Genomic DNA, 115,343 nt, shown 5'->3' on the forward strand with positions numbered 1-115,343 from the left:
GACTCTTGAGGGAACAGGACAAGCTGAAGACTACAGGCTGAAGCTGTCCCCTAAGAAAGCGAGCCAACAATACGAAGCATTGTAAATAAAAAAGCCAGTAAATGAATTTATGAAAACTCATTTACTGGCTATTTTGCTAGGAATTATGTTCCAACCTCTTTTTATTTATCATATATTTTTTAACAATATTTAACTATAAATTTAATTGGTTAGAGTAACGTTAATTTTTTAGCGAATGATTTTATTGATATTACAATCTTTTTCTGGTACGAGCAAAACCTGAAATAACGATTTTAGAAATTTGATCAGCAAATAATAAACCTAAAGCAATAGCACCTGCTATTAATGTCACTTCAAGCATTGTGTTAATCGCCTTTCCAAAGTGTAATAACACTAAATTTTTAGTGGCATCATAAGCAAGTCCTCCTGGAACCAGAGGTATAATACCTGTAACCATAAAAATAATTACAGGCTCTTTTTTTCGACGGGCCATATAATGACTAAGTAAACCTAACGCTAAACTACCGAAAAAGCTTGAGTAAATCGTATGGAGTTCAAAGCCGTTAAATAATACAGTATAAACCATCCATCCACAAGCGCCGACAAAGCCACAAGCAAAATACAACTTCCTAGGGGCATCAAATATGACACAGAAAAAGAGTGAAGCAAGAAAGCTAAATATAAAATTAAATATCCAAAACATATGAGTGCACTCCTAGACTAAAATTAATATTGAACTTACACCAGCGCCTATACCAAAGGCGGTGACTAAAGCTTCTAAAGATTTTGTAGTAAACATTAACATATGTCCTCCGAATAGATCTTGGATAGCATTTGTAATCAGTACTCCAGGTACAATCGGCATGACCGCTGCAATGATAATTGTAGCTAAATCTCCGCTAGGAACAAATGCATGTCCAATTACAGAAATAATACCTATTACCAAAGAACCTATGAATTCTGGAATAAATTGTGCGTGTAGCTTTCGATCTAATATTTCTACTACTAAGTATCCAATCGTTCCAGCTAATACAGCTGTGATGATATCAACCAGACGACCTCCCTGTAGATAGAGGAAGCTCGTAGCGATAATTGCTGCGGCAATTCCTTTAAAAGGTAGACTGCTATCTCTTTTAGCAACATATATTTCCTCTAATTGATACTTAGCTTCTTCAAGCGTCATTGTGCCATTTGTAATTTGACGTGAGATTTCATTAGCTTGAGAAATTTTTATTAAGTTCGTATCTCGAGTTTTAATTCTATACAACCGAGGATATGCTTCATTATGTAAAACAAATTCAATTACAGTATTAGTCACGAAACTATTACTTTCAGGATAGCCCAATTTTGTAGCAATACGTGCCATGGTATCCTCTACCCGTGTACCTTCAGCTCCAGATTCAAGTAATATACGAGCAGCAATCATAACAACATCTTTTATCAATGCTTCACGAGATGTTTCAATTGTATCCTTATTCATTTCATCACCAAATTTTTTTAAAATTAAGAATAAATCATTATTATAATTATAGTAAAGGTTTTAGGAAAACGCCACAACCCTTGAGGTTTACATGACGTGCAACTTGTTATTTAAAGTCATTTTCATAGAGTTAAGCAGATAAAATAATGATTTATAGGTGAATTTTATAATAAATATTAAAAAAAACTTTATAGTTGTACATTTACCTTTCTATAATGTTTCAAATGTTTCAAAAAGGTTAAAATAATATTAGTTAACGATGACAGTGAATATATTGAGTAGCGACGGTATATTCTATGAGGTTAACTATATACGTAGTAGTGATTTAAAGTTCTCCCAAGGATACTACAACATAAGAGCCTAGTACATCTTAATTGTACAGGCTCTTAAATTTTTTATAGTCATTAAATTTAAGATAAGGTGTTATCTTTTTACATATTAAAAACCCTACACACTAGTAGATTATAATCCTAGTGTGTAGGGTTAATTTTTCACTTTAACTTATATACTAAAAAATTGTTTGAAGTCTTCGATGTTTAGAATGTGACCAATATAGAAACTACCAAATTCGCCATAACGAGCAGTCGTTTCATCAAAACGCATTTCATAGACAATTTTTTTGAATTGAAGTACATCATTTGAAAATAATGTAACACCCCACTCATAGTCATCAAAACCTACTGAACCTGTAATAAACTGTTTGATTTTACCAGCATATTTACGACCTATCATCCCATGGTTATACATTAAAGTTTTACGGTCTTCGATAGGTAACATATACCAGTTATAAGTTTCATTGCGTCGTTTATCCATTGGATAGAAACATATATATTCAGAATGTGGTAATTCAGGGTATAATCGTGCCTTAACGTGGGGATTTTCATAAGGATCCTCATCAGATTTGCCTGCTAAATAATTACTTAATTCTATCACTGACACATAGGAATAAGTTGGAATGAGATAGTCTGCGATACGTAATTTATTAAACTCATTTTCAATTTGATTTAACTCTTTCATTTCTGGACGTAAAAACCATAGTAAAAGGTCCGCTTTTTGACCTGTAATGTTATAAATTGCATGATCACCTTGATGTGATTCTCTAGCAACTGTTTTATCTTTAATAAATGTTTCCAATTCAGTAATCATTGCTTCACGATCATCTTCAGCAATTAAACGAAAAGTTGTCCAGTCTACTGCATAAAATAAATGTAAGCTATACCAACCATCTAAAGTTTCTGCTGCTTCACTCATTATTATTCGCTCCTTTTTCAAAATTTTTATTGGATTCATATCAAATTCTATCACAAACAGTCATTTAACTACTAAAAAAATGTTTACAAAAGCGAAATGGAATTCTGATGAAAAATAACGTATAATTTACTATGTAAACGTTATTATAAGAGAGAATTAAGGAGGATATTATGGCTGATTTATTATCTGTATTACAAGACAAATTATCCGGGAAAAATGTAAAAATAGTATTACCTGAAGGTGAAGATGAACGAGTGCTCATTGCTGCGACTCAGCTACAAAAAACTGACTATGTTTCACCTATCGTTCTAGGAAACGAAGATAATATTAAATCTCTTGCTTCTAAACACGCTTTAGATTTAACTCAAATTGAAATCATAGATCCAGCAACGAGTGAACTTAAAGATGAGCTTGTAGATGCTTTTGTTGAAAGACGTAAAGGTAAGGCAACTAAAGAACAAGCAGTTGAATTATTAGATAATGTAAATTATTTCGGAACAATGCTTGTGTATACTGGAAAGGCTGAAGGTTTAGTGAGTGGTGCTGCACATTCTACTGGAGATACAGTCAGACCAGCATTACAAATTATCAAAACTAAACCTGGTGTATCTAGAACATCTGGTATTTTCTTTATGATTAAAGGCGACGAACAATATATTTTTGGAGATTGTGCGATTAATCCAGAATTAGATGCTCAAGGACTTGCTGAAATTGCAGTAGAGAGTGCTAAATCAGCACAAAGCTTTGGAATGGACCCTAAAGTAGCTATGTTAAGCTTTTCTACAAAAGGTTCTGCTAAATCGGATGATGTTACTAAAGTGCAAGAAGCATTGAAGTTAGCTCAAGAAAAAGCTGAAGCAGATCAATTAGATCATGTAGTTATTGATGGAGAATTCCAATTTGACGCTGCTATTGTTCCTAGCGTAGCAGAGAAGAAAGCACCTGGTGCAAAAATTCAAGGTGATGCAAATGTATTTGTTTTCCCTAGTCTAGAAGCAGGTAATATTGGTTATAAGATTGCTCAACGTTTAGGTGGATACGATGCAGTAGGACCAGTCCTACAAGGATTAAACTCTCCAGTCAATGATTTATCTCGTGGTTGCTCAACTGAAGACGTTTATAACTTATCTATTATTACAGCTGCTCAAGCTTTACAATAATGGACTTAGCAACTAAATATTTTAATCAAATCAACTGGCGTTATGTCGATCATTCAAGTGGTTTAGAGCCCATGCAATCTTTTGCGTTTGATGACACTTTTTCCGAAAGCGTTGGTAAAGATTTATCTTGTAATGTAGTACGAACGTGGATACATCAACACACCGTGATTTTGGGCATTCATGATTCGCGTTTACCATTTTTAAGTGATGGTATTCGTTTTCTTACAGATGAACAAGGATATAATGCAATTGTTAGGAATTCTGGTGGCTTGGGTGTCGTATTAGATCAAGGAATTTTAAACATATCTTTGATTTTTAAAGGACAAACCGAAACGACTATTGATGAAGCCTTTACAGTGATGTATTTATTGATTAGTAAAATGTTTGAGGATGAAGATGTTAGTATCGATACTAAAGAAATTGAGCAATCGTATTGCCCAGGAAAATTTGATTTAAGTATTAATGATAAGAAATTTGCCGGGATTTCGCAGCGACGAGTACGTGGTGGTATCGCAGTGCAAATATACTTATGTATTGAAGGTTCTGGCTCAGAACGGGCATTAATGATGCAACAGTTTTATCAACGTGCGCTTAAAGGGGAGACTACTAAATTTCACTATCCAGACATAGATCCCTCATGTATGGCATCTTTAGAAACCCTTTTAAATAGAGAAATTAAAGTGCAAGATGTTATGTTTTTATTATTATATGCACTAAAAGATTTAGGGGCAAACTTAAATATGGATCCTATTACAGAAGACGAGTGGACACGTTACGAAGGGTATTATGATAAGATGTTAGAACGCAATGCGAAAATGAATGAAAAATTAGATTTTTAGCAAGTGTGACACTATAGATAAGTCATAAAATGATAAGCCTGGGACAAAATGATTGTCCCAGGTTTTTTTACGTATTAGCAGTGATAGTTGATGTGAATAGAAAATAATTTTTTATTAATTTTCAATCAAGACGGGGTTCTAACCAAGAAAATTTCACATAGAAATTCAACAAAATAGGCAAGTGTTATTCGAGGTTAAAAGAGGACAACAAATTCAATTTGAATTCAATCTTACTACTATTTTGTTTAATAAAAATACCTTTCAAACAAAAGTTAAGATGACTTTGTTAGAAAATGATATATATTCTATCACAAATTTGTAGTATTATAGTTGAGGTGGAAAATTTTAAAAACTTTAGTAAAAAATTTAACGATGTTTACAAAATTGTCATTTAAGGTAAATATATTTCATGATTTTGATAACTCTTTAAAAGAGTTTTATAATATTAAAGTGTTGTGAAAACTTAAACAAAAAGTTATTATGCCCTTTTGTTGTTATTTTACTTTTAAATAGTTATAATGAACGCTTGATTATTGGCGATATGATAAATGTATTCGATAAAATTGACATTTAAGTGACATCTATCAAGATGAATATGTAAAGAAATTAAATTAATATCACGTAAAATAGCAAGTCAATCATTCTAACATCGTCAGTACATCTTATGAAGTGATATTTTAAAGAAGGTATATAAAGGTGAGAAAACATGACTAGACAAGGATACGGAGAATCTACTGGAAAGATTATTCTAATGGGTGAACACGCAGTTACATTTGGTCAACCGGCAATCGCAATTCCATTTAATGCTGGAAAAATTAAAGTCCTCATTGAAAGTTTAGATGAAGGTAATTATTCTTCTATCACAAGTGACGTATATGACGGAATGTTATACGATGCCCCCGAACATCTAAAGTCTATCATTAATCGCTTTGTTGAAAAAAGTGGAGTGAAAGAACCACTATCAGTAAAAATTCAAACTAATTTGCCTCCATCAAGAGGTTTAGGTTCAAGTGCTGCAGTAGCAGTAGCGTTTGTACGCGCCAGTTATGATTTTATGGATCAACCTTTAGATGACAAAACATTGATTAAAGAAGCAAATTGGGCGGAGCAAATCGCACATGGTAAGCCAAGCGGTATTGATACGCAGACGATTGTGTCAAATAAACCCGTCTGGTTTAAACAAGGGCAGGCCGAAAAATTAAAATCACTAAAATTAAATGGTTATATGGTTGTCATTGATACTGGAGTAAAGGGTTCTACCAAACAAGCAGTAGAAGATGTTCATGTATTATGTGAATCTGATGAATATATGAAATATATAGAGCACATTGGTACACTTGTTCACAGTGCTAGCGAATCGATTGAACAGCATGATTTCCATCATTTGGCTGACATATTTAACGCATGTCAAGAAGACTTGAGACATTTAACAGTAAGTCACGATAAAATAGAAAAATTACTTCAAATTGGGAAAGAACATGGTGCCATTGCTGGTAAACTAACTGGTGGAGGAAGAGGTGGCAGCATGCTTCTTCTTGCGGAAAATTTAAAAACTGCAAAGACTATTGTTGCTGCTGTTGAAAAAGCTGGCGCAGCACATACATGGATTGAACATTTAGGAGGTTAAATCATTGGTGAAAAGTGGCAAAGCACGAGCACATACAAATATTGCGTTGATTAAGTATTGGGGGAAAGCTGATGAAACTTACATTATTCCTATGAATAATAGTTTATCAGTTACCTTAGATAGATTTTATACTGAAACAAAAGTGACATTTGACCCTGATTTTACTGAAGATTGCCTTATTTTAAATGGTAATGAAGTGAATGCCAAAGAGAAAGAAAAGATTCAAAACTATATGAATATAGTGAGAGATTTGGCTGGAAATCGTTTGCATGCGCGAATTGAAAGTGAAAATTATGTGCCAACAGCAGCAGGACTTGCTTCTTCAGCGAGTGCTTACGCTGCTTTAGCTGCCGCTTGTAATGAAGCTTTGTCATTGAACTTATCAGATACAGACTTATCACGATTAGCTCGACGTGGTTCAGGTTCTGCTTCTAGAAGTATTTTTGGTGGATTTGCCGAATGGGAAAAAGGGCATGATGATTTAACTTCATATGCACATGGTATTAATTCCAATGGTTGGGAAAAAGATTTATCAATGATATTTGTAGTGATTAACAATCAGTCAAAAAAAGTATCTAGTAGGTCAGGAATGTCACTAACAAGAGATACTTCTAGATTTTATCAATATTGGTTGGATCACGTTGATGAAGATTTAAATGAAGCAAAAGAGGCAGTCAAAAATCAAGATTTTCAACGCTTAGGAGAAGTCATTGAAGCAAATGGTTTACGTATGCATGCCACTAACTTAGGCGCTCAACCTCCTTTCACGTATTTAGTGCAAGAAAGCTACGATGCTATGGCGATTGTGGAACAGTGTCGAAAAGCCAATTTACCTTGTTACTTTACAATGGACGCGGGTCCCAATGTAAAAGTTTTAGTAGAAAAGAAAAATAAACAAGCTGTGATGGAACAATTTTTAAAAGTATTTGACGAATCGAAGATTATAGCAAGTGATATCATTAGCTCTGGTGTTGAAATTATTAAGTAAGGAAGAGATAGAATGATTCAGGTAAAAGCCCCCGGAAAACTTTATATTGCAGGCGAGTATGCAGTAACCGAACCAGGATATAAATCTATTCTTATTGCAGTAAATCGCTTTGTAACGGCGACAATTGAGGCGTCAAATAAAGTTGAAGGTAGTATTCATTCCAAAACATTACATTATGAACCAGTTAAATTTGACCGTAATGAAGATAGAATTGAAATCTCAGATGTTCAAGCTGCTAAGCAACTGAAATATGTTGTGACAGCTATAGAAGTGTTTGAACAGTATGTGCGCAGTTGCAATATGAATTTAAAGCACTTTCATTTAACCATTGATAGTAACTTAGCAGATAACTCTGGTCAGAAGTACGGATTAGGTTCAAGCGCCGCTGTTTTAGTATCTGTTGTTAAAGCTTTGAATGAATTCTATGGTTTGGAATTATCAAACCTTTATATTTATAAATTAGCTGTAATTGCAAATATGAAATTACAAAGTTTAAGTTCATGTGGCGATATTGCGGTTAGTGTCTACAGTGGTTGGCTTGCATATAGTACGTTTGACCATGACTGGGTGAAACAGCAAATGGAAGAAACATCGGTGAATGATGTTTTGGAAAAAAATTGGCCAGGCTTACATATCGAACCTTTACAAGCTCCCGAAAATATGGAAGTCCTTATTGGATGGACTGGGTCTCCAGCTTCTTCTCCACACTTAGTGAGTGAGGTCAAACGTTTAAAATCAGATCCAAGTTTTTATGGTGATTTTTTAGATCAATCTCATGCTTGTGTAGAAAGTTTAATCCAAGCTTTTAAAACTAATAATATCAAAGGTGTTCAAAAGATGATACGTATAAACAGACGTATTATTCAATCTATGGATAACGAAGCATCAGTTGAAATTGAAACAGATAAGCTAAAAAAATTATGTGATGTCGGTGAAAAGCACGGTGGCGCTTCTAAAACTTCAGGTGCTGGTGGTGGCGATTGTGGCATTACTATTATCAACAAGGTAATTGATAAAAATATTATTTATAACGAATGGCAAATGAATGATATCAAACCATTGAAATTTAAAATTTATCACGGGCAATAAGTAAAGTAACTCGTGATATAAGTCATTTAGGGTTCGAGGCTCAACCGGGGGTGGGACTGTGTATTCAGTTCCACTTTCTTATTTAATTAGTATATGGTATGTATGAATTTTAAAGTGAAAAGTATCTTGAATTTTATAGTAAAAAGAGTAAAATAAATAGAGTTATATTAACGATGATGGTGGAAGAGTTTATATAGAAAGGTGGGTAGCAAGATGAAAAATAAATTTTTAATCTGTGATGAGTGTCAGGCTGTAAATTTAAAGTCTTTGAAGCGAAAATTAGAAAAATTAGATCCGGAAGCTGAAATTGAAATAGGCTGTCAATCTTATTGTGGACCAGGTCGACGTAAAACATTTGCATTTGTCAATAATCGACCACTTGCTGCGTTAACCGAAGAAGAACTTATGGAAAAGGTTACAAAACAATTAAAAAAACCACGTGATCCAGAAGAAGAAGAGCGACTAAGAAAACGTAACGAAGAACGAAAACGTCGTAAAGAAGAACAAGATCGCAAACTTAAGGAAAAGTTAAAGAAGCGCAAAGCAGAGAAATAAATGAATCAAAACCACCTGTGACATGAATTAATGTCGCAGGTGGTTTTAATGTTAGTAGTACATAATTAAGTTGCAAATACTAATATATTAAACCATTTAATTTTCATTACTTTGTAATATGGTAGGTTGTCGCATTAGATATGAATACTATCATATTCTTATTAAAGACTGATGAGTTCTAAAAAGGAATTCATCGGTCTTTAATTTTAAATATTCGTAATAGATAATTCCTATATTTTTGTAGTATCTAATCATCAAAGATCAAAGTATGGAGAGGAACGCAGGAGGTAAAATCACCTGCATAAGAACCACTAATGATCAAAGATCAAAGTGGTTCTAAAAACAAGTCATTAAAGGATTCGGTCATTGTCGGATGTGTGTATATATTATCTCTTAATACTGTGTAAGGAATATGTTGATCTATAGCAAGTTTGATTAAGTTAATCAGTTCTTCTGATTCTTTGCCATATAATGACGCTCCTAAAATTTCTTTTGTATCTTTATTAATCACTGCTTTAAATAAACCTCTGGAATCATTATTGATTTTATGACGGGGTATGTTACTGACAAAGACTTTATTGTCTAGAATATCGTATCCTTGTAACTTAGCCTCACTTGCAATTAGTCCTACTCTAGATAGGGGAGGGTCAATAAAGACAGTATAAGGTATTGCGCCACGATTTTCAGTTGTTCTAGAACCATCACCAAATAGATGCGATTTAATGATTCTATAATCATCGAGTGAAATATACGTAAATTGCAATCCACCTTTAACGTCACCTGCAGCGTATATGTGTTTCACTGTACTTTGCAAATGTTTATTTACAATCACTTCACCTTGTTTTCCAATTTTTACATCTGTATTTTCAAGACCTAAGTGATTTGTATTTGGCTTACGACCTGTGGCTAAGAGCACAGTATCAGCTGATATTTCTCCATGATTTGTGTGTATGATAGTTTGATCTTTATTGTTTGAAAATGCAATAGTGCTAGTATTAGTGTTTATAGTCACACCTTTATCTTGTAAATCTTTGACAATAAGATTTGCAATGTCTTGATCTTCATTTGTCATGATAGCATCACCACGCTCAAGAATTGTTACATGTGTTCCAAAATTTGCAAACATTGAAGCGAATTCGAGAGCGATATAACCGCCACCAATAATAACAAGTTCTTGAGGTTGATAGTCAATATTTAGTAATCCTGTAGAATCATATATATTTTGAGCTGTATCTATCCCTTTGATATCTGGGATATTCGCACGTGAACCAGTGTTGATTAATATCTTATCTGCGGTAATTGTTTCTTGAATTGTTCCATTACTATCCTGTAGTTCTATTATCTCGTTAGAAATAAATTTGGCGTTATAATTTAGAACATCTATATTGTTCTTTGAATTTAAGCCTTGATAGTTCTTGTTATTCAATGCTTGTACGACTTCTTTTTTTCTAGTAATAGACTCTTTGAATGAATTACCTTCAATACCATCATGAATTAATGTTTTAGTAGGTATACATCCGATATTAATGCATGTACCACCATACATCTTTGTTGATTGTTCTACCACTGCAACCTTTTGTCCATGACCAGCAGCATGTGCCGCTAATGTTTTACCTGCTTTTCCAAAACCAATAATAATCAAATCATAATTTTTCATGGTTTTATCCCTCCTGTAAAATATCTGCCAAAACATCTGTAATATTTTTATTTTTGTAAAAATCTAAAATTATTTGATGTTCTTGAGAATAATAATGTGACATTGTATGAGCAATTTTCTTAGAAATTTGACAATGACTGTCAGAATCGCCAGTAAATCGTCTTTGGCTATTATTTTTATCTAAAACAAAGTGTTGATATAACTTGGCTAAATCTACTTGAGCAGTATGTTGATTGGCTTGATAGCCTCCTGCTTTACCACGTTGAACTTTGATATAGTTGTGTTCAGTTAAATATGCTAGAACGCGCCTAAGTTGTACAGGGTTCAGACATGTTAATTTAGCTAATTCTTTACTATTGAATTGTTCTTGATCGTGTTGAGCAAGAAAACATAATACATGTACTGCAATATTGAATTCTAAATTCATTTTTACCCACCTTAATGTAACTTCATTAGTTACATTAAAGCGTATAATGATTTTAAGGTCAAGATAATTGTTCCTAATAGGTATTTAACATGAATGAATAAGTTACAATTGGGGTAGAATATATTTAAGTATATTAAATAAAGGAGATGACTTTAATGGTAAATCAAGTACAATTAGGTAAATCTAGTGTCAACGTTTTTCCTATCGCATTAGGTACAAATGCAGTAGGTGGCCATAATTTATATCCTAATTTGGATGAAGAGCAAGGCAAAGAAGTTGTTCGTCAAGCTATTGATAATGGTATAACATTATTAGATACAGCATATATTTACGGGCCCGAACGTTCCGAAGAATTAGTTGGACAAGTTGTAAAAGAATATCCACGCGAGAAAGTGCAAATTGCAACAAAAGGTTCACATGTTATTAAAGAAAATGGAGAAGTTGTTCAAAATAACGATCCAGAATTTTTAAAACAGCAAGTTGAAAATAGTTTGGAACGTCTTCAAGTGGATTATATTGATTTGTATTATATTCATTTTCCTGATGACGATACACCAAAAGATAAAGCGGTAGCCGCTCTCAAAGAGCTTAAAGATGAAGGTAAAATTAAAGCAATAGGTGTATCTAATTTCTCTTTAGAACAATTAAAAGAAGCGAATAAAGATGGATATGTTGATGTTGTTCAATTAGAATACAATTTATTACATCGTGAAAATGAAGAAGTAATGGCATATGCTGCTGAAAATAATATTACATTTGTTCCTTACTTCCCACTTGCTTCAGGTATACTAGCTGGCAAGTACGATGAAAATCAAACATTTGAGGATCATCGTGCAGAACGTCCTGATTTTCAGCCAGACGTATTCAAAGATAATGTTCGTCGTGTAAAAGCATTAACTGATATTGCAGAAGCACATGATACAACGATTGCCAATGTCGTATTAGCATTTTATCTTACACGTCCATCACTAGATGTTGTCATTCCTGGTGCAAAACGTGCAGAGCAAGTTGTTGAAAATATTGATGCTGCAAATATTGAATTATCACAAGGTGAAATAGACAAAATTGATAGTTTATTCTCAATTAAAAATTAACTTAAGAGATAGATTAAGAACCTGAGACATCATTTGTTGTCTCAGGTATTTTTTACGCAATAATAAATAGGGTTCTGTTGCAAAGTTAAAAATCATGTAATATTTATACTGAAAAACGAAAAATAATTAATACTAATAAAGCTCTTTACTGTTAAAACAATATTTGCTTTTATAGTTTTGTATAGATGTGCATATAATTTTAACTTTGCAACAGAACCTGTTTTCTTATATATCTCCTTAATACACGCTATTTTCACCAACAATTTTTCCAAAGTGTTGCATTTTCCAACGACGTAAAACTTTTAATGGTACCGAACGTGGGTATAACTTGTTACATTATCAAATGTAACATTTTAAATATGCTTAATTTGAGGTATCGATTTAATGTAATTGCTCACAAAACATCAGCACACTACCCATACTTTAAGCGATATAAATTAATGAAATAGGGGGAAATGTCTTGGCAAAGCTATTATACAAACTAGGAAAATTTATAGCTAAGAACAAATGGCTAAGTGTTATAGGATGGCTTGTTATACTAGGTGTTATTATCACGCCATTAATGATAAACTCACCGAAGTTTGACAGTGACATCACTATGAACGGCCTTAAGTCATTAGACACAAACGATAAAATCAGTAAAGAATTTCATCAGGACAGTGAGAAAGCCTCGATGAAAATAGTCTTCCATTCTAATAAGAATGATGGACTCAATAATAAAGATACGAAGAAAGATATTGAAGATGCTTTAGACAATATCAGACAAAATGATGATTATATCCAAAATATCTCTAATCCATATGACAGTGGACAAGTTAATGATGAAGGCGATACTGCTATCGCTAACGTAAGTTATGTAGTTCCACAAACTGGATTAAAAGATTCTTCTAAACATATCATCGACAAAGAATTAAAAGATGTAACTGACAACCATAATGTGCAAATTGAAAAAACTCAAGGTGGCGCTATGAATTCCGAACCTGGTGGTACATCAGAAATTGTCGGTATCATCGTAGCATTCGTAATCTTACTTATTACCTTTGGTTCACTTATCGCAGCTGGTATGCCAATTATTAGTGCAATCATCGGTTTAGGTTCAAGTGTTGGTATCATCGCATTATTAACATATATCTTTGATATTCCAAACTTCACTCTTACACTAGCTGTAATGATAGGTTTAGCTGTTGGTATTGACTACTCACTCTTTATTCTATTTAGATTTAAAGAACTTAAGAAAAAAGGTGTCGATACTGTAGAAGCTATTGCAACAGCAGTGGGTACAGCAGGCAGTGCTGTAATATTCGCTGGTCTTACAGTTATGATTGCTGTTTGTGGTTTATCACTTGTAGGAATCGACTTCTTAGCGGTTATGGGATTCGCTTCAGCGATTAGTGTGTTATTTGCAGTATTAGCAGCATTAACACTATTACCTGCCCTAATCAGTATCTTCCATAAAAGTATTAAAATTAAAGATAAACCAACTAAAAGTAAAGACCCTAAAGATCATTCTTGGGCAAAATTTATTGTTGGTAAGCCAGTTATCGCTGTTATTGTAAGTTTAATTATTTTAATTTTAGCTGCTATACCAGTCAGTGGCATGCGTTTAGGTATTCCAGATGATAGTTTAAAACCAACTGACTCATCAGAATACAAAGCCTATAAATTAATCTCAGATAATTTTGGCGAAGGTTATAACGGACAAATTGTCATGTTAGTAAATACAAAAGATGGTGGAAGTAAAAGCACTATCGAACGTGATTTAAATAATATGCGTAGTGATTTAGAAGACATTGATAATGTTGATACAGTTTCAAAAGCACAACTAACTGACAACAACAATTACGCATTATTCACAATCATTCCTGAAAAAGGACCGAACTCACAGTCAACAGAAAATCTAGTATATGATTTACGTGATTATCATAGCCAAGCGCAAGAAAAATATGACTATGGCACTGAAATTTCAGGACAAAGTGTTATTAACATCGATATGTCAGAAAAACTAAACAACGCTATTCCAGTATTTGCAGGCGTTATTGTTGTATTAGCATTCTTCTTATTAATGATTGTGTTCCGTTCGATCTTAGTTCCATTAAAAGCAGTACTAGGCTTTATCCTTTCATTAATGGCTACATTAGGTTTCACAACATTAGTCATTCAACATGGCTTTATGGGTAGCTTATTTGGTATTGAAAACACAGGACCATTACTTGCATTCCTTCCAGTAATCACAATTGGATTGTTATTCGGACTTGCCATCGACTACGAGCTCTTCTTAATGACACGTGTACATGAAGAATACAGTAAGACTGGCGATAATGATCATTCAATCCGTGTAGGTATCAAAGAAAGTGGACCTGTTATCGTAGCTGCTGCACTTATTATGTTCAGTGTATTCATCGCATTCGTCTTCCAAGATGACAGTGCAATTAAGTCAATGGGTATCGCATTAGGTTTCGGTGTGTTATTCGACGCATTCGTCGTACGTATGACATTAATTCCAGCATTGACGAAACTCTTTGGTAAAGCTTCATGGTACCTTCCTAAATGGTTAGGTGCAGTATTGCCAAACGTTGACGTTGAAGGTAAAGCTTTAGAAGAAGATAATCATCACGACACATCTTCTGAAAAAGGTCATGTCAACGATAAAAATAGTGAATACTCTAGACAAGACAAAGATAACTATGTTTATCAAAATGACAAACGTAACTACAATCGCAATTATAATGACGAAGATTATAACCGTTCTGTGCATTTAAATAATCATCATGACCAGCATCATCGCCAACATCAATATGATAATCAACGTGATGATATCGACTATGAATCACTTTATACTCAAGATGGCGACCATACTCATCATGATGAACGTAATTATAATGATCGACACTATCAAGACAATTACGATAGAAATGATGATTATCGTCACAACAATCATGATCATCAAAATGATAACCATGATTATCATGATTCAAATTTTGATAAAACAACAAACTTATACAAAGAATTAACTGATAGCAATATTGATCAAGATGTATTATTCAAAGCATTAATGTTATACGCTCGTGAAAACAACAAAGGTGTTTACGATAGATATAACCGATCATCTCAACATCGTCATGATGACGAACTTAGAGACTAATATTAAAAAGGGGGAAACACGTTATGTTAAAACGACGTAGTTCGAAATTCTTAGGACTACTAGCCACACTAGCCTTAGCCATAGTGCTAAGTGCTTGTGGTAATAGTGGTAACGGTAGTGGTTCATCAGACGATAGTCAAACATCACTTGGTAATAAAGAAATCGAAATATCTTATATCGCGAGTGATAATTCAACACCACGTTCACTAGTTATAGCAGAAGTATTGAAAAAAGCAGGTTATGATGTAACAACTACACCAGTAACAGCAAGTGGCCCGTTATATGCTGCTGTATCAGAGAACTCTGATTCATTCCATGCATCAGGTATATTCCCTACTACTGATAAAAGTTACTACGATAAGTTCAAAAGTAAATTAACAATTTATGATGATAAACATTTAATTGATAACGCAAAAGTAGGTTTAGCCGTACCTAAGTACGTGCAAGATGTCGACTCAATTAGTGACTTAAAAAACAGTGACTTCGGAAAATCTGTAGATTGGGCAATTCAAGGCACAGACGCACGTAATGGCGTTATGCAAGAAACTAAAGATGAACTTGATAGTGACAACTTGGATAAATATAGCTTGAAAGAAAGTTCTGACCAAGACCAATTCAAGAAAATTCAATCTGCTTTTAAACAACAAGAACCTATCGTCTTCACAGCAATGGAACCTAGCTGGTTCTCTAAAGAATTAGACGTTAAAATGTTGAAAGATCCAGACAACATTTATGGTAATAATAATCAACATATTGACTTAGTATTTAACAAAGACTTTAAAGAAGCACATCCAGCTGCATACACAGTTGCAACACGTATGGCAGATGATTGGAGTAAATCTGACGAAGACAAATTAGCTAAAAAAATCTTTGTTGATAACAAAAATCCAGAACAAGTAGCTAAAGACTATGTGGATGATAATGATAATAAAGTAGATGAATGGTTAGAAGGTATTGAGACTATCTAATTACAAAGTAAAGAAAGACAAATAAAGAATATGCTCGTTTGGTGTAGCATATTTAAAACTCATAATGCAAATTTACAGTAGCAAACCGAGTTGAGAAGGCGCTTAAGACAAACTCTTCTCAATCGTAGCTATTATTGCGAGGGAGTGAAACTAAACTCAGTTTCGCTCCTACTTTTTTATATCGCTCTTATAGTATTAAACGTTTCAAATAACTTATTTACTCTTTTTTTATAAACAAATTTAAACGTAGTATCAGTTGTTATGTTTGGAAAAATCAACTTTATTGTGATAAATTACTCTTATTACGTCAGGCTATCTGACTAGATTAAATAAATAGGAGAATCAGATAATGCCGTCAGCAAATCAAAAGCGTATGATTAAACATATTCATGAAACAGTGTTTATACTTTTACATGATTATCATTTTGATGAAATCACGGTTCAAAAAATATGTGATATTGCAGAAATCAACCGCAGTACGTTCTATAGATACTTCCAAGATAAATATGAATTACTCTACACTTTACCTGACTTTATTACACAACAAATTATAGCTAAAAGTGACACATCAGCAGACATTACAACCCCTGAATCATTTGAAGACTTTATCTATTACATTGGTAATAATAAAAAGATTTTTAAGCATCTATTAGTTTCGTCTCGACAGGCAGATGTATTTAGAAGTTTAACGAATGTGAGTCGCGAAATGATGTTAAATAACCCAACTCGTAAGCGTGCCCCCTTAGCGCAAAAGATTAGAGAAAGTAAACATCCTGAAATTGTAGCTGATTTTTACAGTAGTGGCGTAATAGAAGTACTAAGACGTTGGGTAGAAAATGACTATAACTATACAGTTGAAGAAGTGTTTGTAACATTAAATAATGTGCTTGAAACGTCATTATATTGTTATGATAAATAAAAGCAATCTCACATAAATTAAGAGTGAGATTGCTTTTTTGTCATTTGCGTTTTTTAACGTCTACTGTCTTGTAAACCATAAAAATACTATTAGCTATGATTAATAATGCTAGAATGACCATTGGCCAAATACCTATATTAATCATATTAAATATGGTTCTGTTGCAAAGTTGAATTTATATTATAATTTTAATAAAAAGGAGTCTTTTGTATGAACTATTTCAGATATAAACAATTTAACAAGGATGTTATCACTGTAGCCGTTGGCTACTATCTAAGATATGCATTGAGTTATCGTGATATATCTGAAATATTAAGGGAACGTGGTGTAAACGTTCATCATTCAACGGTCTATCGTTGGGTTCAAGAATATGCCCCGATTTTATATCAGATTTGGAAGAAAAAGCATAAAAAAGCTTATGACAAATGGCGTATTGATGAGACGTACATCAATATAAAAGGAAAATGGAACTATTTATATCGTGCCATTGATGCAGAGGGACATACATTAGATATTTGGTTGCGTAAGCAACGAGATAATCATTCAGCATATGTATTTATCAAACGTCTCATTAAACAATTTGGTAAATCTCAAAAGGTAATTACAGATCAGGCACCTTCAACGAAGGTCGCAATGGCTAAAGTCATTAAAGCTTTTAAACTTAAACCTGACTGTCATTGTACATCGAAATATCTGAATAATCTCATTGAGCAAGATCACCGTCATATTAAAGTAAGAAAGACAAGATATCAAAGTATCAATACGGCAAAGAATACTTTAAAAGGTATTGAATGTATTTACGCTCTATATAAAAAGAACCGCAGGTCTCTTCAGATCTACGGATTTTCCCCATGCCACGAAATTAGCATCATGCTAGCAAGTTAAGCGAACATTGACATGATATATTAGTGGTTAGCTATATTTTTTACTTTGCAACAGAACCAAATTATTTATAAGTAGGAAGATAGACGACATTGATAACATTATTTTTGGTAGAAATCGTCCAAAAGCTAACGTAGTGCAATTCATAAAGTAAGCATTTAATCATGTAAAAGAATGGAATGGGGAAATAACCAAATCATGATTTTAAGAAGGTTAGTATGAAATTATAGTATTGAGTGATTATTTAATGATTGCTTTAAAATTTTAAATAATTAGAAATATGTGTATAAAAAATATTGTGTCAAATAATCATATTTAAAAAGTTGTAGTTATTAATAGTTTTAAAATAAATTTTTGTGAAGCTTTTTGAATGTCTAGATTGAATTAAGGTATCATACATGTGGTATAATGCCTATATTAATAGTGAAGTAAATAGTTAGGGGAGAAGTCACATGTATAGTGTCAGACAAGCAACTGAAAAAGATGTTGTAGCGATAAGAGATGTTGCGACAAAAGCTTGGTATAACACATATTTAAATATTTATGCTGCTTCAACAGTTAATGAACTGTTGGCCGCTTCATATAATGAAACGCATTTAAAAAAGAGACTAAATGAGCAATTATTTTTAGTGGCAGAAGAAGATAGTGAGATTGTTGGTTTTGCAAATTTCATTTATGGTGAAGAGCTTTATTTATCTGCACACTATGTTAGACCTGAATCTCAACATAGAGGTTATGGAACTCGTTTGCTAGAAGCGGGGTTGAAAAGGTTTAAAGACCAGTATGAAACAGTTTATTTAGAAGTTGATAACAATAATAGTAATGGCATCGAATATTATCAAAATCATGGATTCGAGATTATTCGCTCATATCAACCTGAAATGTATGGTGAAATCATGGATTTAGCTTTAATGAAGAAATCATTTTAACAAACATATGAATAATTAACATTGTTTCGTCTAGTAATATGAGGAACAAAAAATAAATGTTTTTTGGAATATATAGGATAGGAGGGAAAGTATGACGCTATCATCATATGCAACGAGTAAATTAACAGAAGAAAAGGTATTTAAAGATCCAATTCATCGATTTATCCACGTACAGGATCAATTGATTTGGGACTTAATTAAAACAAAAGAATTCCAACGCTTGAGACGTATTAAACAACTAGGTACTTTGTATTTATCATTTCATACAGCCGAACATAGTCGTTTTGGACACTCTTTGGGTGTTTATGAAATTGTGCGCCGAATGATTGATGAGACATTTATAGGACAAGACGCGTGGGATAATACTGATCGGCCACTTGCGTTGTGTGCTGCGTTGTTACATGATTTAGGTCATGGTCCTTTCTCTCATAGTTTTGAAAAAATATTTAATACAGACCATGAAGCATTTACACAAGCTATTATCACAGGAGACACTGAGGTTAATGGTGTACTAAGTCGAGTCTCTGATAACTTTCCTAAACAAGTAGCTGATGTAATTAATAAAACGCACGATAATAAGCTTGTTATTTCTATGATTTCCTCACAAATTGATGCTGATCGAATGGACTATTTACAAAGAGATGCATATTTTACAGGCGTAACGTATGGCTCATTTGATATGGAGCGTATTTTAAGGTTGATGAGACCATCTAAAGAAGAAGTGTTAATTAAAGATAGTGGTATGCATGCTGTCGAAAATTTTATTATGAGTCGTTATCAAATGTATTGGCAAATATATTTTCATCCAGTAAGCCGTGGTGGGGAAGTTTTATTAAACAATTGTTTAAAACGAGCTAAGCAGCTTTATAATGAAGGATATGAATTTAAAATGTATCCAAAAGACTTTATACCATTCTTTGAAGGAACAATGACGATTGAACAATATGTAGAACTTGATGAAGCAGTTGTATTGTATTACTTGAAGAAATGGATTCATGAAAATGATACAATATTAAGTGATTTATCAAGACGGTTTATCAATCGAGATTTATTTAAATATATTCCTTTCGACGGTTCAATTATTACCATTTCGGAATTGCAAGAATTATTTGAAGCGGGTGGTATTAATCCTGATTATTACTTTGTAAGTGAAGCATTTTCAGATTTACCTTATGATTATGATCGCCCAGGCTCAAATCGCAAACCGATTCATTTATTAAAAAGTAATGGTGGAATTACAGAAATAAGTAATCAATCATTGGTGATTAATAGTATTACAGGGATTAATAGAGAAGACCATAAATTATATTATCCTAAAGAGATGATTTTAAAAATTAAAGATTATCAAATTAAAGGTTCTATTATTAACTTACTTAATGAATTAAATTAACAGTTAAGAATAAGATATATAGTCTTTATTTGATGACTTATTAGGAGGTATCTCGTTTGTCTGAGAAAAAAGGTTTCAATTTCAATATTATAAAAAATGATCCACTAGATGGTCATAAAGGAACCAATATTGGTTCGATTAGTTTAGATAATATTGCCCCGGTTTTTATAGATGTTGAAAATCAGAAGGCATTTGTTGATATTGGTGGTATGCACGCACGTGCTGAAGTTGAAAAGGGTGTCAAGTGGATTACTGACAAATCACAAGTTGAAGGTGAGGAGGCTAAAGCATACTGGCTATGTTGGGTGACGACCGAACGTAGTGAAGAAGGGCCATATTATGCGGGTGTGACTGCATGCTATTTATTAGTTAACAAAAGTATTAGACGTGGTTATAAGAGCATGCCAGAACATGTTAATATGATGGATAAGTCTATGAAACATCAATTTATCATCGACCAAATCGGTGATGATAACAAACAAATTTTAAAAGAATTTCTACAAAATCATAACGTTGAAATGTGGAATAATTCTAGTGAAGAACTATATCGAGCATTTGAATAGAATAAAAGGATAGGTGACTGTTTTATGTAGAATGACTGTCCCTATCCTTTTTTGATGTGCAAAATTTAAATGAATAAAACTAATTTATTGAAGTATATTTCCTATATGATATGTTTGATAGAGTTGTTGTAATACCTCGTTATGAATTACTTGAAACGGTTGTTTTGTAGTTTTAGCTATTTTCTTCAAATCTTCATACTCGGGTTTCATTTTCATAATTTTTCCATTTTGTAGGCCAAATTTAATGGAAACAGTGCCGTGTTGTGTAGAAAGAATTTTGAATGCGCGGTTCAAGGTCTTTCTATTAACAGAAGTACTTCTGACGCCTAAAGAACTTGTTTCTTGTAAGATAAGTTGTTCGAAATATGTCTTATCATGTAATTTACATATTAACGTTAACTGCGTGCTTGGGCGACTTTTTTTCATAAATATAGGCGTATAGTAAGCATCTAAAGCACCTTGCTCTAACGCATTATTCATAAAATAACCTAATGCTTCAGGTGTCATATCATCTATTTGACACTCTATTACTTGGACGCTATCTTGTTGCTCGAATTCAGATTCAAATTGAATAACCCTTAATATATTAGGGAAATCAAAATCCTTACTGCCGGCGCCATAGCCTATATGTTGTATTGTTGCTGAAGGAAATGGCCCAAACGATGAAACAAGTCCCTTAGCAAATGCAGCACCAGTAGGGGTTGTGAGTTCACTTTGAACATCAAAATGTGCGATTGGTATACCTTTAAGAATTTCAGCAGTAGCTGGTGCAGGGATTGGATAAATGCCATGAGCAATATTGATTTTACCATGACCTGTTGGAATAGCTGAACAGTATAATGTGTTAATCCCTAGTTGTTCTAGTGCAATACACCCACCAATAATATCTATAATAGAGTCCATTGCCCCCACTTCATGAAAGTGAACTTCTTCAAACGACATGCCATGAATTTTAGCTTCTGCTTGACCAATGATTTCAAAAATTTTCTTACTGCGATATTTAACCCTTTCCGGAAGTGTACTGTCATCTATCATTTTAAATATATCATTAACGTGACGATGATGATTTGCTTCTTTAACATCAATGTTTAATGTCATTGCATGAATACCTTGTTTTACTCTTTTTTGAAAATGTAGCTTAAATTGATCTAAAGGTAATTTTTTTAGTTCTGATTCAATGTCTTCAGGGTTTGCTCCTAAATCAACTAAAGCAGAAAGTAGCATATCTCCGGCAATACCTGCGTGGCAATCTAAATATAATGCTTTTGTCATAAAGATACCTCACTCTCTTTATTTTCTAGCATATGAATAATCTGTGCAGCGTTGTAACCGCCACCAAATCCATTATTGATATTTAATACGCTGGTTCCGGGTGCGCAACTATTTATCATTGATAATAGGGTGGTAACCCCATTCAAGTTTGCTCCATAACCTACACTCGTTGGTACTGCATATACAGGGTGGTTGACTAATCCTCCAACAACACTTGCTAAAGCGCCTTCCATTCCAGCTATAACGATAGAAACTTTCCCTCTGCGTATATCATGAATGTTGGATAATAAGCGATGAATACCTGAAACCCCGACATCATAAAATCGTTTTACACTTACTCCCATGATTTCAGCGGTTAATGCAGCTTCTTCTGCAATAGGTAAATCAGAAGTTCCAGCACAAAGTACAGAAACATAGTATTTAGATTGTGGTATATCTTTTAGTGGAGTGCTAATTAACTGTGCAGTTTGATGATATTCCAAGTTTGGATAATGTTGTAAAATGTATTTTGCTTTCATTTCATCAACACGTGTCACTAGAATAACTTCATTATGAAATATCAAACTAGAGATGATTTTAGTGATTTGTTCTTTTGTTTTTCCTTGCCCAAAGATAACTTCGGGAAATCCTTGACGCTGTGCTCTATGTAAGTCAATTTTAGCAAAGCCCAATTCGTCATAATGACTGAGTTGGGCTTTAGCATCATTAATAGATAGTTGATTTGATTTTACAGCTTTGAGCACCTCTTCTATAGAATTATAACTATGGCTCATAGGTACTCACATCCTTATTTAAAACTTGTAGATTTGGTATCAATGATTTCATTCATACTACCTGTACGATAGCCTTCTAAATCCATTGTTACATAGTCAAATCCTAATTCTTTCAAATGTAATATGATACTGTCTTTCAATTTAAGAAGATTATTTAATTGATCTTCTGTTACTTCAATGCGTGCTATGTTGTGATGATAGCGTACTCGTACGTGGTTAATACCTAGGCTTAAAATGAATTTTTCTGCTTCGTTGACCTTGTTAACTTTTGTAAAACTTAATTCCTCACCATAAGGTATTCTTGATGCTAGACTACATAAGGCTGGTTTATTCCATACAGGCAAGTCATGTTGATGACTTAATTTTCTAACTTCAGATTTATATAGTTTTGCTTCTTGTAAAACGCTACGAACACCAAAGTCGTCTCTTGCTTTTAATCCGGGACGAAAATCATCTAAGTCATCCATAATCATACCATCTAGCACATAATTAAATCCTAGTTTATTCTTAATATTCTCAAGTTGACTATACATCAAGCGCTTGCTATAGTACCAACTTTCAGGCGTATTTTTAACGATATTCGCATCTTGAAGTTCAGACATTTCAGTTTCTAATACTTCAACACCTAGACTTTGTCCAAGTTTAAGCGCTAGTTCAAACTCTTCATTTCTAAATAATTCTGATTTTACTACAACAGGTTTAACATAGTTAACACCTAAAATATCAATCGCTTTTTTCAGTAACAAGCTACTATCTACTCCACCTGAGAAGGCAATTACTACACTCTGCATGTCTTTCAATAGTGCGTCTAATTTCATTTCTTTAGTATTTAATTCAGTCATAGTTTCCATCCTCCATTTATTATTCTTTATCTTCTACGTACGGTATTGTTAAAGGACCTTGTGGCATAACACCAATGGTTAATTTACGGCCATATCGATGTTCTAATTCTTGTATTGTATGTTCAATGTTAGAGGTTGGGATTAACATCGAGTCTTTAAGTTGTTGGTCAGTAAGTTCTGAATAAACATGCACATTGGCAAAAGTTTGAATACTTGCTTGTTTTTGTACTTGCCATTGGTCAACTTCCTTAAAGTTTGGATTGTGAATAAGTTCTAAAATACCTTGAGGTGTGTCTGCCATTTTGAAAATTTCGGCAAACTTACCATGATCAGGAAAGCCATCTGCACACTCAGATACCATAATAATATGACCGTCTTTTTTAACAACTTTACTCGCTGCACTCATCCCTTTAACTGTTTGATATAAATTTTGATCTAAAGGATAGCCAGAATTTGATGCGATAACAATATCAAAGCGTTGCTCACATTTAAACATTGCATGATCTTTTACATATGCGCATCCTTCTTTGTGTGTATCTAAGATTTCACCAGCAAATGCTGCAGTAATTTCTTTACTTTTATTCAATGCAACATTAAGTAAAAAGTCAGGTTTACACATACGGTTAACTTCCCGTGCCATATCTTGAACTGGATTGTCTTCTAAATTTCCCCACGTTGATCTCGGATCGCCAATCATTTTTGCATTATGAAATGTTTGAATTGTTTCTAAACCTGCAATTCCAGGCATTATCCCTTTAGGTCCACCTGAAAATCCGGCGAAAAAGTGTGGTTCAATAAAACCTGTTACAATTTTAAAATCGGATTCTACATATGCTTTGTTTAAATAAACATCACATCCATATTGACTGTGTCCCACTTTAGCTAGACTTTCTTTTTCTGAGCAATGATTGTGAACGATTTTTACTGAATTTACAATATCTTCACCTAACATTTGAATCAATTCATCTCGCGTTTGATCTCGATGAGTCCCTGTACCATTAATAATTACGAAATTCTCACGAGGAACATGATTTAATTCCTCAATTAGTAAAGGTACAAGAATATGGTTGGGCGTTGGACGTGTAATATCACTAATAACAATAGAAACAATATCATTACTGTTTACCATTTCTTTTAAAGGTTTAGAATTTGTGGGGTTTCTTAATACATTTTTAATTGTTGATTCATAATCTTGAATAGCGTCGATGTTTTGAGGCTCTATGATTGTGCTATCATCAGGCACATTGATTTCAATTTCAGATTTTCCGTACAAAACTTGCGTCTTCACTTTTATCCCCTCCAATTAAGATTTTTAAAATAAACACCTTCATCCCCAAAATTATAAGGTGTGATTAAGAGCGATGACTTTTCACTGACATGATATATATATATAGTTAAAAAATAAAATATATGAATAAATCATAAAATATGCTATAAAAGTGACGATATTATGTCGCTCTATATACAATTTACAAAAAATTCAGTATAAATGAAAGGACTTTTGGAAAACGATTTCAAAAGAGTGTAAAATAAGGGTGGAAGTAATAGAATTACACTTTAATACTAGGGAGGGCTTTTTATGAAAGCAGCTGTAGTAACCAAAGATCATAGAGTAAGTATTGAAGAAAAACGTTTAAGAGAATTAAGACCTGGAGAAGCATTAGTAAAGACTGAATATTGTGGTGTATGTCATACTGATTTACATGTTAAAAATGCAGATTTCGGTGACGTAACAGGTGTAACATTAGGACATGAAGGAATTGGACGTGTCATTAAAATTGCTGATAACGTAGATTCATTAAAGGTAGGGGATCGTGTATCTATAGCATGGATGTATGCAGCATGTGGTAATTGTGAGTATTGCACAACTGGTAGAGAAACATTATGCAGGGATGTCCTTAATGCCGGATATACTGTTGATGGGGCAATGGCTGAAGAAGTCATTGTTGATGCGAATTATGCAGTTAAAGTTCCCGAAAATCTTGATCCAGCGGCTGCTTCATCTATTACCTGTGCAGGTGTGACAACATATAAAGCAGTAAAAGTGAGTGGTATCGAACCAGGACAATGGTTAGGCGTATTTGGTGTGGGAGGATTAGGTAATTTAGCATTGCAATACGCCAAAAACGTAATGGGCGCGAAAGTCGTTGCATTTGACATTAATGATGATAAATTAAATTTTGCTAAAGAGCTTGGTGCTGATGCAATCATAAATTCAACTAATGTTGATCCTATTGAGGAAGTTAATCGTCTAACGAATAATAAAGGATTAGATGCAACGGTGATTACTGCTGTAGCTAAAACACCTTTTAATCAAGCAGTTGATGTTGTTAAGGCGGGTGCACGTGTGGTAGCAGTAGGACTTCCAGTAGATAAAATGGATTTAGATATTCCACGTTTAGTGCTTGATGGAATTGAAGTCGTTGGTTCATTAGTTGGTACCAGACAAGATTTAAGAGAAGCATTTCAATTTGCTGCCGAAAATAAAGTTATTCCTAAAATCCAATTAAGACAATTATCTGAAATTAACGATATTTTTGATGAAATGGAAAAAGGAACAATTACGGGTCGAATGGTAATTGATATGAAAAGCACGCACTGAAAGTGAACATAAAAGATAATATAATATTTAGAAATTAAACTATCTTTTGATTTGTGAATGTAAAAAAGGAAGGGCTAATTATGCGATTTAAATTAAAAGAAGATGAAATTTTAGAATTTTTAGATTTAAATTTTCCACAACAAACATTTGAAAAAGGTCGTCTCCTTATTGGGCAAAATAAGAGACAACCATTACACGTTTATTATTTTGGAAAAAAATTCTTGGCTCTTTTAAATGTAAATTTTAACACTTTTGAATATATTAAAGTAGATGAAGTCGATTATAATGATATAAAAAAATCACTTTAAAAGACGGACTGCTTTTTAAAAAAATGTTTATTGAGACAGAGGATTTTATGTTTAACTATAGTACATCTAAAGCTCTTTTAAGTGATTTTCAAAATAATAATTTTAATTACTTTATTCAAAATAAAAAAGAGCGTGTTATATTTGAAGATGGGCATTTCCTCTAAAATATATGATTGAAAACTAACTCTAACCTTGAATATTTTATAGAAATACAATTTGATAATGCTATAATATATTATAGATTTAAAAATATTTTGAGGAATATGAGGTTAAAAGATGAAAAAGACAATGTTCATCATTGCAGCAATGATATTCGGCATCGTATATTTCGATAAATATAGATTTTTATTAAAAAAATATGAAATTGACATTATTGATGTTGAATAATTGTAAATCTGATTGAAGTGATAGGTGACATTTATATTAAATGTGTGAGTTCTCTATGGCAACAATATCTAGAATAGGAAAGCACCACTTTCACCTCAGTTATGAATTGTGAATATGTGAAAAGAATCTGAGACAAGATTAATGTTTCAGGTTCTTTTCATATTGTGTAAATTTTTGACATGAACACATGTCTTGAGTACTACAAGCAATAGCAGTTTTATGCTATAATGACATTTATTATTGTAAGGGTTAAGGTGAGTAGTAAATTGAATAAAAATATTAACATTCAAACCCGTCAAGTTTTGAAACAGAATGGTGAAAAGCAGAGATTTGAGTTTACTACAAAAGGTTCTTGGCAACAAAAATTTGCAGATTTTATACGTTACGAAGAACAAATTGAAGATGCTAAAGTTAATGTTACGATTAAAATTGAAGATAGCGGTGTAAAGTTAATTCGTAAAGGCGACATTAATATGAACTTACATTTCGTCGAAGGACATGAGACGACAACACTCTATGATGTACCTACCGGAAAAATACCTTTAACTGTTAAAACACTAAGCCTTATGCATTTCGTTACTCATAATGGCGGTAAACTTAAAATACATTATGAGTTATATCAAGATGAACAAAAGATGGGTTCTTATCAATATGAAATAAATTATAAGGAGATAAGCGAATGAATATAATCGATCAGGTTAAACAGACGCTAATAGAAGAAATAGAAGCTAGTATTAGAAAAGCTAACCTCGCAGAAGATATTCCAGAAATTAAAATTGAAATACCTAAAGATACTAAAAATGGAGATTATTCTTCTAATATTGCTATGGTTTTAACAAAAATTGCTAAGCGTAATCCACGTGAAATTGCGCAAGCTATTGTCGATCATTTAGATACAAGCAAAGCACACGTTAAACAGGTTGATATTGCTGGGCCAGGTTTCATCAACTTTTATCTGGATAATCAATATTTAACAGACATTATTCCAGAAGCTATCACAAAAGGTGATCGATTTGGATATGCAACACAATCTAAGAATACTAACATTTTATTAGAATATGTATCAGCTAATCCAACAGGAGACTTACATATTGGTCATGCTAGGAATGCAGCTGTAGGCGATTCTTTAGCTAATATTCTCATTGCGGCTGGTTACAATGTTACACGTGAATATTATATTAATGACGCAGGTAATCAAATCACTAATTTAGCACGATCAATTGAAGCACGATACTTCGAAGCTTTAGGTGATACGAGTTATGAGATGCCGGCAGACGGTTATAATGGTAAAGACATTATTGAAATCGGTAAAGATCTCGCTGTTAAACATCCAGAAATAAAAGACTACTCTGATGAAGAACGCTTAAAAACGTTTAGACAACTTGGTGTCGATTATGAAATGGAAAAATTAAAAAAGGATTTATCTGATTTTAACGTGCACTTTGATAATTGGTTTAGCGAAACATCTTTATATGAAAATGGCGCGATTAAAAATACATTATCTAAAATGAAAGAGCTAGGCTATACGTATGAAGCAGATGGCGCGACTTGGTTACGTACAAGTGACTTTAAAGACGATAAAGATCGTGTATTAATAAAAAAAGACGGTAATTACACTTATTTCACACCAGATACGGCCTATCACTACAATAAGATTAATAGAGGAAATGATATTTTAATTGATTTAATGGGTGCTGATCACCACGGTTATATTAACCGTCTCAAAGCTAGCTTAGAAACATTTGGTGTAGACAGCGATCGTCTTGAAATTCAAATTATGCAAATGGTTCGCCTTATGCAAAACGGAGAAGAAGTGAAGATGAGTAAGCGTACAGGCAATGCGATTACTTTACGTGAAATTATGGATGAAGTCGGTATCGATGCTGCACGTTATTTCTTAACAATGCGTAGTCCTGATTCTCATTTTGACTTTGATTTAGAGTTAGCTAAAGAGCAATCTCAAGACAATCCAATTTATTACGCACAATATGCACATGCACGAATTTGTTCTATTCTAAAGCAAGCTAAAGAACAAGGTATTGAAGTGTCTACTGATGCAGACTTTTCTAAAATAAATAATGATAAAGCAATAGACTTATTAAAAAAAGTAGCAGAATTCGAATCGACGATAGAGAGTGCAGCCGAACATCGTGCACCTCATCGTCTAACTAATTATATTCAGGATCTAGCTGCAGCATTCCATAAATTTTATAATGCTGAAAAAGTGCTTACAGATGATACGGAAAAAACTAAAGCACATGTAGCTATGATTGAAGCGGTGCGTATTACCTTGCACAATGCATTAGCATTAGTAGGTGTTACAGCACCAGAATCTATGTAAAACTTCATAAAATAGATACACGAGAGCCTGTGACATATTTATATGTACAGGCTCTTACATTATTTAGTCCTTATTATTGATGCATTCCAAAAAGAAAAAACAAGCAAAGCAAACCGATATTGGGACACAGCATAAAGTTTGTTATAAAAGGAATATTAACAATTAGGTAGGACAACACCTCAGACTTCTTGGGAAAATTGGACAATGTAGCATGCGAGATATAACAATCATGCGAAGATTTGTAGGGGGAGAAATCATGTTATCAATAGAAAAATTATATCAAATTCTATATCAAAATATGGGCCCTCAATATTGGTGGCCAGCAGAAACGCCAATAGAAATGATGCTTGGGGCAATTCTAGTCCAAAATACTAATTGGAACAATGCAGATATAGCGTTATCAAGATTAAAAGAAGAAACTTCTTTTAATGCACAGACGATATTGAAAATGCCTTTAGAATCGTTGCAGCAAGTGATACGTTCGAGTGGTTTCTATAAAAATAAAGCTAAGGCTATACAGGCATTGTTACTATGGTTAAATCAACATCATTTTGATTATAGTAGTATAGCTAAGTTATACGGTGATAGCTTAAGAAAAGAATTACTCACCATCCGTGGTATAGGTGAAGAGACCGCCGATGTCTTAATAGTATATATTTTTAAAGGTAAAGAATTCATACCTGATAGTTATACTAGACGTATTTTTAGAAAATTGGGATATCAACATACAGAAAGTTATCATAAATTGAAACAGGAATTAACACTTCCTGAATCATTTTCAAATCAAGATGCAAATGAGTTTCACGCTTTATTAGATAATTTTGGGAAAAATTATTTTAATGGTAAGGGGAAACAACGCTATACCTTTTTAGATACCTATTTTAAAAAATAAGTATTGACCTTAACGTAACGTCATACCTCATACTTTAATTCAGGAGGTGAAATGATGAAAGAACGCTTCAGTCCCAAAACGCTTTCTGACATTACCGGAGTTAGTATACGCACGCTTCATTATTATCATGAAAAGGGGTTACTCGTGCCACAACAAATGAGTGCTAATGGATACCGATATTATAATGTTCAAGATATTTCAAAGTTACAATATATTCTCTTTTTAAAGGAATTAGATTTAACATTAAAGCAAATACAGACGTATTTTGAAGGTGATAGTGATTTTAGAACTAAAATATTACATGATAATTTTTATCACATTGTTAAAAAAAGAGATCGCTTAAACGATATTATCCGTACGTTAGAACATCATTTTCACAAAGATAACGATGAGATTGAGGTAACTACAATGCAAAATTTCAATTTAAATGAACAGTATGAAAAAGAAGCAGCAAGTAAGTATGGAGATACTCATTATTATCAAGCATATAAAGATAAACAAAAATGTAAGGATGAATCAGAACAGCAAAATCATTTTGAGGAAATTAATAAGCAATTAAATATGTTTTTTGACGAAATGAATCAACTATACTTAAACAAAGTTTCTATACTTGAAGCAAGTGGAAAAACTAAGAAATTACAATGTATTTTGAAAGAACAAGTTCCTAATTGTGACAATCAATTTTTAGAATATATAGCTCAGATTTATATTGAGGACGAGCGATTTGTAAAGTTTATTAACAAGCAACGTGAACGTGGTTTGAATTTATACATTTCTGACGCGATAAAAACATTTATTAAATTATAAAACATTATGTGTCTGGGACATTGTTGATTGTCTCAGACATTTTAGCATTTTACCGATTGATACTAACATTATAAAACTGATCAACACAGAAAATTTCAACGAGAAATTCCACAGACAAGGCAAGTTGGGGTCGGGGCCCCAACACAGAAAATTTCAACGAGAAATTCTACGGACAAAGCAAGTTGGGGTTGTGGCCCCAACACAGAGAATTTCAATGAGAAATTCTACGGACAAAGCAAGTTGGGGTTGTGGCCCCAACACAGAGAATTTCAACGAGAAATTCTACAGACAAAGCAAGTTGGGGTTAAATATATTAATAGATTTAATTCAAAGTTGTCTTTTTTCATATTTTGTGAAAATCAAATAAAATTGTATCTACAAATATTGGTATATTTTGATATGATGAATAGGAACATTAAAAATAATTTGTGAAAGGGTGATGCTCCAAATGAAAAGTAAACTATGGATAGTTATATGTGCATTGATTGTAGTACTGGCTGCATGTGGTCAAGATGCCAATCATTCATCTAATAATAAAGACACTGAAAAAAGCGATAAAAAATATCATAGAATTATTTCGCTCATTCCTAGTAACACAGAAATTTTATATCGCTTAGGAATCGGAGAAGATATAGTTGGTGTATCCACTGTGGATGATTATCCTAAAGATGTAAAAAAAGGTAAAAAACAATTCGATGCGATGAATTTAAATAAAGAAGAATTAATAAAAGCTAAACCGGATTTGATTTTAGCGCATGAGTCACAGAAAAATTCTGCAGGTAAAGTGCTAAAGTCACTTAAAGATAAGGGAGTAAAAGTCGTTTATGTGAAAGATGCACAATCGATTGATGAAACTTATGATACTTTTAAATCAATTGGACAATTAACGGATCGTGAAAAACAAGCTAAAGAACTTGTTGATGAAACAAAACACAATGTAGAAAAAATCATTAACTCCGTTCCTAAACATCATAAGAAACAAGAAGTGTTTATGGAAGTATCGTCTAAACCAGACATTTACACTGCCGGAAAAGATACCTTCTTTAACGATATGTTAGAGAAACTAGATGCTAAAAATAGTTTTGATGATGTTAAAGGTTGGAAATCAGTAAGTAAAGAAAGCATTATTAAACGTAATCCTGATATTCTGATTTCCACAGAAGGTAAATCAAAATCAGACTACATAGAAATGATAAAAAAACGTGGCGGTTTTGATAAAATTAATGCTGTTAAAAATACACGTATTGAAACAGTAGATGGGGATGAAGTTTCTCGACCAGGTCCTCGTATTGATGAAGGTCTAAAGGATTTAAGAGACGATATATATAAAAAATAGTCATTTGAATACTATGTATTGTATTTTACTTAGATGATTAATTTTATTAATAAGCTGACAGAGATGTATTTCAAACGCCTGGGACAGTAGTTATTGTCTCAGGTATTTTTAATATTTATGATAGACGGATATTGAATTAAACTGATGCAAATATGCCATTTGATTCAACTTCATTACTCGATGACTAAATCGTGCAACGAATGGAAGCCAGTCGTTTTACACTTTTTAAGTATTGTTTTGTTAATATAGTGATTAAGAAAGTATTGAAAGAGAGAGTTATGAATAAATATAGAAGTGTCATTATATGGTTATTTATTTTAATATTAAGCATGAGCTTAAGTTTAAGCTGGGATGTAGGAAAACTTGATGATGTTTTTAATCAAACCATACTATTCCAGGTTCGTTTACCTAGATTACTTGAAGCCATGCTCACTGGTGCAGTACTTACATTAGCTGGCCAAGTGTATCAAATTGTGTTAAATAATCCACTTGCAGATAGTTTTACATTGGGATTAGCTAGTGGTGCATCATTAGGATCTGGAATTGCTTTATTTTTGGGACTTAGTTTTTTATGGTTCCCTATATTTTCCATTATTTTCAGTTTAATCACACTGTTACTTGTTTTAAGTGTTTCAGCGATGTTAGCCAAAGGATATCCTGTTCAAATGCTTATATTAACGGGATTACTATTTGGTGCACTATTAAATGCATTATTGTATTTGCTTGTTTTGATTAATCCTAAGAAGATGAATCCAATTGCTAGTTATCTGTTCGGTGGTTTTGCATCAGCTGAATATCAGGATGTTATGATTATTAGTTTGATAGCATCTGTCGCAATCATAGTATTATTTTTAATGCAAAAAGGAATTAAATTACTGCAAGTTGGTGAATTGAAAAGTCAGTCTCTAGGATTAAATGTACAACAAGTAACGTATATTGTTCTTATAGTAGCCTCCATCATGACAGCAGTTGTGGTCGCATACGTTGGAGTTATTGGTTTTATAGGCATGATTATTCCACAACTGATTAGAAAATTTTATTGGCGTTATCAAATAGGTTTACAAATGTTATTGAATATAATCATAGGTGCTGTAGTCATGATAATTGCAGATTTTATAGGAAGTACAATGATACAACCTATACAAATTCCTGTAGGCATCGTGATGGCATTGCTCGGTGTACCAGTCCTATTTTATATTTTAATTAAACAGACTAACATATGACGTTCACACTACTCTTTTGCTACAATAGTATTATTAAAATATTAAGAGGTCATTGAAAATGAATTTAAACTGCATTAAGGCTATCGTCTTTGATTTAGAAGGTACTCTATTAGATAGAGTAAAATCGCGTGAAAAGTTTATAGAAGAGCAATATGAACGGTTTCATGATTATTTTATTCATGTGCAATTAGCAGATTATAAGAATAAATTTATTGAATTAGACGATGATGAAGACAACGATAAACCTGATCTATATAAGGAAATCATTAAACAATTTCATATCGACCGTCTTAAATGGAAAGATTTATTTAATGACTTTGAAATGCATTTCTATCGTTACGTTTTCCCTTACTATGATACTTTGTATACATTAGAAAAGTTATCGAAACATCATTACATGATTGGTGTGATTGCAAATGGGAAATCCAAAATTAAACAATTTAGATTGCATTCATTGGGTATTATGCACGTTATTAATTATTTAACTACTTCTGAAACTGTAGGCTATCGTAAGCCACATCCTAAAATCTTTGAAGATATGATTGATCAATTGGGGGTTAAACCATCTGAAATAATGTATGTCGGAGATGATGCATTAAACGATGTTGCTCCTGCACGTGCAATGGGGATGGTAAGTGTGTGGTATAAACAAGAAGATGCAGAATTGGAGCCATTAACAGAAGAAGTAGATTATACGATTACTACCATAGAGGAATTGCTTAAAATTTTACCAGATAATTTTGAAACAGAAGGAGAAGAACAACATGGCAATGGATTTAATTACTAAACAAGACGGTACAACATTACACTATAGTACTATGGGACAAGGATATCCTGTCGTACTCGTGCATACCGCTTTTGATAATTATGCTGTTTTTAATGATTTAGCTAAGGTATTAGCAAAGTCTTTTCAGGTTGTGCTTATCGATTTGAGAGGACATGGTTACTCTGATAAGCCTAGAAATATAGAGTTTTATGACTTTGCTGACGATATAAAATTTTTATTAGATGCTATATATATAGATGAAGCAGCATTTATTGGGCACGAGATGGGGGCACTTATTGCTGCTGATATGTCTGTTAGAAATCCTGGCTATATATCCTCAATCACATTAGTTAATCCTACTTCAATAGAAGGTGAATTGCCTGAAGAACGCTTGTTCAGAAAATATGCGCATAAAATACGTAACTGGGAAGATGATAAGCAAGAAAAATTTTTAGATAAACGTAGATATTATAAAGCGCGTAAGATGAATAAATTTTTAAAGCATGTCGTTGATACAAATAGTATTTCTACTAAAGAAGAAATTCAAGCTGTTAAAGATGTCTTCAAATCTGAAGGTATTGCAGATGTTTTCAAGCATGTTCAAGTTCCTACGCTTATTGTTGCTGGAGAACACGGAGAACGTACAACTACACTAGAAGCTAAAGAAGTCGCAGATTTGATTCAACACTGTGAATTTAACGTCTATCAACATTCAAGTGCATATCCTTTTGTTGAAGAACAGGCTCAATTTACTCAAGAGACAACAAACTTCATTCAACAACATGCACCTAAATAAAAGAGTTCACACTGAGATTTTGTAAGGTAATAATCAATGAATTAAGAAAGATAGGTTTCTCTATAAGCGCTAAAACAGTTGTTAAAAAAGTCATCTACTAAATCCACGTAATCATTTTGTAATATTATTGTTATTTTAGTAATATTTATAGTACAATTAACATGAGCACAGAAGACATAAAGAATTAAAGGAGTGAGTGCTTATGAAGAAACTAATAACATCATTACTTGTTTTAGGATTAGTTTTAACTGGAGTAAGCGTTGGAAACAACGTTGAAGCGGCAACTGGTAATTCAATGAAAACAGTACAACAATTAAACAAAGGTGATAAATCATTAGAAAACGTTAAGATAGGCGAATCAATGAAGAGTGTATTAAAAAAGTATAGTCATCCTATCTATTCTTATAACCCAAATAGTAATGAAAAGTATTACGAATTTAGAACTGATAAAGGTGTTTTGCTAGTAACAGCTAATGGTAAAAAAGAAAGAGGAAATGTTACACGCGTATCAATGACATATAATGATGCAAACGGCCCTTCATACAAAGCCGTAAAACAACAACTTGGTCATAAAGCTATAAGTCGTGTACATTATAATAATGTTACAGGTAACTTTGGCTATATTCAAAAAGATCAAGCAAGTTATCAATTCAGTTCAAATTCACCAAAGGATAAAAATGTGAAGTTATATCGTATAGATTTAAATAAATAAGAAGAATTGGATATACGTTTTATAAGATAAAATAGTTTGAAATTTGAAGAGTTTAAAGTTGAAATCATAATTTGTAAAATGGATTTCACTTTAGCTCTTCTTTTCATTTTAGTTGCTAATGATGATATGATTAATCATTATGTTCAAGTAAAATTGTAAGATGTATGATAAAATTTTAATTTGAAAATGATTAACTTATGAAATCTACAAATTACATCAAGATTTAAATGAAAAGGAGTAAATCATGCGTACGAATGATAAAGTATTACTCGAAAATATTAATGATTATTTTAGTCACAAAGGAATGTCACCACACTTAATTGATGATATAAAAGAAAAATATCGACAAGATATTAAAAAGTCTGAAGAAAAAGATCAAGATTACATTGAATATAGAGGTAAATCACCTGCGCAATTAATATTAACAATTCAGCGTAATTTGTTTGCATTACAACTCAATCCAATGATTTTCTTTATCATTAACTTTATTCTTATTTCATATTTGTACGATAAACAATATGTACCTTTTCAAGCAATTACCGGTATAAGCTTGTTTTATTGCTTAGTTATATTTCCAATAACACTCATTTTATATGTGCGTATTGCCAAAAAAAATTATCTATACAGTAATAAGTATGAAATGAGAACTGGAATAATCATTGGTATTATTGCTTTAATTCTAGTAATTATGCAAGGGTTTCACTTTAACTGGGCTATTATTCCTATTTCTATCTATGGTCATCAGTTTGTATTTTTCGCTGGAATTATTTTAAGTCTTGTTGGTATATTCTTTAAACGTATAGAATTTGTAGGAGTTGGCTTACTATTTTGTCAAAAAACAATAGATGCAATGGTAACTGACCCGGAAATTGCACAGTTTTTCTCTTTAGCAATTTGGATTATACTTGTTGTGCTAATCATTTTTTATACGATACGTTTATCTGAACGCACTAAATCATCATAATACAAAGATTTAAACTCAGAAAATATGCTAGACATATCTTTCTGAGTTTTTTAATTTATTAAAATATATCATTTGTTTACCATATAAGTTTGTTTTAGAAAATGAATCACTATTTTAATATACAAATAATTTAATTACACTGAAAATAACCTAAAAGCGTAACACTATTTTAATATGGGTATATAAATGACTAAAGGGAGGTGCCAAGATGAATAAAATTCAAATTTGTAATCAGATTGAACTTAACTATATTGATGAAGGCGAAGGCATCCCCATCATTTTAATTCATGGATTAGATGGAAACTTGGCAGGATTTAAAGATTTAAAAAATGAACTCAAGAAGCAGTATAGAGTAATTACTTATGATGTCAGAGGTCATGGAAAATCTTCACGAACAGAATCATATGAATTAAAAGATCATGTTGAAGATTTAAATGATTTAATGGGAGCATTAAATATCGATTCTGCACATATTTTAGGACATGATATGGGGGGCATCATTGCGAGTGAATTTACTGAAAAATATCAATATAAAGTGATTACATTGACAATTGTTTCGGCCAAAAGTGAAGACATTGCAAATGGTTTCAACAAATTAATGGTTGATTACCAAGAAGAATTAGCAGGCTTTAATAAATCTGAGGCAATGATTATTTTATTCTCTAAATTATTTAAAGAGAAAGATAAAGCAATGAAATGGTATCAAAGCCAAAAATTATACAATAGACCAACTCCGGAAGAAAGTGCAATTGCAGTACGTGCATTGCTTAATATTAAAGATTTAACTCGTGTTCATCATAATGTGTCCATACCTACTTTAATTGTGAATGGTAAGTATGACCCACTCATACAAAATAAAAGTCATTATGATATGGATCAATATTATGATCAAGTTACAAAAATTGTATTTGATAATTCAGGACATGCACCACATATCGAGGAACCAGAAAAATTCCTGAAACTCTACTTAGATTTTGTTAGTTAAAAAATAAGAACATAAATAAAAACCCTTAAATGATTATTGTCGGAAAATCATTTGAGGGTTTTGTAGTAGCAGTAAAGTTTGGACTCAGATCACTATCGTATTAACTTAATAAAAGAGTAAAACAGTCTTATCTTTCATAAGTGAAAGAAATATCTGTTTTACTCCCTAGCCATTATACTTCATTTTCATTATTTGCTTCTGTGATACGGTTGTTTACTCGTTTAAGTAAATCATCGATTTTTTTACGCTGCTTAGAATCTACTAAGATTAAAACAGTTCTTTCATCGTGTTCATTACGTTTTTTATTAAAGTAATTTTCTTGAGATAAATTTTTAACAGCTTTAACAACTTGAGGTTGTTTATAATTTAAGTGATTGATAATATCTTTAAGATAATATTCCTCTTCTTTATTCTCACTAATATAAGTTAATACTGCAAATTCTTCAAAGCTGATTGAGAATTCTTTTTTAATTATTCCTTTTAATCTGTCAGCATAAGTGACCATAGCTAATAATTCAAAGCAGTCATTGATTTTTGAAATAGCCATTAATGAAACCTCCCTATTTATATCATATCCATAAATCTTAAAACCCATCTTTTTAAATTTAAAGATAGTTAATTATATTATTGAATTAAGATTACTTGGATACTATACCCTAATTTATTAATTTATATCTATTTTTCTTATGAAAATACGAAAGTGTCCGTCATAATATAGTATTAATTTAAATTTAAAGAATATATTTAATGCTATATTATTTAGTTAATTATAACTAAATAAAATTAAGAAGTAAACAAATAAGTGTTTATAAAACAAATTATCTTTTAAAGTTTATACTTGAATTAGCAATGTAGCATTTGCTATATTCAAAAAAAATAAGATTGTTTCTAATTTTCCTTAATTTAATAAAAATTATACTAAAAAGAATACTTTTTGGAAAGAATTTTACTAACATTTTTTATATATAAATGTTTATTAATTTAGAAGTAGGATTTTTAACAACTTTTTCATCTATCAATAAGCCTTTAGTTATATTAATATACCCACTTTTTAAACTCTTTTTGTATGTTACTTCTCTTTTTGTAATTTTCCCGTTTTTTAGAATTAAAACATAGCGTTTTTGAACAATAGCTGACGTAGGTAACTCTATGTCATTTGAGGCTAATTTGATTTTAAAGTGTGTTCCAATTTGATGATTGGGTTGTGTAGAAAGTAAAATGTCGTAATATGAGACGCCATTTTTTATTTTTGATGGTATATTCGAAATTTCTTTAATTTTACTAGTAAATTGAGTGTTGTCACTAGATGTTACAGAAATATTTTGATTTATTTTTAATAAATTCAACTCAGATTCTGATATATTAGCACGAATAATACGTTCGTTGCTATTAATTTGCACTATCTTTTCGTTTGGTTTTGAAGGGATAGAATTAATATATGAAATACTTCCATTAATTGGTGAAAATAAAGTGGATTTAATTGAGGATTTAGTTTGAATCATTTGTAATTTTAGCTGATTAAGGAATGAATAATAATGTAAATCATTTTTAGAATTTAAAGTTTTGTTGTTACGTTCATTACTAAGTGTATTTTGGAGTTCCTCATATAAATGATCTTTTTCATAATTGTAATATTCTAACACTGGAGTGTTTTTAGATACTTTGCTATGATTTTTTACTAAAAGTTTTTGGAGTTGTCCTAAAGTGGGAGTGTAGTAGAAAATATAGCTGTTAAGAGGGGCTTGTATACCAGTTGTTGAAAGGAGTAATTTGGGCTTTGCTTTTATAGTTTTTATATTTTTAATATCTTCTGTTTTAGAAGTTAATTTAGAGAAAGTAATGTAACTAAAACTACAAGTTGTGAGAATGAAAATGAATAGTAATGAAGAAATAACGATGCGTTGCTTGGTCATGGATGTTCACCTCATAATATTATTGTGAGGTTATTATAAACTATTATTTTAAATGAAAATATATTAATTTTAAAATAAGCATTACTTTTGGTTTGTATATTGTTTTATTTCAAAAAATAAAGTAAATCAATTTAATAAATTGAAAAATAGAAGGCTATCTTTAATTTTAAAATATATGATTCTACATAAATGTTACTATAAGAAGAATCACTCATAAAAACTGCCAACAAAGACAAAATCTTTGTTGGCAGTTCGAAATAGACATTTATTTGTATGAGGAATCTACATTAATATAAGCGGATAATTTTTATTCAGAATAAGGAATTTAAAATAATCGTAATAAAATAATACCTATAGCTATACATAATAATCCACCTAACTTACGTGATGTTATTTTGTTTTTAGGTGAACCCAACAAACCGAAATGATCGATAATAATACCCATAATCATTTGGCCCATCATAGCAATTATAGTAGTTAAAGCTGCTCCTAAGAAAGGCATTAAAATAATATTAGATGTTACGAATGCCATTCCTAGTATCCCTCCAATAAAATAAATAGATTTAATCTTACCTAGTGTTTTATGAGTAGATGATATTTTCAGACTACGATTAAATACTAATGTTAATATAAATAACGCTATTGTACCAACGCTAAATGATATGAGTGAAGCAAATATGGATGAGTGTGTGTGTTGAGCCAGTGTGCTGTTGATTGTTGTTTGGATTGGCGGAGCGAAACCAAATACGAATCCAATAAGCAACCAGAATACTATTGGTGTATTCTTATGTCTATTAACAGGATGTCTACGAACATAATTCATAAATATAATTCCAGTAATTAAAAATATAATTCCAACACCTTTAAATAATGTAAAAGATTGTTGATGGGCGCCCAATAATCCAAATGTATCAATGATTACACCCATAATAATTTGCCCTGTAACCGTAATAACAACAGTAAGTGCTGCGCCTAATCTTGGTAATAATAATAAGTTTCCAGTTAAATAGATAACACCTAATAGTCCTCCTAGGACCCAAGTATAGTTAAGTGTTTGCTTAGAAAAGAATTCTGGTGTTAATACTTGTGGATGAATAATGATATTAAGCACAAGTAAGCATATTGTTCCGACAGCAAAAGATATGGTTGAAGCATAAAAAGATGAACGGGTAAATTGGCTTAGCCTTGAGTTGATTGAAGTTTGAATAGGAAGTAACATGCCAACAAAAATTCCTAAAAGATATAGAAAAAACAATGATAAAAACCAACTTTCTCAATTTAATATGATTATCATACCATTCATAATCATGTTTCTAAAATGATTGAGCCATAAGCAAAGTATAGAAATAAGTTGTGAATGTTCCGAGGTGTCATACAGCCGATACTATTTTGATGAATCATTATAATAAAATGCACATTAAACAAGTTTTAGAATTAAAAAAAGCGAGACATCATTTTGAATTTGATATCTCACTTCATATTAATAAAAGAACAATGTAAATTAAGTTCTTTTTTAGACTTGAACAATTTTAAAAAATTTGTTCTTCGATAAGTCTTTTTTATGATTTTAGTACTTTAAATAAAGCGTCAAAAATAATGTTTTATGAATTAATTTTTATCTTCAAATATAACAGTTGTACTTTTATCAATAAGTTGTGCAGCATAAATTTTGACAGGCTTTCCCAAACTAAATCTTAAAATGTCTAATTCTAAAAGTTGGTTCATACTTTCTTTAATTAATTGTTCTGTAGTAATAGCGTTAAAATCGGGTAATAGTAATTTGACGGGTTTATTAAGATTTGATTTAAATACGAGTTCCAAAGTTTTTGACATACTGATGTATCCTCCTTAAATTAAAGATTCTGTTTTAACGATCTCGACTTTGTCATACTCTTCGCCACTGATACGTTCAATGATGGAACGAAAAGATTTGATTTGATCATTAGAAACAAGCGGATTAATGTTAGAAAAACGACGCTTATGTTCGACTACTTTACCTTCAGAATTATGTTTGATTTGAGTAAAGATAATCGTCACTTGATTGACTTCATTCATAATAAAACCTCCTTTCACTATATATATCGAAATAGATTGAAAAAAAAGGACACATTTTTTGAAAAATATAGGCAAATGCCTTTGATGTGATACAAACGTCATTTATCATTAATTATGAAACCTGTTTTAGAAGGTATATGAGGTAAGTAGAATTGTTAAGTTGTAAAAGAAAAAATTGGAACCTGATATTTAAAATAACCAACTTAAAAGATTGATCAGTGTCTAAAATTACTATTTATATATGAATTAAAATATTAAGATCTCCCAATATGAGAATGAATTAGTTTAAGTTTATCGATGATTGAAAAATTATAGCCTCATGGATTCTATCTTATATAAAATAAAGTTCTATTCCCTTTTGGATATAAATAAGAATAGTTACCTTTTTGTGATATGCCAATTCAGAAAAAAAGCGACAGTGCTTGAATCTATGTATGCTCAATAAACTCATTCAAATCAACTAGCAATATCAAATCATAAATCGTGTTGCACCATAATAAGGATTAAAACCTGTTAGTTTAACTAATTTAAGAAAAACATTTGATTATCTTCTCTTTCAATCGGGAATATTAATTTCTATCATTCAACAATATTTTGGATATCAGATAACTTAAGAAATATTGAGATTTATTGAAATACGATATGTTTCAAATCGCCATACAATGATTACACTTAATATAAATGTAAAAAGAAAAGGAGGGGTTAAATGAGTTTAGTATATCTTATGGCGACTAATTTATTAGTCATGCTCATAGTTTTATTCACTCTGAGTCATCGTCAACTAAGAAAGGTTGCGGGCTATGTTGCATTAATAGCTCCTATTGTGACATCTACATATTTTATTATGAAAATACCAGATGTGATTCGAAATAAGTTTATTGCTGTTCGATTACCATGGATGCCTTCAATTGATATTAATTTAGATTTAAGATTAGATGGTTTAAGTTTAATGTTCGGCTTAATTATTTCGCTAATAGGTGTGGGTGTATTTTTTTATGCTACGCAATATTTATCCCACAGTACGGACAATCTTCCTAGATTTTTCATCTATTTACTATTATTTATGTTCAGTATGATTGGCATTGTAATAGCTAATAATACCATCTTAATGTATGTATTTTGGGAACTCACAAGTATTTCCTCATTCTTGCTTATATCCTATTGGTACAATAATGGTGAAAGTCAATTAGGCGCCATTCAATCTTTCATGATTACAGTGTTTGGTGGGCTAGCGTTATTAACAGGATTTATCATTTTATATATCATTACAGGAACAAACACAATTACTGATATCCTTAATCAACGCAATGCAATTTCACGACATCCTTTATTTATACCAATGATTTTGATGCTATTATTAGGTGCTTTTACCAAATCTGCACAATTTCCGTTTCATATTTGGTTACCAAAGGCCATGGCAGCACCTACACCAGTAAGTGCTTATCTTCATTCGGCAACAATGGTAAAGGCTGGAATCTTTTTACTATTTAGATTTACACCTTTATTGGGACTTAGTAATGTTTATATTTATACAGTGACATTTGTTGGTCTAATAACTATGTTATTTGGATCTTTAACTGCTTTACGACAATACGACTTAAAAGGTATACTCGCTTATTCTACAATAAGTCAATTAGGTATGATTATGACAATGGTAGGTCTAGGTGGCGGTTATGCTCAGCACACATCAGATGAATTGTCTAAGTTTTATATTTTAGTTTTATTTGCTGGCTTATTCCATTTAATGAATCATGCGGTTTTTAAATGTGCATTATTTATGGGCGTTGGTATCATTGATCACGAGTCCGGAACACGTGATATTCGTTTGCTAAATGGTATGCGTAAAGTCTTCCCTAAAATGCATATTGTCATGTTGCTCGCTGCATTATCTATGGCAGGTGTTCCTTTTTTAAATGGCTTTTTAAGTAAGGAAATGTTTTTAGATTCGTTAACTAAAGCAAACGAACTTGATCAATATGGCTTCGTATTAACGTTTGTGATTATTTCAATAGGTGTCATCGCGAGTATATTGACTTTTACTTATGCACTTTACATGATAAAAGAAACATTCTGGGGAAATTACAATATAGAAAAATTTAAACGTAAACAAATACATGAACCATGGCTATTTAGTTTACCAGCTGTGATTTTAATGTTACTCATTCCAGTTATCTTCTTTGTTCCAAACGTTTTTGGCAACTTTGTTATTTTGCCCGCAACCAGATCTGTATCTGGGATAGGTGCGGAGGTTGATGCATTTGTGCCACATATTTCTCAGTGGCATGGTGTGAATCTTCCATTAATTTTAAGTATAGTTGTTATTATTATTGGACTTATTTTAGCTCTAGTTGTGAATTGGAAAGAGGTTACGCATCAAATAATCAAAAGTGCTTCGATTACAGATGGCTATCGGAAAATTTATAGAGAATTTGAATTATACTCAGCCCGTGGTATACGTGCATTGATGAATAATAAATTGAATTATTACATCATGATTACATTATTTATTTTTGTAGCTATTGTAGTTTATGGATATTTGACTGTGGGTTTTCCTCATGTACATCAGCTTCATATTAGTTCTTTCGGACCGTTGGAAGTTATCTTATCAGTTGTAACATTGATTATCGGCATTTCATTAATCTTTATTCGTCAACGACTAACGATGGTGGTATTGAATGGAATGATTGGATTCGCAGTTACATTATATTTTATTGCAATGAAAGCTCCAGATTTAGCTTTAACACAGTTAGTTGTTGAAACTATTACGACAATCTTATTTATTGTTAGTTTTTCGAGACTACCTAACATCCCTCGAGTTAAGGCAAATTTAAAAAAAGAGACCTTCAAAATCATTGTGTCACTTGTTATGGCATTGACGGTGGTATCACTTATTTTTGTTGCTCAACAAGCAGATGGTATGCCTTCAATTGCTAAATTTTATGAAGATGCATATGAACTTACAGGTGGAAAAAATATTGTCAATGCTATACTAGGTGACTTCAGAGCTTTAGATACTATGTTTGAAGGACTAGTGTTAATCATAGCTGGATTAGGTATTTATACGTTACTTAATTACAAAGATAGGAGGGGGCAAGATGAAAGAGAATGATGTAGTACTTAAATCAGTTACAAAAATTGTAGTGTTTATTTTGTTAACATTTGGATTTTATGTATTTTTTGCTGGCCATAATAATCCAGGTGGTGGCTTTATTGGTGGCTTGATTTTTAGCTCGGCATTTATCTTAATGTTTCTTGCCTTTGATGTAAATGAAGTGTTGAAAAGCTTGCCTATTGATTTTAAAAAATTAATGATTATAGGTTCACTCATATCTGTTGCAACTGCATCAGTGCCTATGTTTTTTGGGAAGCCATTTTTATATCAAACTGAAGCAAATGTAACATTTCCATTACTAGGACATGTTCATGTTACTACTGTGACTTTATTTGAGCTTGGCATCTTATTAACAGTAGTAGGTGTGATTGTTACAGTTATGCTATCTATAAGTGGGGGTAGATCATGAATTTAATATTACTCCTTGTGATAGGATTTTTAGTGTTTATTGGAACTTATATGATTTTATCTATTAATTTAATTCGTATTGTTATTGGTATTTCTATTTATACACACGCCGGTAATTTAATTATTATGAGTATGGGGAAATATGGACCTCATATGTCTGAACCGCTAATTCAAGGTCATGCTCAAAACTTTGTTGATCCTTTATTACAAGCTATCGTTTTAACAGCTATTGTGATTGGATTTGGTATGACTGCGTTTTTATTGGTGTTAATATATAGAACTTACAGAGTAACTAAAGAGGATGAAATAAGTGCATTGAAAGGTGATGAAGATGATGAGTAATTTAATAATATTGCCTATGTTGTTGCCTTTTGTATGTGCTTTAATTTTAGTCTTCACTAAAAATAAAAATCGTATTTCGAAAATCCTATCCATTACAACTATGATTGTTAATACAATGATTTCAATTGCTTTACTTATTTATGTCGTTAATCATAAACCGATAACACTTGATTTTGGGGGATGGAAAGCACCTTTCGGCATTCAATTTCTAGGTGATTCACTGAGTCTGCTTATGGTGTCAGTATCATCTTTTGTTGTTACGCTAATAATGGCATACGGCTTTGGTAGAGGGGAGAAGCGAGTCAATCGATTTCACCTTCCTACATTTATTCTTTTATTAACAGTAGGTGTTATTGGTTCGTTTTTAACTTCTGATTTATTTAACCTATACGTGATGTTTGAAATTATGCTTCTTGCTTCGTTTGTACTTGTTACATTAGGACAATCTGTTGAACAATTACGTGCAGCGATAGTATATGTTGTTCTGAATATTTTAGGTTCGTGGTTGCTTTTATTAGGAATTGGCATGTTATATAAGACAGTCGGAACACTTAATTTCTCACATTTAGCGATGCGATTGAATCATATGGAAAATAACCAAACAATAACGATGATATCTTTAGTATTTCTAGTTGCTTTTAGTTCAAAGGCAGCACTAGTGATTTTCATGTGGTTACCTAAAGCATATGCAGTGCTTAATACGGAACTTGCCGCGTTATTTGCAGCATTGATGACAAAAGTTGGAGCTTATGCGCTTATTCGTTTTTTTACTTTACTATTCGACCATCATCCAAGCGTCACGCATACATTGCTCGTGTTTATGGCTTGTATCACAATGATTATCGGTGCATTTGGTGTCATCGCTTACAAAGATATTAAGAAAATTGCGGCTTATCAAGTTATTTTGTCTATTGGATTCATTATTTTAGGTTTAGGTTCTCATACTATATCAGGTGTAAATGGTGCTATCTTCTATTTAGCGAATGATATTATCGTTAAGACATTATTGTTTTTTGTAATTGGTAGTCTTGTTTATATGTCAGGCTATCGAAATTATCAGTATTTAAGTGGACTGGCAAAAAGAGAACCATTCTTTGGTGTTGCATTTGTCGTGGTAATTTTTGCTATAGGTGGCGTACCTCCTTTTAGTGGCTTTCCGGGTAAAGTCTTAATATTCCAAGGGGCTATTACAAATGGTAATTATATTGGTTTAGCACTTATGATTGTGACAAGTTTAATTGCTATGTATAGTCTTTTTAGAGTGATGTTTATAATGTATTTTGGTGATGCTGACGGAGAACAAGTACAATTTAGACCACTACCTATTTATCGTAAAGGTTTACTTAGTGTTTTAGTTGTAGTGGTATTAGCGATGGGTATTGCAGCCCCTGTTGTTCTGAAAGTAACAGAGGATGCAACAAATCTTAATATGAAAGAAGATGTCTTTCAAAAGAATGTAAATACACATTTGAAGGAGGTTAATCATAAGTGAAGCAAGTTGTATTAAATATTGTTATCGCGTTCCTTTGGGTACTCTTTCAAGATGAAGATGAATTTAAATTTACAACCTTCTTTGCTGGATTTTTAATTGGTTTAATTGTGATTTATATTCTGCATCGCTTTTTTGGTGAAGAATTTTATTTGAAAAAGATATGGGTGGCTATTAAATTTTTAGCTGTATACCTATACCAGCTTATTACTTCTAGTATAAGTACCATAAATTACATCTTATTTAAGACGAATGAAGTTAATCCAGGTTTACTCACATATGAAACTTCATTAAAAAGTAATTGGGCTATTACTTTTTTAACGATTTTAATTATTATTACTCCAGGATCGACAGTTATTCGAATTTCTAAAAATACTAATAAATTTTTTATTCACAGTATTGATGTGTCAGAAAAAGATAAAGAAAATCTTCTAAAAAGTATTAAGCAGTATGAGGATTTAATTTTGGAGGTGACACGATGATTGAAATGTTCACTCAAATATTTATTATAAGTGCATTAGTGATTTTTGGTATGGCACTACTTGTTTGTCTAGTCAGATTAATTAAAGGTCCCACTACTGCTGATAGAGTTGTATCATTTGATGCCTCGAGTGCTGTTGTTATGTCTATTGTTGGTGTGATGAGCGTTATTTTTAACTCAGTGTCTTATTTAGATTCAATCATGTTAATTGCAATTATTTCGTTTGTCAGTTCGGTCTCAATTTCAAGATTCATCGGGGAAGGACGTGTCTTCAATGGAAATCATAAAAGACATCGTTAGTCTTATTGCTTCGATACTTATTTTCTTAGGAAGTATTATTGCATTAATTAGTGCAATAGGGATTGTAAAATTTCAAGATGTCTTTCTAAGAAGTCACGCCTCAACGAAAAGTTCTACATTGTCAGTATTACTAACTGTAGTTGGTGTACTGATCTATTTTATTGTGAATTCAGGTTTTTTCAGTGTCAGATTATTATTATCACTAGTTTTTATCAATCTTACATCTCCGGTTGGAATGCATTTGATAAGTAGAGCGGCCTACCGTAATGGTGCATATATGTACAGGAAAGACGATGCATCTAGACAATCTACTATCTTATTAAGCCAAAAAGAGTTTAATACGCCAGAAGAATTAAAAAAACGTGCAAAACTACGAGAAGAAAGACGAGAAAAATTATACTATAAAGAAAAAGAATATATTAATAAAATGGACGATTGATTGTTTAAGCTTTTAAACTACTAGCATATAAAAGATATATCTTTTATATGCTAGTAGTTTTTTGTATATCTGAGGTGAAGATATTAATGATATAAAAGCTATTTATTTAAGAATCTGGTTAATAAATGATAAAATTGTAAACAAGAATAATTGTGAATGACAGTTGTCACTAATTTTTTCAATGAAATTACACATAAGCATTTTCTCGTTCGAAGAAGCGAGCTTCATAAGTTAATTTAAATGTTCATGTTTGATTTCACTGATAAAGAAAATAATTGAGTTTTGAATAGTATATTTGTGGCATGATTGAGTGTTAATAGTTATGTCCTTACAGGAATGACTCTATTGTTATTATTTCACTTCTTCAGTGTTGCAGTAGATAACCTTGCAACTTTTTATTGTTTTGATGACTAAATTTGCAATTAAAAATTAATAAAGAGGTGAAAGTGTGGAGATATTTGAAACTCTACTCATATTTGTCGCACTAGTTATTGTGAGCTCCTTTGTACATACTTTCATACCTAAAGTACCTCTTGCATTTATCCAAATTTTCCTTGGGATGATTTTATACCTCACTCCCATTCCAGTTGAATTCAATTTTGATTCTGAATTATTTATGGTTACATTGATTGCACCACTACTATTCGTTGAGGGTGTTAATGTTTCAAGAGTACATTTAAGGAAGTATATCAAACCTGTTATGATGATGGCTCTAGGTCTTGTCATAACTACCGTTATAGGCGTAGGATTGTTTATTCATTGGATTTGGCCTGAATTACCTATAGGTGCTGCTTTCGCAATTGCGGCTATACTTTGTCCTACAGACGCTGTTGCGGTACAAGCAATCACGAAAGGTAAGGTTTTACCAAAAGGTTCAATGACCATTCTTGAAGGTGAATCTTTACTTAATGATGCTGCAGGTATCATTTCATTTAAAATTGCCGTAGGTGTATTGATTACTGGAACTTTTTCCATTTTTGATGCGATTCAACAATTTTTGATTGCCTCTATTGGAGGTGCTATTGTTGGTCTAATTATAGGCATGGCTTTAGTGAGATTTCGTTTAACATTAATGAGACGTGGCATTGAGAACATTAACATGTTTACATTTATACAATTGCTGACGCCGTTTGTCACTTATTTGATTGCTGAATTATTCCATGCATCAGGGATTATTGCAGCAGTAGTTGCGGGACTCGTGCATGGATTTGAACGTGACCGTATAGCTCAAACGAGAACACAATTACAGATGAGCTATAATCACACATGGAGTATTTTAGGCTACGTTTTAAATGGTTTTGTGTTTTCAATCTTAGGTTTTTTAGTACCTGAGGTAATAGTGAAAATTATTAAAACTGAACCGCATAATTTATTATTCTTAATCGTCATCACATTGCTAGTCGCTCTTGCGGTGTATCTCTTTAGATTTGTGTGGGTATATGTACTTTATCCTTATTTCTATTTATCTGTCAGTCCATTCCAAAAAATGATTTCTAAAAATGATGAAGATAAAGTTACTGAGAGTAAACCTAAGCGTAGCTTATATGCACTAATCATGACTCTATGTGGTGTACATGGAACCATTTCACTCGCAATCGCCTTAACCTTGCCATATTTATTAGCAAATCATGAAACATTTGCTTATCGAAATGATTTATTATTTATTGCTTCCGGAATGGTAATATTAAGTTTAATTATTGCACAAGTCATTCTGCCTTTAGTAACGCCTGATAGCCCTGAAGTGAAGATAGGTAATATGTCATTTAAAGAGGCGAGAATCTACATTTTAGAACATGTTATCGATTACCTAAATCAAAAATCGACGTTTGAAACGAGTTACCGTTATGGAAACGTCATTAAAGATTACCACGATAAACTCACATTTTTAAAAACGGTTGAAAAGGAAGATGAAAACTCCAAAGAACTAGAACGACTTCAAAAGATTGCATTTAACGTAGAAACAAAAACGCTAGAGAAATTGGTTGATGATGGCGAAATTACTGAGAGTGTTCTTGAAAACTATATGCGTTACGCTGAACGAACAGAAGTGTATAAACAAGCTTCGTTATTAAGACGAATTATTGTTGGTTTAAGAGGAATGCTATTGAAACGTCGTGTAAAAACAAAAATTAATTCGGCATCATCTCTTAGTGTTACTGATAACTTATTAGAATTGGGTAAAATCAATAAGCTTGTTCATTATAACGTCGTAAGTCGTTTAGCCAAAGAAGCTACTACTGATAATAAACTAGAAGTAGGTATGATTTGCGATGGATATCTGATGAGAATAGATAACTTAACACCAAACAATTTCTTTAATTCCAGACATGAAGATACACTTACCAAAATTAAATTAAATGCTTTAAGAGAACAACGTCGTATTCTAAGAGAACTAATTGAAAATGATGAGATAACAGAAGGTACTGCATTAAAATTAAGAGAATCCATTAATTATGATGAAATGGTAATTGTAGATAGTATGACATAATGAATAAAAAATAATATATAAGCAAAGCTTCCAAATGACTTCTTAAACTAAAGTTGATTTGGAAGCTTTTCTCATTTTAAAGGAAATGGTTGTTTAGAATATATTGCTCGGTTAAACATATTTGTATAGATCGTATTCATGTAGTTTAAAATTTTATTTAAAATGAAAAAGTTGCACTAATATCAACTGATTAGTGCAACTAACCTCTCCATGGGGAGGATAATGGATACCACGGAGATAACTGAGTGATTATTTGTGGCTTTAGTAACTATTCAAAAATTGAATAGAACTTATAAATACTAATTACTATATAATGACACAAGTAATTAGATATTCATTGTATATACATTATTCACATTTATCGCTCAAAAATATGAAGTAATGTATTGGTACATCATCATTATTTAAAGCACCATTTACGGAGAGGGTGGGGCTTCAGTTTATTATGATAATGCACAGCTAACTAATACCACCATATCGTGTGTAAAAGATGTTGTTTATATTATAGGAGGGTAATATAAAACCACACGATATGGGACTACTAGTTATATAGTATGATGAGTATAAAGGAGTAATCCTCTGCTCAAAATTTTTCAATATAATGGCAGACGATGACTGAGTTGAAAGTTGGCTTATAATAAGTTGCTTCAACTAAAGTCTTCGTTGCCATTAGCGACCGAATTCAAAACGAATCCGGTCTTATTAACATATCATTTAGGGCTATTTTTACCATGTTATTTCATACTACCATGTATTGTATCAATATTAGATTTCATCATTTTATAGTATGAGTCACCTTTAGTACCTTCCTTACCTATAGAGTCGGTAAATACTTCACCATAAATATCTTTCTTAGTTTCTTCTGATAAACTTTGCATAGCTTTTTTATCTACGCTTGTTTCGACTAATAAATGTTTTAAATGATTATCTTTAACAAATTTAATGGCTTGTTTCATTTGACCAGGTGTACCTTGTTTTTCTGTGTTTATCTCCCAAATATAACCTGGTTTAACATCGAATTGTTGAGCAAAATATTTAAATGCACCTTCACTTGTCATCATGGCACGTTGATTTTTGGGTATGTCATCAAATTTATTTTTACTATCTTTATTAAGTTCTTCTAATTTTGATATATATGCATTCCCTTGTTTTTCATATGTAGACTTATCTTTTTTATCATGATGTTCTAGTGATTTTTGTATTGTTTTTACGTATTTAATTCCATTCTCTAAACTTAACCATGCATGTGGATCTTGTTTGTTTTTGTTACCTTCCTCACCATTTAAGTATATTGGTTTAACATTATTTGATGCTGCTATCACATTTTTATCTTTTGTTGATTTTCCTGCTTGGTCAAGTGCTTTTTCAAACCAACCATTTCCAGTTTCTAGGTTTAAACCATTATAAAATACAACGTCAGCATCTGTTAATGCTTTAATATCTTTAGGTTTAACCTCATATTCATGTGGATCTTGTCCTACTGGAACGATGCTATGAACATCGACCTTATTTCCACCGACACGTTTAACCATGTCATAGAGAATAGAGTTTGTAGTTACAACTTTTAATTTTCCTTCATGTGAGTGATGTTCATGGTTACTGTGATTCCCACATGCGGCAAGGATAATTAAAAATGCTATTGCTAAAGCGAGAATTTTTTTCACGTTAAAGCGCTCCTTTTTTGTTTATTTTTAATTCTAGTAATTGATAGCGTTACAATATAAATCATAAAGGTACAGATTACAATAGTTGCTCCACTTGGAATATTATATATATAACTAAAATATAGACCGATAATCGAACTTATCACGCTGATTATGCTTGCAATTACCATCATGGCATAAAGTTGTTTACTGATTAAAAAAGCTGTAGAAGCTGGAGTGATTAGTAAAGCAACTACAAGGATAATTCCAACTGTTTGTATGCTCGCAACAGTTACAAGTGCGAGTAATAACATGACAAAGTAGTGAATTAATGTTGTGTTCAGCCCGCTCATACGACTAAAAGTTGCATCAAATGTTGAAATCATTAAAGGTCTATAAAAGATAATAATAAGTAAAATAACCAGTACAGTAATGACAATTGTTGTCCAAAATGATTGATGTGTAATTGCTAATAAATTGCCAAATAAAATGTGATATAAATCTGTTGTACTATTGATTAAACTAATAATTATGACGCCAGATGCTAGGAATGCAGTGAAACTTATTCCTATTGCAGCATCTGGTTTTGTTTTACTGTTTGAAGTAATAAAACCAATAAACAAACTTGCAAGCATTCCCGTTACAAGTGCCCCGATAAACATTGGAATATTAAATAAGAAAGATAAAGCAACACCTGGTAAAACAGCATGACTCATGGCATCACCCATTAAAGAAAGACCACGTAAAACAATAATGCTACCCATCGTTCCACATACAATCCCAACTAAAATAGATGTGATTAATGCACGATTTAAAAATTGATAACTAAGCAAATGGTTAATGAAATCTAACATCTAATTCGTACTCCCTTGTGAGGATAGTGTTAAAAGCGAATCATCTTTGTAATTAATGAAAGTTGCATTTAATCGTTCAGATGATAATGCTTCTTTTGTTGGCCCTAAAAACTGCAACGATTGATTTAATAATAAAATGCGGTCAAAATATTGATCTGCTTTTGATAAGTCATGATGAACAATTAAAATCAATTTACCCATATGTCTTAAATGTTTAATTTTCTTCATAATAAGTTGTTCGCTATAAATGTCGATGCCAACAAAAGGTTCGTCTAAACAATAAATATCACTATTACTCATAAGTGCTCTTGCAACAAGAACACGTTGCAATTGTCCACCACTTAATTCTGCAATTTGTCGATGGCGTATATGGTCGAGTTCTAAATCATTAAGTAATTGGTTAAGTTTCGTTTTTTCAACTACACTTGCTTTTTTAAACCATCCAATGTCTTCATAACATCCTGATAGTATCACTTGATCCACTTTTATAGGAAAATCTAAATCAATATGAGCTTTTTGTGGGATATATGTAATATATCTAAGTTGTGTATGTATAGGGTGATCATATAATGTATGTTTACCGGTCGCTTTAAATTCTCCGATAAATGCTTTGAGAAGAGATGATTTACCGGCACCATTAGGTCCTACAATACCAATGATTTCACCATTTATAGGTAATGAGAATGTAATATCTTTAAGAATGTGCTTTTTTCCCAAAAATAAATTCAAATGATTCACTTCGAGCAATAATTAAAACCTCCTAATAAAAAGTTTAGGTTAACCTAATTTATTTTATAATATACTCTAAAGTTTTAACATGTCAAGTTAATTCATGGTACAATAAAGTGAATGTGTGAGGTGAAACGATGTTAACTGAAGAAAAAGAGGATTATTTGAAAGCAATTTTGACTAATGATGGCGACGTGTCCTTTGTATCAAATAAAAAACTATCGCAATTTTTAAATATCAAACCACCATCAGTAAGTGAAATGGTAGGGCGTTTAGAAAAGGAAGGCTATGTTGAAACAAAACATTATAAAGGTGCCCGTTTAACTGAAGAAGGGTTAAAGCAAACGTTAGACATCATAAAACGACATCGATTACTAGAATTATTTTTAATAGAAATTTTACAATATAATTGGGAAGAGGTTCATCAAGAAGCTGAAATACTTGAACATCGGATATCAGATTTATTTGTAGAGCGTTTAGATAAGATTTTAAATTTTCCGAAAACATGCCCTCATGGAGGCGTCATTCCTAGAGGTGATCAATATAAAGAAATTTTTACTACGTCAATTCTTAATTTTGAACCTGGAGAACGTGTTACTGTACGACGAGTTCGTGATAAGACAGAGTTGTTAGTTTACTTATCAAGTAAGGATATTTATATTGGAAATACAGTTGAAATTGTATCCAAAGATGATACCAATAAGGTTATTATTCTTAAGAGGAATGATATTGTAACAATTTTAAGCTATGAAAATGCGATGAATATTTTTGCAGAAAAATAAACGATAAAAAGAGCCTAGGATTAATTTCCTAGGCATTTTTAAGATATTGGCATTTAGTGAAAGGATTTAAAGTGTGTTTGTAATAAGCGTTTTAAGTCACTGTCTCTTTGTTAGAATGTGCTTACTAATTCAATGTACATGATGATAAAATCTATTTATCGTATTTATAGTATTGTGTATTTGATTAATAAATACACAGTATAGAGATTGAATAATATCCACACTAAACTAAAGATAAAGGTGGGTACTCGAGTAACTTTCGTTAAAGCACTGCCATCCCAAGAAGGTTTAGGTCGTTGAAAGGTAAGACGAAAAATCGTCCATGAGGATTGTAATATTTCACCTAAAAGTACGCCTAAAATAAAATGGTAACTTAATGTGACAATGTCGTAAATGAACCATTGATGGTCTTGTTTAAATACTAAATAGAGTAAACTTGAGATGAGTATAATGACAATCAAAGGTGATAGTTTACGGGAAGTAATAAACAAATAATATATAAAAATAAATAAATATATAGTAATAAATATACTTGGATATTGATAGTGAATAGATACCAATCCAGTTAAAAACATCAATGGTGGCATAAGATACCCACCTATAGTTGTAATAAACTGACCTAAGTATCCTTTAGATTGTGTAATCGCATAGCCTTGTTGTGAAGTGACTTTTCTTTCTCTAGGGCTTGTCACAATGACAAGATCTTTGGCCTTTCCACCAGCGAGTTTGTTAAATAAGACGTGGCCAAATTCGTGTGTAAGTACCGGTATATAATTTAAATAAATATCTAAGAAAGCGTTAACACCTTTATTTCTATAATAGTGGATGATTACGTAAAGCAGTCCAATAACTAAAATAAGATAGATATTTAATTGGATAGTTGTAGTAATAAAATTTTGTAAATAAATCATGAGTGAACCTCGTATTTCTTTAAGTTAAAATCATCTTTATTTAATTATATATGAAAAGACTGTGGATATCCTTTAGACTTTAGATGTAAATGATTAGAAAATATTTTTTGTTTAAATTTTCATGTGTTAAAATAATTTATGCATTTTAAACGTGTTGTAAAGTGGGGATTGAATATGTATCAAAACCAAAGAATAAAAGATAAAATTAACATATTAGGTGTAAATTTTGATAATACTACAATGCTGGAAATGTTAGAAAATATTAAACAATTCATATCTAGCAATACAGATGATAATTTATTTATAGTGACTGCTAATCCTGAAATCGTGGATTATGCAACTGAACATGAGCTATATAGAAATTTAATTAATCAAGCTGATTATGTAGTTCCAGATGGTACAGGAATAGTAAAAGCTTCAAAGCGATTAAAACAGCCCTTAAAACGGCGTGTGCCAGGAATAGAACTTCTTGAAGAATGTCTGAAAATAGCACATGTCAGCCATCAGCGCGTATATCTGCTTGGATCTAAAAATGAAATTGTTGAGACAGCAGAGAAAAAGCTTCAATCTCAATACCCTAATATCCACTTTGCACATCATCATGGCTATATTCATCTAGAAGATGAAACAGTCATAAAACGTATAACAAGTTTTAATCCCGATTACATTTTTGTAGGAATGGGATTTCCAAAGCAAGAACAATGGATTCAAAAGCATAAGGACAAGTTTAAGCACACTGTAATGATGGGCGTAGGTGGGTCGTTTGAAGTATTCAGTGGCTCAAAGAAAAGAGCACCTCAAATATTTAGAAAGTTAAATATTGAGTGGGTATATCGTGTACTTATTGATTGGAAACGTATTGGGAGAATGATAAGTATTCCTAAATTTATGTTAAAGGTAGCAATACAAAAATATAAAATGAAATCAAAATAAGAGAAAAAAAGGGAGGCAATCAATTCGGATGAATTTTATTGCACTCCCTTAATGTTTAAGTTTTACTTTCTTCAAATTTATTTTACGACAAAACGTGACTCATCTAATTTATTTCTAAATTCCTTTTGTTCTGCTTTAGATTTTTTCTTAAAAGTTTTAAGAAACGCCTCATAATCAGGTAATACTTCTTCAAGTTCGCCGAATTCTTTTAGTTTACCGCCCTCAATCCAAGCGATTTTTGTACAAAATTCACGCACTTGTCTAATATTATGACTAACAAAAAATATTGTTTTTTTAGCCGCTTTAAATTCATAAATTTTATCTAAACATTTTTGAGTAAATGTTTGATCGCCTACTGATAATGCTTCGTCAATAACTAATATGTCAGGATTAACAGTAATATTAATTGAAAATCCAAGTTTTGCACGCATACCACTTGAATATTTTTTAACAGGTTGATAAATAAATTCGCCGAGTTCACTAAATTCTATAATTTCCGGCATTAATTTTTTAATTTCTTTTCTTTTAAAGCCCATGCAGAGCATTTTAAATTCAATATTTTCTACACCTGTCAATTGTCCATTTAGTCCTGCATTAATAGCGATGACACTCACATCACCATGTCTCGTTATTTCACCGGAACTTGGTGAAATAGAGCCACCAATCATATTACTTAAAGTAGACTTACCTGAACCGTTGATGCCGACTAAGCCTATCACATCTCCCTCATGCGCTGTTAAACTTACGTTATCCAGAGCGTAAAATGTTTTATTTTTGTTTTTAGGTATTAATGCATCTTTAATTCTATCTTTATTATTTCTATAGATACGGTATTCTTTTGTTAAATTTTCAATATTTACCGAAACGCTCATTTTTGTACCTTCCTTATAAACATTTATATAGATTATAATATACAACACATCAGTTGTTAAATTTATTAACCTAGTGTAAAGTGAATAGAAGATTTTGTTGAAAATAAATTTAACACAGTGAGTGAAGAAAGTGATTCATTTTCTAAAATTAAATCTTACACGAAATTTCTAACAATTTTTAACTGAATTGATTGTATAATATAATGAGCTTATGATAAACAGTTAAATGTTATTATTTAAGAATGGACTCAATGAATCAAATTAAAGAGAAACTATTAATGATTTACAATAGATAGATAATCTATTATAGGAGAAAGCGTGGTTAAGTTTAATGTTCGCAGTTGGAACGGTTTTAAAAGAACATATTAAAAACTTCTATTTAATTCAAAGACTAGCACAATTCCAAATTAAAATTACCAATCATAATAACTATCTAGGTATTGCATGGGAAGTGTTGAATCCTGCTTTACAAATCATGGTGTATTGGCTTGTTTTTGGTTTAGGAATTAGAAGCAATGCACCTATACACGGCATTCCGTTTGTATTTTGGTTGTTAGTTGGTATAAGTATGTGGTTCTTTATTAATCAAGGTGTCTTAGAAGGAACTAAATCAATCTCACAGAAATTCAATCAAGTGGCAAAGATGAATTTCCCACTCTCAATCATTCCTACTTATATTGTAACAAGTAGGTTCTATGGTCATTTAGGATTATTAGCAATTATTATAATAGCTTGTATGTTCAATGGAATTATCCCTTCAATTCACATTGTACAATTACTTATATATGTACCTTTTGCATATTTGCTAACATCGTCGGTGGCACTTTTAACATCCACTTTGGGGATTTTAATTAGAGATACGCAGATGATTATGCAAGCATTAATGAGAATATTGTTTTATATGTCTCCAATTTTATGGGTGCCAAAAAATCACGGCGTAAGTGGTTTGATTCATCAAATTATGTTATTTAATCCAGTATATTTTATCGCAGAATCATACCGAGCAGCGATATTGTTCCATCAATGGTATTTCATAGATCATTGGAAGTTAATGCTATATAACGTTATTATCATTCTCTTATTCTTTATAGTAGGTTCTATTTTACATAGACGCTATAGAGATCACTTTGCGGACTTCTTGTAAAAGTGTCAATCAAGAGGGTTCTATTAACGATTTACCATAAAACGAATTAATATTTAACTTATTATCAAAGATTTAGTTTATTTATTAAAAGAAATTATAATAATTGTTTGTTAGAAATATTTCAAATTTAATATACGCTATATTGACGTTATGAGTTAGGACAATGGATTCAAGATGAATTCGTAGTCCTACTTTTTTTATAATATCGAGACTCCTAGTAGAATTTTTGAGTGAATTAAAAATTATTTGCTTTTATTTTCTTTGAAAGTAAGTATCGTTTATAATTTGATATAATGATTGGAAATTTAAAGATGGTGAAAAAATGAGATTGATAATTAAAAAGATTTATATCATAGCTATTGTGCTTTTAAATATGGTTTTTAAACCGTTTAATGTAAATTCGAAGCACATTGTGATAATGATGACCTTTAAGCAAGATATACTGCCTATTATAGAGGCCTTATGTAGTGAAGGATACCATGTGACGGTTATAGGTAAAAAAATATATCAGAAAGATATTAATAACATTAATCATGCATATTTTATACCTGCCGGAAATAAATATATTATGAGACATATGAAAGTATTAAGTAAAGCAAAGATTATTATTTTAGATACGTATTATTTAATGATGGGTGGCTATCAGAAGAAAAAAGGGCAAACTGTTATTCAAACATGGCATGCTGCTGGTGCGCTTAAAAATTTTGGCTTAACTGATCATCAAGTTGATTTAAAAAATAAGGCTATGGTAAGACAATACAAAAAAGTTTATGATGCTACCGATTATTATTTGGTAGGTGGGGAGAAAATGGCTCAATGTTTTATACAATCGTTTGATGCATCTCCATCGCAAATGTTAAAGTTTGGACTTCCAAGACTGACCCAATACTTTAGAAGCAATCTTAAGTTAGAACAACAACGATTAAAAAAGAAATATCATATTACAAATAAACTCGCAGTATATGTTCCGACTTATAGAGAAGGTCAAGTAGCACAACGTACTATTGATAAAGAAAACTTTGAACGGCACTTGCCGAATTATACGTTATTGAGTCATTTGCATCCTTCGACTGTTGATTGTCAAACTTCTCATTCAATCGACGTTACTTCATTGTTAATTATGGCGGATATTATTATAAGTGATTATAGCTCATTACCTATTGAAGCAAGCGCACTTAATAAACCGACACTTATTTATAATTATGATGAACAGCAATATGAAAAAGTAAGAGGATTGAATGAATTTTATTATGCTATTCCAGAACGATACAAAATGAGTAATGAAGAGTCAATTATACAAGCGATACAGGATAACGATGAGCAATTTCAATCTTTATTTAATGATTGGCATCAATATAACTCAAAAGATAGTCTTAACCAGTTAGTTCATTTTATTAATAAGTTGGTGAAATAATGAAATTAGCAATAATTATTCCAGTGTATAACGCTGAAGAAACGATTAAACGTGCTATACTCTCAGTTGATACTAGTGTGCCTTATGAGATTATTTGTATCAATGATGGTTCAACTGATCAAACACAACATGTACTTACAGAATTACAACAAAAACATCCACACATTAAAGTCATTCATCAGAGTAATCAAGGAGCAGCTCGAAGTAGAAATGTTGGCTTAGAAGCTATGTCTGAAGATGTTGATGCATTTTTATTTTTAGACGCAGATGATGAGTTTTTACCTAGTAGGATTGATTTAATGGTGAATGCTTTTAATAAAAACAAAGAAACCGATGTTGTTATCGGTCAAATGGCAAGAGATGTTAACGGCGAATGGCAAGTCATTTCGACCCATCAATCTATGGTAAAAGATGCGATTGTCACACTTGATCGTAAACCGGATATTTTACAATCGATAGGACCTGGAGCAAAATTATTTAGCTCGAAGTATGCTGGATTACGTTTTGATGAAGATGTCGTTTTCTGTGAAGAGCATACCTTTATTGTCAAAGCGTTCTCTAAAGCGCGAGATATTCAACTTATACCTAACATTGTATATGGCTATAATGAGAGAGAAGGATCAGTAACAGCGCAACGTGCTGATACATTCTTACCTTATATGAGTGATGCGTTAAAAGTTCGTCAACGCGTGATGGAATTACTATTATTATTAGACGAAAAAATCTACTATAGTTATCGAATGGATAACCTCATAGTAAGTTACTTAATACAGGCACATTTAAAGAAAAATAACAAAATAACGCAATCTTTGCTTGAAAGTGTTATAGAGTATATGAAAGCTATGCAGCATACACATTACTCGGGAGAGGCTATGTTTCGAATTGTTAGAGCTGTTGAACAGAGTGCAACACATTGGACAAAGCCTTTATACTTACAATGGAAAAAGGCACTTAGTGAGGTTGGAATTGGCAGACCAGGCTTAATTCGTTTTAAACTTCAAGTTATACCTAAAAAGATATCCTTTTCTGGTAAAGAATCACTAAAAAGAATTTTTAAAAAATAACTTTTCTTTGAAGTAAGTTTTAAATTTATTTATGTTTAGTATCTAATATAGTATTAATGGCATGGTCAAAATATTTATGATACATTAAGATTATAAATTTTTATTAAATTTTTAGTTAAGGAGAATTTCGTATCATGAAAAGAGTCATTACTTATGGTACATATGACTTGCTTCATTATGGTCATATTGAATTACTTAGAAGAGCTCGTGAGATGGGGGATTATCTTATCGTTGCGCTTTCTACTGATGAATTCAACCAAATCAAAAACAAAAAATCATATTATGATTATGAACAACGTAAGATGATGTTAGAGTCTATTAGATACGTAGACTTAGTTATCCCTGAAGAAGGATGGGGACAGAAAGAAAAAGATGTTGATCGTTTTGATGTTGATGTATTTGTGATGGGTCATGATTGGGAAGGGGAGTTTGACTTCCTTAAAGATAAGTGTGAAGTCATTTATCTTAACCGCACAGAAGGTATCTCAACTACCAAAATCAAGCAAGAATTATACGGAAAAGATACAAAATAACTAAGAGTATTTATGACACTATTGAACATTTAATCTTGAAAATAGAGATAAGAAAGAATTGTTCTTTAAATCAATGTGACTAGAGTTGGAAAAGGTTGATATAAACTTATTTTTATCTAGTCATCGATTGTCAATATGTAAATGAAACCTGAGATAATGGTAGATGTCTCAGGTTTTATATTTAAAATCAAACATTCTGTAATTCGAGATGCCTATATATTATTTAATAAAGGTGAAGACATAAATCTATAAGAACAGCAGTAAGATATTATTTAATGAGAAAATATCTTGCTGCTTTTTTCTATTTTGATAATTTATTAACCTCGTCTTTCACGAATGTGTGGGTGTAAATGCATTGTATTTGGTGGATGCTACTATTCAAAAGTTTTATGGCAAAGATTATGTTTTAAGGTGTGGTTTGACAGCTATTATATTACGAATAGAAATTCTTTTAGAATACATCAATCGACAGTTTATTTTGTATCAATAAAGTCATAAAACATTTACATGATAGTGAGTTTGATAAATTGAATCACCATATTGATGTCACGTATTATCATTTTTAAATATTGTTAAATTTCATCACATACATTTTAATATTTTTAGATTTTGTGTGCAGCTGATTCGGATAAAATCGATTATTCGTAGAAATGTTGTATCATAGTAAATATTTCGTTAGTGTTTTTTTAACACAGAAAGGTGACAGAAAATAAAAATAGATGACGTGCAATTTTTTGTACTAATAAATAATCTTTTGCGTGTGTTCTGATAAAAAATGTTATAATATCAACTACGAAGAACATAGTTACGTACATGAGAAGTTGAATGTTAAAATTACATAGTTTGCAACATTTTGGGTGTCATATAAATTTGCTTAAAAGACTGATAAATAAGCAATCATTATATATCTTGTGATTTGGGATGAAATGAACTTTTACAAGATTAAGCAAGATCAAATATGAATATAAAGACGAGGTATAACTATGAAAGAACAAAACCCTTTGTTTTTCTTATTTAAAAGACTCTCATGGCCATATGGGTTAATCATTGCAGCGGTTATCATTACTTCGTTGGGAAGTTTAAGTGGTTTATTAGTACCATTATTCACCGGGCGTTTAGTTGATAAATTTTCCGTCAGTAGTATTAATTGGGGAATGATAGCTATATTTGGCTCGATTTTCTTAGTTAATGCATTGCTTAGCGGTATAGGCCTATATTTGTTAAGTAAAATTGGTGAAAAGATTATTTATGCGATTCGTTCATTATTGTGGGAACATATTATTCAATTAAAAATGCCGTTCTTTGATAAAAATGAAAGTGGCCAATTAATGAGTCGTCTAACAGATGATACAAAAGTGATTAATGAATTTATTTCACAAAAGCTACCTAATTTATTGCCTTCTGTTTTAACTTTAATAGGTTCATTAGTCATGCTATTTATCATGGATTGGAAATTAACTTTATTAACATTTATTACTATTCCTGTATTTATTTTAATCATCGTTCCTTTGGGACGTGTGATGCAAAAAATATCTACCAATACGCAATCTGAAATTGCGAACTTCAGTGGATTATTAGGTAGAGTGCTTACCGAAATGCGTTTAGTTAAAGTATCTAATACTGAGCGTTTAGAGTTAGATAATGCGCATACAAATCTTAAAAAAATATATAGATTAGGATTAAAACAGGCTAAAATATCAGCAGTCGTACAGCCCATTTCTGGTGTTGTTATGCTATTAACTATTGCGATTATTTTAGGTTTTGGTGCATTAGAAATAGGTACTGGAGCAATTACTCCTGGAACACTTATAGCTATGATATTTTATGTAATCCAGTTATCTATGCCACTGATTAACTTATCGACACTAGTTACGGATTATAAAAAAGCTGTGGGTGCGAGCAGTCGTATATATGAAATTATGCAAGAGCCTATTGAACCTACTGAAGCTTTATCAGAATCTAAAGACGTTACGATCATCGACGGCGAATTAGTATTTGAGCACGTGGATTTTAAATATGACGTTAAAAAGATTTTGGAAGATGTGTCATTTAGTATTCCACAAGGTGAAGTGAGCGCGTTTGTAGGACCTTCTGGTTCAGGTAAAAGTACGATTTTTAATTTAATTGAGCGCATGTATGATATTGAACGTGGAGATATTAAATACGGTAATCAAAGTATTTTTGATATTCCACTTTCAAAGTGGCGCACAAAAATTGGTTATGTTATGCAATCTAATTCGATGATGAGTGGAACGATAAGAGATAATATTTTATATGGTATTAATAGAAAAGTTGATGATGAAGAGTTAATAGAGTATGCTAAACTAGCTAATTGTCATGATTTTATTATGCAGTTTGACGAAGGTTACGACACGATGGTTGGTGAGCGTGGACTCAAATTATCAGGTGGTCAACGACAAAGGATAGATATCGCTAGAAGTTTTGTTAAAAATCCTGATATTTTGTTATTAGACGAGGCGACAGCGAACCTAGATAGCGAAAGTGAATTGAAAATTCAAGAAGCACTTGAAACACTTATGGAAGGCAGAACTACTGTAGTCATTGCTCATCGACTTTCAACTATAAAAAAAGCTGGTCAAATTGTATTTATTGATAAAGGTGAAGTTACCGGTAAGGGAACGCATCATGAATTGATGGCAAGTCATGATAAATACAGACATTTTGTTACATCTCAAAAATTATCAGATTAATATTAACCACGCCCTAATTAATGAGTGGAAGGGCGTGGTTTTTTATATAAGTTTTGTAAAAATGTCATTTTAACCCTATTTTTCACGTGGTATAATAACTTTTGTAAGATTAAAAGAACTTTTGGGGTTTGCACAGAAATATAGTACGTAAAACAAACGCTTTCATTTTTTTGTTGTTCATCATTGTTCATAATTAACAAAATACATAGAATGACATATTGATAGTCTTACAGGATTGCATAATCAATGCATGAAAGTATAAAAATACATATAGGTAGGTGCCAAATGTTTTTATTAGTTAATATCATTGGATTATTTATTTTCCTAGGTATAGGAGTTATTTTCTCTAGAAATAGGAAGAATATACAATGGAAATCTATTTTTATTTTGGTTATTTTGAATTTGTTTTTAGCTTGGTTCTTTATATATTTTCCATGGGGAAGAGCAGGGGTTAAAGGAGCAGCTAACGGTATAGCATGGGTTATAGAATCCGCACATGAGGGTACCGGATTTGCATTTAAAAGCTTCACGTCTAATAAAATGATGGACATGGCGGTAAGCGCGCTCTTCCCTATTTTATTAGTTGTACCATTATTTGACATTCTTATGTACTTTAATATACTTCCAAAAATCATTGGCGGTATTGGTTGGGTACTTGCTAAAGTTACACGCCAACCTAAGTTTGAATCATTTTTTGGTGTTGAAATGATGTTCTTAGGTAATACTGAAGCTCTTGCAGTTTCTAGTGAACAACTTAAACGAATGAATGAAATGCGGGTACTAACTATTGCGATGATGTCTATGAGTTCAGTTTCAGGAGCAATTGTGGGCGCTTATGTGCAAATGATACCTGGAGAACTTGTATTGACGGCAATTCCACTTAATATTATTAACGCAATTATAGTTTCTTGTATTTTGAATCCTGTATCAGTTGAAGAACAAGAAGATGTCGTGTATAGCATTAAAGATCACCAAACTGAAAGACAACCATTTTTCTCATTTCTTGGAGATTCAGTTTTAGCAGCTGGAAAGCTTGTATTAATTATCATTGCATTTGTCATTAGCTTTGTAGCTTTGGCTGACTTAATTGATAGATTGATTCATTTAATCACACATCTTATTGCAAATGGTATTGGTGTCAAAGGTAGCTTTGGTCTTGATCAAATCTTAGGCGTTTTCATGTATCCATTTGCTTTACTATTAGGTTTACCGTTTAATGAAGCGTGGGAAGTAGCACAACAAATGGCGAAGAAAATTGTAACAAACGAATTTGTTGTGATGGGGGAAATTTCTAATCAAGTCAATGCGATGACGCCTCATCATAGAGCAGTTATATCAACATTTTTAGTTTCTTTTGCAAACTTTTCAACTATTGGAATGATTATAGGTACATTGAAAGGTATTGTTGATAAGAAAACGTCGGATTTCGTTTCCAAATATGTACCGATGATGTTGTTAGCAGGAATTTTAGTATCCTTACTTACTGCTGCATTTGTTGGATTATTTGCTTGGTAATTTACTTTTAAGATTTTTAATTAATATAGGCACGCTACTCATCCTATTTTGTAATTAGATGAGTCGTGTGCTTTTTAATTTTGTAGAAAGCTGACGAATTGATTTGCGAATCTCTAAAATGATAAAAACCAAGCATAAAAGTGAGGAGACACTTTTTATACTTGGCTTTTATGGGAAATGAATATTAATGTACTTGTAACGGTAAGGACTAGGTACTGTCACAGTACTTCGAGCAAAATTTGTTTTGTTACTATAAACAACACAAAGGAGATAACTTCTCTTTCAAGAAGTTAAAATTATTATAGCAGACCTAGGAGTATAAGTAAATTAAAAATTCAGAATATTTAAATTTATTCAAAATCAGATGTATTGAATTCCCACTTTAGTACGCTTAAGATGACATATATTTATAATTACGAATATATGATATGTGAATTTGTTTTTTTAAATCATATAGTTATTTGAAATTTTATTGTAGTAAGTAGTTATCTTATGCTAACATTTTAATAATTAAACAAAGTTTTAGGGGTGATTGAGTGAATAAAACTATCAGAGATATCATTTTAGTTATGATAGGTTCATTTATTTTCTCTGCAGGTATCAATGCATTTGTTATTTCAGGGAATTTGGGTGAGGGTGGTGTCACTGGTATAGCCATCGTATTATATTATGCTTTTCATATTTCACCGGGAATAACCAATTTCGTTTTAAATGCTATTTTAATTATTGTGGGTTATAAATATTTGAGTAAACGTAGTACATATTTAACAATTTTTGCTACAGTACTCATTTCAATCTTTCTAGGTTTAACTGAAACATGGCATGTAGAAACTGGGAATGTTGTGATTAATGCTGTGTTCGGTGGGACTTGTGTTGGTTTAGGAATTGGTATTATCGTTTTAGCAGGGGGAACAACCGCTGGAACGGTTATTCTTGCGAGAATTGTTAATAAATATTTAGATATTAGTACGCCTTACGCTTTGTTATTCTTTGACCTTATCGTTGTGCTTATTTCATTGACAGAAATTCCTTTAGTGAAGTGCTTAGTTACAGTTATGTCTTTATATATAGGTACAAAAGTGATGGAATTTGTTATAGAAGGATTAAATACTAAAAAGGCAATGACTATTATATCTAGTCGCCCTAATGAGGTAGCAAAAGCTATTGATCAGCAAGTTGGAAGAGGATTAACAATATTAAATGGACACGGTTATTACACTAGAGAAGAAAAAGATGTACTTTACGTAGTCATCTCTAAAACACAAGTATCTCGTGCTAAACGAATCATCAAAAATATTGACGAAAATGCCTTTTTAGTTATTCATGACGTTCGTGATGTATATGGTAATGGTTTTTTGTTAGATGAGTAAAATATCAATATATTATAAAGTTAAAAAGTTGTTAAAATGTAAGGCACTTTTTTAAATGAAGTCTAAAATGATTGCTTAGTTAAAGTCATTTTGGGCTTTTTATTATCATACTGTTCTCTACTTATTTATTAAGGACAGTACTACTCGCTTAATTTACTACTACTCATTTACGAATATAATATATAACCTAGTGAAAATAATTGTTAGTCATAATATAGAAGAGATGTTATAATAAAAACTGTGATAATGATTATCAATTACAAGTTTGTGACTGATAATGAGTGAATAACTTAATTAATAACAATGTTTTTACTATATATAAAGCAAGATTTTAGAGAATGAAAGTAGGGGAATTATTATGAGTCGTTTAAGTGGTGAACAAGTGAAAATTGGCTACGGTGATTCTACGATTATTAATAATTTGGATGTCGCAATTCCTGATGGAAAGGTTACTTCTATTATTGGACCTAACGGGTGTGGGAAATCAACTTTATTGAAAGCGTTATCTAGACTATTGTCAATTAAAGAAGGTAAAATTAATTTGGATGGTAAGAGTATTCATGCCACATCCACGAAAGAAATAGCTAAAAAAATAGCAATTTTACCACAATCACCAGAGGTCCCAGATGGACTTACTGTAGGAGAACTTGTTTCTTATGGGCGTTTTCCACATCAAAAAGGATTTGGTCGTTTAACTGCAGAAGATAAAAAAGAAATTGATTGGGCATTGTCAGTTACAGGTACAAGTGAATTTCGTCATCGTACTATAAATGATTTAAGTGGTGGACAAAGACAACGCGTGTGGATTGCAATGGCACTAGCCCAACGTACTGATATTATTTTCTTAGATGAACCTACAACTTATTTAGATATTTGTCATCAATTAGAAATATTAAATTTAGTCAAAAAGCTCAACGAAGAAGAAGGTTGCACTATTGTGATGGTTTTACATGACATTAATCAAGCAATTCGCTTCTCAGATCATCTCATTACGATGAAAGCTGGAGATATTGTTGCTACTGGTCAAACTGATGAAGTGTTAACTAAGGACATTTTAGAAAAGGTATTTAATATTGATGGTGTTTTAGATATAGATCCGAGAACAGGGAAACCAATTTTAGTTACTTACGATTTATTCTGTCAGACGTATTCGTGATTCAATGAATACAGTCTTATTGATAAGATATGATAATAAAAAATGCTCAAAATGATAATTGTTTTGAGCATTTTTTTATATCATAACCATAGTTTGAATAATTTTATCACGTGAACCACAATAATTTTTAAAGTTCACCATTTATACATTTATTATTGTTATAATAAGACGTATACATATAAAGAAAAGATGTTTGAAAATATATTGTAATTTTACGATACAAAACGTTGAGTATCATTTTTTAAATGAAATTTAAAGGTAATTATGGTATTATAATAATAATTGCTATATAAAATCTGGACAATAGGAGGACATTGCCATGCAACATCTTATAAAAAAACATGTATTGAATGGCGAGTTTGAACTAGTTAGACAGTTAATGTCCGAAACAGATTTTATGGAATTTGAAGAAGCATACATCTCTAGTGCTCATGAAGTAGAGAGTATGATGTTTTATACATGTATTCTAGATATGATTAAGGTAGAAGAATCATCAGAATTACATGATTTAGCATTCCTTTTACTTGTTTATCCTTTAAGTGAATATGAGGGCGCACTAGATTCAGCTTATTATCATGCAGATTCTTCCATAAAACTTACTGACGGAAATGAAGTGAAGAGTTTATTACAAATGTTATTGCTTCATGCTATTCCTGAGCCAGTTATTTCGGATAAAAAAGCGTTTGATGTCGCTAAACGAATTCTAAAACTCGATCCAAGTAATAATGTTGCACGAAATGTACTTAAAGATACAGCAAAACGTATGGATAATGTAGTTGTAGACATTAATGAATTGAACAATCAAAGAGATGCACGCTAAAAAATGAGTTATAGTCGCTCAAGTTTATTGAAACTTTTGCGACTATTTTTTTATACATGATTACGTTTGATTATACATTTTTATTTATATTGATTCCTGAAAAATCGTTTTCTAAAATGATTAAAAATACAGAATAGCTAAATTTATACATTTTTTTAGGGTTGCAATAAAAAGTCAGTACGTTATAATTCTCACTGTGCAACTCTAAGGAGGTAAATATTCACATGGGGCTGAATAAAGAAGCTATAAAAATTGGTTTTGCCTATGTCGGCATTGTTGTCGGCGCAGGATTTTCAACAGGACAAGAAGTGATGCAATTTTTCACACCATTTGGTTTATGGTCATATATTGGAGTGATTATCTCAGGATTTATACTTGGATTCATAGGAAGACAAGTAGCTAAGATAGGTACTGCATTTGAAGCGAAAAATCACGAGTCCACATTGCAATATGTGTTTGGAAAAAAATTTAGTAAAGTTTTTGATTATATTCTTGTCTTTTTCTTATTTGGTATAGCTGTCACTATGATAGCCGGATCAGGTTCTACTTTTGAGCAAAGTTTTGGAATTCCTACTTGGTTAGGCGCATTAATCATGACAGTTTTGATTTACTTAACATTATTATTAGATTTTAATAAAATTGTAAGAGCTTTAGGACTAGTTACACCATTTTTAATCATAATGGTTATTCTTATTGCTGTGTTTTACCTATTTACAGGTAGTATTTCATTAGGGGAAGTAAACAGTGCTATGCCTGAAACGAGTGCTTGGAAAGGTATCTTTTGGGGATTAGTATACGGCGGATTAGCCTTTGCTGTAGGATTTAGTACGATAGTAGCTATCGGCGGTGATGCGTCTAAGCGAAGAGTTTCAGGTGCAGGAGCAATGTTTGGTGGTGTGCTATACGCTATCCTACTTGCGTTAATTAACTTCTCGCTTCAAACAGAATATTCAAAAATTAAAGATGTGGCAATACCTACGCTTAACCTAGCGAAAGGTATACATCCATGGTTAGGTCTTGTACTCACAGTCATTATGTTAGCTGTGATGTACAACACGATTTTAGGTCTTTGTTATTCTTTTGCAGCGCGTTTCACAGAACCTTATAGTAAAAAATACCATATATTCATTATTATCATGATGGTGATGGCATTTATTTTAAGTTTCGTAGGATTCGCTGATTTAATCAATGTCTTATACAAATTTATGGGTATTGTCGGATTATTTATTGTAGTAGCAGTATTGATTAAATATTATAAACGTAAAAAAGATGATGAAGAGCATATCGCGTAATCATTGCTTCACACTTTTATGATTAAAAATGTTTATTTTAATCGTGAGAAGTTTAAGGTTAAAAAATACATGAACAAGTATATATGTTCATCCGAGTTGACTAAGTTAAAGATGCACGCTTATATTAAATAATTTTAAATTGAGTCAGCTTTGAGGGGTGGGACTTCGAATTCATCAAAATGGATTCTGTCCTACCCCTTTGTTTAATTATATCGATATTTGTTTTATTATATTAATAGCAAGACAAGTAGAGTAATTATTTGAAAGGGTTAGCCATGATGAAAGAAAAGCTAAAATGGATATGGATAACAACACTAATCATACTTGTTGTCTCACTTATATTGGCTTTTAATTTGAAGAGTCATTATAACCATGTTCATGATAAACAGAAGAGCAAGACAAATGTTCAAATTAATAACAAAAATGTAAAATTATATAGAGATATCTCATATGGTAAAGGTATACCCAACAGCAAATTAGACATTATTACCCCAGCTGATATGAGCAATGATACGAAATTACCGGTAATTTTTTGGATGCATGGTGGAGGATTTATCGCTGGAGACAAACAATATAAAAATCAATTATTGTCAAAAGTTGCAGAACAAGGATACATCATTGTCAATGTAAATTATGCGTTAGCTCCGCAATATAAATATCCAACGCCGCTAGTACAACTCAATCAAGCTGTAAAGTTTATAAAAGAGAATAAGCATGAGTTACCTATTGATTTTGATCAAGTTGTTATTGGGGGAGACTCTGCTGGCGCTCAGTTAACTAGTCAATATGTAGCTATGCAAACCAATGAAGACTTGAGAGATGAAATGCATTTTGAACAGCAGTTCAAGCCTTCACAAATAAAGGCTGCTGTATTTTTTGGTGGTTTTTATAATATGAAAACCGTTAAAGCAACTGAGTTTCCGAGAATACAATTATTTATGAAAAGTTATACTGGAACAAGTCATTGGGAAACAGATTTTAAAAACTTATCTCAAATGTCAACGCTCAATCAAGTGACTCACGAATACCCACCGACATTTCTTTCGGTTGGTGACGCTGATCCTTTTTATAGTCAAAATAAAGAATTTGCGCAAGGTTTGAAAACAGAAAATATTCCAGTAGATACATTATTCTATGATGGTTCGCATCACTTACATCATCAATATCAATTTCATCTAGATAAACCGGAATCAAAAGAGAATATCAAAAAAGTACTGCTATTTTTAAGTCGAAACACATCATCTTCTGGAGTGGAGAGTAACGAGTCATCACAAAATCAGCCAACTCAAAATACTAATGAAGTATCCTTATACCCTTTTGATTCTTAAGTTTATTAAACATGTATTTCAATGGATTCGTGCATTGAAGTACGTCATTGCGAGGAGTACTGTATATGTTCTGAGAATACGATTGTATAATTAAATACCATAACTACATTAAAGAGATTTCATTCAAATTCAATGTGCAATGACTATCAGCATCAAACAATCCCAAAGTCAGTTATCTTTGTAATTTCTGTAAGAAATTCTACTCTGAATTATTGATATAGTAAGCTTGACATAAATACATTTTTAATCCAGTCATCGACTGAAAGCATATTAAAATGCTCAAGACAATATTGTGCACCCCAAAAGCTAGACTAAATTTTAGCTTTTGGGGTGCGTTTTTATAATTAAACAGTATAAATTTGATTTTAAAATTAAAGTAATTTAAGAATAATTCAAAGATATACGAAGTGATGATGCAGTAGATTCATAATAAGTAAAGAATAAATAATCTTAAACTTATAAGTAGTAAAGATAATTTAAATACGCCTCAATATGAGAGACGTATGATGATATTATTTAATATTTTAAATATGTGGTAAAATTTATAGTGACATACTTAGTTAATTTAATATTTTAGCCATTACATATTCGTTATAATATTTTTGGTTTATAAAAAGCTTATCTTTAAGTTCACCTTCGATTTGAAAGCCCATGCCTTTAAACAATTCTATTGCGTTAATGTTTTCAGTAACAACCGTAGCTTCAATACGTCGAATATGATGATTTAAAGCCCATGCTTCAATTCTATTGATAAGTGCTTGTCCAATACCTTGATGTTGGTAATATTCTCTAACACCAAGGTACACCACAGCTTCGTGCTGTGTACGTTCATAAGTTTCAGTATTAACAAATACGTATCCAACAAGTTGCTCATCACTTTCAGCGACATATATTGCTTTGGTAGGTGAGGTGATGTATTTTTCTAAGTGTTGACTTGCGGAAGATATCGTTGGTAAATATTCACCTGGATTGTAGAATGTAAATTCTGATTCATCATATATTTGGCTTAATAGGCTGATAAAGTTTTCAACGTCTTTAATACTAATTTCACGAATGAGATGTGTCATATCAACACTCCTGTTTTGTTAAATCAATTGTCTTCCTTATTATAGTACACTTTACATAATTACGCTTGATATGAAATTATCTAAAAGAAAGTTTAGGAGTTGATATTTATGAAGCCTAAAGTATTGTTAGCAGGTGGCACCGGCTATATTGGTAGATATTTAAGTCGAGTCATTGAACATGATGCTCAATTATTTGCTTTATCTAAATATCCCAAACCTGACAAAGGATCTACGAACAAAATCACATGGTTAAAACGCGATATATATAATCATAAAGATGTAGTTGAAGCTATGAAAGGTATAGACATTGCGGTATATTATTTAGATCCAACTAAACATTCTGCTAAATTAACACATGCAACAGCACGAGATTTAAACTTTATAGCGGCAGATAACTTTGGTAGAGCTGCATCAATAAATAAGCTGAAAAAGATTGTGTATATTCCGGGGAGCCGTCATGATAATGAAGCTATTGAACGTTTAGGCGCTTATGGCGTACCAGTTGATTGTACGGATGTTGAAGTGAAACGTCCTCATATTAACGTAGAATTACAAACAGCTAAATATGATGATGTTCGAACAGCGATGAAGATGATTTTACCAAAGAAATGGACGCTCAATCAACTTGTAGACTATTTTAGTAGGTGGTTAGATGAGACAAAAGGAACTTTTGTACATACTCAAAAACAAGATCATCACTACATCATTTACAATAGGAACATTAAAAGACCTTTAGCTATTTTCAAAATGGTTAATACAACAGAAGATATAATTACATTACATCTTGTTGATGGTAAATTGATGAAACCTAAATCAAAGAAGCAAGCAAAATTAGAATTTAGACTTCTTAAAGGAACACGTTTAATTATGGTTCATTTATACGATTATATCCCTAGATTATTTTGGCCAATTTACTATTTCATACAAGCACCGATTCAAGGACTTCTTATGAGAGGTTTTGAAATTGATTGTAGAATTAAGCATTATCAAGGTCGCATTCAATCAGGTGAGAAGATTAAATATACTAAATAATATATTAGGTGATTCGTTATGCAAATATTATTAGTCGAAGACGATAATACGCTTTTTCAAGAATTAAAAAAGGAATTAGAACAATGGGATTTTAATGTCGTTGGTGTCGAAGATTTTAGTCATGTGATGGAGACATTTGAAACATTTAATCCAGAAATAGTTATTTTGGATGTTCAATTACCGAAATACGATGGGTTTTATTGGTGTCGAAAAATGAGACAACAGTCGAACGTTCCTATTTTATTTTTATCATCAAGAGATAATCCAATGGATCAAGTGATGAGTATGGAACTTGGTGCAGATGATTATATGCAAAAACCATTTTATACAAACGTCTTAATTGCTAAGCTACAAGCTATTTATAGACGCGTTTATGAATTTGGAGTTGAAGAAAAGAGAACGTTAAGTTGGCAAGACGCTACTGTGGATTTATCAAAAGATAGTATTCAAAAAGATGATAAAACTATCTTTTTGTCTAAAACAGAGATGATTATTTTAGAGATGTTAATCAATAAACGTAATCAAATCGTGACACGAGACACTCTCATTACTGCTTTGTGGGATGATGAAGCTTTTGTTAGTGATAATACTTTAACAGTTAATGTTAATAGATTAAGAAAAAAATTATCAGAAATTGACATGGATAGTGCAATTGAAACCAAAGTTGGTAAAGGATACTTAGCTCATGAATAATTTTCGATGGTTTTGGTTTTTTATAAAATCTCGTATTAATTGGATATTGTGGATATTATTTCTCAACATTATTTTATTAGGTGTTGCCTACATAGATTATGAGATTTCAGTTGAAAGTGTATTTTATATAGTGATATTAAACGTAGGATTGAGTATACTTTTCTTATTATTTACGTTTGTTAAAGAAGTCCGTCTATCTAAACATTTTTATGAAGATAAAGAAATTGAAGAAATTAAGCATAAAGATTTGGCAGAAACCCCATTTCAACAACAAGTCATAGATTATCTGTATCGTCATATAGCCGCTCAAAAAGAGAAAGTAGTCGAACAACAATTACAAATTAAAAATCATGAACAAACAATTACAGAGTTTGTTCATGATATAAAAACACCTGTTACGGCTATGAAATTATTGATAGATCAAGAGAATGATGATCAGCGTAAGCGAGCGTTATTATTTGAATGGTCTCGTATTAATGAGATGTTAGATAAGCAATTATATTTAACAAGGCTTGAAACACATCATCGTGATATGTATTTTGATTATATTTCATTAAAGAGAATGGTTATAGATGAAATACAAGTTACTCGACATATCAGTCAGGCAAAAGGGATAGGTTTTGAATTAGATTTTAAAGACGAACAAAAGGTTTATACAGATGTTAAATGGTGCCGTATGATGATTAGGCAAGTTCTATCTAACTCTTTGAAATATAGTGATAATTCTACAATAAATTTAAGTGGTTATAACATAGAAGGACACGTTGTTTTAAAAATTAAAGACTACGGTCGTGGAATTAGTAAAAGAGATTTACCACGTATATTTGATAGAGGATTTACTTCTACAACAGACCGCAACGATACTGCGTCTTCTGGTATGGGATTATACCTTGTACAAAGCGTGAAAGAACAACTTGGGATTGAAGTTAAAGTTGATTCAATAGTGGGGAAAGGAACAACGTTTTATTTCATTTTCCCACAACAAAATGAAATCATTGAGCGCATGTCTAAAGTGACAAGATTGTCATTTTAAACGTGCGTTTTGTTACTTACTATTATCACAATTGTAATAAATAATCGATATAATAAAAGATGTAAATTAAAGAAGATATGATAGTCTACATTAAGTTTGTCTTCGTAAAAAGATAATTTGGTTGAAGTATGACAGGAGTGATTATTTGTCGATATTAGAGGTAAGACAGTTGTCAAAAGTCTATGGTGATAAGCAAGCTTTCCAAGAAGTTTTGAAAGAAATTAATTTAGATGTTGATGAAGGTGAGTTTATATCAATTATGGGACCTTCTGGTTCAGGAAAGACAACTTTATTAAATGTACTTAGTTCGATTGATTATATGACTAAAGGATCTATTACAATCAACGGGAAACAACTTGAGAAGTTATCTAATAAGCAATTATCTGATATTAGAAAAAAAGATATTGGATTTATTTTTCAAGATTATAATATTTTAAATACCTTAACCGTTAAAGAAAATATCATGCTTCCACTATCAGTTCAAAAGTTAGATAAACAAATAATGCATGAACGTTATCAACGTATAGTAGAAGCTTTGAACATTAGTGATATTAGTGATAAATATCCATCAGAGTTGTCAGGTGGACAGCGTCAACGTACCTCAGCAGCAAGGGCATTTATTAATTTACCTTCAATTATATTTGCTGATGAGCCTACAGGTGCTTTAGATTCTAAAAGTACACTAGATTTACTTAAGCGTCTTAAATATATGAATGAGGAATTTAACACAACCATACTTATGGTGACACATGATCCAGTAGCGGCTAGTTTTTCAAACCGTGTTGTGATGTTAAAGGATGGACAAATCTTTACTGAGTTGTATCAAGGTGATGATGATAAACAAACGTTTTATAAAGAAATTATAAGAACGCAAAGTGTACTTGGTGGCATCAATTATGAGCTTTAATGAAATTATCTTCAAAAACTTTAAACAAAATGTGACGCACTATGCTATTTATTTATTATCTCTTGTTATCAGCGTTGTATTATATTTTAGTTTTGTAACTTTAAAATATGCGCACCATTTACACGGTAATCAATCGTTTCCTGCCATCAAAGAAGGTTCACAAGTAGGAAGTTATTTTTTATTTATCATTATTGTGGTCTTTTTGCTTTATGCTAATTTTTTATTTTTGAAAAGACGAGGTCGTGAACTATCGTTATTACAAATTATTGGTCTAACAAAGAAAGATATCATGAAAATGATTATGTTGGAGCAATTGATGACATTTATGATGACAACTATTGTAGGTATCATATTGGGAATCTTTGGTTCGAAAATTTTACTCATGATTGTATTGCGATTATTAGGAATCAACGTGAGTGTTTCTATTATATTTAATTATCATGCCATTTTAGAAACGTTATTATTAATAGCTGTGTCATATGTACTTATAGTCTTTCAAAGCTATGTATATTTACTTAAACGTTCTATTAAAGAGTTAGCGTCTGATGTAAATAAAAAAGAGTTCAGTCATACACGCACAACACTTGGTGAAGTTGTATTAGGTTTGCTAGGGATTATTATGATAGTTAGTGGTTATATAATGTCGACTAAATTAGTAGATAACGTAGAAACAATTATTCAACCTTTTGCTATTTTATTTTTAACTGTTATAGGATCATATTTTTTCTTTAGAAGTACAGTTTCATTGATATTTAAAGCGATACAGCGGTTGAGAAATGGAACGGTAAGTGTCACAGATGTTATGTTCACATCACCTATTATATATCGTGTTAAGAAGAATGCATTTTCTCTAACTGTAATGACTGTTGTGTCAGCAATAACAGTTTCTGTATTATGTTTTGCGGCGTTAAGTCGTAGTACGTTAACAAATGAAGTGTTACTGAGTTCACCACATGATGTTACGTTAAAGAATCAGAAACAAGCAAATGAACTTGCTTTTAAATTAAATAACCGTAATATTGAACATTACTATAATTATAAAGAGGTCGTGTATGCAAAAGTTTATAAAGATCATCTTTTTAGCGAAGGTGTATATAGACCGAAAGAAATCACAGTAACGAGTGATAAATATATTCCAAATGTAAGTACGAAAAAAGGGCAGACAGATATTATTATACCTAGAGGATCTCTCAAAGATGTTGTTAAAACAGACAAAAAAAGGACGGCTTATGTAGGAAGTAAGAAGTTTCGTTTAAAAGTAAGTTTGAGAAAAGGGATAAATAAAGTCTATTTTATGTCTGATGTTGATCGTGGTAGACCGACACTTATTTTAAATGATGAAGATTATCAAAAAATTAGAGAACATATAAAAGAAAAGAATATTGTTTCCCAATATGGTTTTGATCTTAAAAATAAAAATGATTTACCAGAATTAGAAAAATTAGTTAGTAGTATCAATGAAGATATAGAAACAAGAAGTGAAGCGGCAAGTGAAATTTCTAGTTTAACTGGTATTTTATTATTTGTGACATCGTTTTTAGGAATTACATTTTTAATCGCAGCAGGATGTATAATTTACATTAAACAGATTGATGAAACGGAAGACGAACTTGAGAACTACACGATTCTTCGTAAGCTAGGATTTACGCATCAAGATATGTCTAAAGGTTTGAAACTTAAGGTAATATTTAATTTTGGTTTACCTTTAATTATTGCATTACTGCATGCATATTTTGCTTCACTTGCTTATATGCATTTAATGAATGTGACAAATCAAATACCTATTTTTATAGTTATGGCAGTTTATACAGCAACTTATGCAGTATTTGCTATTATAGCTTATAATCATTCTAAAAGAACAATTAAACATTCGATATAAATTTATACTTATTGAATTTGTGTTATTTAATTTATAGATTTTAATATATTTTCAAAACTCAATTGATAATACTAAGCGACATTTTAATCATTGAAAATAACAAATGATTAAAGTGTCGCTTTATTAAATTGAATGAAAATTACAATTAATATTTGAAATTGATTTAATAAATCGTTATTTTAAAGTTGGAGTGGATAAAAGTGTTTCCATGATTTTATCGCTCATCATTTTTAATAAGATTATGAGACACTTATGTAAAAATTTAATATCTAGTTTGTTAAGAATTTGTAAATAGAATTGTGGTTATGTAAATTTTGTGATATTTTCAAGTAGGGACAAAACTGGATGTTGGCGAACATCAATAAATGATTACTATATATTAAATTTACACAATTTTTACAATATAAGAATTGCTAGTTACTTTTTATAATAATTGTAAATCAGTTCCTCAACCACTTGTCTTACGCAAATAAAATTTAATAATGTGATTGATGACAATCGCTCAAAATGGAGGATTTTTAATGTTTAGTAAGAAAAAGGATAAGTTCATGGTTCAATTAGAAGAAATGGTATTCAATCTAGACCGTGCAGCTATTGAATTCGGCAAAATGGACTTCAATACACACTTAGATTTGAAAGCTTATTCTGATAATATTAAAACGTATGAGTCACATGGTGACGAACTTATGCATCAAGTTATTTCTGATCTCAACCAAACATTCATTACACCAATTGAACGTGAAGATATCTTATCTTTATGCAATGCAATAGATGATGTTCTAGATGCTATGGAAGAGACATCAGCAATGTTTGAAATGTATTCAATTGAATATACAGATGAGTACATGGCTGAATTTGTAGAAAACATACAAAAAGCAGTTGCCGAAATGAAGCTAGCTGTAGGATTACTTGTAGACAAAAAGTTATCTCACATGCGCATTCATTCTATTAATATTAAAGAATTTGAGACAAATTGCGACGGTATCTTAAGACAGTCGATGAAACACATCTTCAACAGTGAAACAGATCCAATCACATTAATTAAAATAAAAGATATTTATCAAAGCATGGAAGAAATAGCAGATAAGTGTCAAGCTGTTGCTAATAATTTTGAAACTATAATCATGAAAAATAGCTAAGGGAGTCTTTATTTATGTCATATATTTTAATTGTCACGATAGCTATAGTTATATTTTCATTAATATTTGACTTTATCAATGGTTTCCATGATACAGCTAATGCTGTAGCTACTGCGGTTTCTACTCGAGCATTAACACCAAGAAGAGCTATTTTATTAGCAGCAGTCATGAACTTTATTGGGGCATTGACCTTCACAGGTGTTGCTGGAACTATTACAAAAGATATCGTTGATCCATTCAAATTACAACATGGTTTAGTTGTTGTGTTAGCAGCTATTATTGCTGCCATTATTTGGAATTTAATCACTTGGTTGTATGGAATACCAAGTTCATCTTCTCACGCACTAATCGGATCTATAGCGGGTGCAGCCATTGCATCGCAAGGTTCGTTTGCAGTATTACACTATCAAGGTTTTACAAAAATTATTATCGTATTAATCATTTCACCAATTATAGCTTTTTGTGTAGGTTATATGATGTATACGATTGTTAAAATCGTTTTTAAAAATTCAAATTTAACACGTACTAATCGTAATTTTAGGTTTTTCCAAATCTTTACTGCAGCATTACAATCATTCTCACATGGTACAAACGATGCTCAAAAATCTATGGGTATTATCACATTAGCTTTAATTGTAGGTAATTTACAAGATGGTAGTAATGTTGAACCTCAAGTATGGGTTAAAGTTGCGTGTGCAACAGCTATGGGATTAGGTACAGCAGTAGGTGGTTGGAAAATCATCAAAACTGTTGGCGGAAATATTATGAAAATTAGACCTGCTAACGGTGCAGCCGCTGATATTTCTTCAGCATTAACGATTTTCGTAGCGTCATCATTACATTTCCCATTATCTACTACACACGTTGTGTCTTCATCTATTCTAGGTGTAGGTGCTTCAAATCGTGCGAAAGGTGTTAAATGGAGTACTGCTCAACGTATGGTTGTAACATGGGTGATTACTTTACCTATCTCAGCTGTTTTAGCAGCAATTATTTATTTTATTATTCATCTGTTCTTAAAATAAAAAAGGTTTGTATAATACGTAAGTACATATAGCTAAAGGCCACACAAAGACTGACATTTTTAGTCAACTTTGTGTGGCCTTTTTATTTGAATTGCTTAAAATATAAAATAATGAGGTTCAATCATTCTATTAAAATAAAAAACTACAAGGTATATTCCATTACCTTGTAGTAAAATCATTAATCATCAATGATTAGTGGATAAATGCATATGAAGATACTTCTGAAGCTGGGATAGTACGATAGTTCATATTGTATGGACCATTTGCATAATTCATTTCTGAAATTAAAATACTACCATCACCATTAATACGTTCAACGTATGCTACATGACCATATGGTCCAGGTGTACTTTGCATAATTGCACCAACAGATGGAGTATTATCAACTTGATAACCATCATTCGCTGCATTTGACGCCCAGTATTTTGCATCAGACCAGTAAGTACTGATAGGTTTACCAGCTTGTGAACGTTTGTCGAACACATACCATGTGCATTGACCTTCAGTGTATAAGTTTTGATGGTTGAATGAAGGTGAAGTATAATTACCGCTAGTTTGAGTTGCTGTACCACCTGATCCTGAACCAGAACCACCATTAGGGATAGTTAATATTTGGTTAGGCATAATTAAATAACCATTTAGATGATTTGCTTGCATTAATGCATCAACTGAAACACCATATTTATTAGCTATGATGTTTAATGATTCACCTGCTACTACAGTATGTGAAGATGCTGAACTTGAAGAAGTGTTTGAACTAGTATTTTGTGAAGCACTTCCACCTACATTAATAACTTGTCCTGGGAATACCATATTGTTGCTAAGATTATTATTCTGCTTAATGCTTTCTACTGAAGTATTGTATTGTTGTGCAATAGTCCATAAGGATTCTCCAGATTGAACCTTATGTTGTGTAGAAGCTTCAGCATCATGATGTGATAGAACTGCTGCTGCGCCTGAAGCGGCTGTAATTGCAAAGGCTAACTTTTTCAAAGTAACTCCTCCTTAAATATAACAAAGATTTAATTGATTTAAGTTTAATGATTTAGATAATTGTCCCGACAAGTCTCTGTACATTAACTTTTTGTTTTTTTATTACGTACCCCATACTAACAAAAATATTTGACTTTGTGGGCTTTGTTATTATCTTGTAACATTGTTAAAATAATGTATTGTTCTGAACATTTATTAAAGAAAGTTGATATATCGCTATTTATAAGACATATTTCGTTACTTTTCTTAATATTTATTAGATAAATTGTAATAAAGTAAAGTTCAATGTAATGAGTTTTCTAAAACTTCTATATATTTAGAATTTATGAACTTAAATACTTTTGTAATTCTTTATAGTGTTGTAAAATTTTTATTACCTAATTATTTAATATAGAAAAGGAGTTATTATAATGTCACAATCGACACACCAATCAACTGATCATAAAAGACAATCTCAAGATAAGAACCAAACACATGCCTATGCAAAAGTTTGGTTATATTTTATGTATTATTGGATGATTTTTGGGATTGGTTGTTATTTTGGACAATATCTTCCTATGTCATGGAGAAAACCATTGTCTCTAGGATTGTTAATTCTGATATTAGCAACGTTGTTTATTAAACGTGCGCGAAAATATGGATTAGTGATCTCTCATATATACGCTATTATTGTAGGTTTGCTTTCGTATGCTCTTTTTACGACTTACTTACAAAATTTAGGAGCAGAAGTATTCTATAAAAATATTATTCTTGCTATTGGTGCATTTATAGCTTTTGGTATTATAGGTTACTTTTTAATAAAAGACGCTTCGAGTATGGGAAAATATTTGTTTGTGACATTAATTGCGCTAATTATAGCTGGGATTATAGGGATATTTATTAATAATCCAATTTTTCATACTGTCATTACAATAGTGAGCTTATTATTGTTTCTCCTTTATACTTTATACGATTTTAATAGAATGAAAAGAGGTCAATTCTCACCAAGAGAAATGGGATTTAATTTGTTTATCAACTTATTAAATATCATCGAAGATATACTTAGTTTAGCAAATCGCTTTAAAAACTAAAGAGATTATGAATGAATTAAAAGATGTGATCGTGTTTCTCTATCAGAGAGTTTCTGGGTTTTTCATTTAATGTTGAACTCTCAACACGACACATCTTTTTTTATATCTAATAGAAAAGATGAAGTACAAAAATAAAAAAATGATTAAATATATCTTTTTCTTTTTGATTTATTTTTATATTGTGTTAGATTATTTTCTGATACTTGTGAAAATTTACATGAATTGATATGGGCATAAAAGACTGAGGGAAAGAGGTAAAGATATGGCAAATTCTTGTTTGCATATACTTTCAAAAAAAGAATATACGGCAACACGATGTCAAGACGGCATTTTATTATTTTGGCCTATCGAAGGGAGTATGCACTTTCAACAATTTATGAAAGAAAGGATACTCTCAGATGAGTTATATATTGTGAATAATATGGATGTGTTTAGTATCAGTGACAATGGCATCACACTAGAAGTATATATTTCTAGTGATTGGTTTACAGAGTTAGGCTATTCTTTTTTTAATTACCATTATATTTCGGATTTAATACAATCTAAGAAAGAAATTAAAGAACTAGTTGCTCAACTTACGTTGAATTTTTTAGATAATGATGTGGATAAAGAGCAAGATATTATCAATAAAATTGTTCATATTCTTGCTAATGAGGCTATTATTGACAAAAAAATTGCTGAAGACCAATATATGTATGATTATTATGGTGAGTTAAAGGATGAATTGAATTATATATATAATCACATCGAAGAAAGACTTACTCTAAAAGATATTTCCAATAAATTATATGTTTCTAAGTCCAACCTTTCTACGCAGTTTCATTTGTTATTAGGTATGGGATTTAAAAAATATATAGATACACTTAAAATTAGTAAATCTATAGAGATGCTACTTACGACAACTAAAACGATAAGCCAAATTAGTGAAACGTTAGGATTTAGTAATGTATCTACATATTCTAGACAATTCAAAAATTATTTAAGTGTAACGCCCAATGCATATCGTGCAATGAAAAAATATGATAAGTACAATGGATGTTCTGATGATGATGTTTCAGAACACTTAAAATCATGTGTACAATCATTAATATGTTCTAAAATGCCAACGAATGAGTTAGATAATTATGATGAAATTGTTATTGACCAATATCCAATTTCTAATGTTTCAACGTTTTATTCTGTCGTTCAAATTAATTCAATTGATGAAATTAAAATGTTGTTTTTGCAAGGTATTCATAAAAAAATAGGGTATGAAGGTTCAAATATTATTTTTTGTATTATGCCTAACTTATGCCAATATAAGAATTTGTTCTCTCAAGAAGAGATGAATGATATCATTAAAATTATTATTGAATATCGCTTGCACGTCGCATTTAGCATCGATAAAATCGAGCAAATATATGAACTTAATCAACTTTTTACATATCAATATGAAAACTTAAAAATTATGAATAAATGTTCTGTTTCAGATTACAATGTGCAATTTATATTTAATTTGAACGAAAAAAGTATTCGAGAAATTTATCGTAATATCTTGAAGATACAAAACATCGAATTGGAATATAAAATAGGTTTAGATATTAGTTGCATGTTTAATGACACTGCACAATTTAAATCATTAGCTTCGCAAATAAAGCGTTTAAAATTTGACTATCTTTATATTGATAATGCTAGATTAAAGTCACCCTATTTACTTGATAATGAGGAAGGTTTATTACTCAAAAATATTCTACAATTTAAGCATTTAATAGATGATTTAAAGCAGTTTGATTTTAGTAGTGAAAATTTAATTTTTCTAAATTTATATAATCATCAATTACTGAATAATAATGAAATTGATTTAAGTAATAGCGCTCCATTACTATTTAAAACGATTTCAAAACTAAAAAAACATTTTAAAGGCTACGGATTAAATGTATTTTCAAATCCTAAAGTCTTTAACGCTGTACATTTATTTGATGAGAATGGGTTTAAAACAACGTTTGGACTGATTTTTAATCATTTGAGTTGGATGACTAATCAAAACCAAATTGAACAACGATTCTATAATATTATTGAAAATGCTGATCAATATTATCTCTACTTATATGATTGGCGTGTGATTGAAAGTGAATCTAATGAGAGCGACTTTAAAGACGTTGATATATGGATTAACTTTGAAGATGAAGCGTTAATAGATGAATATATTTGTGTGATTGCTAAAGTTGATGATGAAGGTGGCAATATTAATCATATGATTTCTCAAAACTTACGTCACAAATATGTTTGGTCTACACCGTTCTTGATGAGAGTTGAGGAGAACTTTAGACCATACATGCACATTATGGAACATGACTTTAAAAAGGGCCCATTGAAAATCAGAATGAAATATAATGCAGTATATTTAGTTGAAATATATAAAAAAGATAAAATAAATAAAAGGCGTAGCACAACTTAAATTGTGTTTATTCGTAATTTTGACAATTGTTTAAAAACAAATGTCAAAGACAATTATCCAAATATTTAAGATAATGATATATGCGTTGTCTACTTATATTTGGAGGTGCAGATTTTGAATGAGCAGAAATTAATTAAATTACTAGAATTTTACAAACAATATAAAGCATTATCTGGATATATAGATAAAAAATATAAGTTGACGTTAAACGATCTTGCTGTACTATATTTAGCTAAAAAATATTGCTTAGATGAGCGAATTCTTATGCAAACTTTTCTAAAACTGGCTACAGGAGAGTTAGATATTAGTAGAACTAAGATTTTGATGTCTATTAGAAGATTGATAGACAAAGAAAAGTTAAATAAAGTAAGATCGAATAGAGATGAAAGAAAAATTTTTCTATATATGGATGAAAATAATATGAGTGAATTTGATGCTTTATTTGAAGATGTTGAAAAATTCTTAAGTTATTAATGACATTTTAATCGATATACAAAATGTATAGAGATGTGTCGAAATGAATCAAGCTACATAAAATGAGTTTGCTGTCGTCAAAAGTTTTATTTTGATGACAGTTTTTTTATTAAAAATGTTTATTGTATTTTGAGGAACAATAGGTATCTATAATGATTGATTTAACAATGTTTGTAACATGTTAACAGATTTTACAAAGACGGTAGCTAAATATATAATATGGTACATAGATGATGAAAGTGAGATGACATTATGGGACGTAAATGGAACAACATTAAAGAGAAAAAAGCCCAAAAAGATAAAAATACTAGTAGAATATATGCCAAATTTGGTAAAGAAATATATGTAGCTGCAAAGTCTGGTGAGCCTAATCCAGAGTCAAATCAAACTTTAAGATTAGTATTAGAACGTGCAAAAACATATTCAGTACCTAATCATATTATAGATAGAGCTATTGATAAGGCTAAAGGCGCTGGTGACGAAAACTACGATCACTTAAGATATGAAGGTTTTGGTCCGAATGGTTCAATGCTTATAGTTGACGCATTAACAAACAATGTAAATCGTACAGCATCAGATGTACGTGCTGCGTTCGGTAAGAATGGAGGAAATATGGGAGTATCTGGTTCAGTAGCTTATATGTTTGACCATACTGCAACCTTTGGTGTAGAAGGTAAATCTGTAGATGAAGTCTTAGAAACACTAATGGAGCAAGATATTGATGTAAGAGATGTAATTGATGACAATGGCTTGACTATTGTTTACGCAGAACCAGATCAATTTGCACAAGTTCAGGATGCATTACGTGAAGCTGGCGTTGAGGAATTTAAAGTAGCAGAGTTTGAAATGTTACCTCAAACTGATATTGAGTTGTCTGAAGAGGATCAAGCTATTTTTGAAAAATTAATCGATGCACTTGAAGACTTGGAAGATGTTCAAAATGTTTTCCATAATGTAGATTTAAAATAATGATGACTGCTAATGATTGGATAGACCGGTTGGAATTAATTTCGCATCCTGAAGGCGGATATTTTAAAGAAACAATGAGAGGCGACGGTAAAGGAAGAGCGTCTTTTAGCAGTATTTATTTTCTATTAACACAGCGCGATATATCACATTTTCATAGAATAGATGCAGATGAAGTATGGTATTATCATGCTGGTCAGACGTTGAAGATTCATATGATAACCCCTAAAGGTGAATATCATACTGTTAAATTAGGTAGAGATATAGATTGTGGTGAGTGTTTACAATATTGTGTGCCAAAAGGGACAATTTTTGCTTCTACTTTAGATAGTGCAGAGGGATATAGTCTAGTTGGATGTATGTGTCAACCTGGATTTGAATACGAGCATTTTGAACTTTTAACACAAGAATATTTGATTCGTCAATATCCACAATATGAAAGCATAATAAAAAGATTAGCTATATCTCAAGAAGATTAATAGAATATATAATAAGTATAAGAACCTGAGACATCGGTAATAGTCTCAGGTTTTTTGATATATTGACAGTCGATAACTAAATTAATATACGACTATTTCAAATTTTTTAGAACACAACATAGAGAATTTCACCGAGAAATTCAACAGGCAAAGCAGGTTGGGGTTCGGGATTCAGGACGTGGGGCAACGAATTCAATTTGAAATTTGACACGTGCACTCAGTTAATTAAATGAAGCCTAAGTTTTATTTAATTAACTTACCTTTTTAAATAACACATGGTTTTCAAGATGTACATGTTGGTGTGTTTGACGTTCGATATTTTGTAATCTTTGGTAAACAAGCTTCCATGTTCCACATGCTTCTTCTGGGGTTTGATAATCAGAGGTTAGTTGATTCATAACATTTAATAATTGCCCAGTATCTTCGTGGTCATTAATTAAATCTTCTAATATGATTTTAATGTTTTGTACATCTTGTCCTTGACTATATTGAATGAGTTTAGGAAAATCTTCCTCATCTTCTTTACGTATATGATCCAACATACTATCACGAAACTCGCGATATAAGTCTTGTAATTTTAATAAGTATGGGTGACTAGGACCATGTACTTTTGCCAATTTAGTCATGTAAGGTGTAAGATTCTTAAATTCTTCTTTAAGCGTTTCGTGATAAGCTGATTGTATATATTGTATAAGAGATTCAACATTTAAAAATTTAGGATTAATGGTACTGTTACCTTCTGTATTATCAATATGATTCAACTTATTTAATAAGGAATTTAAGTCAATATTTGGTTTATGATTGACAGCTGAAGCGATACTCTCTTGTCCGCCACAACAAAAATCTATTCCAGCATTTCTAAATATATCTGCACTTTTAGGATAATCTGTTACAACATCTGCAACAATATCTTCTTTTGTAATCATAAAAATTCCTCCTTAATATTTAGTATAAATGAAAAGTAAAAAATTGAATCAATCATAAAGATAAACTTCATAAAATATTCAAATAATAATAAAAAGGTTGCAATTCATAAATTTATCCTTTGAAATATAGGATAATAGCTATCATAATTAGAAAAGAGGGAGGAATGAATTATGCTAACTGAAAAAGAGCAAGATATTATCAAACAAACTGTACCATTATTACAAGATAAAGGAACTGAGATTACTTCAATTTTTTATCCTAAGATGTTTGAGGCTAACCCAGAATTATTAAACATGTTTAACCAAACAAACCAAAAGAAAGGTATGCAATCTGCTGCATTAGCACAAGCAGTACTAGCTGCAGCAATGAATATTAATAATTTAGGTGCAATTAAGCCAGCAATTATGCCTGTGGCACATAAGCACTGTGCTTTACAAGTTTATCCCGAACATTATCCAATTGTAGGTGAAAATTTACTTGCTGCAATTCAAGATGTGACAGGGTTAGAAAGTGACGACCCAGTAATTCAAACATGGGCAAAAGCGTATGGAGAAATTGCAGATGTATTTATCAAATTAGAGCAAGAAATTTACAACCATATGTTATGGAAAGGTTTTAAACCATTTAAAATCACAAACATTACACAAGAAACAAGTGACATCAAATCTTTCACAGTTGAATCTGAAGAATATGATTTAAGTCAATTCGAACCAGGTCAATACATTACCGTAGATGTTTCTAGTGAAAAGTTACCATATAGAGCTAAACGTCATTATTCAATCATAGATGGAGATGAAAATCACTTAGTATTTGGTGTCAAACGTGATGTGACTACTGAACATGAAGGTGAAGTTTCAACAATTTTACATGATGAAATATCAGAAGGTGACATGATTAATTTATCTGCTCCTGTAGGTGGCTTTTCAATAGAAAATACTGAAAGACCGCAATTGTTTATTGGTTCTGGCGTAGGTATGACACCATTAGTTTCAATGTTTAAAAAAGCTGCATCATTAAACGTTCCAACTCAAATGATTCAAGCGGTTGTGACAGAAGATGAACGACCATTTGCTCAAAAACTTGATAGCATTACAGATAATTATGAGCAAGCACAGCTACATTTACACGTGAAAGATAAAGAAGGTTATTTAGAAGCTAAAGAATTAGAACAATATTTAAGTGAACAGCCTGAAATTTATATTTGTGGTGGTACGAAATTCTTACATTCAATTATAAATTCTCTTAAAGAATTAAATTATGATATGAATCATGTTCATTTTGAAACATTTATTCCTCGTTTAAGTGTTCAAGTATAGTTTTAAAGAAGGTAATATAATGAAAATGAATCCAAGATATGTTAAAGTGTTTTTTCTATATTTAGTAAGCACATTTATTTCTAATCGCTTAACAACGAATAAATCTTTATGCAAAACATTAATGCAAGGCATTTTAGGTTATGGTTTATTTGCATTAGGATTAAAGTATTTAACTATTAAGAAAAAACAACATCAAGCGCAATAGAATTTTAATGATTGTTTTACCATTAATAAAATTGGTATTTTATCAAGCAACGAGCAACAGTGTTTATGACTCTGTCACTCGTTGCTTATTTTTATGTTCACATTTTTAAATTTCAATATTTATGTGTTAAAACCTAGTATTTCTATCTATTTTAAGTAAAATAAATCAATTTATAGTAAAATAGTCTTAATGATTTAATAAGAACATTTATGTAAACAGTATTTATCTGAGACTTAAGATGACATTGACATCCTAGTTTAATATAATAAAAGCAAGGAGTTGGTGACTGTGAAAGTAAAATATATAGACAAACGTCACTGGCGTCGCCTGGTAGAGAGAGAATATACAGAGGTTAAAGTTAATAATAATAGATTTAAAGGTATTATAGGCTTGGTCACGATGAAAAAGGTTCGTGAGCCTTTAGAGGTGACGGTAGTTGGACAAAACATAATAGTTGCAGATGACAATTATAAATGGTTACAGATACTACCGGATAAGAAGCGGTATAGTATGACTGTCATGTTTGATAATAAAGGGAATCCATTAGAATACTACTTTGACATTAATATAAAGAACATTACTCAAAAAGGAAATGCACGTACCATCGATTTATGTTTAGACGTTCTCGTTCTACCTAATGGTGAGTATGAACTTGTAGATGAAGATGATTTAATGTACGCACTACAAAATAAACAAATTTCAAAGAAGCAATATCATGAGGCATATATTATCGCCCATCAATTAATGATTGAAATAGAAGATAATTTTTCAGAAATACAAGATAAGGTTATGCGTTGTTATCATAAAATCAATCATAAAGCACAGAAAATGAAACATAAACGTCCCTATAAAGCTAAAAAGAAATCACACCGACGACATTAACAATTTTAATCAATTTATCGCTGATGGTAAGTTATGTCGTTTCACTAAGATTAAAGTAAAAACATATGTAGGGGGACGCTATGAAAATAGATGATTATCGTTTGCTCATTACTTTAGATGAGACAAAAACTTTACGCAAAGCAGCAGAAATTCTATATATTTCTCAACCTGCAGTTACTCAACGTTTAAAGGCAATTGAGGCTGCATTTGGAGTTGAGATTTTTATTCGTACAAAAAAACAGCTCATTACTACGACTGAAGGTTCAATGATTATTGAACATGCGCGTGATATGCTCAAACGTGAACGTTTATTTTTTGATAAAATACAAGCACATATTGGTGAAGTGAACGGTACAATTTCAATCGGTTGCTCTTCGCTTATTGGACAAACATTGCTTCCTGAAGTATTAAGTCTTTATAATTCGCAATTTCCCAATGTGGAGATACAGGTTCAAGTAGGATCTACTGAACAAATAAAAGCGCATCATCGAGACTACCATGTGATGATTACACGTGGAAATAAAGTAATGAATTTATCGAATACACATTTATTTAATGATGAACATTATTTTATATATCCTAAGGATCGTAAGGAAGATGTAACTAAACTGCCTTTTATTGAATTTCAAGCGGATCCAATTTATATTAACCAAATTAAACAATGGTATAACGATCATTTGGGACATGATTATCACGCGACAATCACAGTTGATCAAGTTGCCACATGTAAAGAAATGTTGCTTAGTGGTGTAGGGGTAACTATACTACCAAAAATTATGATGAAAAATATCGATAAGAACATGTTTGAATTTGAAAAAGTCACTATTGATAAAAAGCCACTTATTCGGTCAACATACATGAGTTATGACGCAAGTATGCTACAACTTCCTCAAGTAGACGCATTCGTAAATTTAATGTTGAACTTTATTAGATAATTGAGGCTTAATTCTGTTGTGTAACTGCAATCTAAAAATAGGATAGAGGTCGAGAAGATGTTTACAGCATTATTGCAAATAAAGAATTATAAATTGTTTGTGGTCAATATGTTGTTACTAGGTATGGGAATAGCAGTGACTGTACCTTATTTAATTTTATTTGCTACAAAAGATTTGGGGATGACGACAACACAATATGGACTGCTACTTGCACTTGCTGCGATAAGTCAGTTTATAGTCAATTCCATTATTGCAAGATTTTCTGATACACATCATCTTAATAGAAAGATTCTAATCATCACTGCTTTGTTTATGGGGGCAGTGAGCTTCTCAATTTATTTCTACGTTCATCAAATATGGTTATTCATCGTGTTATATGCGTTGTTTCAAGGATTATTTGCACCAGCAATGCCACAATTGTATGCCTCTGCCAGAGAATCAATCAATGCTTCAAGTTCACGTGATCGTGCTAAGTTTGCTAATACTGTTTTACGTTCAATGTTTTCACTTGGTTTTTTATTTGGGCCATTTATAGGTGCACAACTTATTGAGTTAAAAGGTTATTCTGGATTATTTGGTGGCACAATAGCTATTATTTTATTTACTTTAATTTTACAAGTGTTTTTTTATAAAAATTTACCGGTAAAAAATCAAATTTCTGAACAACAGCATATTGAGAAAATCGCACCAAATATGTTTAAAGATAAATCATTATTTATTCCATTTATAGCGTTTATATTACTTCATATTGGGCAATGGATGTATACGATGAATATGCCACTTTTTGTGACAGATTATTTAAATGAAAAGGAAAGATATGTAGGCTATTTAGCAAGTTTATGTGCAGGTTTAGAAGTGCCGTTTATGGTTATATTAGGTATATTATCAGCTAAATTGCCAACTCGAACTTTATTGATAATTGGTTCTGTATTTGGTGGCGCATTTTACTTTAGTATTGGTGTATTTAAAAATTTTCATATGATGCTTGTTGGACAAATATGTTTAGCCATCTTTCTAGCAATATTACTAGGTCTTGGGATTAGTTATTTTCAAGATATTCTTCCTGATTTTCCAGGTTATGCATCAACACTTTTTGCCAATGCCATGGTAATAGGACAACTTGGTGGTAATTTGCTAGGTGGTGTGATGAGTCATTGGGTTGGTTTGGAAAATGTATTCTTTGTCTCAGCAAGTTCTATCTTCGTAGGGATGATACTCATCTTGTTTACGAAAGATCAAAAAATTACAATAGAAGATGTGGAGTAGATAGAGATGACAGCGATATTATGGATTTTAATTATTATAGCCTTTGCGTTAGCATTTATTGGTTTAATTAAACCGGTGATACCATCACTTTTAATGTTATGGATTGGTTTTTTAATTTATCAATTTGGTTTTCATGAGGGAAGATTATCGTGGATTTTTTATGTTGCAATGATTATCTTTACCATTATGATATTAGTAGCCGATTTTGTGATGAATAAATATTTCGTCAATCGCTTTGGAGGAAGTAAAATAGGTGAATACACAGCGCTCATAGGTGTGATTGTAGGTTGTTTCGTTTTTCCTCCCTTTGGTATTATCATTATTCCTTTTGTTGCTGTGTTCATTGTTGAATTGGTTCAAGGGTTTAACTTTCAACAAGCTATAAAGGTGAGTTTTGGCTCAGTGATTGCATTTTTAGCGAGTACAATTGCTCAAGGTCTAATAATGATTGTAATGGTTATTTGGTTCTTTTTAGATGTCTTTCTAATAAATTAAATTGAGATAAAATAAAGACTTGCACTCAAAATAAACGTTTTGAGTGTAAGTCTTTTTATATGCGTGTATTTGCTTCTTTATTATAAAAGTGATGATTCACATAAAATGAAATAGGGATGATTATTATCGCAATAATGATGAAAGTCCAATTACTAACTTTAATATATGGTCCAAACGCTAAAAATGATTGCGGTATAAAAAAAACATAAAAAAGAGTGATTAATAATAATGCGATGACACCATAGGTGAGCCACCAGGTCCAATAAGAGTTGTTAAAGCACTGTAATTGTACCGTTTTAAAGTTCATCCAAATAAATAAAAATATAATTACTAAACCAATAATGACAGTTAGGGGAAACGTATATAAATATAGTAAATTACTATCGCCCCCTATAAAAAAGCCAATCAATCCTTTGAGAAAACAAAAAATACCTATTAAAAGAATGAAGTTATGACTTATATATTTAAAAATGTTTTTAAATGTTTCATTTGGGAGTTCCCTTATCTCTTTTTTAGCATGTGCTTTAGGATCATGGTTGAAAAACTCCATCGCAAGCATTCCAGTATCACCTGCACGAATTAAGTGTTTCAAAGTACGGTTTAACATTAATTCTGAATCGTGAGGGTTAACTCGTAAGTCAGCACGCACATATGTCATGTAATTTTCAAATATTTCACGATCGGTATTGTTCAGTCGCAAAGCTTTGACATTATTCTCCTTTGTTAATTGCGCAGTGGATTTCATAATAAAATACTCCCTTAAATTTTAAATTCATAAATAAATACTACTTTAAAAAGGATAACTAAGTTAAAGTATCATTTAAAAACATGATGATTAGTATGATAAACACAATCATATCATAATTATCACATGTATATCATTACTCTTATACAAGTTCAAAAGGGCTATTAGACAAAATTATAGGAATTGTAAATCTTTTTTCTATTTCACACAAACGTCGTTTAATTTTGATAAAATAGCGCGAATGATATCATAACTAAAAAGATAACTTTAATAAAAGTAAAACTTTTATAAATAAAGAGTAAATAATTTACCATTAAATATATATGTTACTTTGTGAAATTAAATGTAATGAAATGATATTTTATGTTAAAAAATGATTAAATCAAAAAACCATGTTAAAATAAAGAGTATCGATAAGTAACTACAAAGGAGTCTATCATGAGAAAATGGTTAACCTTACTATTAATTACAACATTGGTGTTAACTGCATGTGGTAAAAGTAACGAAAAAGCTTCTTTAGAAAAAAGCATTGATCAGTTGAAAAAAGAAAATAAGGATTTAAAAAAACAGAAGAAAAAGTTACAAGAGCAAAAGGATAAGCTTAAACACAAACAGGATAGTCTCCAAGAAGATGTAAATGACTTGCCTGCTAAAAGCACATCCCGAGATAAGAAAAATAAAGATAATCATGATGCAAAAGAAAAGTCTTCAGATAATCAATCGACATCTGCTAATCATGATGATCAAACTAACAAAATAAAAAGCAATCAAGATGAACATGACAGTCAATCCTCTAAACCACATACACAGCAGAAGCCCTCACAGAATGATAGAAAAAATAATCATCGACAAGAACGATAGGTAGTTATTCCTAACGTTTAAATACGAAACGGGAAGGGTATTATATGTTGCGAATAGGTATTAGTGAGTTTAACAAACATTTAGATTGGAAGATAGCGAATAGTTGATAGCTTTAAGAGGAGAGAAGAACGATGCATGAACAAGATTTTAATATTCTAGAAGGTAAAAAGATGACATTAGTAGAATTAGGTCGTGAGTTAGAGAATCTAACTGGTCGTACTATTAAAGATACAACAAGTGATATTAAACGAGTCATTGCACATTTGCCTAACTTTGAATCAGATACAGATACATTTGTAGCAACATACCACCTTAATCATCAAAATGATTTTATTGATGCAACATTTGTTGCACCTAAAAATCAAAGTGATCGTTTGAAAGAAATACCGGTACACATTAAGTTGATTAGTTATATTTCTAAAAACTAATAAATATAAAAAAGAATATATGTTTAAATAACGCGATATGAGTAGAGTTAAAAACTTCATAACGCGTTAATTTTATATTAAAATATAGGCAAAATAAGCATTTTCGATTAAATGGAGTGTTTAAGATGGTTATTTATATTGAAACTGAACGTTTAAACTTAAGAGATTGGGAAACCAAAGATTTATTACCTTTTCAAAAAATGAATGCTAATGCGCAAGTACGTAGATACTTCCCTAGTTTACTTAGTTATCGTCGTTCTGAGATAGACATGGAAAATATGGATAGCATAATACAAGAGAGTGGCCTAGGTTTATTTGCTGTAGAGTTGAAAGAGACGGGAGAATGGTTAGGGTTTATAGGTGTGAATTACGTTTCAAAAGATAGCCATTACCCTTTTAAAGAGTTACCGTTTTATGAAATAGGTTGGAGGCTAATTCCAGAAGTATGGGGAAATGGTCTAGCTACAGAAGGGGCAGAAGCCGTAATGAAATATGCTAGAGATAAAGGAATTAAAGAATTATATAGTTTTACTTCTGAAAATAATTTGCCTTCTAGAAAAGTCATGGAAAAATTAGGAATGACTTTTTTAGACAATTTTGAATATCCGAATCTTAGTAAATACCATCCCCTTAAACGTCATGTAAGATATTATAAAGAGCTACTTCCTTCTTGAAAGGAAAGTTAGTAGTTCTTGTACAAATGAAATTGTGATTCATAAAAGCACCTTCACGGATGGGGATTTGTAGTTTTTGTATAATTGGAAATGATAATCCATATAATAAAGAACTTGAAAATAATAAGTCAATAATATAAACTACAAAGTTATTAAATAATAAATGATTATGTTTATTTGATACTTAATTTTAAGATAGATTTTAATAAACATGAAAGAGTTTAATAGTTTTATTGAAAAATACCCACAAATGTTTCTTTAGATGAAATCATTTGTGGGTTCTCTACCTTTTACTTTATTAATCGTATGTACGTACACCAAGTGGTTTGTAATGTTTAAGTCCTTCGATGAGTGATTCTTTAGTATCATATAAAGGTGCAAGCTTTTGATATTTCTCATCAATAAATCCTTCTTTAATCATATGGTCGATTAAGTGTTGTAGTGGCTCAAAGAATCCATTTAAATTAAATACACCTATAGGCTTTTGGTGTATACCAATTTGAGCCCAACTATACATTTCAAAAAATTCTTCTAATGAACCAGCACCGCCTGGAGCCATAATAAAAGCATCGGCAAGTTCAGTCATTTTATTTTTTCGTTCATGCATAGAATCTACTAATATAAGCTCACTTACTTTTTGGCTTGTTATTTCTCGTTCATCTAACATTTTAGGCATGACACCGATAGCTTTACCGCCATGCTCAAGTATGCCATCTTGAATAGCTCCCATAATGCCGACTGATCCTGCTCCGAATACAAGCTCGTATCCTTGTTCAGCCATATATTTTCCTAATTCGTATGCCTCTTTAACATAAGATGGGTTTTTCCCTTTACTTGCACCACAATAAACAGCAATTCTTTTCATAATATGCCTCCTATATTTGATTAATGATTTTTCTAAAAGCATGCTCGAATTTAAGTCTATCCTCTGTTGTGAAGGGAGGAGGGCCTTTGTGACGACCACCTCGTCTTCTTATTTGAGCATTTAGATATCTTTGATTTAATAAGCTTTGGATGTTGTTTGAGTGATAAATATTTCCTTTATGATGCATGACAGTATGTACTTTGTCTATCAGTAGACTAGCAAGTCCATAATCTTGTGTGATGACGATATCATTATTGCTAGCAAGTTCGACTATTTTATAGTCTACCGCATCGGGACCGTCATCAACGTATACAATTTTTACATGTTCGGGTTGTATTTGTTGTGAAAAATGGCTAAAACTTCTTAAAATTGTAACAAAAATGCCTGTCCCTTTCGTCAATTCAATGACAGAATTAACAACAGGACAAGCATCTCCATCTATAATTACGTTAGTCTTCATGGTTAAGAATGATTTGATTCCTTATGTTGTTTTACGACACTGTCAGCCACGTAATTTTCATATTTTTTAAATTCTTTTTTTCTAGCTTTCTCTGCTTCTTCACGCTGTTTTTGTTCTTCTTTATGACGTTTTTCAATATTCTTTTGAAGCTTTTTATCTAATTTTTTAATATCTTTACGATTATCTTTTTCTAGTTTTTCGCCTTTTTTCTCAATTTCGTGATCTATTTTACCAGGAGTTAAGCCAACTTGCTCTTCGTATTTTTGAGTTTTTTTCATGTCTTTAATACGTTGTTTCTGATTAGCTTCACGTTGTTTTTGTTCTTCTTTATGACGTTTCTCAATATTCTTTTGAAGCTTTTTGTCCATTTTGTCTGCTTCTTTACGATTTTGTTTAGCTAATTTTTCGCCTTTTTTCTCAATGTAGGCTGGATCATTTTCCTTCGCAATTTTCTTCAATTCACGCTTATTATCAAATTCTTGCTTTTTATCTCCTACGTACTCTTTGACATCTGAAGCTTTATTTGAAATTGCAGAAGTTGTTTTTGAAGTAGCTTTAGATGTAGCATTAGTTACTTTCTGTACATCTGGATGTTCTTTAATACGCTTACGTTCAGTTACTAATGGTACGATAACGATTGGTAATACATTGATAAGTGTTTTAATGAGTTTCTTTTTGTCCATACACGTTGCCTCCATAACTTTTACTATTCTTTTTCATACCCTATGATACATGAAAATAAACGATTGATACTAGTTGAATGGTTGAAAATAAAATTTTCATATTAACATCATAAAGCGCTTTATTGTATAACAAAATTTTAAAATTTATGTTGAAAAAAATTTTAACTCGGGTTACTTTCTCAGTGGAGGCGATAATATGAAATATAAGATTGAAAAATTGGATGACAGTAGCGTCGTTTATATGAGAATGATAGGTACTTATCAAAGTGATAAAAACTTTGAAATGATGAAGACTTTTAAGCATTGGATTCAGACTAATCATTATTGGAAATATGTTGAGAAATACGGTGTGTTAGGTATAGCATTAGATAATCCTCTCCACGTTCAAAGTAATCAATGTAGATATGACGTTGTTTTGAGAATAGATGAAACAGTAAATGATCAGACAATATCTAAAAGAGATTTTACAGGTGGCATATATGCTGTGTTTAAAGTTAGTCATACAAAAATAAATATAGAGAAGTTCTTTAGCAATTTAGAAAATATTTTAAATGAAAGTCATTTGCGTATGAGAAATGAACCAATTATAGAGAGATACATTGAAGAAGAGGGAACAGATAAAGTGTGTGAAATGTTAGTGCCTATCTATGAAGTAAATTAAAAAACATAGACAATTTCGATAATTTTAGTATTCATACTAAAAACCTTTATAGCAACAAAACACATTTTATTTATAATAAAGAAAATATAAGTTTAATAAAAAAACTCCCACCTGTCTGGCGAGAGTTTAATGATTGGTAACTTTCATTACCTAGTAAAATCTGGAACATCTTACAATATTTCAATTTTATACGTAATGATGATAAACAAACTGAAGATAAGTTGATATACAATCATTTCTATAATATTGAAATAGACTAACGTATTTCATACGTGCGTTTTATTAAATTCCTTTGCCAATACCGAATCCGAAGTATAGGATTGCTATAAAAATAACTAAGACAATTCTATAAATAGCAAAAGGTACTAACTTAACTTTATTAATTAAGTGTAAGAATGTTTTAATTGCAATTAATCCAACAATAAATGCCGCTAAAAATCCTAAAATGTAGAATGGTATGTGTGCTAAATGAATATACTCATAATGTTTTAGTAAAGATAATCCACTTGCAGCTAACATAATTGGTACCGACATAATAAAAGTGAAATCAGATGCAGCTTTATGATTCAATTTCATAAGAACACCTGTTGAAATCGTTGAACCGGATCTACTAAATCCAGGCCACATAGCTATTGCTTGAGAGATACCAATGACAAATGCTTGGAAATAATTAATTTGATCTACTGTTTGAGGATGCTGAACAGTTTTAGAATACTTATCAGCTATAATCATATAAATGGCACCTATAAATAAACCAATTAAGACTGTTGGTACACTAAATAAGTATTTTTCAATTAAATCATCAAATAAAAATCCTAAAATCCCTGCTGGGACCATACCTACTAATACATGTATTAAATTCAGACGTCGTGGTTTTGAACGTCTGTCTCCCGAAGTGGAAGGTTCAGGTTTATGTTGGCCAATATGTAAAATTTCTAAGAAGCGTTCTCTAAATACCCAGGCGGCCGCAAATACTGAACCTAACTGTATAACAACTTTAAATGTGAATGCTGATTGAGAACCGAGAAAATTAGTTGACTTTAACCACATATCATCGACAAGTATCATGTGCCCAGTAGATGAAACAGGGGCGAATTCGGTAAGTCCTTCTACGATACCTAAGATGATGCCTTTTATTAATTCAAGTAAAAACATACTTTACCCACTTTCTTATCTCTATTAATTTATTACTAGTACTCAAAATACCATATTATCATAGCATAGAAAATCATATTGATGGTGTTTACAATCTAAATACTAGACCAAAGTCTTATAAATGTATTAAGTTGTGACTAGAATTATTCTGTGAGCGAATTGATTTTAATTTTTTGTAAACACTCTATAATATATGTAGGTGATATTATTGTGAAAAAACTAACAAAAATGGTTTTAAGTTATAAATTATACCCCACACTCATGTTAATCATGAGCGTTTTTTTATCTTTTACGGTCGTTGCGCAAAACATTTCAATTTCACACTTTTTAAATCACTTACTGTATTATCAACAACAATCTTTATTATTATTGTTATCAGTTATTTTTATCTCTCTTATTTTAAGAGCAACATTTAATATGCTGATTCAATTTTTAGGAGATCATTTGGCATTTAAAGTAAAACATATGCTTAGAGAACAAGTGATTTTGAAAAAAAGTGTCCGTTCAATTGGTGAAGAAATAAATATTTTAACTGAAAGTATTGATGGTATCGGTCCGTTCTTTCAGAGTTATTTACCTCAAGTCTTTAAATCAATGTTGATTCCCATCGTTATTATTATTACCATGTGTTTTGTTCATTTACCTACTGCTATTATTATGATAGTTACCGCACCTTTTATTCCATTGTTTTATGTTATTTTTGGACTTAAAACAAGAGATGAGTCAAAGGATCAAATGACATATTTAAACCAGTTTAGTCAACGTTTTTTAAATACAGCTAAAGGTCTTATTACATTTAAACTTTTAAATCAAACGAAACAATCTGAGCAACAACTTTATAAAGACAGTACACGTTTTAGAGATTTAACAATGCGTATTTTGAAAAGTGCCTTTTTATCAGGACTTATGCTTGAGTTCATAAGTATGTTAGGGATTGGATTGGTCGCATTGGAAGCGGCTTTAAGCTTAGTTGTATTTAACCATATCAACTTTGTGACTGCAGCGATAGCGATTATTTTAGCTCCTGAATTTTATAATGCGATTAAAGATTTAGGTCAAGCATTTCATACAGGTAAGCAAAGTGAAGGTGCTAGCGATGTGGTGTTTTTATTTTTAGAATCTGAAGATAAAGCTGATTCTCCTACATTAAAAGTGGATGAGCAACAGTTTGAACAAGTTTTAATTAAGCATGTTGATTTTCAATACGCTAATAGTAATCATATGGCTTTGAAAAACATTTCTTTTTCGGTAAATAAAGGAGAAAAGGTCGCTATTGTGGGACCGAGTGGTGCAGGGAAATCCACTTTAGCTAAGTTGCTTAGTCAATCAGTAACACCCACACATGGAACACTTTCATTTAACCAAGCATCATTAAATATCGGATTTCTAAGTCAGCGCCCACATATATTTGCAGATTCTATCAAAAATAATATTGCAATGTATGATGATGAGATATGTGATGAGCAAGTGATTCAAGTGCTTGATGAAGTGGGGTTAAAAGAGAAAGTACTTTCATTAAAATATGGTATCTATACTTCTATTGGTGAAGGTGGGGAAATGTTATCAGGTGGACAAATGAGACGTATTGAGTTAAGTCGTTTATTATTATTGAAACCAGATATTGTAATTTTTGATGAACCAGCGATAGGATTAGATATTGAAACTGAAAAGGTCATACAACAAGTATTAGAGCATCATTTTTCTACAACGACAGTGTTTATTATTGCACACCGTGATTCAACCATTCGAAGTTCAGCACGGCGTATATATATCGAAAGTGGTCATCTTATAAAAGATGATTCGATAATTTCTGTTACGCGTAGTGAGGTGAAGATAGATCAATGAAATCACATATTCATTTTAGTATAGATAGAGATTTAATATGCGCTATCATGGTAGGTGTTTTAAGCGGAATTGTAACATTAGCAATGTTCTTTTTAAGTGGTTATATGATTACTCAAAGTGCGCTAGGTGCGCCACTTTATGCATTAATGATTTTAGTTGTATCTGTTAAATTGTTTGGTTTTTTAAGAGCAATTACACGCTATATAGAAAGATTACTTTCACACAAGACGACATTTACAATGTTACGTAATGTACGAGTTCAATTTTTAAAAATGCTATATCCAGTCGTTCCAGATATCTATAGAAGATTTAATTCAAGTGATCTTATTACAAAAATGATAAGCCGTGTAGAAGCTTTACAAAACATATATCTGAGAGTATATTACCCACCGATTGTAATCGGATTAACTGCAATTGTTTCAGTAATAACTATGTTGTTTTTATCTCCACTACATGCATTAGTGATTACTTTAAGTATGTTATTAACTTTATGGATTGTTCCTTGGTTAAGTGCTAAGAAAGCACGTAAATTAAAGCAACAAGTGACCCAAACGCAAAAAACATTTCTTAAAAGATATTATGATTATAAAGAAGGTCATGAAGAATTAAAACGTTTCAATCGCAGCGATGACTTCAAAAATACAGTTTCCCAGTCTTTACGACAATTTGATGATATGCAACTTAAGGAACGCCGATTTCTTTCTATTTATGACTACTTGTTAAACTTAATAGCGATGTTCTCAATATTTATGTGTTTAGTGTTAGGTGCGCAACAGATTCATGATGGTCAGCTCAATGCTATTTATATTACAAGTATTATATTGATGATATTAACTTTATTTGAACAAGCAGTACCTATGAGCAATGTGGCATATTATAAAGCAGATACAGACCTGGCACTTGAAGAGATACAAGAGGTTATTGTACCTAAGTATAAAATTCCTTCAGAACATACAAACTTAAAGCGTTCGCAAAATCTTTTATTAGAAATTAAAAATGTCACATTTAAATATGAACATCAACATCATTCTACTTTAAAACAGATTAATCTAACCATTGAATATGGTGATAAGGTGGCAATCATTGGTCCTTCAGGATCAGGTAAAAGTACTTTGCTTCATGTATTACTTGGGCTATATCAAATAGAAGAGGGAGAAGTGAGATTAAATGGTAAGGATATGAACAGTATCAATGACAATGATAAATATCAAACATTTAATGCAATGCTTCAATCTCAATATATTTTTGATGGTTCAATTCGTGATAATTTATTTTCTGAGCAATCAGATGATAACCTCAAAAAGGTTCTCGAAGATGTTGGATTAGAATATTTAAATTTAGATAGTATAGTTACGTTAGACGGTCATAATTTATCAGGTGGGGAAGCTCAACGTCTAAGTTTAGCGAGATTGCTATTAAGACCTTCGGCCGGTTTTTGGATATTAGATGAACCTACTACAGCACTAGATATTAATAATACCCAAAAAATTATAAATTTGATTGAATCCTTATCCCAAACACTCATCATAGCTACACATGATTTAGAAATACTTCCAAGATTTAATAAAATTATAGTCATGAATGACGGAGAAATAATAGAAAATGATTCATATCAAGAATTAATGCAGCATGACGGTTATTTAAAAAAAGTAATAGAAATGAATGGAAACGAAATGAAATTTTTTAATTAAATAATATATAACAAAATCCTGAGACACTAAATTTTGTCTCAGGATTTTGTTATATATTGGTAGTCGATGACTAAGATGAAAAAGAACTTGTATTCAGTCTTCTCAGTCATAGTTCTCGTTACCACAAGGAAGGACATGAATTTAATTCAAATTCTGTTCCCACCTTTGTTATATAATATGTTTGAGTGTACAGTGTATTTAAAACTTAACCTTTAACTTTAGTTTCATGACAGCAACACATTACTTTTCTTTTGTTTCGATAAATGCATCGATGACTTTACCTAATAAGCGATTAAGTTCTTTGACCTCTTCTTTAGATAAAGAAGAAGCGGTTGCAACTTTCTCAGATGCGTTGCTTAATTCGGGCCTAATCATTTCACTTTTGTCTGTTAAGTGAATAAATACTTCACGTTGATCTACTTCAGAACGTTCACGTTTGATTAAATCAACTTGTTCCATTCTCTTGAGTAATGGCGATACAGTTCCAGTATCAAGTGCTAATTCTGTAACGACCTTTTTGACGTTAACAGGTGATTCATCCCATAATATTGTTAAAACAAGAAATTGTGGGTATGTTAGATTGTACTTTTTAAAGACTTTGTTAGAATAGTAGCGATTAACTTGTCTTTGAGCATTGTACAAACTAAAGCATAGCTGCTCTTTTAAATTATGTTGTTCAGACATTAAAGTTCTCCTCCAGACATTCTATCCGTATTCTCTTTTTTTTCGGATTGGAATCCATCTATGTTGCTTGTTTTATATACAACACTATGATTCAATGTCATGCTAAAATTAAAGTATGTTTAAAGTTTAGAAGATATCTTACATTAAATCAAGTAAAAAGATAATTAAATATTTATGTTATCATATATTAAAATATTTGTAATAGTAAAGGATATATTAAAATGAAAAATAATAAAAATGAAAAGTTGAAAATCACAATCGTTAGCGGTTTCTTAGGCAGTGGTAAAACTACGTTCCTGACACATTATATTAATGAATTATTAAAAATTGATGAGAAAATAACAGTAATTATGAACGAATTTGGATCATTTGATGTAGATGGTAACCATTTGAGTGAATTAGTCAAAGTGTATCCATTGTTGAACGGTTGTGTTTGTTGTGATATGAAATCAGATTTAGTTCAACAAATTGAGATGCTCAGTCACAACCATGAAACGGACCATATTATAATAGAAGCAACTGGTATCGCGCATCCTATTGAATTGATTATGGCGTGTCAAGATCCTCGCATAGTTCAGTTTGTTGAACGTCCCCACGTTGTTAGTATTGTTGATGCACTTCGCTTTTTACAAAGACAACAGTATACTGACTCCACAAAGCGTCTCATGGAAGAACAACTCGAGGTAAGCGATGTGCTCGTCGTTAATAAATTAGATTTAATATCTGTTGAAGACAGAGATGCTTTAAAGAACCAACTTAACGAAGTAAACAAATATAGTTCAAAAATATATACTACTTATGGACAAGTTAATATCGAGGAGTTGTCACAATTTCGTGATCAATTAGTAATGACACACACACATTCTCATCACCATGGTATAAATAGTATGCAATACACATTTACAACAGCTATTGACCGACAATTATTTTACCAATTTATTTTGCGTATGCCTGATAATGTTTTAAGATTAAAGGGATATGTACAATTTAAAGATGAACCCAATGTGACATATGAGTTTCAATATTCATTTGGTATGCCGGATTATGAAGTTATTAATGGGGATTATCCGTTAACAATAGTATTGATTGGTGAACAACTTGATGTTAACAGACTAAAAAATAAACTCGATGTTTTGCAATTCTCATAAATCAAGGAGAGTATGATAAAAATGAATGAAGATAACCGTAACAAACAAATTAAATTTGAAAGAAACCTAATCACTTTTCCATATTTAGGTTTTGCCTTTATTGTTTTATTATTTAATATTTTTTATACTGATGTAAAAATTACAATGGTCTTATTTGGTCTATTCTTTGCTTACAATTTAGGAATGCTTTTTATAGCCTTCATAAGACATTTTAAACGTACACTTATATTAACCTTAATACTAACAATATTAAGTGGTATAGCATTTTTTGTACTACTTTATGTTTTTGGATTAAATCACGATATTTTTGGATAGTCAGTTATTATATAAATATTTATTTCACTTAAGTATTCAAAAGCTTTGTCATTTCAATGTTATAATTAACATGAAGTGGCAAAGCTTTTTGATTTTTAAAGAAAAAATTAAACAAGGGGGCATTGCTTATGGTCAATAGAAGAAAGATATCAATTATTGGCGCGGGACATACAGGTGGGACTCTAGCATTCATTCTTGCACAAAAGGAATTAGGAGATATTGTGTTGATTGAACGCCAGCAATCAGAGGGTATGGCTAAAGGAAAGGCGTTAGATATTTTAGAAAGCGGACCCATTTGGGGGTTTGACACATCTGTACATGGTTCAGTAAATATAGAAGATATTAAAGATTCAGACATAGTGGTGATGACTGCAGGTATACCTAGGAAATCAGGAATGACAAGAGAAGAATTAGTTCAAACTAATGAACAAATAGTACGAGAAACTGCATTACAAATTGCAACGTATGCACCTCATTCAATAATTATTGTATTGACTAATCCGGTTGATGTTATGACATATACTGCATTTAAAGCATCAGGTTTTCCTAAAGAACGTATTATTGGTCAATCTGGAATTTTAGACGCTGCAAGATATCGAACTTTTATTGCTCAAGAACTTAACGTGTCTGTCAAAGATGTAAATGGGTTTGTTTTAGGTGGACATGGTGATACGATGTTACCTTTGATTAATAACACACACATTAATGGGATTCCAGTTAAGCATCTTATTTCTGAAGAAAAGATTGATCAAATTGTTGAACGTACACGTAAGGGTGGTGCAGAAATTGTTGCATTACTAGGTCAAGGCTCAGCATATTATGCACCAGCAACTGCTATATATGAAACTATAGATGCAATTTTTAATGATCGGAAACGGTTATTACCAAGTATTGCTTATCTAGAGGGAGAATACGGTTGTTCAGATATTTGTTTCGGAGTTCCTACTATAATAGGATATCAAGGAATAGAAAAGATTATAGAGGTAGATATGAATAATGATGAGTATCAACAACTACAACACTCTGCGCAAGCTGTGAGTGAAGTCAAAAACTCACTAAAATTCAAATAAATAATTATGAAGTTCTACATCTTAAATTGTTAGATTTTTGTGAAAATTGTGTAAAGGGTATTTTTTCGTTGATTTATAAAAGCGCTTTCTTGATATAATGAACATATATTCATAGAATAAGGAGACGATTAAAATGGCTAAAGGGGACCAATATCAAGCTCATACTGAAAAATATCATGATAAAAAGTCTAAAAAAAGTTATAAACCTGTGTGGATTATCATTAGTTTTATTATTTTAATTACAATCTTGTTATTACCCACACCAGCAGGATTACCTGTAATGGCTAAAGCAGCACTAGCTATTTTAGCTTTCGCTGTAGTTATGTGGGTTACAGAAGCAGTTACTTATCCAGTTTCTGCAACATTAATTTTAGGATTAATGATACTTTTACTAGGTTTAAGTCCAGTTCAAGATTTATCCGAAAAACTTGGAAACCCTAAAAGTGGCGACATAATACTAAAAGGTAGCGATATTTTAGGAACGAATAACGCGCTTAGTCACGCTTTTAGTGGTTTTTCAACCTCAGCCGTAGCACTTGTAGCTGCAGCATTATTTTTAGCAGTAGCTATGCAGGAAACCAATTTACATAAACGACTTGCATTACTTGTGCTATCAATTGTTGGAAATAAAACTAGAAATATAGTCATTGGTGCTATTTTAGTATCTATTGTTCTAGCATTCTTTGTACCATCAGCTACAGCACGTGCTGGTGCAGTTGTCCCAATATTACTGGGAATGATTGCTGCATTTAATGTGAGTAAGGATAGTAGACTTGCTTCATTATTAATTATTACTGCTGTACAAGCAGTTTCGATATGGAATATAGGTATTAAAACGGCTGCAGCACAAAATATTGTAGCCATCAATTTTATTAACCAAAATTTAGGACATGATGTATCATGGGGAGAGTGGTTTTTATATGCTGCGCCGTGGTCAATCATTATGTCTATAGCTCTTTATTTTATAATGATTAAGTTTATGCCACCTGAACATGATGCAATTGAAGGTGGAAAAGAGTTAATTAAAAAGGAACTTAATAAATTAGGACCAGTCAGTCATAGAGAATGGCGACTAATTGTGATTTCAGTGCTTTTATTATTCTTCTGGTCGACTGAGAAAGTATTGCATCCGATTGATTCAGCTTCGATTACACTAGTTGCTCTAGGTATTATACTAATGCCAAAGATTGGTGTTATTACTTGGAAAGGTGTTGAAAAGAAGATTCCTTGGGGGACGATTATAGTATTTGGTGTAGGAATCTCACTTGGTAATGTATTACTTAAAACAGGAGCCGCTCAATGGTTAAGTGATCAAACATTTGGTTTGATGGGTCTTAAACATTTACCGATCATAGCAACTATTGCGTTAATTACCTTATTTAATATATTAATACATTTAGGTTTTGCAAGTGCAACGAGCTTAGCCTCTGCGTTAATACCTGTGTTTATTTCTTTGACTTCAACGCTAAATTTAGGTGATCATGCTATTGGTTTTGTATTAATACAACAATTTGTGATTAGTTTTGGTTTCCTACTACCTGTCAGTGCACCACAAAATATGCTTGCATATGGTACTGGGACTTTTACCGTAAAGGATTTTTTAAAGACAGGTATACCTTTAACGATAGTAGGTTATATTTTAGTTATCGTATTTAGTTTGACGTATTGGAAATGGCTTGGTTTAGTGTAAGTAAAAGATTTAGGTATTAAAATGATAATTATAAATGTCTCGTAAAGTTTAATATTTTAACTTTACGAGACATTTTTTATAAACTCGTGGCAAGTTAATCTTAATAGTTGAAATGTATCGTATAAAAAATATATGAATGTAAATAGAATTTAGTATTAGAGAATAACAAAAAATTGATGTTAGGTGGTAAAATCTAATGGCTATAGGTGTCATATTAAATAGAGTTTTTAGGCTAAATAATAATCCATTATTTGATTATATATATAGTAATAAAGAATCTATAAATCATTGTTATTTTATTATTCCAACTGAAGAGTTTGAAGAAGAAGCAAAAAAGAAAGCACAATACTATTATGGGTCCATACAGAAGTTTATGTATGAACTACAACGATATGATATAGAACCCTTTTTGATGTCTTATGATAAATTAATAGACTTTTGTAAAAAACAAGCTATAGACAAAGTTGTTGTTGCAGGTGATATTATGAGTTATCATCACGAAGAATATGACATTTTACATCAAAGGAAACGATTTAAACAAGCTAATATTCAAGTAATATCATTAAGAGCAAATCATTATTTTAACCCCCGCAAAACACATAATAAACAAGGGGAACCATATAAAGTATTTACCAGTTTTTATAGAAAATGGCGTCCTTACTTAATGATTAGAGATGAATATGACTATCATTTAGAAGATATTTCAAAGGTTGTAGTGAAATCTCAACATAAAATTAAAGAAGATTATCATTCATATGGTATAAGTGAACGTGATGTTCAAAATCGTTGGTCTGAATTTTTATCTCAAGATATCGAAAATTATAAAGAAAACAGGGAATACTTGCCTGAAGTATTAACAAGCCAACTAAGTATTTACTTAGCTTATGGAATGATAGATATTATACAAGTTTTCAACGATTTACTTCAAAATTATGATAAAAATGAACAAAATTACGAAACTTTTATACGTGAATTGATTTTTAGAGAGTTTTATTATGTATTAATGACCAATTATCCCGAAACAGCTCATGTTGCTTTTAAAGAAAAATACCAACAATTGAAATGGTCTTATAATGAAGAGAATTTTAAACTGTGGAAAGATGGGAATACTGGTTTTCCAATTATTGATGCAGCAATGGAGGAACTTAAAACAACTGGATTTATGCATAATCGCATGAGAATGGTAGTTTCTCAATTTTTAACTAAAGATTTGTTTATTGACTGGATTTGGGGTGAGTCATTTTTTAAACAAAAATTAATAGATTATGATGCAGCTTCAAATGTTCACGGATGGCAGTGGTCAGCTTCTACTGGAACAGATGCTGTACCATACTTTAGAATGTTTAATCCTATAAGACAAAGCGAGCGTTTTGATAATAATGCACGATATATAAAAACTTACATTCCAAGATTAAATCAGGTAGATGCTAAGTATTTACACGATACTCATAAATTCGAGCAACAAATAAAGGGGCAAGGTGTTGAAATAGGTAAAGACTATCCTAAACAAATGATTGATCACAAAGAAAGTAGACAACGTGTAATGTCAGAATTCAAAGCATTAGATTAAATAAAAAAGATCTGAACAACAGTATATAGGTGTTCAGATCTTTATCTAGTTACATAAAAAAGCAAACATAGATTAAAATATATTCTAACAAAGTTAAAATATACATATATTTAAGATTTAATTTAGTTTTCAAAGGTACTTCCCAATTTGTATAACGGGGCTCATAATAAAATAATTGCATCAAATATAATCCTATCCCTAACGGTAAACACATTAATAAAATAGCTTTAGTATAACTCCATCCTATTTGATGCCATAAATGACCTATCATAAGTTGAATAATGATGAGACATACCATTAAAATTACTTCAATTATCATTGGTATAATCTCACCCCTTTAATAAACAATATGACTGTTGCTTGTATGAGCACCATTAAAACGACAAATAGTAACGCTTTAACATCTATGATTAAAAAAACCTCTTTCACAATTTTTAAAGGTGCATTTAATAAATAGACAGTATGTAATCTTAAGAATCGACCGATGTAAATACCTAATCCATTTAAGAACATTAATATAACTATCAATAGTCGATTTAACCATACATAAGACGTAAAATGTGCAATTTCTAAAAATATAAGAATTGTGAGGTATATTGCTAAGAGTACGCCAAGTATTAAATAGGTGAAATAAATCCATTCTGTGATGTTTAATCCAGCTAAAAAGTTAAATTGAAATTGGTTTAAGTGTATGAGATCGGTAATCATATAAAATGTGTTTGGAACTAATAATAGAAATATGAGTCCGAAAACAATAAATAAGGGCCATTCAAAAGCTTTGACTGGTTTGAACAATTTTAAAAGTAGACAAAGTTCAAATGGCACGTATGCTAAAAATAAATTTAACGTCATAAAGTTAAAAATATGTGATTCAGTCATAGATATAACAAATAAGATAATAAAGTATATTCTTGCAAAGTAACGAGATTGCATAACCACGCACTACTTTCTATAGAGTTTGATAATCGAGAGTTAATGATAACTTTTACAGTGAGGCATTTCAAACAATTTGAGGTGTTTTCTGTTTATACAGATGTGAAAGCGAAGAAAAATTATACCGTATGTTCATTAGACTTTAGTCAATTGGATAAAGGTTTTGTCGAAAGTTTATGAAGATACAGGTTCGTTTAATTATATGTTAAATTTTTAACTAAAAAATTAGAGTTTAGTGAAATTTAAAAATTAAAGTTTTTCAAAATGATTGTCATGTCACGTTAAATTGTTATACAATGTAGAAACTTTTAGTAAAGTAAAGTTCTTATGTGGGACATTAAAAATAAATTTGCGATAAATTTCAAAATTATTGGTATGCTTACTATATTAGAAAAAAAGGGGGGTTCCTATGAAAAAACAATTATTCATTCTTTATTTTAATATATTTCTTATATTTTTAGGGATTGGATTAGTTATTCCTGTACTTCCTGTATATTTGAAGGATTTAGGATTAAAAGGTAGTGACTTAGGAATGCTAGTTGCTGCTTTTGCATTATCACAAATGATTATTTCACCATTTGGTGGGACACTAGCTGATAAATTGGGTAAAAAATTAATTATATGTATCGGTTTAGTATTCTTTGCTGTCTCTGAATTTATGTTCGCAGCCGGTCAAAGTTTTACCATTTTAATCATTTCACGTGTTTTAGGTGGCTTTAGTGCAGGCATGGTCATGCCTGGTGTAACAGGTATGATTGCAGATATTTCTCCAGGAGCTGATAAAGCTAAAAACTTTGGTTACATGTCGGCAATTATTAATTCAGGTTTTATATTAGGACCTGGATTTGGAGGCTTTTTAGCTGAAATTTCACATAGATTACCTTTCTATGTTGATGGAACATTAGGTGTTGTTGCATTCATTATGTCAGTTTTATTAATTCATAATCCTCAAAAAGCAACTACAGATGGATTCCACCAATATCAACCTGAATTATTCACTAAAATTAATTGGAAAGTATTTATTACTCCAGTCATATTAACACTTGTATTAGCATTTGGTTTATCTGCTTTTGAAACATTATTTTCTTTATATACAGCTGACAAAGTAAATTATACTCCTAAAGATATTTCGATAGCTATTATCGGTGGAGGCGTGTTTGGCGCATTATTCCAAGTATTCTTCTTTGATAAATTTATGAAATATATGAGTGAACTTAATTTTATTGCATGGTCATTACTATATTCAGCCATTGTTCTCGTTATGTTAGTGCTTGCAAACGGTTATTGGACGATTATGATTATTAGCTTTGTTGTTTTTATAGGTTTTGATATGATTAGACCAGCTTTAACCAATTACTTCTCGAATATAGCAGGCAAACGGCAAGGTTTTGCAGGTGGATTGAATTCAACTTTTACCAGTATGGGTAACTTTATAGGTCCTCTTGTAGCTGGTGCATTATTCGATGTTAATTTAGAGTTTCCTTTATATATGGCTATTGCGGTTTCATTAAGTGGAATTATCATTATTTTTATTGAAAAAGGACTTAAGTCACGCCGTAAAGAAGCAAATTAATACGGGGCCCCAACAAAGAGAATTTCGCCGAGAAATTCTACGGACAGAGCAAGTTTTGGGGACGAGGTGGGACACAGTGTTCAAGACGAATTCTGTGTCCCACTTCTTTTGTTTTATAACTTGTAATGTAAAGTTGATGTTATCTCAAATATAAGTTTTAAAAGATTATGAGTTATTAGTGGTTTATGTAACAAAAATAACAACTATATTAATGTTAGTGTTACAAATATTACAATCTATTTAAATTGTAATCTACATATCTTTTATTAAAAGTTGTTGTGTTAAGATAGAATAAATCTTAAGAGAAATGTGGGTAAGGAGATGAAATTGAAAAACTTATTTTTAAGTTCTGTTGCAGTTATTTTATCAATTTGTTTAGTACTTTTATTATTTTTAGCTACAAACCAAAATGCATTAGCGAAAGTCCATAAAACAATTTGTACTTTTACTAAAGTGAAAACAGTATCTCATAACGATATATTCCCTAACTTAAATATGAATCATGTTGCTGAAGCTTCAGAAAAAAACTCTGATCACCAAAAGAATGTTAATAAAACAAATCAACAAAGTGTAAGAACGCAAGCATCTTATGATTTCAACCCACAGGAATGTAAAGTAATTGCTTTGAATTACGCTGAGAATCATTTAAGCAAAAAATATAATATAGAGCGTACTTTCAACGAGTCGCTTCATTCAGTATATGTATTTTCTAGTGAAAATAAACTTCATCAAACTAAGGTTAAAGTCAATAAAAGTGGGACTGTACATGCATCAAACATCAATAATCATTAATTAACACGCTTTCTTCTATATAAGAAAGGGTGTTTTTTAATAGTGTTAGTGTAAATGAAATAAAGTTTTCATGTTAAAATGAGATGTGAATGATTGTTATAAAGGGTGAGAATATGTCTAAAACTAAAAAAACAAATGCAATGCGGATTTTAGATAGAGCTAAAATTAATTATCAAATGAATACTTACGAAGTTACTGACAAGCATCAACATGGAGAAGAGATTGCACAACTCGTAGGTGCTAAAATAGAAGAAGTCTTTAAAACACTTGTACTAGAGAATTCCAATCATGAACACTATGTTTTTGTCATTCCAGTTAATGAAACCTTAGATATGAAGAAGGCGGCTCATGTTGTTAATGAAAAGAAATTGAATTTAATGCCTCTCGATCAATTAAAACAAGTAACAGGGTATGTTAGAGGAGGATGTTCACCTATCGGTATGAAACATTCCTTTAAAACGACGATTGATGCTTCCGCTAAAAATTTAGAAAAAGTTTATATTAGCGGAGGTCAAAGAGGAATGCAAATTATCATTCATGTGAATGATTTAATTGACATGACAAAGGCTCAGGTAGAATCTATTACACAGAATTAAACGTATATAGACATTTAATGTTTCAACATTATTTAATACTTAGAAAATGATTTCTGAAAATTAAAATGTACGTCTTAAAGTGTGATGATACAATCCATTTCAAACACCTAATCTGAAAGGTGTTTTTATTTTTGTCATAAAATGATTGTTTTTGATTGAAAATGGAATATTTTGATTGAAATATGTAAGCGTAGCCATTACAATATAAGTGAATTAGGGGAGGTATAGCAGTGATATCAGAAAAACGACAGAATTTAATTTTACAAGAATTAACTCAAAAGGACTTTTTAACACTTCAAGATTTAGTTGATAGAACAGGATGTAGTGCATCAACTATACGAAGAGATTTATCTAAGTTGCAGAATATGGGTAAATTACAACGAGTACATGGTGGTGCTACAATTCATCAAAATCGAGTTAAGGAACCTAAGTTATCTGAAAAAAGAACTCAGAATTTACGTGAAAAACAAGAAATCGCTAAACGTGCTGCATGTGATATCCAAGATCATGAATGTATATTTCTAGATGCGGGTTCCTCAACTTTTGAGTTAATTCAATATATTGAGGCAAAAGATATTACTGTTGTAACAAACGGAATGACACATGTTGAAGAACTATTAAAGCACGGTATTAAAACTTTAATGGTTGGTGGCCAAGTTAAACCTACGACAATGGCTACAGTTGGTGCTAACGCGTTAGAAACATTAAGACGTTATTGTTTTGATCGTGCTTTTATAGGAATGAACGGTATTGATGTGAAATATGGATTAACAACCCCTGATGAACAAGAAGCTTTGATTAAAGAAACAGCTATGAAACTATCAAATCACAAATATGTGCTTGTCGATCAATCAAAGTTTAATCAAATTTATTTTGCAAGAGTTCCAATTTTAGATGGACTTAGCATCATAACTTCGCAAAAAGCAATGCAAAGCAAGATGACTGAAGCTTACATGAATGAATTTAATTTTATAGGAGGGAAATCATGATATATACAGTTACCTTCAATCCTTCAATCGATTACATCATTTTTACTGATGGATTTGAAATATCAGGATTAAACCGGGCAAAAGCAACGTATAAATTTGCAGGAGGTAAGGGAATCAATGTATCAAGAGTACTTAAAACTTTAGATGTTGATTCTACAGCCTTAGGATTTTCAGGAGGTTTCCCTGGAGATTTTATTGCTCAAACACTTGAGGACAGTAATATCCAATCAGATTTTGTTCAAGTAGATGAGGATACGCGTATTAATGTAAAACTAAAATCAGGTCAAGAAACAGAAATCAATGCACCCGGACCTAAAGTGACACACGCGCAATTTGAACAACTTTTATCTCAAATACGTCGTACTACAAACGACGATATTGTTATTGTAGCTGGAAGTGTACCGAACAGTATTCCAAGTGATGCTTATGCACAAATAGCACAAATCACTGAAAAAACTGGTGCGCAACTAGTTGTTGATGCAGAAAAAGATCTTGTTGAAACAGTATTACCATATCGACCATTATTTATTAAACCAAACAAAGATGAATTAGAAGTAATGTTTAACACTACAGTCAAGAGTGATGAAGATGTTATAAAATATGGTAAAGAAATTTTGAAAAAAGGGGCACA

General features: G+C 31.3%; 111 protein-coding genes and 1 pseudogene (1 of these 112 running past the window's edge). 82 read left to right on the plus strand and 30 right to left on the minus strand.

The window, feature by feature from the left end; genetic code table 11:
* Positions 1-250: 250 nt before the first annotated feature.
* The 3 genes from AC1Q7N_RS05875 to hemQ all read right to left on the minus strand — a co-directional run bounded on the left by AC1Q7N_RS05875 (position 251) and on the right by hemQ (position 2,731).
* On the minus strand, positions 251-703 hold the full coding sequence (locus AC1Q7N_RS05875; protein ID WP_001832133.1) for a threonine/serine exporter family protein: 453 nt from the start codon (positions 701-703) through the stop codon (positions 251-253).
* Positions 704-715: 12 nt separating this feature from the next.
* Positions 716-1,480 (minus strand): threonine/serine exporter family protein, encoded by a 765-nt coding sequence (locus AC1Q7N_RS05880; RefSeq protein WP_001832039.1) that lies wholly within the window; start codon positions 1,478-1,480, stop codon positions 716-718.
* 501 nt (positions 1,481-1,981) lie between these two features.
* Positions 1,982-2,731 carry a hydrogen peroxide-dependent heme synthase gene (gene hemQ, locus AC1Q7N_RS05885; RefSeq protein WP_001832113.1) on the minus strand — a complete coding sequence of 250 codons (750 nt, stop codon included), beginning with the start codon at positions 2,729-2,731 and terminating at the stop codon, positions 1,982-1,984.
* A gap of 170 nt (positions 2,732-2,901) precedes the next feature.
* Between hemQ and pta the strand changes: the two genes are divergently transcribed.
* The 6 genes from pta to AC1Q7N_RS05915 all read left to right on the plus strand — a co-directional run bounded on the left by pta (position 2,902) and on the right by AC1Q7N_RS05915 (position 8,989).
* The gene (gene pta, locus AC1Q7N_RS05890; protein WP_001832032.1) at positions 2,902-3,891 is read left to right on the plus strand and encodes a phosphate acetyltransferase; all 990 of its coding nucleotides are present in this window, start codon (positions 2,902-2,904) and stop codon (positions 3,889-3,891) included.
* Positions 3,891-4,730 (plus strand): lipoate--protein ligase family protein, encoded by an 840-nt coding sequence (locus AC1Q7N_RS05895; protein WP_002468700.1) that lies wholly within the window; start codon positions 3,891-3,893, stop codon positions 4,728-4,730. Before pta ends, AC1Q7N_RS05895 begins: the two co-directional genes overlap by 1 nt.
* Positions 4,731-5,436: 706 nt before the next feature.
* Positions 5,437-6,357: a mevalonate kinase gene (gene mvk, locus AC1Q7N_RS05900; protein WP_001832069.1), complete on the plus strand. Its 921-nt coding sequence runs from the start codon at positions 5,437-5,439 to the stop codon at positions 6,355-6,357.
* A gap of 4 nt (positions 6,358-6,361) precedes the next feature.
* Positions 6,362-7,345 carry a diphosphomevalonate decarboxylase gene (gene mvaD / locus AC1Q7N_RS05905; RefSeq protein WP_001832151.1) on the plus strand — a complete coding sequence of 328 codons (984 nt, stop codon included), beginning with the start codon at positions 6,362-6,364 and terminating at the stop codon, positions 7,343-7,345.
* 12 nt (positions 7,346-7,357) lie between these two features.
* A complete protein-coding gene (locus AC1Q7N_RS05910; protein ID WP_001832075.1) occupies positions 7,358-8,434 on the plus strand; it encodes a phosphomevalonate kinase in 1,077 nt (358 codons plus the stop codon).
* 213 nt (positions 8,435-8,647) lie between these two features.
* Positions 8,648-8,989: a YuzB family protein gene (locus AC1Q7N_RS05915; protein ID WP_001832090.1), complete on the plus strand. Its 342-nt coding sequence runs from the start codon at positions 8,648-8,650 to the stop codon at positions 8,987-8,989.
* 325 nt (positions 8,990-9,314) lie between these two features.
* Here the strand turns inward: AC1Q7N_RS05915 and merA are convergent, their stop codons facing one another.
* Both merA and hypR read right to left on the minus strand, forming a co-directional pair.
* Entirely contained in the window at positions 9,315-10,646 is a 1,332-nt protein-coding gene (merA, locus tag AC1Q7N_RS05920; RefSeq protein ID WP_002484563.1) for a hypothiocyanous acid reductase MerA, read from the minus strand.
* A gap of 4 nt (positions 10,647-10,650) precedes the next feature.
* The gene (gene hypR / locus AC1Q7N_RS05925) at positions 10,651-11,073 is read right to left on the minus strand and encodes a redox-sensitive transcriptional regulator HypR (RefSeq protein ID WP_002468721.1); all 423 of its coding nucleotides are present in this window, start codon (positions 11,071-11,073) and stop codon (positions 10,651-10,653) included.
* Positions 11,074-11,228: 155 nt separating this feature from the next.
* On the opposite strand from hypR, the gene AC1Q7N_RS05930 reads away from it, so the two are divergent.
* The 8 genes from AC1Q7N_RS05930 to AC1Q7N_RS05965 all read left to right on the plus strand — a co-directional run bounded on the left by AC1Q7N_RS05930 (position 11,229) and on the right by AC1Q7N_RS05965 (position 20,960).
* The gene (locus AC1Q7N_RS05930) at positions 11,229-12,167 is read left to right on the plus strand and encodes an aldo/keto reductase (protein ID WP_002484561.1); all 939 of its coding nucleotides are present in this window, start codon (positions 11,229-11,231) and stop codon (positions 12,165-12,167) included.
* Positions 12,168-12,627: 460 nt separating this feature from the next.
* On the plus strand, positions 12,628-15,309 hold the full coding sequence (locus AC1Q7N_RS05935; RefSeq protein ID WP_001832045.1) for an MMPL family transporter: 2,682 nt from the start codon (positions 12,628-12,630) through the stop codon (positions 15,307-15,309).
* Positions 15,310-15,332: 23 nt separating this feature from the next.
* On the plus strand, positions 15,333-16,277 hold the full coding sequence (locus tag AC1Q7N_RS05940; RefSeq protein ID WP_001832065.1) for a glycine betaine ABC transporter substrate-binding protein: 945 nt from the start codon (positions 15,333-15,335) through the stop codon (positions 16,275-16,277).
* A 349-nt stretch (positions 16,278-16,626) separates the two neighbouring features.
* Positions 16,627-17,196 (plus strand): TetR/AcrR family transcriptional regulator, encoded by a 570-nt coding sequence (locus AC1Q7N_RS05945; protein WP_001832161.1) that lies wholly within the window; start codon positions 16,627-16,629, stop codon positions 17,194-17,196.
* A 210-nt stretch (positions 17,197-17,406) separates the two neighbouring features.
* Complete coding sequence (locus AC1Q7N_RS05950) at positions 17,407-18,081, plus strand: IS6 family transposase (RefSeq protein WP_001832122.1); 675 nt, start codon at positions 17,407-17,409, stop codon at positions 18,079-18,081.
* A gap of 449 nt (positions 18,082-18,530) precedes the next feature.
* Entirely contained in the window at positions 18,531-19,007 is a 477-nt protein-coding gene (locus AC1Q7N_RS05955; RefSeq protein ID WP_002438748.1) for a GNAT family N-acetyltransferase, read from the plus strand.
* Between the two features lie 91 nt (positions 19,008-19,098).
* Positions 19,099-20,397, plus strand: a complete 1,299-nt coding sequence (locus AC1Q7N_RS05960; RefSeq protein WP_002438750.1) for an HD domain-containing protein — start codon at positions 19,099-19,101, stop codon at positions 20,395-20,397.
* Positions 20,398-20,453: 56 nt separating this feature from the next.
* On the plus strand, positions 20,454-20,960 hold the full coding sequence (locus AC1Q7N_RS05965) for a YwhD family protein (protein WP_002438753.1): 507 nt from the start codon (positions 20,454-20,456) through the stop codon (positions 20,958-20,960).
* A gap of 84 nt (positions 20,961-21,044) precedes the next feature.
* On the opposite strand, the gene larC is transcribed toward AC1Q7N_RS05965, so the two are convergent.
* Genes larC through larA form a run of 4 tightly spaced genes read right to left on the minus strand, consistent with a single transcriptional unit; the run spans position 21,045 to position 25,135 of the window.
* Positions 21,045-22,232 (minus strand): nickel pincer cofactor biosynthesis protein LarC, encoded by a 1,188-nt coding sequence (gene larC / locus AC1Q7N_RS05970; RefSeq protein ID WP_002438754.1) that lies wholly within the window; start codon positions 22,230-22,232, stop codon positions 21,045-21,047.
* On the minus strand, positions 22,229-23,005 hold the full coding sequence (gene larB / locus AC1Q7N_RS05975; protein ID WP_002438755.1) for a nickel pincer cofactor biosynthesis protein LarB: 777 nt from the start codon (positions 23,003-23,005) through the stop codon (positions 22,229-22,231). The genes larC and larB overlap by 4 nt, the downstream gene beginning before the upstream one ends.
* A gap of 14 nt (positions 23,006-23,019) precedes the next feature.
* Entirely contained in the window at positions 23,020-23,847 is an 828-nt protein-coding gene (gene larE, locus AC1Q7N_RS05980) for an ATP-dependent sacrificial sulfur transferase LarE (RefSeq protein WP_186311566.1), read from the minus strand.
* 19 nt (positions 23,848-23,866) lie between these two features.
* Positions 23,867-25,135, minus strand: coding sequence for a nickel-dependent lactate racemase (larA, locus tag AC1Q7N_RS05985; protein WP_002456009.1), 1,269 nt, complete (start codon positions 25,133-25,135; stop codon positions 23,867-23,869).
* 291 nt (positions 25,136-25,426) lie between these two features.
* On the opposite strand from larA, the gene adhP reads away from it, so the two are divergent.
* The 13 genes and pseudogenes from adhP to AC1Q7N_RS06050 all read left to right on the plus strand — a co-directional run bounded on the left by adhP (position 25,427) and on the right by AC1Q7N_RS06050 (position 37,966).
* Positions 25,427-26,449, plus strand: coding sequence for an alcohol dehydrogenase AdhP (gene adhP / locus AC1Q7N_RS05990; RefSeq protein ID WP_002438761.1), 1,023 nt, complete (start codon positions 25,427-25,429; stop codon positions 26,447-26,449).
* 80 nt (positions 26,450-26,529) lie between these two features.
* A pseudogene (locus AC1Q7N_RS05995) lies at positions 26,530-26,921 on the plus strand (hypothetical protein).
* Between the two features lie 489 nt (positions 26,922-27,410).
* The gene (locus tag AC1Q7N_RS06000; RefSeq protein WP_002456007.1) at positions 27,411-27,827 is read left to right on the plus strand and encodes a YwiB family protein; all 417 of its coding nucleotides are present in this window, start codon (positions 27,411-27,413) and stop codon (positions 27,825-27,827) included.
* Complete coding sequence (argS, locus tag AC1Q7N_RS06005; RefSeq protein ID WP_002438772.1) at positions 27,824-29,485, plus strand: arginine--tRNA ligase; 1,662 nt, start codon at positions 27,824-27,826, stop codon at positions 29,483-29,485. Before AC1Q7N_RS06000 ends, argS begins: the two co-directional genes overlap by 4 nt.
* 256 nt (positions 29,486-29,741) lie before the next feature.
* The gene (locus tag AC1Q7N_RS06010) at positions 29,742-30,377 is read left to right on the plus strand and encodes an endonuclease III domain-containing protein (protein WP_002456006.1); all 636 of its coding nucleotides are present in this window, start codon (positions 29,742-29,744) and stop codon (positions 30,375-30,377) included.
* Between the two features lie 54 nt (positions 30,378-30,431).
* Positions 30,432-31,184: a MerR family transcriptional regulator gene (locus tag AC1Q7N_RS06015; RefSeq protein ID WP_002438776.1), complete on the plus strand. Its 753-nt coding sequence runs from the start codon at positions 30,432-30,434 to the stop codon at positions 31,182-31,184.
* 448 nt (positions 31,185-31,632) lie between these two features.
* Entirely contained in the window at positions 31,633-32,520 is an 888-nt protein-coding gene (locus AC1Q7N_RS06020) for an ABC transporter substrate-binding protein (RefSeq protein ID WP_002456004.1), read from the plus strand.
* 278 nt (positions 32,521-32,798) lie between these two features.
* Positions 32,799-33,743: a FecCD family ABC transporter permease gene (locus tag AC1Q7N_RS06025; RefSeq protein WP_002456003.1), complete on the plus strand. Its 945-nt coding sequence runs from the start codon at positions 32,799-32,801 to the stop codon at positions 33,741-33,743.
* Positions 33,744-33,801: 58 nt separating this feature from the next.
* Positions 33,802-34,530, plus strand: coding sequence for an HAD family hydrolase (locus AC1Q7N_RS06030; protein ID WP_001832134.1), 729 nt, complete (start codon positions 33,802-33,804; stop codon positions 34,528-34,530).
* The gene (locus AC1Q7N_RS06035; protein ID WP_002438782.1) at positions 34,508-35,305 is read left to right on the plus strand and encodes an alpha/beta fold hydrolase; all 798 of its coding nucleotides are present in this window, start codon (positions 34,508-34,510) and stop codon (positions 35,303-35,305) included. The genes AC1Q7N_RS06030 and AC1Q7N_RS06035 overlap by 23 nt, the downstream gene beginning before the upstream one ends.
* Before the next feature lie 202 nt (positions 35,306-35,507).
* Positions 35,508-36,017, plus strand: coding sequence for an SA0570 family protein (locus AC1Q7N_RS06040; protein ID WP_002438783.1), 510 nt, complete (start codon positions 35,508-35,510; stop codon positions 36,015-36,017).
* Between the two features lie 244 nt (positions 36,018-36,261).
* Entirely contained in the window at positions 36,262-36,981 is a 720-nt protein-coding gene (locus tag AC1Q7N_RS06045) for a hypothetical protein (RefSeq protein WP_002456002.1), read from the plus strand.
* 208 nt (positions 36,982-37,189) lie between these two features.
* Entirely contained in the window at positions 37,190-37,966 is a 777-nt protein-coding gene (locus AC1Q7N_RS06050) for an alpha/beta fold hydrolase (protein WP_001832174.1), read from the plus strand.
* Positions 37,967-38,138: 172 nt separating this feature from the next.
* On the opposite strand, the gene sarA is transcribed toward AC1Q7N_RS06050, so the two are convergent.
* The 5 genes from sarA to sroA all read right to left on the minus strand — a co-directional run bounded on the left by sarA (position 38,139) and on the right by sroA (position 41,934).
* Positions 38,139-38,513 (minus strand): global transcriptional regulator SarA, encoded by a 375-nt coding sequence (sarA, locus tag AC1Q7N_RS06055; protein ID WP_001832055.1) that lies wholly within the window; start codon positions 38,511-38,513, stop codon positions 38,139-38,141.
* Positions 38,514-38,925: 412 nt separating this feature from the next.
* Positions 38,926-39,879: an efflux RND transporter periplasmic adaptor subunit gene (locus AC1Q7N_RS06060; RefSeq protein WP_002438787.1), complete on the minus strand. Its 954-nt coding sequence runs from the start codon at positions 39,877-39,879 to the stop codon at positions 38,926-38,928.
* Between the two features lie 325 nt (positions 39,880-40,204).
* Positions 40,205-41,134 (minus strand): DMT family transporter, encoded by a 930-nt coding sequence (locus AC1Q7N_RS06065; protein WP_001832125.1) that lies wholly within the window; start codon positions 41,132-41,134, stop codon positions 40,205-40,207.
* Between the two features lie 353 nt (positions 41,135-41,487).
* Positions 41,488-41,712, minus strand: a complete 225-nt coding sequence (locus AC1Q7N_RS06070) for a DUF2922 domain-containing protein (RefSeq protein ID WP_002438795.1) — start codon at positions 41,710-41,712, stop codon at positions 41,488-41,490.
* A 15-nt stretch (positions 41,713-41,727) separates the two neighbouring features.
* Complete coding sequence (sroA, locus tag AC1Q7N_RS06075; RefSeq protein ID WP_001832147.1) at positions 41,728-41,934, minus strand: sigS mRNA-stabilizing protein SroA; 207 nt, start codon at positions 41,932-41,934, stop codon at positions 41,728-41,730.
* A gap of 706 nt (positions 41,935-42,640) precedes the next feature.
* Here sroA and AC1Q7N_RS06080 point away from each other — a divergent pair.
* The 8 genes from AC1Q7N_RS06080 (at position 42,641) to AC1Q7N_RS06115 (ending at position 50,993) form a co-directional block, all read left to right on the plus strand.
* Positions 42,641-45,043 carry a DUF4040 family protein gene (locus AC1Q7N_RS06080; protein ID WP_002438805.1) on the plus strand — a complete coding sequence of 801 codons (2,403 nt, stop codon included), beginning with the start codon at positions 42,641-42,643 and terminating at the stop codon, positions 45,041-45,043.
* Positions 45,030-45,455 carry a Na+/H+ antiporter Mnh2 subunit B gene (gene mnhB2 / locus AC1Q7N_RS06085; protein WP_001832105.1) on the plus strand — a complete coding sequence of 142 codons (426 nt, stop codon included), beginning with the start codon at positions 45,030-45,032 and terminating at the stop codon, positions 45,453-45,455. The genes AC1Q7N_RS06080 and mnhB2 overlap by 14 nt, the downstream gene beginning before the upstream one ends.
* Entirely contained in the window at positions 45,452-45,796 is a 345-nt protein-coding gene (gene mnhC2, locus AC1Q7N_RS06090; protein ID WP_001832057.1) for a Na+/H+ antiporter Mnh2 subunit C, read from the plus strand. Before mnhB2 ends, mnhC2 begins: the two co-directional genes overlap by 4 nt.
* The gene (gene mnhD2, locus AC1Q7N_RS06095) at positions 45,786-47,288 is read left to right on the plus strand and encodes a Na+/H+ antiporter Mnh2 subunit D (protein WP_011082609.1); all 1,503 of its coding nucleotides are present in this window, start codon (positions 45,786-45,788) and stop codon (positions 47,286-47,288) included. The genes mnhC2 and mnhD2 overlap by 11 nt, the downstream gene beginning before the upstream one ends.
* Positions 47,285-47,767 (plus strand): Na+/H+ antiporter Mnh2 subunit E, encoded by a 483-nt coding sequence (gene mnhE2 / locus AC1Q7N_RS06100; RefSeq protein WP_001832121.1) that lies wholly within the window; start codon positions 47,285-47,287, stop codon positions 47,765-47,767. The genes mnhD2 and mnhE2 overlap by 4 nt, the downstream gene beginning before the upstream one ends.
* Positions 47,764-48,066, plus strand: a complete 303-nt coding sequence (gene mnhF2 / locus AC1Q7N_RS06105) for a Na+/H+ antiporter Mnh2 subunit F (protein ID WP_001832031.1) — start codon at positions 47,764-47,766, stop codon at positions 48,064-48,066. Before mnhE2 ends, mnhF2 begins: the two co-directional genes overlap by 4 nt.
* On the plus strand, positions 48,041-48,505 hold the full coding sequence (gene mnhG2, locus AC1Q7N_RS06110) for a Na+/H+ antiporter Mnh2 subunit G (protein ID WP_001832099.1): 465 nt from the start codon (positions 48,041-48,043) through the stop codon (positions 48,503-48,505). Before mnhF2 ends, mnhG2 begins: the two co-directional genes overlap by 26 nt.
* A gap of 448 nt (positions 48,506-48,953) precedes the next feature.
* Complete coding sequence (locus tag AC1Q7N_RS06115) at positions 48,954-50,993, plus strand: cation:proton antiporter (protein WP_001832160.1); 2,040 nt, start codon at positions 48,954-48,956, stop codon at positions 50,991-50,993.
* Positions 50,994-51,727: 734 nt separating this feature from the next.
* Here AC1Q7N_RS06115 and mntC read toward each other — a convergent pair.
* From mntC to AC1Q7N_RS06130, 3 genes are read right to left on the minus strand one after another with little or no spacing between them, the layout of a single operon-like run.
* Positions 51,728-52,657 (minus strand): manganese ABC transporter substrate-binding lipoprotein MntC, encoded by a 930-nt coding sequence (gene mntC / locus AC1Q7N_RS06120; protein ID WP_001832103.1) that lies wholly within the window; start codon positions 52,655-52,657, stop codon positions 51,728-51,730.
* Positions 52,654-53,490 carry a metal ABC transporter permease gene (locus AC1Q7N_RS06125; RefSeq protein WP_001832042.1) on the minus strand — a complete coding sequence of 279 codons (837 nt, stop codon included), beginning with the start codon at positions 53,488-53,490 and terminating at the stop codon, positions 52,654-52,656. Before AC1Q7N_RS06125 ends, mntC begins: the two co-directional genes overlap by 4 nt.
* Positions 53,491-54,237 (minus strand): metal ABC transporter ATP-binding protein, encoded by a 747-nt coding sequence (locus AC1Q7N_RS06130; protein WP_001832084.1) that lies wholly within the window; start codon positions 54,235-54,237, stop codon positions 53,491-53,493.
* A gap of 119 nt (positions 54,238-54,356) precedes the next feature.
* On the opposite strand from AC1Q7N_RS06130, the gene AC1Q7N_RS06135 reads away from it, so the two are divergent.
* On the plus strand, positions 54,357-55,001 hold the full coding sequence (locus AC1Q7N_RS06135; RefSeq protein ID WP_001832139.1) for a metal-dependent transcriptional regulator: 645 nt from the start codon (positions 54,357-54,359) through the stop codon (positions 54,999-55,001).
* Positions 55,002-55,165: 164 nt separating this feature from the next.
* Here AC1Q7N_RS06135 and AC1Q7N_RS06140 read toward each other — a convergent pair whose 3' ends face one another.
* Positions 55,166-55,912, minus strand: a complete 747-nt coding sequence (locus tag AC1Q7N_RS06140; protein WP_001832096.1) for a M50 family metallopeptidase — start codon at positions 55,910-55,912, stop codon at positions 55,166-55,168.
* Positions 55,913-56,086: 174 nt separating this feature from the next.
* Here AC1Q7N_RS06140 and tarA point away from each other — a divergent pair, with 174 nt between their 5' ends.
* A complete protein-coding gene (gene tarA, locus AC1Q7N_RS06145; RefSeq protein ID WP_002494339.1) occupies positions 56,087-56,845 on the plus strand; it encodes an N-acetylglucosaminyldiphosphoundecaprenol N-acetyl-beta-D-mannosaminyltransferase TarA in 759 nt (252 codons plus the stop codon).
* A 77-nt stretch (positions 56,846-56,922) separates the two neighbouring features.
* Here the strand turns inward: tarA and tagH are convergent, their stop codons facing one another.
* A complete protein-coding gene (tagH, locus tag AC1Q7N_RS06150) occupies positions 56,923-57,717 on the minus strand; it encodes a teichoic acids export ABC transporter ATP-binding subunit TagH (protein ID WP_001832071.1) in 795 nt (264 codons plus the stop codon).
* Positions 57,718-58,048: 331 nt separating this feature from the next.
* On the opposite strand from tagH, the gene AC1Q7N_RS06155 reads away from it, so the two are divergent.
* From AC1Q7N_RS06155 to AC1Q7N_RS06205, 11 genes are all read left to right on the plus strand, one after another.
* The gene (locus AC1Q7N_RS06155) at positions 58,049-58,861 is read left to right on the plus strand and encodes an ABC transporter permease (RefSeq protein WP_001832041.1); all 813 of its coding nucleotides are present in this window, start codon (positions 58,049-58,051) and stop codon (positions 58,859-58,861) included.
* 322 nt (positions 58,862-59,183) lie between these two features.
* Complete coding sequence (gene tarB / locus AC1Q7N_RS06160; protein ID WP_001832991.1) at positions 59,184-60,275, plus strand: teichoic acid glycerol-phosphate primase TarB; 1,092 nt, start codon at positions 59,184-59,186, stop codon at positions 60,273-60,275.
* Positions 60,275-61,339, plus strand: coding sequence for a glycosyltransferase family 2 protein (locus tag AC1Q7N_RS06165; protein ID WP_001832059.1), 1,065 nt, complete (start codon positions 60,275-60,277; stop codon positions 61,337-61,339). Before tarB ends, AC1Q7N_RS06165 begins: the two co-directional genes overlap by 1 nt.
* 134 nt (positions 61,340-61,473) lie before the next feature.
* Complete coding sequence (gene tagD / locus AC1Q7N_RS06170; protein ID WP_001833002.1) at positions 61,474-61,872, plus strand: glycerol-3-phosphate cytidylyltransferase; 399 nt, start codon at positions 61,474-61,476, stop codon at positions 61,870-61,872.
* 983 nt (positions 61,873-62,855) lie between these two features.
* Positions 62,856-64,583, plus strand: a complete 1,728-nt coding sequence (locus AC1Q7N_RS06175) for an ABC transporter ATP-binding protein (protein WP_001832157.1) — start codon at positions 62,856-62,858, stop codon at positions 64,581-64,583.
* A gap of 285 nt (positions 64,584-64,868) precedes the next feature.
* Positions 64,869-66,098 (plus strand): NupC/NupG family nucleoside CNT transporter, encoded by a 1,230-nt coding sequence (locus tag AC1Q7N_RS06180; RefSeq protein ID WP_002493541.1) that lies wholly within the window; start codon positions 64,869-64,871, stop codon positions 66,096-66,098.
* 536 nt (positions 66,099-66,634) lie between these two features.
* The gene (locus tag AC1Q7N_RS06185; protein WP_001832123.1) at positions 66,635-67,468 is read left to right on the plus strand and encodes a YitT family protein; all 834 of its coding nucleotides are present in this window, start codon (positions 66,635-66,637) and stop codon (positions 67,466-67,468) included.
* 358 nt (positions 67,469-67,826) lie between these two features.
* Entirely contained in the window at positions 67,827-68,624 is a 798-nt protein-coding gene (locus tag AC1Q7N_RS06190) for an ABC transporter ATP-binding protein (protein WP_001832050.1), read from the plus strand.
* 319 nt (positions 68,625-68,943) lie between these two features.
* On the plus strand, positions 68,944-69,444 hold the full coding sequence (locus AC1Q7N_RS06195; protein WP_001832127.1) for a hypothetical protein: 501 nt from the start codon (positions 68,944-68,946) through the stop codon (positions 69,442-69,444).
* 224 nt (positions 69,445-69,668) lie between these two features.
* On the plus strand, positions 69,669-70,736 hold the full coding sequence (locus AC1Q7N_RS06200) for a YkvI family membrane protein (protein WP_001832177.1): 1,068 nt from the start codon (positions 69,669-69,671) through the stop codon (positions 70,734-70,736).
* 278 nt (positions 70,737-71,014) lie between these two features.
* Positions 71,015-72,064 (plus strand): alpha/beta hydrolase, encoded by a 1,050-nt coding sequence (locus AC1Q7N_RS06205; RefSeq protein ID WP_002438830.1) that lies wholly within the window; start codon positions 71,015-71,017, stop codon positions 72,062-72,064.
* Positions 72,065-72,624: 560 nt separating this feature from the next.
* Here the strand turns inward: AC1Q7N_RS06205 and AC1Q7N_RS06210 are convergent.
* Positions 72,625-73,131 (minus strand): GNAT family N-acetyltransferase, encoded by a 507-nt coding sequence (locus tag AC1Q7N_RS06210; protein WP_002438832.1) that lies wholly within the window; start codon positions 73,129-73,131, stop codon positions 72,625-72,627.
* A gap of 108 nt (positions 73,132-73,239) precedes the next feature.
* Here AC1Q7N_RS06210 and graX point away from each other — a divergent pair, with 108 nt between their 5' ends.
* From graX to AC1Q7N_RS06245, 7 genes are all read left to right on the plus strand, one after another.
* Positions 73,240-74,163 (plus strand): auxiliary protein GraX/ApsX, encoded by a 924-nt coding sequence (graX, locus tag AC1Q7N_RS06215; protein ID WP_001832033.1) that lies wholly within the window; start codon positions 73,240-73,242, stop codon positions 74,161-74,163.
* Between the two features lie 18 nt (positions 74,164-74,181).
* Positions 74,182-74,856 carry a response regulator transcription factor GraR/ApsR gene (graR, locus tag AC1Q7N_RS06220; protein ID WP_001832046.1) on the plus strand — a complete coding sequence of 225 codons (675 nt, stop codon included), beginning with the start codon at positions 74,182-74,184 and terminating at the stop codon, positions 74,854-74,856.
* Positions 74,849-75,889, plus strand: coding sequence for a histidine kinase GraS/ApsS (gene graS, locus AC1Q7N_RS06225; RefSeq protein WP_002438833.1), 1,041 nt, complete (start codon positions 74,849-74,851; stop codon positions 75,887-75,889). The genes graR and graS overlap by 8 nt, the downstream gene beginning before the upstream one ends.
* Before the next feature lie 145 nt (positions 75,890-76,034).
* Positions 76,035-76,796 (plus strand): ABC transporter ATP-binding protein VraF, encoded by a 762-nt coding sequence (vraF, locus tag AC1Q7N_RS06230; protein ID WP_001833013.1) that lies wholly within the window; start codon positions 76,035-76,037, stop codon positions 76,794-76,796.
* Positions 76,786-78,675 carry an ABC transporter permease VraG gene (gene vraG / locus AC1Q7N_RS06235; protein ID WP_001832022.1) on the plus strand — a complete coding sequence of 630 codons (1,890 nt, stop codon included), beginning with the start codon at positions 76,786-76,788 and terminating at the stop codon, positions 78,673-78,675. Before vraF ends, vraG begins: the two co-directional genes overlap by 11 nt.
* Before the next feature lie 521 nt (positions 78,676-79,196).
* A complete protein-coding gene (locus tag AC1Q7N_RS06240) occupies positions 79,197-79,814 on the plus strand; it encodes a DUF47 domain-containing protein (protein ID WP_002457534.1) in 618 nt (205 codons plus the stop codon).
* Between the two features lie 14 nt (positions 79,815-79,828).
* Entirely contained in the window at positions 79,829-80,839 is a 1,011-nt protein-coding gene (locus tag AC1Q7N_RS06245) for an inorganic phosphate transporter (protein ID WP_001832181.1), read from the plus strand.
* A 192-nt stretch (positions 80,840-81,031) separates the two neighbouring features.
* On the opposite strand, the gene AC1Q7N_RS06250 is transcribed toward AC1Q7N_RS06245, so the two are convergent.
* Positions 81,032-81,832, minus strand: coding sequence for a LysM peptidoglycan-binding domain-containing protein (locus tag AC1Q7N_RS06250; RefSeq protein WP_001832086.1), 801 nt, complete (start codon positions 81,830-81,832; stop codon positions 81,032-81,034).
* Between the two features lie 410 nt (positions 81,833-82,242).
* Here AC1Q7N_RS06250 and AC1Q7N_RS06255 point away from each other — a divergent pair, with 410 nt between their 5' ends.
* The 5 genes from AC1Q7N_RS06255 (at position 82,243) to AC1Q7N_RS06275 (ending at position 87,258) form a co-directional block, all read left to right on the plus strand.
* Complete coding sequence (locus AC1Q7N_RS06255; RefSeq protein WP_001832176.1) at positions 82,243-82,902, plus strand: Bax inhibitor-1/YccA family protein; 660 nt, start codon at positions 82,243-82,245, stop codon at positions 82,900-82,902.
* Positions 82,903-83,164: 262 nt separating this feature from the next.
* Positions 83,165-85,339, plus strand: a complete 2,175-nt coding sequence (locus AC1Q7N_RS06260) for a helix-turn-helix transcriptional regulator (protein ID WP_001832107.1) — start codon at positions 83,165-83,167, stop codon at positions 85,337-85,339.
* 114 nt (positions 85,340-85,453) lie between these two features.
* On the plus strand, positions 85,454-85,813 hold the full coding sequence (locus AC1Q7N_RS06265) for a transcriptional regulator, SarA/Rot family (protein WP_002455993.1): 360 nt from the start codon (positions 85,454-85,456) through the stop codon (positions 85,811-85,813).
* Between the two features lie 252 nt (positions 85,814-86,065).
* On the plus strand, positions 86,066-86,782 hold the full coding sequence (locus AC1Q7N_RS06270; RefSeq protein WP_001832120.1) for a YebC/PmpR family DNA-binding transcriptional regulator: 717 nt from the start codon (positions 86,066-86,068) through the stop codon (positions 86,780-86,782).
* Positions 86,782-87,258: a cupin domain-containing protein gene (locus AC1Q7N_RS06275; RefSeq protein ID WP_001832058.1), complete on the plus strand. Its 477-nt coding sequence runs from the start codon at positions 86,782-86,784 to the stop codon at positions 87,256-87,258. Before AC1Q7N_RS06270 ends, AC1Q7N_RS06275 begins: the two co-directional genes overlap by 1 nt.
* A gap of 251 nt (positions 87,259-87,509) precedes the next feature.
* On the opposite strand, the gene scdA is transcribed toward AC1Q7N_RS06275, so the two are convergent.
* Positions 87,510-88,184 carry an iron-sulfur cluster repair di-iron protein ScdA gene (gene scdA, locus AC1Q7N_RS06280; protein WP_001832101.1) on the minus strand — a complete coding sequence of 225 codons (675 nt, stop codon included), beginning with the start codon at positions 88,182-88,184 and terminating at the stop codon, positions 87,510-87,512.
* Positions 88,185-88,355: 171 nt separating this feature from the next.
* Here scdA and AC1Q7N_RS06285 point away from each other — a divergent pair, with 171 nt between their 5' ends.
* From AC1Q7N_RS06285 to AC1Q7N_RS06310, 6 genes are all read left to right on the plus strand, one after another.
* Complete coding sequence (locus tag AC1Q7N_RS06285; RefSeq protein WP_001832143.1) at positions 88,356-89,501, plus strand: globin domain-containing protein; 1,146 nt, start codon at positions 88,356-88,358, stop codon at positions 89,499-89,501.
* A 19-nt stretch (positions 89,502-89,520) separates the two neighbouring features.
* Positions 89,521-89,706, plus strand: coding sequence for a hypothetical protein (locus AC1Q7N_RS06290; protein WP_001832064.1), 186 nt, complete (start codon positions 89,521-89,523; stop codon positions 89,704-89,706).
* A 288-nt stretch (positions 89,707-89,994) separates the two neighbouring features.
* A complete protein-coding gene (locus AC1Q7N_RS06295; RefSeq protein WP_001832140.1) occupies positions 89,995-90,588 on the plus strand; it encodes a ribonuclease FAU-1 family protein in 594 nt (197 codons plus the stop codon).
* A gap of 80 nt (positions 90,589-90,668) precedes the next feature.
* Positions 90,669-91,523: a LysR family transcriptional regulator gene (locus AC1Q7N_RS06300; protein WP_001832044.1), complete on the plus strand. Its 855-nt coding sequence runs from the start codon at positions 90,669-90,671 to the stop codon at positions 91,521-91,523.
* 57 nt (positions 91,524-91,580) lie between these two features.
* Positions 91,581-92,789, plus strand: a complete 1,209-nt coding sequence (locus AC1Q7N_RS06305; protein ID WP_001832093.1) for a sugar efflux transporter — start codon at positions 91,581-91,583, stop codon at positions 92,787-92,789.
* Between the two features lie 6 nt (positions 92,790-92,795).
* Positions 92,796-93,284, plus strand: a complete 489-nt coding sequence (locus tag AC1Q7N_RS06310) for a DUF456 domain-containing protein (protein ID WP_001832028.1) — start codon at positions 92,796-92,798, stop codon at positions 93,282-93,284.
* A gap of 55 nt (positions 93,285-93,339) precedes the next feature.
* Here the strand turns inward: AC1Q7N_RS06310 and AC1Q7N_RS06315 are convergent, their stop codons facing one another.
* On the minus strand, positions 93,340-94,029 hold the full coding sequence (locus AC1Q7N_RS06315) for a DUF1129 family protein (RefSeq protein WP_001832056.1): 690 nt from the start codon (positions 94,027-94,029) through the stop codon (positions 93,340-93,342).
* Between the two features lie 438 nt (positions 94,030-94,467).
* Here AC1Q7N_RS06315 and AC1Q7N_RS06320 point away from each other — a divergent pair, with 438 nt between their 5' ends.
* The 3 genes from AC1Q7N_RS06320 (at position 94,468) to AC1Q7N_RS06330 (ending at position 95,992) form a co-directional block, all read left to right on the plus strand.
* Complete coding sequence (locus tag AC1Q7N_RS06320) at positions 94,468-94,890, plus strand: SA0632 family lipoprotein (RefSeq protein ID WP_001832142.1); 423 nt, start codon at positions 94,468-94,470, stop codon at positions 94,888-94,890.
* 131 nt (positions 94,891-95,021) lie between these two features.
* Entirely contained in the window at positions 95,022-95,318 is a 297-nt protein-coding gene (locus AC1Q7N_RS06325; protein WP_001832178.1) for a hypothetical protein, read from the plus strand.
* 125 nt (positions 95,319-95,443) lie between these two features.
* On the plus strand, positions 95,444-95,992 hold the full coding sequence (locus tag AC1Q7N_RS06330; protein WP_001832026.1) for a GNAT family N-acetyltransferase: 549 nt from the start codon (positions 95,444-95,446) through the stop codon (positions 95,990-95,992).
* 298 nt (positions 95,993-96,290) lie between these two features.
* On the opposite strand, the gene AC1Q7N_RS06335 is transcribed toward AC1Q7N_RS06330, so the two are convergent.
* From AC1Q7N_RS06335 to AC1Q7N_RS06345, 3 genes are read right to left on the minus strand one after another with little or no spacing between them, the layout of a single operon-like run.
* A complete protein-coding gene (locus AC1Q7N_RS06335) occupies positions 96,291-96,857 on the minus strand; it encodes an LOG family protein (RefSeq protein WP_001832158.1) in 567 nt (188 codons plus the stop codon).
* A 10-nt stretch (positions 96,858-96,867) separates the two neighbouring features.
* Entirely contained in the window at positions 96,868-97,317 is a 450-nt protein-coding gene (locus tag AC1Q7N_RS06340; RefSeq protein WP_002438849.1) for a YaiI/YqxD family protein, read from the minus strand.
* Positions 97,318-97,319: 2 nt separating this feature from the next.
* The gene (locus AC1Q7N_RS06345; protein ID WP_001832119.1) at positions 97,320-98,000 is read right to left on the minus strand and encodes a hypothetical protein; all 681 of its coding nucleotides are present in this window, start codon (positions 97,998-98,000) and stop codon (positions 97,320-97,322) included.
* 196 nt (positions 98,001-98,196) lie between these two features.
* Here AC1Q7N_RS06345 and AC1Q7N_RS06350 point away from each other — a divergent pair, with 196 nt between their 5' ends.
* Entirely contained in the window at positions 98,197-98,661 is a 465-nt protein-coding gene (locus AC1Q7N_RS06350) for a GyrI-like domain-containing protein (protein ID WP_001832179.1), read from the plus strand.
* Between the two features lie 282 nt (positions 98,662-98,943).
* On the opposite strand, the gene AC1Q7N_RS06355 is transcribed toward AC1Q7N_RS06350, so the two are convergent.
* The gene (locus AC1Q7N_RS06355; protein WP_001832082.1) at positions 98,944-99,816 is read right to left on the minus strand and encodes an undecaprenyl-diphosphate phosphatase; all 873 of its coding nucleotides are present in this window, start codon (positions 99,814-99,816) and stop codon (positions 98,944-98,946) included.
* 210 nt (positions 99,817-100,026) lie between these two features.
* Between AC1Q7N_RS06355 and AC1Q7N_RS06360 the strand changes: the two genes are divergently transcribed.
* Positions 100,027-101,661, plus strand: a complete 1,635-nt coding sequence (locus tag AC1Q7N_RS06360; RefSeq protein WP_049387475.1) for an ABC transporter ATP-binding protein/permease — start codon at positions 100,027-100,029, stop codon at positions 101,659-101,661.
* A complete protein-coding gene (gene cydC / locus AC1Q7N_RS06365; RefSeq protein ID WP_002502812.1) occupies positions 101,658-103,352 on the plus strand; it encodes a thiol reductant ABC exporter subunit CydC in 1,695 nt (564 codons plus the stop codon). Before AC1Q7N_RS06360 ends, cydC begins: the two co-directional genes overlap by 4 nt.
* A gap of 240 nt (positions 103,353-103,592) precedes the next feature.
* On the opposite strand, the gene mgrA is transcribed toward cydC, so the two are convergent.
* Positions 103,593-104,036 carry a global transcriptional regulator MgrA gene (gene mgrA, locus AC1Q7N_RS06370; protein ID WP_001830335.1) on the minus strand — a complete coding sequence of 148 codons (444 nt, stop codon included), beginning with the start codon at positions 104,034-104,036 and terminating at the stop codon, positions 103,593-103,595.
* Positions 104,037-104,257: 221 nt separating this feature from the next.
* Between mgrA and AC1Q7N_RS06375 the strand changes: the two genes are divergently transcribed.
* The 5 genes from AC1Q7N_RS06375 (at position 104,258) to AC1Q7N_RS06395 (ending at position 109,829) form a co-directional block, all read left to right on the plus strand.
* Positions 104,258-105,184, plus strand: a complete 927-nt coding sequence (locus AC1Q7N_RS06375; protein WP_001830339.1) for a CobW family GTP-binding protein — start codon at positions 104,258-104,260, stop codon at positions 105,182-105,184.
* A 21-nt stretch (positions 105,185-105,205) separates the two neighbouring features.
* Positions 105,206-105,499: a hypothetical protein gene (locus AC1Q7N_RS06380; RefSeq protein WP_001830319.1), complete on the plus strand. Its 294-nt coding sequence runs from the start codon at positions 105,206-105,208 to the stop codon at positions 105,497-105,499.
* A gap of 128 nt (positions 105,500-105,627) precedes the next feature.
* Positions 105,628-106,569, plus strand: coding sequence for a malate dehydrogenase (gene mdh, locus AC1Q7N_RS06385; protein WP_002438862.1), 942 nt, complete (start codon positions 105,628-105,630; stop codon positions 106,567-106,569).
* 133 nt (positions 106,570-106,702) lie between these two features.
* Positions 106,703-108,259 carry an SLC13 family permease gene (locus AC1Q7N_RS06390; protein WP_002438863.1) on the plus strand — a complete coding sequence of 519 codons (1,557 nt, stop codon included), beginning with the start codon at positions 106,703-106,705 and terminating at the stop codon, positions 108,257-108,259.
* Positions 108,260-108,455: 196 nt separating this feature from the next.
* Positions 108,456-109,829 (plus strand): cryptochrome/photolyase family protein, encoded by a 1,374-nt coding sequence (locus AC1Q7N_RS06395; protein WP_001830324.1) that lies wholly within the window; start codon positions 108,456-108,458, stop codon positions 109,827-109,829.
* A gap of 49 nt (positions 109,830-109,878) precedes the next feature.
* Here AC1Q7N_RS06395 and AC1Q7N_RS06400 read toward each other — a convergent pair whose 3' ends face one another.
* Positions 109,879-110,148 carry a hypothetical protein gene (locus AC1Q7N_RS06400; RefSeq protein ID WP_002438864.1) on the minus strand — a complete coding sequence of 90 codons (270 nt, stop codon included), beginning with the start codon at positions 110,146-110,148 and terminating at the stop codon, positions 109,879-109,881.
* On the minus strand, positions 110,145-110,762 hold the full coding sequence (locus AC1Q7N_RS06405) for a DUF1361 domain-containing protein (protein ID WP_002438866.1): 618 nt from the start codon (positions 110,760-110,762) through the stop codon (positions 110,145-110,147). Before AC1Q7N_RS06405 ends, AC1Q7N_RS06400 begins: the two co-directional genes overlap by 4 nt.
* 409 nt (positions 110,763-111,171) lie before the next feature.
* Between AC1Q7N_RS06405 and norA the strand changes: the two genes are divergently transcribed.
* The 5 genes from norA to pfkB all read left to right on the plus strand — a co-directional run.
* Positions 111,172-112,335 carry a multidrug efflux MFS transporter NorA gene (gene norA / locus AC1Q7N_RS06410; RefSeq protein WP_049387474.1) on the plus strand — a complete coding sequence of 388 codons (1,164 nt, stop codon included), beginning with the start codon at positions 111,172-111,174 and terminating at the stop codon, positions 112,333-112,335.
* A 321-nt stretch (positions 112,336-112,656) separates the two neighbouring features.
* The gene (locus tag AC1Q7N_RS06415) at positions 112,657-113,127 is read left to right on the plus strand and encodes a hypothetical protein (protein ID WP_001830333.1); all 471 of its coding nucleotides are present in this window, start codon (positions 112,657-112,659) and stop codon (positions 113,125-113,127) included.
* A 113-nt stretch (positions 113,128-113,240) separates the two neighbouring features.
* Complete coding sequence (ybaK, locus tag AC1Q7N_RS06420) at positions 113,241-113,723, plus strand: Cys-tRNA(Pro) deacylase (protein WP_001830357.1); 483 nt, start codon at positions 113,241-113,243, stop codon at positions 113,721-113,723.
* 230 nt (positions 113,724-113,953) lie between these two features.
* Positions 113,954-114,712 carry a DeoR/GlpR family DNA-binding transcription regulator gene (locus AC1Q7N_RS06425; RefSeq protein ID WP_002438877.1) on the plus strand — a complete coding sequence of 253 codons (759 nt, stop codon included), beginning with the start codon at positions 113,954-113,956 and terminating at the stop codon, positions 114,710-114,712.
* Positions 114,709-115,343: the 5' portion of a 1-phosphofructokinase gene (pfkB, locus tag AC1Q7N_RS06430; RefSeq protein WP_002438878.1), read on the plus strand. It continues 286 nt past the right edge of the window; 635 of the gene's 921 nt are visible here — the first part of the coding sequence; its start codon is at positions 114,709-114,711; its stop codon lies off the right edge, out of view. The genes AC1Q7N_RS06425 and pfkB overlap by 4 nt, the downstream gene beginning before the upstream one ends.

The organism is Staphylococcus sp. GW823-FHT05F06, assembly GCF_058795495.1.

Bases quoted from the DNA above. Each gene is read 5' to 3' on its own strand.
- AC1Q7N_RS05880 (WP_001832039.1), bottom strand. From the start codon at position 1,480: ATGAATAAGGATACAATTGAAACATCTCGTGAAGCATTGATAAAAGAT.
- AC1Q7N_RS06125 (WP_001832042.1), bottom strand. From the start codon at position 53,490: ATGTTAGATTTCATTAACCATTTGCTTAGTTATCAATTTTTAAATCGT.
- AC1Q7N_RS06205 (WP_002438830.1), top strand. From the start codon at position 71,015: ATGAAAGAAAAGCTAAAATGGATATGGATAACAACACTAATCATACTT.
- AC1Q7N_RS06135 (WP_001832139.1), top strand. From the start codon at position 54,357: ATGTTAACTGAAGAAAAAGAGGATTATTTGAAAGCAATTTTGACTAAT.
- AC1Q7N_RS06275 (WP_001832058.1), top strand. From the start codon at position 86,782: ATGATGACTGCTAATGATTGGATAGACCGGTTGGAATTAATTTCGCAT.
- AC1Q7N_RS06030 (WP_001832134.1), top strand. From the start codon at position 33,802: ATGAATTTAAACTGCATTAAGGCTATCGTCTTTGATTTAGAAGGTACT.
- AC1Q7N_RS06400 (WP_002438864.1), bottom strand. From the start codon at position 110,148: ATGATAATTGAAGTAATTTTAATGGTATGTCTCATCATTATTCAACTT.
- AC1Q7N_RS06240 (WP_002457534.1), top strand. From the start codon at position 79,197: ATGTTTAGTAAGAAAAAGGATAAGTTCATGGTTCAATTAGAAGAAATG.
- AC1Q7N_RS05895 (WP_002468700.1), top strand. From the start codon at position 3,891: ATGGACTTAGCAACTAAATATTTTAATCAAATCAACTGGCGTTATGTC.
- AC1Q7N_RS06195 (WP_001832127.1), top strand. From the start codon at position 68,944: ATGCAACATCTTATAAAAAAACATGTATTGAATGGCGAGTTTGAACTA.
- AC1Q7N_RS06060 (WP_002438787.1), bottom strand. From the start codon at position 39,879: ATGACCAAGCAACGCATCGTTATTTCTTCATTACTATTCATTTTCATT.
- AC1Q7N_RS05910 (WP_001832075.1), top strand. From the start codon at position 7,358: ATGATTCAGGTAAAAGCCCCCGGAAAACTTTATATTGCAGGCGAGTAT.
- larE (WP_186311566.1), bottom strand. From the start codon at position 23,847: ATGACTGAATTAAATACTAAAGAAATGAAATTAGACGCACTATTGAAA.
- AC1Q7N_RS06015 (WP_002438776.1), top strand. From the start codon at position 30,432: ATGAAAGAACGCTTCAGTCCCAAAACGCTTTCTGACATTACCGGAGTT.
- AC1Q7N_RS06345 (WP_001832119.1), bottom strand. From the start codon at position 98,000: ATGGACAAAAAGAAACTCATTAAAACACTTATCAATGTATTACCAATC.
- sarA (WP_001832055.1), bottom strand. From the start codon at position 38,513: ATGGCTATTTCAAAAATCAATGACTGCTTTGAATTATTAGCTATGGTC.
- AC1Q7N_RS06270 (WP_001832120.1), top strand. From the start codon at position 86,066: ATGGGACGTAAATGGAACAACATTAAAGAGAAAAAAGCCCAAAAAGAT.
- tagH (WP_001832071.1), bottom strand. From the start codon at position 57,717: ATGAGCGTTTCGGTAAATATTGAAAATTTAACAAAAGAATACCGTATC.
- mnhB2 (WP_001832105.1), top strand. From the start codon at position 45,030: ATGAAAGAGAATGATGTAGTACTTAAATCAGTTACAAAAATTGTAGTG.
- AC1Q7N_RS06375 (WP_001830339.1), top strand. From the start codon at position 104,258: ATGAAAAATAATAAAAATGAAAAGTTGAAAATCACAATCGTTAGCGGT.
- AC1Q7N_RS06025 (WP_002456003.1), top strand. From the start codon at position 32,799: ATGAATAAATATAGAAGTGTCATTATATGGTTATTTATTTTAATATTA.
- cydC (WP_002502812.1), top strand. From the start codon at position 101,658: ATGAAATCACATATTCATTTTAGTATAGATAGAGATTTAATATGCGCT.
- mvk (WP_001832069.1), top strand. From the start codon at position 5,437: ATGACTAGACAAGGATACGGAGAATCTACTGGAAAGATTATTCTAATG.
- AC1Q7N_RS06305 (WP_001832093.1), top strand. From the start codon at position 91,581: ATGTTTACAGCATTATTGCAAATAAAGAATTATAAATTGTTTGTGGTC.
- AC1Q7N_RS06175 (WP_001832157.1), top strand. From the start codon at position 62,856: ATGAAAGAACAAAACCCTTTGTTTTTCTTATTTAAAAGACTCTCATGG.
- AC1Q7N_RS06210 (WP_002438832.1), bottom strand. From the start codon at position 73,131: ATGACACATCTCATTCGTGAAATTAGTATTAAAGACGTTGAAAACTTT.
- larB (WP_002438755.1), bottom strand. From the start codon at position 23,005: ATGAGCCATAGTTATAATTCTATAGAAGAGGTGCTCAAAGCTGTAAAA.
- AC1Q7N_RS06255 (WP_001832176.1), top strand. From the start codon at position 82,243: ATGTCACAATCGACACACCAATCAACTGATCATAAAAGACAATCTCAA.
- AC1Q7N_RS06080 (WP_002438805.1), top strand. From the start codon at position 42,641: ATGAGTTTAGTATATCTTATGGCGACTAATTTATTAGTCATGCTCATA.
- AC1Q7N_RS05915 (WP_001832090.1), top strand. From the start codon at position 8,648: ATGAAAAATAAATTTTTAATCTGTGATGAGTGTCAGGCTGTAAATTTA.
- AC1Q7N_RS06350 (WP_001832179.1), top strand. From the start codon at position 98,197: ATGAAATATAAGATTGAAAAATTGGATGACAGTAGCGTCGTTTATATG.
- AC1Q7N_RS06290 (WP_001832064.1), top strand. From the start codon at position 89,521: ATGAAAATGAATCCAAGATATGTTAAAGTGTTTTTTCTATATTTAGTA.
- AC1Q7N_RS06395 (WP_001830324.1), top strand. From the start codon at position 108,456: ATGGCTATAGGTGTCATATTAAATAGAGTTTTTAGGCTAAATAATAAT.
- AC1Q7N_RS06405 (WP_002438866.1), bottom strand. From the start codon at position 110,762: ATGCAATCTCGTTACTTTGCAAGAATATACTTTATTATCTTATTTGTT.
- hemQ (WP_001832113.1), bottom strand. From the start codon at position 2,731: ATGAGTGAAGCAGCAGAAACTTTAGATGGTTGGTATAGCTTACATTTA.
- AC1Q7N_RS06245 (WP_001832181.1), top strand. From the start codon at position 79,829: ATGTCATATATTTTAATTGTCACGATAGCTATAGTTATATTTTCATTA.
- AC1Q7N_RS06190 (WP_001832050.1), top strand. From the start codon at position 67,827: ATGAGTCGTTTAAGTGGTGAACAAGTGAAAATTGGCTACGGTGATTCT.
- hypR (WP_002468721.1), bottom strand. From the start codon at position 11,073: ATGAATTTAGAATTCAATATTGCAGTACATGTATTATGTTTTCTTGCT.
- AC1Q7N_RS06040 (WP_002438783.1), top strand. From the start codon at position 35,508: ATGAAGAAACTAATAACATCATTACTTGTTTTAGGATTAGTTTTAACT.
- argS (WP_002438772.1), top strand. From the start codon at position 27,824: ATGAATATAATCGATCAGGTTAAACAGACGCTAATAGAAGAAATAGAA.
- mnhG2 (WP_001832099.1), top strand. From the start codon at position 48,041: ATGGAAATCATAAAAGACATCGTTAGTCTTATTGCTTCGATACTTATT.
- AC1Q7N_RS06340 (WP_002438849.1), bottom strand. From the start codon at position 97,317: ATGAAGACTAACGTAATTATAGATGGAGATGCTTGTCCTGTTGTTAAT.
- larC (WP_002438754.1), bottom strand. From the start codon at position 22,232: ATGACAAAAGCATTATATTTAGATTGCCACGCAGGTATTGCCGGAGAT.
- graR (WP_001832046.1), top strand. From the start codon at position 74,182: ATGCAAATATTATTAGTCGAAGACGATAATACGCTTTTTCAAGAATTA.
- pta (WP_001832032.1), top strand. From the start codon at position 2,902: ATGGCTGATTTATTATCTGTATTACAAGACAAATTATCCGGGAAAAAT.
- ybaK (WP_001830357.1), top strand. From the start codon at position 113,241: ATGTCTAAAACTAAAAAAACAAATGCAATGCGGATTTTAGATAGAGCT.
- sroA (WP_001832147.1), bottom strand. From the start codon at position 41,934: ATGAATGAAGTCAATCAAGTGACGATTATCTTTACTCAAATCAAACAT.
- graS (WP_002438833.1), top strand. From the start codon at position 74,849: ATGAATAATTTTCGATGGTTTTGGTTTTTTATAAAATCTCGTATTAAT.
- AC1Q7N_RS06180 (WP_002493541.1), top strand. From the start codon at position 64,869: ATGTTTTTATTAGTTAATATCATTGGATTATTTATTTTCCTAGGTATA.
- AC1Q7N_RS06325 (WP_001832178.1), top strand. From the start codon at position 95,022: ATGCATGAACAAGATTTTAATATTCTAGAAGGTAAAAAGATGACATTA.
- AC1Q7N_RS06315 (WP_001832056.1), bottom strand. From the start codon at position 94,029: ATGAAATCCACTGCGCAATTAACAAAGGAGAATAATGTCAAAGCTTTG.
- norA (WP_049387474.1), top strand. From the start codon at position 111,172: ATGAAAAAACAATTATTCATTCTTTATTTTAATATATTTCTTATATTT.
- AC1Q7N_RS05875 (WP_001832133.1), bottom strand. From the start codon at position 703: ATGTTTTGGATATTTAATTTTATATTTAGCTTTCTTGCTTCACTCTTT.
- AC1Q7N_RS05960 (WP_002438750.1), top strand. From the start codon at position 19,099: ATGACGCTATCATCATATGCAACGAGTAAATTAACAGAAGAAAAGGTA.
- AC1Q7N_RS06320 (WP_001832142.1), top strand. From the start codon at position 94,468: ATGAGAAAATGGTTAACCTTACTATTAATTACAACATTGGTGTTAACT.
- AC1Q7N_RS06310 (WP_001832028.1), top strand. From the start codon at position 92,796: ATGACAGCGATATTATGGATTTTAATTATTATAGCCTTTGCGTTAGCA.
- AC1Q7N_RS06070 (WP_002438795.1), bottom strand. From the start codon at position 41,712: ATGTCAAAAACTTTGGAACTCGTATTTAAATCAAATCTTAATAAACCC.
- AC1Q7N_RS06335 (WP_001832158.1), bottom strand. From the start codon at position 96,857: ATGAAAAGAATTGCTGTTTATTGTGGTGCAAGTAAAGGGAAAAACCCA.
- AC1Q7N_RS06165 (WP_001832059.1), top strand. From the start codon at position 60,275: ATGAAATTAGCAATAATTATTCCAGTGTATAACGCTGAAGAAACGATT.
- AC1Q7N_RS06020 (WP_002456004.1), top strand. From the start codon at position 31,633: ATGAAAAGTAAACTATGGATAGTTATATGTGCATTGATTGTAGTACTG.
- AC1Q7N_RS05945 (WP_001832161.1), top strand. From the start codon at position 16,627: ATGCCGTCAGCAAATCAAAAGCGTATGATTAAACATATTCATGAAACA.
- AC1Q7N_RS05950 (WP_001832122.1), top strand. From the start codon at position 17,407: ATGAACTATTTCAGATATAAACAATTTAACAAGGATGTTATCACTGTA.
- adhP (WP_002438761.1), top strand. From the start codon at position 25,427: ATGAAAGCAGCTGTAGTAACCAAAGATCATAGAGTAAGTATTGAAGAA.
- mnhD2 (WP_011082609.1), top strand. From the start codon at position 45,786: ATGATGAGTAATTTAATAATATTGCCTATGTTGTTGCCTTTTGTATGT.
- tarA (WP_002494339.1), top strand. From the start codon at position 56,087: ATGTATCAAAACCAAAGAATAAAAGATAAAATTAACATATTAGGTGTA.
- AC1Q7N_RS06330 (WP_001832026.1), top strand. From the start codon at position 95,444: ATGGTTATTTATATTGAAACTGAACGTTTAAACTTAAGAGATTGGGAA.
- AC1Q7N_RS06050 (WP_001832174.1), top strand. From the start codon at position 37,190: ATGAATAAAATTCAAATTTGTAATCAGATTGAACTTAACTATATTGAT.
- mdh (WP_002438862.1), top strand. From the start codon at position 105,628: ATGGTCAATAGAAGAAAGATATCAATTATTGGCGCGGGACATACAGGT.
- merA (WP_002484563.1), bottom strand. From the start codon at position 10,646: ATGAAAAATTATGATTTGATTATTATTGGTTTTGGAAAAGCAGGTAAA.
- tagD (WP_001833002.1), top strand. From the start codon at position 61,474: ATGAAAAGAGTCATTACTTATGGTACATATGACTTGCTTCATTATGGT.
- mnhF2 (WP_001832031.1), top strand. From the start codon at position 47,764: ATGATTGAAATGTTCACTCAAATATTTATTATAAGTGCATTAGTGATT.
- AC1Q7N_RS06380 (WP_001830319.1), top strand. From the start codon at position 105,206: ATGAATGAAGATAACCGTAACAAACAAATTAAATTTGAAAGAAACCTA.
- tarB (WP_001832991.1), top strand. From the start codon at position 59,184: ATGAGATTGATAATTAAAAAGATTTATATCATAGCTATTGTGCTTTTA.
- AC1Q7N_RS06300 (WP_001832044.1), top strand. From the start codon at position 90,669: ATGAAAATAGATGATTATCGTTTGCTCATTACTTTAGATGAGACAAAA.
- AC1Q7N_RS05940 (WP_001832065.1), top strand. From the start codon at position 15,333: ATGTTAAAACGACGTAGTTCGAAATTCTTAGGACTACTAGCCACACTA.
- AC1Q7N_RS06140 (WP_001832096.1), bottom strand. From the start codon at position 55,912: ATGATTTATTTACAAAATTTTATTACTACAACTATCCAATTAAATATC.
- AC1Q7N_RS06260 (WP_001832107.1), top strand. From the start codon at position 83,165: ATGGCAAATTCTTGTTTGCATATACTTTCAAAAAAAGAATATACGGCA.
- vraG (WP_001832022.1), top strand. From the start codon at position 76,786: ATGAGCTTTAATGAAATTATCTTCAAAAACTTTAAACAAAATGTGACG.
- mnhC2 (WP_001832057.1), top strand. From the start codon at position 45,452: ATGAATTTAATATTACTCCTTGTGATAGGATTTTTAGTGTTTATTGGA.
- AC1Q7N_RS05955 (WP_002438748.1), top strand. From the start codon at position 18,531: ATGTATAGTGTCAGACAAGCAACTGAAAAAGATGTTGTAGCGATAAGA.
- AC1Q7N_RS06415 (WP_001830333.1), top strand. From the start codon at position 112,657: ATGAAATTGAAAAACTTATTTTTAAGTTCTGTTGCAGTTATTTTATCA.
- AC1Q7N_RS06155 (WP_001832041.1), top strand. From the start codon at position 58,049: ATGTTCGCAGTTGGAACGGTTTTAAAAGAACATATTAAAAACTTCTAT.
- AC1Q7N_RS05930 (WP_002484561.1), top strand. From the start codon at position 11,229: ATGGTAAATCAAGTACAATTAGGTAAATCTAGTGTCAACGTTTTTCCT.
- AC1Q7N_RS06355 (WP_001832082.1), bottom strand. From the start codon at position 99,816: ATGTTTTTACTTGAATTAATAAAAGGCATCATCTTAGGTATCGTAGAA.
- AC1Q7N_RS06010 (WP_002456006.1), top strand. From the start codon at position 29,742: ATGTTATCAATAGAAAAATTATATCAAATTCTATATCAAAATATGGGC.
- scdA (WP_001832101.1), bottom strand. From the start codon at position 88,184: ATGATTACAAAAGAAGATATTGTTGCAGATGTTGTAACAGATTATCCT.
- mgrA (WP_001830335.1), bottom strand. From the start codon at position 104,036: ATGTCTGAACAACATAATTTAAAAGAGCAGCTATGCTTTAGTTTGTAC.
- AC1Q7N_RS06045 (WP_002456002.1), top strand. From the start codon at position 36,262: ATGCGTACGAATGATAAAGTATTACTCGAAAATATTAATGATTATTTT.
- AC1Q7N_RS06285 (WP_001832143.1), top strand. From the start codon at position 88,356: ATGCTAACTGAAAAAGAGCAAGATATTATCAAACAAACTGTACCATTA.
- AC1Q7N_RS06200 (WP_001832177.1), top strand. From the start codon at position 69,669: ATGGGGCTGAATAAAGAAGCTATAAAAATTGGTTTTGCCTATGTCGGC.
- AC1Q7N_RS06390 (WP_002438863.1), top strand. From the start codon at position 106,703: ATGGCTAAAGGGGACCAATATCAAGCTCATACTGAAAAATATCATGAT.
- graX (WP_001832033.1), top strand. From the start codon at position 73,240: ATGAAGCCTAAAGTATTGTTAGCAGGTGGCACCGGCTATATTGGTAGA.
- AC1Q7N_RS06035 (WP_002438782.1), top strand. From the start codon at position 34,508: ATGGCAATGGATTTAATTACTAAACAAGACGGTACAACATTACACTAT.